Source organism: Rhodanobacter lycopersici (genome assembly GCF_040812335.1).
Lineage (GTDB): Bacteria > Pseudomonadota > Gammaproteobacteria > Xanthomonadales > Rhodanobacteraceae > Rhodanobacter_A > Rhodanobacter_A lycopersici.
In genome coordinates this window covers 111,194-225,684 of the sequence record NZ_JBFOHK010000004.1, presented here as the reverse complement: position 1 = coordinate 225,684, position 114,491 = coordinate 111,194, and the positions used below count along the sequence as shown (strand labels likewise).

97 protein-coding genes (1 of these 97 cut by a window edge) are annotated in these 114,491 nt (G+C 66.0%); 59 read left to right on the top strand and 38 right to left on the bottom strand.

Annotation, left to right across the window (positions count from 1 at the left end):
• The 3 genes in view from ABQJ54_RS14925 to ABQJ54_RS14915 are tightly spaced (at most 14 nt apart) and all read left to right on the top strand, a layout consistent with a single transcriptional unit that may run on beyond the window.
• A protein-coding gene (locus tag ABQJ54_RS14925) for a pilus assembly protein (protein ID WP_367855109.1) crosses the window boundary here: on the top strand, positions 1-458 show its end. It extends 3,253 nt beyond the left edge of the window; the window shows 458 of its 3,711 coding nt (coding positions 3,254-3,711); its start codon lies off the left edge, out of view; its stop codon occupies positions 456-458.
• Positions 459-470: 12 nt separating this feature from the next.
• Entirely contained in the window at positions 471-887 is a 417-nt protein-coding gene (locus ABQJ54_RS14920; protein ID WP_367855108.1) for a type IV pilin protein, read from the top strand.
• A 14-nt stretch (positions 888-901) separates the two neighbouring features.
• Positions 902-1,471: a GspH/FimT family pseudopilin gene (locus ABQJ54_RS14915; RefSeq protein WP_367855107.1), complete on the top strand. Its 570-nt coding sequence runs from the start codon at positions 902-904 to the stop codon at positions 1,469-1,471.
• Between the two features lie 6 nt (positions 1,472-1,477).
• Here the strand turns inward: ABQJ54_RS14915 and recD are convergent, their stop codons facing one another.
• From recD to ABQJ54_RS14895, 4 genes are all read right to left on the bottom strand, one after another.
• On the bottom strand, positions 1,478-3,541 hold the full coding sequence (recD, locus tag ABQJ54_RS14910; RefSeq protein ID WP_367855106.1) for an exodeoxyribonuclease V subunit alpha: 2,064 nt from the start codon (positions 3,539-3,541) through the stop codon (positions 1,478-1,480).
• A complete protein-coding gene (recB, locus tag ABQJ54_RS14905; RefSeq protein WP_367855105.1) occupies positions 3,531-7,181 on the bottom strand; it encodes an exodeoxyribonuclease V subunit beta in 3,651 nt (1,216 codons plus the stop codon). Before recB ends, recD begins: the two co-directional genes overlap by 11 nt.
• Complete coding sequence (recC, locus tag ABQJ54_RS14900) at positions 7,178-10,675, bottom strand: exodeoxyribonuclease V subunit gamma (RefSeq protein WP_367855104.1); 3,498 nt, start codon at positions 10,673-10,675, stop codon at positions 7,178-7,180. Before recC ends, recB begins: the two co-directional genes overlap by 4 nt.
• 280 nt (positions 10,676-10,955) lie before the next feature.
• Positions 10,956-11,300, bottom strand: a complete 345-nt coding sequence (locus ABQJ54_RS14895; RefSeq protein WP_367855103.1) for a hypothetical protein — start codon at positions 11,298-11,300, stop codon at positions 10,956-10,958.
• 203 nt (positions 11,301-11,503) lie between these two features.
• Between ABQJ54_RS14895 and ABQJ54_RS14890 the strand changes: the two genes are divergently transcribed.
• Positions 11,504-12,106, top strand: a complete 603-nt coding sequence (locus tag ABQJ54_RS14890) for a TetR/AcrR family transcriptional regulator (protein WP_367855102.1) — start codon at positions 11,504-11,506, stop codon at positions 12,104-12,106.
• Positions 12,107-12,117: 11 nt separating this feature from the next.
• The gene (locus ABQJ54_RS14885) at positions 12,118-13,035 is read left to right on the top strand and encodes an alpha/beta fold hydrolase (RefSeq protein ID WP_367855101.1); all 918 of its coding nucleotides are present in this window, start codon (positions 12,118-12,120) and stop codon (positions 13,033-13,035) included.
• Positions 13,036-13,165: 130 nt separating this feature from the next.
• On the opposite strand, the gene pdxR is transcribed toward ABQJ54_RS14885, so the two are convergent.
• Positions 13,166-14,659, bottom strand: a complete 1,494-nt coding sequence (gene pdxR, locus ABQJ54_RS14880; protein ID WP_367855100.1) for a MocR-like pyridoxine biosynthesis transcription factor PdxR — start codon at positions 14,657-14,659, stop codon at positions 13,166-13,168.
• Positions 14,660-14,747: 88 nt separating this feature from the next.
• Here pdxR and ABQJ54_RS14875 point away from each other — a divergent pair, with 88 nt between their 5' ends.
• The 4 genes from ABQJ54_RS14875 to chaB all read left to right on the top strand — a co-directional run bounded on the left by ABQJ54_RS14875 (position 14,748) and on the right by chaB (position 17,747).
• Positions 14,748-15,719 (top strand): transporter, encoded by a 972-nt coding sequence (locus ABQJ54_RS14875; RefSeq protein ID WP_367855099.1) that lies wholly within the window; start codon positions 14,748-14,750, stop codon positions 15,717-15,719.
• A 148-nt stretch (positions 15,720-15,867) separates the two neighbouring features.
• Complete coding sequence (locus ABQJ54_RS14870) at positions 15,868-16,932, top strand: hypothetical protein (protein WP_367855098.1); 1,065 nt, start codon at positions 15,868-15,870, stop codon at positions 16,930-16,932.
• 33 nt (positions 16,933-16,965) lie between these two features.
• Complete coding sequence (locus ABQJ54_RS14865) at positions 16,966-17,373, top strand: SRPBCC family protein (RefSeq protein WP_367855097.1); 408 nt, start codon at positions 16,966-16,968, stop codon at positions 17,371-17,373.
• A 146-nt stretch (positions 17,374-17,519) separates the two neighbouring features.
• A complete protein-coding gene (gene chaB / locus ABQJ54_RS14860; protein ID WP_367855096.1) occupies positions 17,520-17,747 on the top strand; it encodes a putative cation transport regulator ChaB in 228 nt (75 codons plus the stop codon).
• A 62-nt stretch (positions 17,748-17,809) separates the two neighbouring features.
• Here the strand turns inward: chaB and ABQJ54_RS14855 are convergent, their stop codons facing one another.
• A complete protein-coding gene (locus tag ABQJ54_RS14855) occupies positions 17,810-18,658 on the bottom strand; it encodes an energy transducer TonB (RefSeq protein ID WP_367855095.1) in 849 nt (282 codons plus the stop codon).
• Positions 18,659-18,994: 336 nt separating this feature from the next.
• On the opposite strand from ABQJ54_RS14855, the gene ABQJ54_RS14850 reads away from it, so the two are divergent.
• The gene (locus ABQJ54_RS14850) at positions 18,995-22,621 is read left to right on the top strand and encodes a methylmalonyl-CoA mutase family protein (protein WP_367855094.1); all 3,627 of its coding nucleotides are present in this window, start codon (positions 18,995-18,997) and stop codon (positions 22,619-22,621) included.
• Positions 22,622-23,042: 421 nt separating this feature from the next.
• Entirely contained in the window at positions 23,043-24,218 is a 1,176-nt protein-coding gene (locus ABQJ54_RS14845) for a DUF5677 domain-containing protein (RefSeq protein WP_367855093.1), read from the top strand.
• A 262-nt stretch (positions 24,219-24,480) separates the two neighbouring features.
• On the opposite strand, the gene ABQJ54_RS14840 is transcribed toward ABQJ54_RS14845, so the two are convergent.
• The 4 genes from ABQJ54_RS14840 to ABQJ54_RS14825 form a co-directional block, all read right to left on the bottom strand.
• Positions 24,481-25,377, bottom strand: a complete 897-nt coding sequence (locus ABQJ54_RS14840) for a hypothetical protein (RefSeq protein WP_367855092.1) — start codon at positions 25,375-25,377, stop codon at positions 24,481-24,483.
• 768 nt (positions 25,378-26,145) lie between these two features.
• Positions 26,146-26,502 (bottom strand): hypothetical protein, encoded by a 357-nt coding sequence (locus ABQJ54_RS14835; RefSeq protein WP_367855091.1) that lies wholly within the window; start codon positions 26,500-26,502, stop codon positions 26,146-26,148.
• Positions 26,503-26,817: 315 nt separating this feature from the next.
• Positions 26,818-27,642 carry a restriction endonuclease gene (locus tag ABQJ54_RS14830; protein ID WP_367855090.1) on the bottom strand — a complete coding sequence of 275 codons (825 nt, stop codon included), beginning with the start codon at positions 27,640-27,642 and terminating at the stop codon, positions 26,818-26,820.
• Between the two features lie 86 nt (positions 27,643-27,728).
• A complete protein-coding gene (locus ABQJ54_RS14825) occupies positions 27,729-28,613 on the bottom strand; it encodes an HNH endonuclease (RefSeq protein WP_367855089.1) in 885 nt (294 codons plus the stop codon).
• A 195-nt stretch (positions 28,614-28,808) separates the two neighbouring features.
• Here ABQJ54_RS14825 and ABQJ54_RS14820 point away from each other — a divergent pair, with 195 nt between their 5' ends.
• Both ABQJ54_RS14820 and ABQJ54_RS14815 read left to right on the top strand, forming a co-directional pair.
• Entirely contained in the window at positions 28,809-29,090 is a 282-nt protein-coding gene (locus ABQJ54_RS14820) for a type II toxin-antitoxin system RelE/ParE family toxin (RefSeq protein ID WP_367855088.1), read from the top strand.
• A 16-nt stretch (positions 29,091-29,106) separates the two neighbouring features.
• Entirely contained in the window at positions 29,107-29,397 is a 291-nt protein-coding gene (locus tag ABQJ54_RS14815) for a HigA family addiction module antitoxin (RefSeq protein WP_367855087.1), read from the top strand.
• A 92-nt stretch (positions 29,398-29,489) separates the two neighbouring features.
• Here the strand turns inward: ABQJ54_RS14815 and ABQJ54_RS14810 are convergent, their stop codons facing one another.
• On the bottom strand, positions 29,490-30,131 hold the full coding sequence (locus ABQJ54_RS14810; protein WP_367855086.1) for a hypothetical protein: 642 nt from the start codon (positions 30,129-30,131) through the stop codon (positions 29,490-29,492).
• Positions 30,132-30,370: 239 nt separating this feature from the next.
• On the opposite strand from ABQJ54_RS14810, the gene ABQJ54_RS14805 reads away from it, so the two are divergent.
• Together ABQJ54_RS14805 and ABQJ54_RS14800 are read left to right on the top strand one after the other, a co-directional pair.
• The gene (locus tag ABQJ54_RS14805) at positions 30,371-30,736 is read left to right on the top strand and encodes a YciI family protein (RefSeq protein ID WP_367855085.1); all 366 of its coding nucleotides are present in this window, start codon (positions 30,371-30,373) and stop codon (positions 30,734-30,736) included.
• Positions 30,737-30,810: 74 nt separating this feature from the next.
• Complete coding sequence (locus tag ABQJ54_RS14800; protein WP_367855084.1) at positions 30,811-31,362, top strand: DUF1801 domain-containing protein; 552 nt, start codon at positions 30,811-30,813, stop codon at positions 31,360-31,362.
• A gap of 33 nt (positions 31,363-31,395) precedes the next feature.
• Here the strand turns inward: ABQJ54_RS14800 and ABQJ54_RS14795 are convergent, their stop codons facing one another.
• Positions 31,396-33,579 (bottom strand): alpha-N-acetylglucosaminidase, encoded by a 2,184-nt coding sequence (locus tag ABQJ54_RS14795; protein ID WP_367855083.1) that lies wholly within the window; start codon positions 33,577-33,579, stop codon positions 31,396-31,398.
• Between the two features lie 192 nt (positions 33,580-33,771).
• Between ABQJ54_RS14795 and ABQJ54_RS14790 the strand changes: the two genes are divergently transcribed.
• A complete protein-coding gene (locus tag ABQJ54_RS14790) occupies positions 33,772-34,044 on the top strand; it encodes a type II toxin-antitoxin system RelE/ParE family toxin (RefSeq protein WP_437343364.1) in 273 nt (90 codons plus the stop codon).
• A gap of 16 nt (positions 34,045-34,060) precedes the next feature.
• Positions 34,061-34,351 carry a HigA family addiction module antitoxin gene (locus tag ABQJ54_RS14785; RefSeq protein ID WP_367855082.1) on the top strand — a complete coding sequence of 97 codons (291 nt, stop codon included), beginning with the start codon at positions 34,061-34,063 and terminating at the stop codon, positions 34,349-34,351.
• Positions 34,352-34,378: 27 nt separating this feature from the next.
• Here the strand turns inward: ABQJ54_RS14785 and ABQJ54_RS14780 are convergent, their stop codons facing one another.
• The 5 genes from ABQJ54_RS14780 to ABQJ54_RS14760 form a co-directional block, all read right to left on the bottom strand.
• Positions 34,379-35,023 (bottom strand): glutathione S-transferase family protein, encoded by a 645-nt coding sequence (locus tag ABQJ54_RS14780; RefSeq protein ID WP_367855081.1) that lies wholly within the window; start codon positions 35,021-35,023, stop codon positions 34,379-34,381.
• A gap of 138 nt (positions 35,024-35,161) precedes the next feature.
• Positions 35,162-36,973, bottom strand: coding sequence for an amidase (locus ABQJ54_RS14775; RefSeq protein ID WP_367855080.1), 1,812 nt, complete (start codon positions 36,971-36,973; stop codon positions 35,162-35,164).
• 142 nt (positions 36,974-37,115) lie between these two features.
• On the bottom strand, positions 37,116-37,985 hold the full coding sequence (locus tag ABQJ54_RS14770; RefSeq protein ID WP_367855079.1) for a hypothetical protein: 870 nt from the start codon (positions 37,983-37,985) through the stop codon (positions 37,116-37,118).
• A gap of 652 nt (positions 37,986-38,637) precedes the next feature.
• A complete protein-coding gene (locus ABQJ54_RS14765; protein ID WP_367855078.1) occupies positions 38,638-39,459 on the bottom strand; it encodes a hypothetical protein in 822 nt (273 codons plus the stop codon).
• Between the two features lie 141 nt (positions 39,460-39,600).
• Positions 39,601-40,122 (bottom strand): lipocalin-like domain-containing protein, encoded by a 522-nt coding sequence (locus ABQJ54_RS14760; protein WP_367855077.1) that lies wholly within the window; start codon positions 40,120-40,122, stop codon positions 39,601-39,603.
• A gap of 120 nt (positions 40,123-40,242) precedes the next feature.
• Here ABQJ54_RS14760 and ABQJ54_RS14755 point away from each other — a divergent pair, with 120 nt between their 5' ends.
• Entirely contained in the window at positions 40,243-41,124 is an 882-nt protein-coding gene (locus tag ABQJ54_RS14755; RefSeq protein ID WP_367855076.1) for a LysR substrate-binding domain-containing protein, read from the top strand.
• 491 nt (positions 41,125-41,615) lie between these two features.
• On the top strand, positions 41,616-41,909 hold the full coding sequence (locus ABQJ54_RS14750) for a DUF6916 family protein (RefSeq protein ID WP_367855075.1): 294 nt from the start codon (positions 41,616-41,618) through the stop codon (positions 41,907-41,909).
• A gap of 522 nt (positions 41,910-42,431) precedes the next feature.
• Here ABQJ54_RS14750 and ABQJ54_RS14745 read toward each other — a convergent pair.
• Genes ABQJ54_RS14745 through ABQJ54_RS14730 form a run of 4 tightly spaced genes read right to left on the bottom strand, consistent with a single transcriptional unit; the run spans position 42,432 to position 44,655 of the window.
• A complete protein-coding gene (locus ABQJ54_RS14745) occupies positions 42,432-43,022 on the bottom strand; it encodes a GNAT family N-acetyltransferase (RefSeq protein ID WP_367855074.1) in 591 nt (196 codons plus the stop codon).
• A complete protein-coding gene (locus ABQJ54_RS14740) occupies positions 42,983-43,525 on the bottom strand; it encodes a phage tail protein (protein WP_367855073.1) in 543 nt (180 codons plus the stop codon). The genes ABQJ54_RS14745 and ABQJ54_RS14740 overlap by 40 nt, the downstream gene beginning before the upstream one ends.
• Before the next feature lie 43 nt (positions 43,526-43,568).
• Positions 43,569-44,108: a phage tail protein gene (locus tag ABQJ54_RS14735; protein WP_367855072.1), complete on the bottom strand. Its 540-nt coding sequence runs from the start codon at positions 44,106-44,108 to the stop codon at positions 43,569-43,571.
• A gap of 40 nt (positions 44,109-44,148) precedes the next feature.
• Entirely contained in the window at positions 44,149-44,655 is a 507-nt protein-coding gene (locus tag ABQJ54_RS14730; RefSeq protein WP_367855071.1) for a phage tail protein, read from the bottom strand.
• A 185-nt stretch (positions 44,656-44,840) separates the two neighbouring features.
• Between ABQJ54_RS14730 and ABQJ54_RS14725 the strand changes: the two genes are divergently transcribed.
• Positions 44,841-50,171, top strand: a complete 5,331-nt coding sequence (locus tag ABQJ54_RS14725) for a putative Ig domain-containing protein (protein WP_367855070.1) — start codon at positions 44,841-44,843, stop codon at positions 50,169-50,171.
• 131 nt (positions 50,172-50,302) lie between these two features.
• Here the strand turns inward: ABQJ54_RS14725 and ABQJ54_RS14720 are convergent, their stop codons facing one another.
• The 3 genes from ABQJ54_RS14720 to ABQJ54_RS14710 all read right to left on the bottom strand — a co-directional run bounded on the left by ABQJ54_RS14720 (position 50,303) and on the right by ABQJ54_RS14710 (position 54,119).
• Positions 50,303-52,267: a M61 family metallopeptidase gene (locus tag ABQJ54_RS14720; RefSeq protein ID WP_367855069.1), complete on the bottom strand. Its 1,965-nt coding sequence runs from the start codon at positions 52,265-52,267 to the stop codon at positions 50,303-50,305.
• A 478-nt stretch (positions 52,268-52,745) separates the two neighbouring features.
• Positions 52,746-53,501, bottom strand: coding sequence for a M90 family metallopeptidase (locus ABQJ54_RS14715; protein ID WP_367855068.1), 756 nt, complete (start codon positions 53,499-53,501; stop codon positions 52,746-52,748).
• A gap of 147 nt (positions 53,502-53,648) precedes the next feature.
• Complete coding sequence (locus ABQJ54_RS14710; protein WP_367855067.1) at positions 53,649-54,119, bottom strand: Lrp/AsnC family transcriptional regulator; 471 nt, start codon at positions 54,117-54,119, stop codon at positions 53,649-53,651.
• Between the two features lie 55 nt (positions 54,120-54,174).
• On the opposite strand from ABQJ54_RS14710, the gene ABQJ54_RS14705 reads away from it, so the two are divergent.
• Together ABQJ54_RS14705 and ABQJ54_RS14700 are read left to right on the top strand one after the other, a co-directional pair.
• Entirely contained in the window at positions 54,175-54,675 is a 501-nt protein-coding gene (locus ABQJ54_RS14705; RefSeq protein WP_367855066.1) for a DUF4440 domain-containing protein, read from the top strand.
• A 50-nt stretch (positions 54,676-54,725) separates the two neighbouring features.
• Positions 54,726-55,571, top strand: coding sequence for an arginase family protein (locus tag ABQJ54_RS14700; protein ID WP_367855065.1), 846 nt, complete (start codon positions 54,726-54,728; stop codon positions 55,569-55,571).
• Positions 55,572-55,898: 327 nt separating this feature from the next.
• Here ABQJ54_RS14700 and ABQJ54_RS14695 read toward each other — a convergent pair whose 3' ends face one another.
• A complete protein-coding gene (locus ABQJ54_RS14695; protein WP_367855064.1) occupies positions 55,899-56,870 on the bottom strand; it encodes a hypothetical protein in 972 nt (323 codons plus the stop codon).
• 323 nt (positions 56,871-57,193) lie between these two features.
• On the opposite strand from ABQJ54_RS14695, the gene ABQJ54_RS14690 reads away from it, so the two are divergent.
• The 8 genes from ABQJ54_RS14690 to ABQJ54_RS14655 all read left to right on the top strand — a co-directional run bounded on the left by ABQJ54_RS14690 (position 57,194) and on the right by ABQJ54_RS14655 (position 64,567).
• Positions 57,194-57,862 (top strand): glutathione S-transferase family protein, encoded by a 669-nt coding sequence (locus ABQJ54_RS14690; RefSeq protein ID WP_367855063.1) that lies wholly within the window; start codon positions 57,194-57,196, stop codon positions 57,860-57,862.
• 126 nt (positions 57,863-57,988) lie between these two features.
• A complete protein-coding gene (locus ABQJ54_RS14685) occupies positions 57,989-58,738 on the top strand; it encodes a hypothetical protein (RefSeq protein ID WP_367855062.1) in 750 nt (249 codons plus the stop codon).
• 119 nt (positions 58,739-58,857) lie between these two features.
• Positions 58,858-59,856 (top strand): VOC family protein, encoded by a 999-nt coding sequence (locus ABQJ54_RS14680; RefSeq protein ID WP_367855061.1) that lies wholly within the window; start codon positions 58,858-58,860, stop codon positions 59,854-59,856.
• A 127-nt stretch (positions 59,857-59,983) separates the two neighbouring features.
• Positions 59,984-61,084, top strand: coding sequence for a GGDEF domain-containing protein (locus tag ABQJ54_RS14675; RefSeq protein ID WP_367855060.1), 1,101 nt, complete (start codon positions 59,984-59,986; stop codon positions 61,082-61,084).
• 256 nt (positions 61,085-61,340) lie between these two features.
• Positions 61,341-62,060, top strand: a complete 720-nt coding sequence (locus tag ABQJ54_RS14670; RefSeq protein ID WP_367855059.1) for a hypothetical protein — start codon at positions 61,341-61,343, stop codon at positions 62,058-62,060.
• Between the two features lie 72 nt (positions 62,061-62,132).
• Positions 62,133-62,741, top strand: coding sequence for a DUF3455 domain-containing protein (locus tag ABQJ54_RS14665; RefSeq protein ID WP_367855058.1), 609 nt, complete (start codon positions 62,133-62,135; stop codon positions 62,739-62,741).
• A 3-nt stretch (positions 62,742-62,744) separates the two neighbouring features.
• On the top strand, positions 62,745-63,272 hold the full coding sequence (locus tag ABQJ54_RS14660) for a gluconokinase (RefSeq protein WP_367855057.1): 528 nt from the start codon (positions 62,745-62,747) through the stop codon (positions 63,270-63,272).
• 137 nt (positions 63,273-63,409) lie between these two features.
• Positions 63,410-64,567 (top strand): DmpA family aminopeptidase, encoded by a 1,158-nt coding sequence (locus tag ABQJ54_RS14655; RefSeq protein ID WP_367855056.1) that lies wholly within the window; start codon positions 63,410-63,412, stop codon positions 64,565-64,567.
• On the opposite strand, the gene ABQJ54_RS14650 is transcribed toward ABQJ54_RS14655, so the two are convergent.
• Positions 64,564-65,247: a DsbA family oxidoreductase gene (locus ABQJ54_RS14650; protein WP_367855055.1), complete on the bottom strand. Its 684-nt coding sequence runs from the start codon at positions 65,245-65,247 to the stop codon at positions 64,564-64,566. The genes ABQJ54_RS14655 and ABQJ54_RS14650 overlap by 4 nt on opposite strands.
• An 81-nt stretch (positions 65,248-65,328) precedes the next feature.
• Positions 65,329-65,949, bottom strand: a complete 621-nt coding sequence (locus tag ABQJ54_RS14645; protein ID WP_367855054.1) for a dihydrofolate reductase family protein — start codon at positions 65,947-65,949, stop codon at positions 65,329-65,331.
• A 356-nt stretch (positions 65,950-66,305) separates the two neighbouring features.
• On the opposite strand from ABQJ54_RS14645, the gene ABQJ54_RS14640 reads away from it, so the two are divergent.
• The 9 genes from ABQJ54_RS14640 to ABQJ54_RS14600 all read left to right on the top strand — a co-directional run bounded on the left by ABQJ54_RS14640 (position 66,306) and on the right by ABQJ54_RS14600 (position 75,688).
• On the top strand, positions 66,306-67,334 hold the full coding sequence (locus ABQJ54_RS14640) for a DODA-type extradiol aromatic ring-opening family dioxygenase (RefSeq protein WP_367855053.1): 1,029 nt from the start codon (positions 66,306-66,308) through the stop codon (positions 67,332-67,334).
• 29 nt (positions 67,335-67,363) lie between these two features.
• The gene (locus ABQJ54_RS14635) at positions 67,364-68,629 is read left to right on the top strand and encodes a Rieske 2Fe-2S domain-containing protein (RefSeq protein ID WP_367855052.1); all 1,266 of its coding nucleotides are present in this window, start codon (positions 67,364-67,366) and stop codon (positions 68,627-68,629) included.
• A 43-nt stretch (positions 68,630-68,672) separates the two neighbouring features.
• The gene (locus ABQJ54_RS14630; RefSeq protein ID WP_367855051.1) at positions 68,673-69,695 is read left to right on the top strand and encodes an amidohydrolase family protein; all 1,023 of its coding nucleotides are present in this window, start codon (positions 68,673-68,675) and stop codon (positions 69,693-69,695) included.
• Positions 69,696-69,727: 32 nt separating this feature from the next.
• Entirely contained in the window at positions 69,728-70,684 is a 957-nt protein-coding gene (locus tag ABQJ54_RS14625; protein WP_367855050.1) for a PDR/VanB family oxidoreductase, read from the top strand.
• 106 nt (positions 70,685-70,790) lie between these two features.
• Positions 70,791-72,281 (top strand): aldehyde dehydrogenase family protein, encoded by a 1,491-nt coding sequence (locus ABQJ54_RS14620; RefSeq protein ID WP_367855356.1) that lies wholly within the window; start codon positions 70,791-70,793, stop codon positions 72,279-72,281.
• A complete protein-coding gene (locus ABQJ54_RS14615; protein ID WP_367855049.1) occupies positions 72,278-73,066 on the top strand; it encodes an HD domain-containing protein in 789 nt (262 codons plus the stop codon). Before ABQJ54_RS14620 ends, ABQJ54_RS14615 begins: the two co-directional genes overlap by 4 nt.
• A 50-nt stretch (positions 73,067-73,116) precedes the next feature.
• Entirely contained in the window at positions 73,117-74,718 is a 1,602-nt protein-coding gene (locus ABQJ54_RS14610) for a flavin monoamine oxidase family protein (RefSeq protein ID WP_367855048.1), read from the top strand.
• Between the two features lie 43 nt (positions 74,719-74,761).
• Entirely contained in the window at positions 74,762-75,139 is a 378-nt protein-coding gene (locus ABQJ54_RS14605; protein WP_367855047.1) for a c-type cytochrome, read from the top strand.
• Positions 75,140-75,184: 45 nt separating this feature from the next.
• Positions 75,185-75,688: a RidA family protein gene (locus tag ABQJ54_RS14600; protein ID WP_367855355.1), complete on the top strand. Its 504-nt coding sequence runs from the start codon at positions 75,185-75,187 to the stop codon at positions 75,686-75,688.
• 430 nt (positions 75,689-76,118) lie between these two features.
• Here ABQJ54_RS14600 and ABQJ54_RS14595 read toward each other — a convergent pair whose 3' ends face one another.
• Positions 76,119-77,543, bottom strand: a complete 1,425-nt coding sequence (locus ABQJ54_RS14595) for a Rieske 2Fe-2S domain-containing protein (protein WP_367855046.1) — start codon at positions 77,541-77,543, stop codon at positions 76,119-76,121.
• Between the two features lie 158 nt (positions 77,544-77,701).
• Between ABQJ54_RS14595 and ABQJ54_RS14590 the strand changes: the two genes are divergently transcribed.
• Both ABQJ54_RS14590 and ABQJ54_RS14585 read left to right on the top strand, forming a co-directional pair.
• Positions 77,702-78,796, top strand: coding sequence for a CobW family GTP-binding protein (locus tag ABQJ54_RS14590; protein WP_367855045.1), 1,095 nt, complete (start codon positions 77,702-77,704; stop codon positions 78,794-78,796).
• 369 nt (positions 78,797-79,165) lie between these two features.
• Complete coding sequence (locus ABQJ54_RS14585) at positions 79,166-79,960, top strand: FadR/GntR family transcriptional regulator (protein WP_367855044.1); 795 nt, start codon at positions 79,166-79,168, stop codon at positions 79,958-79,960.
• A gap of 109 nt (positions 79,961-80,069) precedes the next feature.
• Here the strand turns inward: ABQJ54_RS14585 and ABQJ54_RS14580 are convergent, their stop codons facing one another.
• From ABQJ54_RS14580 to ABQJ54_RS14565, 4 genes are all read right to left on the bottom strand, one after another.
• On the bottom strand, positions 80,070-80,747 hold the full coding sequence (locus ABQJ54_RS14580; protein WP_367855043.1) for a 4-carboxy-4-hydroxy-2-oxoadipate aldolase/oxaloacetate decarboxylase: 678 nt from the start codon (positions 80,745-80,747) through the stop codon (positions 80,070-80,072).
• A 14-nt stretch (positions 80,748-80,761) separates the two neighbouring features.
• Complete coding sequence (locus ABQJ54_RS14575; RefSeq protein ID WP_367855042.1) at positions 80,762-81,427, bottom strand: RraA family protein; 666 nt, start codon at positions 81,425-81,427, stop codon at positions 80,762-80,764.
• Positions 81,428-81,497: 70 nt separating this feature from the next.
• Positions 81,498-82,193, bottom strand: a complete 696-nt coding sequence (locus ABQJ54_RS14570; RefSeq protein WP_367855041.1) for an RraA family protein — start codon at positions 82,191-82,193, stop codon at positions 81,498-81,500.
• Positions 82,190-83,200 carry a DODA-type extradiol aromatic ring-opening family dioxygenase gene (locus tag ABQJ54_RS14565; RefSeq protein WP_367855040.1) on the bottom strand — a complete coding sequence of 337 codons (1,011 nt, stop codon included), beginning with the start codon at positions 83,198-83,200 and terminating at the stop codon, positions 82,190-82,192. The genes ABQJ54_RS14570 and ABQJ54_RS14565 overlap by 4 nt, the downstream gene beginning before the upstream one ends.
• 287 nt (positions 83,201-83,487) lie before the next feature.
• Here ABQJ54_RS14565 and ABQJ54_RS14560 point away from each other — a divergent pair, with 287 nt between their 5' ends.
• The 7 genes from ABQJ54_RS14560 (at position 83,488) to ABQJ54_RS14530 (ending at position 93,761) form a co-directional block, all read left to right on the top strand.
• Positions 83,488-84,897: an MFS transporter gene (locus tag ABQJ54_RS14560; protein ID WP_367855039.1), complete on the top strand. Its 1,410-nt coding sequence runs from the start codon at positions 83,488-83,490 to the stop codon at positions 84,895-84,897.
• 78 nt (positions 84,898-84,975) lie between these two features.
• The gene (locus ABQJ54_RS14555; protein WP_367855038.1) at positions 84,976-87,474 is read left to right on the top strand and encodes a TonB-dependent receptor plug domain-containing protein; all 2,499 of its coding nucleotides are present in this window, start codon (positions 84,976-84,978) and stop codon (positions 87,472-87,474) included.
• A gap of 265 nt (positions 87,475-87,739) precedes the next feature.
• Positions 87,740-89,656 (top strand): M61 family metallopeptidase, encoded by a 1,917-nt coding sequence (locus ABQJ54_RS14550; RefSeq protein ID WP_367855037.1) that lies wholly within the window; start codon positions 87,740-87,742, stop codon positions 89,654-89,656.
• 326 nt (positions 89,657-89,982) lie between these two features.
• Positions 89,983-91,041 (top strand): gentisate 1,2-dioxygenase, encoded by a 1,059-nt coding sequence (gene gtdA / locus ABQJ54_RS14545; RefSeq protein WP_367855036.1) that lies wholly within the window; start codon positions 89,983-89,985, stop codon positions 91,039-91,041.
• Positions 91,042-91,110: 69 nt separating this feature from the next.
• Positions 91,111-91,809 carry a fumarylacetoacetate hydrolase family protein gene (locus tag ABQJ54_RS14540; protein ID WP_367855035.1) on the top strand — a complete coding sequence of 233 codons (699 nt, stop codon included), beginning with the start codon at positions 91,111-91,113 and terminating at the stop codon, positions 91,807-91,809.
• Between the two features lie 16 nt (positions 91,810-91,825).
• Positions 91,826-92,470 (top strand): maleylacetoacetate isomerase, encoded by a 645-nt coding sequence (maiA, locus tag ABQJ54_RS14535; protein WP_367855034.1) that lies wholly within the window; start codon positions 91,826-91,828, stop codon positions 92,468-92,470.
• A 43-nt stretch (positions 92,471-92,513) separates the two neighbouring features.
• Positions 92,514-93,761, top strand: a complete 1,248-nt coding sequence (locus ABQJ54_RS14530; protein ID WP_367855033.1) for a flavin-dependent oxidoreductase — start codon at positions 92,514-92,516, stop codon at positions 93,759-93,761.
• A gap of 150 nt (positions 93,762-93,911) precedes the next feature.
• Here ABQJ54_RS14530 and ABQJ54_RS14525 read toward each other — a convergent pair whose 3' ends face one another.
• Positions 93,912-95,855 (bottom strand): CocE/NonD family hydrolase, encoded by a 1,944-nt coding sequence (locus tag ABQJ54_RS14525; RefSeq protein WP_367855032.1) that lies wholly within the window; start codon positions 95,853-95,855, stop codon positions 93,912-93,914.
• A gap of 192 nt (positions 95,856-96,047) precedes the next feature.
• On the opposite strand from ABQJ54_RS14525, the gene ABQJ54_RS14520 reads away from it, so the two are divergent.
• Positions 96,048-97,865 (top strand): peptide-N4-asparagine amidase, encoded by a 1,818-nt coding sequence (locus ABQJ54_RS14520; protein ID WP_367855031.1) that lies wholly within the window; start codon positions 96,048-96,050, stop codon positions 97,863-97,865.
• A 16-nt stretch (positions 97,866-97,881) separates the two neighbouring features.
• On the opposite strand, the gene ABQJ54_RS14515 is transcribed toward ABQJ54_RS14520, so the two are convergent.
• On the bottom strand, positions 97,882-98,262 hold the full coding sequence (locus ABQJ54_RS14515) for a YidH family protein (RefSeq protein WP_367855030.1): 381 nt from the start codon (positions 98,260-98,262) through the stop codon (positions 97,882-97,884).
• A 157-nt stretch (positions 98,263-98,419) separates the two neighbouring features.
• On the opposite strand from ABQJ54_RS14515, the gene ABQJ54_RS14510 reads away from it, so the two are divergent.
• Entirely contained in the window at positions 98,420-99,724 is a 1,305-nt protein-coding gene (locus ABQJ54_RS14510; RefSeq protein WP_367855029.1) for a M24 family metallopeptidase, read from the top strand.
• A gap of 60 nt (positions 99,725-99,784) precedes the next feature.
• Here the strand turns inward: ABQJ54_RS14510 and ABQJ54_RS14505 are convergent, their stop codons facing one another.
• Positions 99,785-100,591 (bottom strand): hypothetical protein, encoded by an 807-nt coding sequence (locus tag ABQJ54_RS14505; RefSeq protein ID WP_367855028.1) that lies wholly within the window; start codon positions 100,589-100,591, stop codon positions 99,785-99,787.
• Between the two features lie 303 nt (positions 100,592-100,894).
• Here ABQJ54_RS14505 and ABQJ54_RS14500 point away from each other — a divergent pair, with 303 nt between their 5' ends.
• Together ABQJ54_RS14500 and ABQJ54_RS14495 are read left to right on the top strand one after the other, a co-directional pair.
• The gene (locus ABQJ54_RS14500; protein WP_367855027.1) at positions 100,895-102,754 is read left to right on the top strand and encodes a peptide-N4-asparagine amidase; all 1,860 of its coding nucleotides are present in this window, start codon (positions 100,895-100,897) and stop codon (positions 102,752-102,754) included.
• A gap of 95 nt (positions 102,755-102,849) precedes the next feature.
• Positions 102,850-103,512 (top strand): MarC family protein, encoded by a 663-nt coding sequence (locus ABQJ54_RS14495; protein ID WP_367855026.1) that lies wholly within the window; start codon positions 102,850-102,852, stop codon positions 103,510-103,512.
• A gap of 170 nt (positions 103,513-103,682) precedes the next feature.
• On the opposite strand, the gene ABQJ54_RS14490 is transcribed toward ABQJ54_RS14495, so the two are convergent.
• From ABQJ54_RS14490 to pyrC, 3 genes are all read right to left on the bottom strand, one after another.
• Positions 103,683-105,944 (bottom strand): beta-glucosidase, encoded by a 2,262-nt coding sequence (locus tag ABQJ54_RS14490; protein WP_367855024.1) that lies wholly within the window; start codon positions 105,942-105,944, stop codon positions 103,683-103,685.
• A gap of 76 nt (positions 105,945-106,020) precedes the next feature.
• The gene (locus ABQJ54_RS14485) at positions 106,021-107,223 is read right to left on the bottom strand and encodes an amino acid deaminase (RefSeq protein ID WP_367855023.1); all 1,203 of its coding nucleotides are present in this window, start codon (positions 107,221-107,223) and stop codon (positions 106,021-106,023) included.
• 10 nt (positions 107,224-107,233) lie between these two features.
• Positions 107,234-108,277, bottom strand: a complete 1,044-nt coding sequence (pyrC, locus tag ABQJ54_RS14480) for a dihydroorotase (protein ID WP_367855022.1) — start codon at positions 108,275-108,277, stop codon at positions 107,234-107,236.
• Between the two features lie 171 nt (positions 108,278-108,448).
• Between pyrC and ABQJ54_RS14475 the strand changes: the two genes are divergently transcribed.
• The 7 genes from ABQJ54_RS14475 (at position 108,449) to ABQJ54_RS14445 (ending at position 114,461) form a co-directional block, all read left to right on the top strand.
• A complete protein-coding gene (locus tag ABQJ54_RS14475) occupies positions 108,449-109,045 on the top strand; it encodes a 2'-5' RNA ligase family protein (RefSeq protein WP_367855021.1) in 597 nt (198 codons plus the stop codon).
• A 121-nt stretch (positions 109,046-109,166) separates the two neighbouring features.
• Positions 109,167-110,741 carry a M20/M25/M40 family metallo-hydrolase gene (locus ABQJ54_RS14470; RefSeq protein WP_367855354.1) on the top strand — a complete coding sequence of 525 codons (1,575 nt, stop codon included), beginning with the start codon at positions 109,167-109,169 and terminating at the stop codon, positions 110,739-110,741.
• A gap of 178 nt (positions 110,742-110,919) precedes the next feature.
• Positions 110,920-111,384, top strand: coding sequence for a helix-turn-helix transcriptional regulator (locus tag ABQJ54_RS14465; RefSeq protein ID WP_367855020.1), 465 nt, complete (start codon positions 110,920-110,922; stop codon positions 111,382-111,384).
• 29 nt (positions 111,385-111,413) lie between these two features.
• Positions 111,414-111,824, top strand: a complete 411-nt coding sequence (locus ABQJ54_RS14460; protein ID WP_367855019.1) for a VOC family protein — start codon at positions 111,414-111,416, stop codon at positions 111,822-111,824.
• 17 nt (positions 111,825-111,841) lie between these two features.
• A complete protein-coding gene (tsaA, locus tag ABQJ54_RS14455) occupies positions 111,842-112,255 on the top strand; it encodes a tRNA (N6-threonylcarbamoyladenosine(37)-N6)-methyltransferase TrmO (RefSeq protein ID WP_367855018.1) in 414 nt (137 codons plus the stop codon).
• Between the two features lie 33 nt (positions 112,256-112,288).
• Positions 112,289-112,768: an iron chaperone gene (locus ABQJ54_RS14450; RefSeq protein ID WP_367855017.1), complete on the top strand. Its 480-nt coding sequence runs from the start codon at positions 112,289-112,291 to the stop codon at positions 112,766-112,768.
• 193 nt (positions 112,769-112,961) lie between these two features.
• Positions 112,962-114,461 (top strand): carboxylesterase/lipase family protein, encoded by a 1,500-nt coding sequence (locus ABQJ54_RS14445; protein ID WP_367855016.1) that lies wholly within the window; start codon positions 112,962-112,964, stop codon positions 114,459-114,461.
• Positions 114,462-114,491 lie beyond the last annotated feature (30 nt).

The window sequence follows — 114,491 nt, the reverse complement described above, 5'->3', positions numbered from 1 at the left end:
TGAACGACGCGGGCACGCCGATCCGCGGCTGGTACATCGAGCTGTTCATTCCCGGCGCAAGCAATGGTTCGCAGCTCAACAAGGGCGAGCGTGTGGTGGTGGACGCCACCGCCCTGTTCGACACCAACCGCGCGATCATCACCACCCTGATCCCGCAGGACAACGATCCCTGCGATCCCGCGCCGCAGGGCGCGGTATTGCTGGTGGACGCCGCCACCGGAGGTGCCGCCCAGGGCGTGGACTTCGGCACGGTCGCCGGCTGGCCGACGGGCTACGCGCAGGCCGGCGCGCTGGTGCGCAACCCACCCACCGGCGGCTTCCTGCCAGCCGCGACCACGATGGGCGGCGGCCAGATCTACCTTCCTGGCGTGAGCATGAAGAAGGACGGCAGTCCGATCGGTTTCGGCGATACCTACTGGCGTCGTCGTTCCTGGCGCGCGCTGGGCAGCGGACAGTAACGGAGGCAGCTTATGCGGCATGCACGCGGATTCACCCTGATCGAGCTGATGGTGGTGGTGGCGATTGTCGCCATCCTCGCGGCGATCGCGATCCCGGCCTACGGGCGCTACGCGTTCCGCGCGCGCCGCGCGGATGGCAAGGAACTGCTGCTGCGCATCGCCAGCGCGCAGGAGCGCTACTACGCCACCTACAACAAGTACGGAGCGCTGGCCGACATCGGTTTCGCCGATCCGGCGAAGTCGGAGAAGGGCTACTACAGCGTGAAGGTGGACATGCCGGCTGCCGACAAGGGCCAGGCCTTCACTGCCACCGCCACGGGCGAGGGCGTGCAGGCGCAGGACGCCTGCGGCGCGCTGACCATCAACGACGCCGGCGTGAAGACGCCGGGGCCGAACGATGCCGGCAACAGCAACGGCAGCTGCTGGTGATGGCGATGATGCGCATGGAGAGAACGACGCGAGGCTTCACCCTGGTGGAACTGGTGGTGACGCTGGCGGTGCTGGCGATCCTGATCATGGTCGCAGTGCCCGGCTTCCGCGACACGATCCGCCGCAGCCGGGTCAGCTCGGCCAGCAATGCGTTGCTCGCCGACCTGCGCTATGCGCGCGCCGAGGCGATCAACCGCGGTCAGCTGGTCTCGCTGTGCCCCAGCAGCGACGGCGGCAACTGCACTGCGGATGGCTCGGCCTGGGACGCGGGTTGGCTGGTCTACACCTATCCGGCCGGCGCGGCTTCGGCCAACACGGCATATGCCGCGGGCAACATCCTGCTGCGCACCGGCGCGACGCGTCCCGGAGTGACGATCAGCGCCAGTACGGCGGACGTGGTCAGCTTCGGCCAGCAGGGCCAGCTGCGGCCCGGCGCGGCACTGAGCTTCCGCACCTGCATCCGCGCCAGTGGCAGCGGTGCCGGCGAGAACGCTACCGCCGTGCCCGGCGCGCAGCTGGATCTGAGCGGATCGGGCAGCCTCGCAAACAAGACACTCGCTGCCGGCGATGCCTGCACGCCCTGAGGCGGCTCAGCCCTGCAGCTGCACGGCCAGGCCGGAATGGCGCTGCGTGCGCCGGGCGATGGTCTGCTCGACGATCGCCGCACCGCCGACCAGGCTGAAGCGGCGGCGCGCGCGGGTGATGCCGGTGTAGAGCAGCTCGCGGGTCAGCCCGGCGTTCGGCTCGGGCGGCAGCAGCAGGGCAGTGTGCTCGAATTCCGAGCCCTGCGACTTGTGCACGGTGAGTGCCCAGGCGGTTTCCACGTCGGCGAGCCTGGAAGGCGAGACGAAGCGAAGCCGCGTGCCGCCGTCGCGATCCGTGGCGGTGGCGAGGAAGGCGACCGCCAGCCGCGTGCCTGTCATGCCGTCGCTGGCGGGCAGGCGCAGGCACAGGCCGATGTCGCCGTTCATCAGGCCCAGGCTGTAGTCGTTGCGGGTGAGCAGCACGGGACGGCCTTCGTACCAGTCACGCTCGTTCTCGATCAGCCTGCGTGCGTGCAGCGCCGCGGCGAGCTGCCGGTTCAGGCCTTCCACGCCATGCGGGCCGTGGCGCAGCGCGCACAGCAACTGGAAGCGGTTGAATGCCTCCAGCGCGCCGCGTGCCCAGTCCGCATGCGCCGCCTCGCCGGCAGCGGCAGCGGGACGGTGCGCACGCAGCCAGTCGAGATAGTGGCGATAGCCGCAAGCGTCGTCGCCATGCGGCGTGGCCGAGCCGTCGATGGCCAGGGCCGCCAGCATGTCGGCATCGACCCCGGGTTGCCATGCAAGGTCCGGCGTGGGTGCTTCCAGCAGCGACAGCGCGGCAGGCGCATCGCCCGCATTCACCGCGCGCGCCAGTTGGCCAATGCCGCTGGCGGCACTGAAGCGGTGACTCGTGCGCAGCATCGCGATGTGCTGGTCCAGCGCCCGCGCATCGCCCCGCACGAAGGCGCCGACATCGTCGCCGGTGGTGGCCTTGAGCCATTGCGCGGTGGCGTCGTCGTAGTGGCCGGCTTCGGCGCGGCGGCACAGATCGCCCAGCACCGCACCCGCTTCCACCGAGGAAAGCTGGTCCTTGTCGCCGAGCAGGATCAGCCGGGCCGATGGAGGCAGCGCGTCGAGCACGGCGGCCATCATCTCCAGGTCGATCATCGAGGCTTCGTCGACCACCAGCACGTCCAGGTGCAACGGGTTGCGCGCATCGTGGCGGAAGCGGCGTGTGTCTGGCCGCGCACCCAGCAGGCGGTGCAGGGTGACGACTTCGGCGGGGATCGTCGCGCGCACGGCGTCGTCCACGTCCAGCCGCGCGAGCTGGGCGGAGATCGAGGCGTTGAGCCGCGCTGCCGCCTTGCCGGTGGGCGCGGCGAGGCGGATGCGCAACGGCTGCGCGTGTTCGCGCAGTTGCAGGGTCTGCAACAGGCCGAGCAGGCGCACCACCGTGGTGGTCTTGCCGGTGCCGGGCCCGCCGGTGATCACGCCGAACGCGCCGCGTGCGGCCAGCGCGCAGGCGATGCGCGGCCAATCCACCGGATTGGCCGCAGGGGCGGCGACAGGAACGGCGGTAGGAGCGGCTTCAGCCGCGATTCTCCCCGCTCCTCCCGCTCCTTCCGCTCCGGCCGCGGCCGAAGCCGCTCCTGCATGTTGCGGAAAGAGTCGCGCGAGTTCATCGGCGAAATGCGCAGCGGGCGCTCCGTCGCGCGCCACGCGGGCGAGGATGCCTTGCGCCACGCTGCGTTCGTGGTTCCAGTAGCGGCGCAGGTACAGCCGCGTGCCGTCGAGCACCAGCGGTGCGTTGCCCGGTTCGCCTTCGCGGTTCGCGGCGAGCAGTGGCGAGGCGGGCAGGCGCAGGACGCCGGTCTCGTGCAGCGAATCGGCCAGCGCATGCCAGTCGGCGGGCCAGTCCTGTTCTGTGGCCAGCGCGGGCAGCAGTTCCAGGTCGAGACAGAGATGGCCGTCGGCGAGCTGCCGGCTGAGCACGGCAGCCAGCCACAGCAGTGCGGGCGCGATCTGCGCATCGCGCTCGCTGAGGAAGCGCGCGAAGGCCACGTCCAGCGGACGCAGGCGTTGCTGTTCCAACGCACGGTGGAACAGGGTGGACAAGGCCTCATGCCGCATGCGCGATGCCTCCCGTGGCAAACAGCCGATCCAGCGCATCGACCAGGGAGAATGGCAGCCGCTCGCGGTGCACGCCGTGGCCGTCGCCGTCTACGCCGCGCAGGTAGAGATAGAGCACGCCGCCCATGTGGCGCTCGTAGTCGTAGCCGGGCAGGCGGGCCTTGAGCTGGCGGTGCAGGGCCAGCGTGTAGATCGCGTACTGCAGGTCGTAGCGGCTCTGCAGCACCGAGTCGCGCATCGTCTCCGCGGTGTAGGCGCTGGCGTCGCGGCCCAGCCAGTTGGACTTGTAGTCGGCCACGTACCAGCGGCCCTCGTGTTCGAACACCAGGTCGATGAAGCCCTTGAGCATGCCGTTCACGCGATTGGGTGGCAGCGTCGGGCGCGCCGCGCCATCCAGCGTGTGTGTGCTCACGAGGCGGTCCAGCGCAGCGGCATCGACGTGGTTCGTCTCGAACCAGAACTCCAGTTCGGCGCGATAGCGGCCTGGGTCGGCCAGCGCGGCCAGCGGCATTGCGCCACTGTCGGGCAGCGGCAATGGCGTGCGCAGCAGCTCGGGCAGCCATTGTGTCAACGGTTTGATCCAGAGTTGCCAGCCACGGGCCTGGCAGCGTCGCGCGATGGTGTCGCGCAGGTTGGCGGAAGGCTCGGCGGCACGGGCGAAGCCTTCGTTGGCGCAGCTTTCCAGCAGGTCGTGCAGGAAGGTGCCGGGCGCGGCGCCGCGCGGGAAGGCGTGGATGCCGTGCGTTGGTGCATTGGCGGATTCGGTGTCGGCAGCGGCGACGGTCTCGGCGAGCGTGGCCTGTCCGGCGGTCTCGGGGGCGGGACGCGGCGTTGCGGTATCGGCGCCATGCGCCAGCGCGCTGTAGCTGGCGATCCACCAGGGCTCGTGCGGCGGCAGCGCGCAGCTGCGCGCGGGGCGCACGAGGGGCGCAGCATCAGTGGCCCGGCAACGCCGCTCGTCGGCGACTTCGGGCAGCGTGGCAACGAAGATGGATGCACAGTCGCCGCGCAGTGCTTCCACGCGAGGCACGAGATCGCCGGGTGCCACGGGTTGGCCGCCTGCCAACACGTAGCCGAACGCGGACTTGTGCAGGACGGATTCCTTCCCGCGCCCGACCCTGATGCACGCCACGCCCAGCCAGCATGCATGGCGCGCCCGCGTGAGCGCCACGTACAGCAGGCGCAGGTCCTCCTGCAGGCGTTCGCGATCGGCCGCCGCCACGGCGCCGGCGTCGGGGGCGAGATCGACCTGCACCTGATCCCCGCTGTCGCGGGTGCGGATCGGGCCCTTGTCCTCCACCTCGCGGAAGCCGCAGGCGAAGGGCAGCAGCACGACGGGGTATTCCAGCCCCTTGGACTTGTGGACGGTCACCACCTTGACCAGCGCCGCCTCGCTCTCCAGGCGCACGATCTGCGCCTCGGCGGCTTCGCCGCTGCCGGGATTGTCGATCTGCGCGGCCAGGAAGCGGATCAACGCGTGCTCGCCATCCAGTCCGGTGGCGGCCTGCTGCAGCAGCTCGGCCAGGTGCAGCAGGTTGGTCAGCGCGCGTTCGCCGTCGTCGCGGGCGAGCAGGCGCGCGGGCAGGCCGAAGCGGTGCAGCAGTTCGTGCAGCATCGCCAGCACGCCGTGGCGTTGCCACAGCAGGTGCAGCTGGCGGAAGTGTTCGTCGCAGGTTCCGCGGTACGCCTCGTCGCGGCCGAGCAGGTCGAGTTCCACGAGGTTGCGTCCCATGCTGGGCGTGGCCAGCGCGGCACGCAGCGTGCGGTCGGCGCCTGGTTGCGCGCAGGCGTGCAGCCAGCGCAGCAGGTCGGCGGCCTCAGCCGACGCATAGACGGAATCACGGTCCGACAGATACACGCTGGCCAGCCCGCGCCTGCGCAGCGCGGTGCGCACAAGGTCGGCCTCGTGGCCGGTGCGCACCAGCACCGCGATGTCGCCGGGCTGCAGCGGCACGAGTCCGCCGTTTTCACCGGCGAAGCCGCAGCGACCGGCCTGCGCGGCATCCAGCCAGTCCACCAGCTGCGCCGCGGCGTGGTTCGCCATGCGCTCGCGCCATGCGCCGATGCCGATGGGCTCGGCGGACGTCTGGACGGCCATCTGCATGGCCGGCACGGGGGCGCCGTCGAGCTGCAGGACTTCCCTGCGGCCCTTGGCGTCCACCGCGACGAAGGGCAGCACCTCGCCGAAACCGAAGGCGCCTTGCGGCTGCGCGCCCGCGAACCCGAATACCCGGTTGACGGCCGCGACCAGCGCCTTGGTGGAGCGGTGGTTGGTGCCCAGCGTCCAGTGCGGGCTGGATGCGGCGGCGCGGGCGTGCAGGTAGGTGTGGATGTCCGCGCCGCGGAAGCCGTAGATCGCCTGCTTGGGGTCGCCGATCAAGAGCAGCGCGCTGCCGTCGCGCCCGCCGTAGATGCGCTGCAGGCTGTGCCATTGCAGCGGGTCGGTGTCCTGGAACTCGTCGACCAGCGCCACCGGGTATTGCATGGCGACGGTGCGCGTCAGCGCGTCGCCGTTGGCGCCGTGCAGGGCGTCGTCGAGGCGCTTCAGCATATCGTCGTAGCCGAGCACGGCGCGCGCGCGGCGGGTCTCGTCGAGGTGCTGCGCGATCCATGTGGCGGCGTGGGCGAGCAACAGCGGTTGCAGGCCATCCATCCCCGCCTGTGCCGCCAGCACGGCGTCGATGGCAGTGAAGAACGCGTGCGCAGGCGTGACCCGGTTCTTGCGGGTGGCGCTTTCCAGCTTGGCGGTGGAGTGGCGTTCCAGCGTCCTGGCTTTCGCGAGCTCGGCGACGCTGTTCCATGCATCGAAAGCGGCGTGGTCGGCATCCAGCGTGGCGGGCTTGTAGCTGGTGCCGCTGAGCACGCCGCTTGCCAGCGCGTCGCGCATCAGCTGCGCGATTTCCTTGCCGCGGCTGCGCCACAGGGTGCGTGCCTGCGCTTCGGCATCGCGCAGCGTCGCGGTCGCCGCATCCAGCACATCGGCAGGGTCGGCGATGGCTGGCACCGGCTTGCCGTCCAGCCGCAGGGCGTCCGGCGCGCTGGCGAGCAGCGGCCTGACGGCGCGCAGCAGCGCGTCGGGACTCTGCCATTGCCGTGCGGTCCACTCGGCGCCGGCGCGATCCAGCGGGAAGAGGAAGCGTCGCCAGTAGTCGCGCACGGCTTCGGCAAGCAGCGCGTTTTCGTCGGCGATGCCTTCCTCGCTGGCGGCTTCGCCGCTGTCGAAGGCGTGCTGGACGAGCATGCGCTGGCACCAGCCGTGGATGGTGAACACCGCCGCCTCGTCCATCCATTGCGCGGCCAGTTCCAGGCGTCGCGCTGCGGTGGCGCGGGCGTCGCCGTCGGGATATTCGGCGATCAGCGCGCGCAGGAAGTCGTCGGCCTCGCGCTGGCCGCGGAACGCGTCGGCGGCCTCGGCGAGACGCGCACGGATGCGTTCGCGCAGCTCGGCGGTGGCGGCCTTGGTGAAGGTCATCACCAGGATCTGCGCGGGCAGCAGCGGCGTGCCGCCGCCGTGGCCCAGCACCAGGCGCAGGTACAGCGCGGCGATCGTCCAGGTCTTGCCGGTGCCGGCGCTGGCCTCGATCAGCTGGATGCCGGTGAGCGGCAGGCGCAGTGGCGCCAGTGGGGCGGGGGCGCTCATGCGGCGTCTCTTGCGCCGCGCACGGCGTCGGTCAGCGGCGCATACAGGTGCAGCCAGTGCTCGAAGCCGGCGGCGTGCAATTGCGTGAAGTCGGGCCACTCGCGGGCGAGGCAGGCGTCCTCGTCCACCTCGCCGTGGCCGAAGCCGCCTTCGCTGTGGTCGTAGCGGCGGCGCGCGGCGGTCTCGGCGTCCTTGCCGTCGGCCGCGGCTTGCAGCCAGGCAAACGCGGTCTTGCGCGCGATGGGCAGCGGAGCCCGCATGCCGGCCTGGATGGCCGCGCACAGCGCGTCGAGATGGCAGGCTGCCGTGGCCGGGGCTAACGGCGGCAGCGTCAGCACGGCGTCGGGGCCGGCGATCCAGCTGGTGAGCCCGAGTGCGTTGGCATTGGCGAGCAGGTGCGTGGCCCAGGCGTCGAGCAGTTTGTCGTAACGCACGGTCTCGTCTTTTTTCAATGCGCTCGCGGTGGCGACCAGGCGCACATGGCCGCCCGCGCCGTCGTCGCGCAGGTCGCCCAGCCAGTCCTCGATGCGCAGGCCGTGCGCCTCGTATTGCAGCTCGCGGATGCCGGCAGCCTGCGGCCAGCGGGCCGCCAGCCCGTGCCAGGCGTTGCCGGCGTCGTGCGCAGCCTGCTCGACGGACTCCAGTGCCAGCGCGCCGAAGCTGCCGGGCGGCAGCCCGCCCTGTTCGCGCAGGCGTTGCGCGGCGGGTACGAGCGCGTCGACGCCGGCGGCGATGGCGGTGCGCAGCAGGGCGTCGGTGGCGCCGTGGCGTTCGAGGCCGGCCAGCGCGAAGGGCTCGTGCTCCTCGTCGGCGTCGTCGGGCTCGTCGAAGCGCACGCCGAGGCGTGCGGCGTAGAAGGTCCTGGCGGGCGCTTTCAGGAAGCGTTGCAGCAGGCCGAGGCCGAGCGCGCCTTCCGGTTGCCAGGGCGGCAATGGCAAGTGGTCGCCGGCGGGCGTGGCCTGTCGCGCGCGCTGCCATTCAGTGGCGTAGGTGAACAGGCGCGCGTCGCCGGCGGCGTCGAAGTAGCGCTGGCTGAAGGCCTGCAGCGGGTAGTCGGTGGTGAGCGCGGCAAGCAGGTGCTTCGCGGCATCGGGGTCGTGCATGTCGTCGCCTGCACGACGCCAGCCGGCGGCGAGGTAGTCGCGCAGCTGGCCCACCAGCACCGAGGGCGGCAGCTCGCCGTTGTCGCGCGCGCTGCGGCCCACCCAGCTCACGTACAGCGTGTCGCGGGCGGAGAGCAGGGCTTCGAGGAACAGGTAGCGGTCGTCCTCGCGGCGCGAGCGGTCGCCGGGGCGCTGCTGTTTCGGGTTCGCCATCAGGTCGAAGTCGGGCGCATCGTGGCGGCGCGGATAGTCACCGTCGTTCATGCCGAGCAGGCAGACCACGCGGAACGGGATCGCGCGCATCGGCAGCAGGGTGCCGAAGCTCACCGCGCCGCCGAGGAAGCGCTGCGAGAGGCGGCTTTCGTCGATCGCGGCGAGCCAGTGCTCGCGTACCACGGCGACCGGCAGCGCGCCGTCGAAGCCGGCTTCCGCGCAGGCCTGCTCCCAGCCGGCCAGTGCGTCGTCCAGGCGCTGCAGGGCGAGTGCATCGTCGTCGTCGCGGCCGGCATCGAAGCACTCGGCGAGCAGGGTGCGCAGGCGCACGGTCCATTGCGCGGGCGTGGCCGGTGCGTCGAACAGGCGCCAGTAATGCTCCAGCCGTTCGAGCAGGGTGGCCAGCGGGCCGACCAGGGCGGCGTCGAGCCCGCCCACTTCGGCATAGGGCGCGATGCCGTCCAGCGATGCGCCGTCGCCCACCGCGTAGCCCAGCAGCATGCGGCGCAGGCCGAAGCGCCAGGTGTTCTGTTCCTCCGGCGGCAGGTCGAGGTTTTGTTTCTGCGCGCCGTCCAGGCCCCAGCGGATGCCGGCGCCTTCGATCCAGCGGCGCAGCACGGGCAGGGCGGTTTCGTCCAGATGGAAACGGCGGCGCAGCGCGGGTGCGTCGAGCAGGTCGAGGATGTCGCCTGCGGTGAAGCGCGATTCGGGCAGGCGCAGCAGCTGTTCCAGCGCCACCAGCAGGGGCGCGGCGCCGCGTGCGGGACGGTCGGCGATGCTGCAGGGCAGGTGACGCGGATCGCCGGGCGGCACGCGGCCGAACACGGCCTGGATGTGCGGCGCATAGGTCTGGATGTCCGGCACCATCACCATCACGTCGCGCGGCGCCAGCGGCTTCCCGTCACGCGCGGCCCGCTCGAACAGCGCCAGGAGCTCGTCGTGCAGGATCTCCACCTCGCGCTGCGGGTTGTGCGCGACGTGGAAGCGCAGCGAATCGTCGCCGGGCTGCAGCGCCCGGCGCTGCGCGGGATCGGCGGGCAGCGGTTCGAGATCGAGGATGGCCTGCTGCACCTGGTGCAGCAGCGTGTCGCGGCCGGGGTCGGTGAACAGGTCGATGTCGCGACCCAGCGCGGCGAAGCGCGCGCGGTAGGTGTCGGGCCGGTCGAAGCTGTCGAGCAGGCGGATGTAGTCGCGGCCCTGCTTGCCCCATGCGGCGAGCAGCGGGTTCGCATGCAGGTGCAGTGCTTCGTAGCGTGGTTCGGCCGGCAGGTCGGGCTTGCCGGCGTGGCGGTGCTGCGCAGCCTTGAGCAGCTCGCGGTCCTCGATGATGTCGGCCCAGTAGTGCCGGCAGGGGTTGGTTACCAGCAACAACACCTGGCAGACGCGGCCCAGCGCGGTGAGCGCCTCCAGCGTCTGCCGTGGCAGCGAGGAGATGCCGAACACCACGATGCGCCGGGGCAGCGCGGCGGGGCGTTCTTCCAGCGTCGCGACGCGTTCGAGGAAGGCGCGATGCATGGCGGCGCGGTGGCTGCCGCGCTGGGCACGGCCCACGTCGCCCAGCAGCGCACGCCAGAGGCGGGCCTGCCACCGTTGCGTCGCGGGCAGCTGCGTGCGTTGCCCGCGCAGGTCGTCGCGCAGCACGTCGCGGCCGTGCTCCCAGTCGTCCAGCCAGTCGGCGCGGTAGACCTGGTACTGGTCGAACAGGTCGGCGACCTGCCGGGCCAGCTGGAAAAGTCTGATTGAATCCGGCCTCGTCGCATCGGCCTGCCCCTCGCCGAGGAAGTGGCGCAGCGGCGCGAAATCCTCATGGCCGAGCTGGGCGGGCAGCAGGCGCATCAGGCGCCAGGCGAGCCGCGACTTGTCGAACGGCGAGTCCGCCGGCACCGCGTCGCGGCCCAGCACGGCGCGGTACGCGCGCCACAGGAAGCTGCCGGGCAGCTGCATCTCCACCGCCGCGCTGATGCCCATGCCGCCCGCCTCGCGCGGGCGCGCCAGCGCCAACTTCAACCACTGCGCGATGCCGTTGCTCTGCACCAGCATCAGCTCGTCTTCCAGCGGCGCCAGCGGCGTGCGCGCCAGCCAGGCGACCAGCAGGTCGCGCAGGTCTTCCAACTGGTTGCCGTGCACGACCATCAGGCCGGGCTGGATGTCTTCCGTGATGGGCGAGGTGGCTGGCATCCGCAGATTCTGCCCACCTTTGGTCTCGCCGTCTGCGATTCGGAAGAATCGCCGGGAACGATTTCCGGCACCACGCCAATGGTGGCCCGAAAAGCGAGCACCACGGAATGGCGCGCAAAACGAAACGGCCCGGAATGCCGGGCCGTTTCCTTGAGTAGTGCGGCCATGGATGGCCGCCCGTTTGATTTCCGCGATCAGGGACGATCGCAAAGATCACGCCCGGCTCAGCCGTTCACCCACACGCCCACGTGGAAGTGCCAGCCGTCATTCTGCTGCGCGTTCAGTGGGCCCAGTAGCCGTTGTTGAAATGCCAGCGGCCATGCGGCCCCCGTTGCCAGCGCGCGGGCATGTAGCGATAGCCCGGACGCACGCGCATCCAGCGTCCGCCCATCCACACGTGGCGATGCATGCGCGGACTCCACACCCAGTAGCCGGGCGCCCATACGTAGCCCGCGCGCGGCGGCGGCACCCGCTCGAAACGCGGCGGCGGCGGTGCCATCCCGATGCCCACGCCCACGCCGATCGACACCTGGGGCGCAGCTTGCGCCGCGGGCGTGGCGGCGAAGCCGGCACAGGCCAGCGCCAGTCCGGCGGACAGGATCAGGGCGGAAGACTTGCGACTCATCGTGCTCTCCATGATCGCCGCGGAAGGCGGCGTGCAGAACGGGAAACGCAGGCTTGCCTGTGCGTGTTGACGCGCGGCCCGCGATGCGTTCAGGCGCGGGTGGGGCGCGTGCCGTTGCGCCGGTGCATGTCGCGGAAAGCTCGATCGCGGTGGTGTGCGAGGCGGATTTGCAAAAGAACGAACGATCGTGCTATTTATGCTACATGGAAACCGCATCCTCCACCGGCAAGCGCGCCGCCACGCGCGACACCATCCTCGACCACGCCTATGTGCTGGCGCGCCGTGACGGGCTGGAAGGCCTGTCCATCGGCACGCTGGCGAGCGGCGTGGGCATGTCCAAGAGCGGCGTGTTCGCACACTTCGGCTCGCGCGAGGAGTTGCAGCTGGCCGTGCTCGACCTGGGCGCGCGGCGTTTCATGGCCAACGTGCTGCTGCCTGCGCTGAAGCAGCCGCGTGGCCTGCCGCGCTTGCGCGCCATCGTGGCGAACTGGTTCATCTGGGCACGCAAGAACCAGAGTGGCTGCGTGCTGCTCTCCGCCGCCAGCGAGTACGACGGCCGCGACGGCGCGCTGCACGACGCCGTGGTGGCGCAGCAGGCCGGCTGGCGCGGCGAGCTGCAGAAGGCGATCGCGCAGACGGTGGGCGAAGGCCATCTGCGCGCCGACACCGACACCGCCCAGCTCGCCTTCGAGATCTACGCGCTGTTGCTCGGCCTGCACTTCGACGGCGGCCTGTTTGGCTACGACGCGGCCCAGCGCCACACCGCGGCGGCCTTCGAGCGTCTCTGGCGCAGCTGGCAACCCTGAGGAACGCCTCCATGTCCCCGCATGCCGCTTCCGTTTCGACCCGTCTCCGTCTCGGCGTGTTGCGTGCCGGCTTCGTGCTGGGTGGCCGGCTGGCGCCGAAGCGCACCGCCGACCGCGCCGCGCAGCTGTTTGCCACGCCGTTCGCCAGCAGCCGCAGCCGCGCGCTGGCGGCGCCGGAGGGCGCCGCAATGCTGCGCGGTGAACTGCTGATCGGAGGCGAGCGCATCGCCACTTACGTCTGGGGCGACCCGGACACCCAACCGTATGTGCTGCTGGCGCACGGCTGGTCCAGCTTCGGCCTGCGCTTCCTGCCATGGGTGGAAGCGCTGCGCGCGCTGGGTTATGCGGTGGTGAGCTTCGACCAGCCCGGCCACGGTCGCAGCAGCGGCAAGTTGTGCACGTTGCCTGAATTCATCGCCACGATCCGTGCCGTGGGCCGCCATTACGGCGAGGCCGCGCTGGCGGTGGGGCATTCGCTGGGCGGCGCCGCGCTGGTGCTGGCACAGGACGAGGACTGGCATGCGCGCCGCCTGGTGCTGGTGGCGCCCGCCGCCGACATGGCCGACGCAGCCAGTCGCTACTTCCGTTTCGTGCACCTCGGCGAGCATTTGCGCCAGGCTTTCTACGACTGGCTGTTGCGCCGCACCGGCATCGCCGTGGAGCAGCTGGAAGTGCATCGCCACTTGTTCGCGCTCGGTCAGCCCGCGCTGATCGTGCACGACCTCGAGGACGCCGACGTGCCGTGGAGCGAGGGCGAGCGCTATGCCCGCTGCTGGCCCGGCGCGCGCCTGCTCAGCACGCAGGGGCTGGGCCATCGACGCGTGCTGGACGCACCCGCGGTGATCGCCGCGTCAATCGCCTTCGTGCGCGGCGAGGCGGTGGGCGAGCGCGTGGTCGGTTCGCCGAACCTGCCGTTCGGCATGGCCTGAGCGCTGTTCGCTACGGCAGCGCCGAAAAAACCGTTGCCTCAGCGCATGCTGGGGCCCAGTGACTCGCAACGCTCTCGATGGCAACGGCACTGGACTCCTGCCTGCGCAGGGGTGACGAGCAAAGGCATTCCTACAGACAACGCCGCAAGCGGCGCACGCCTTCCTCGATGGCGTGCTCGTCCACGCTGCCGTAACCCAGGATCAGGCCGCTGCGCCTCTGCCCGCCGCGATAGCAGGGCGACAGCGGCCGCACCGACACGCCGGCCTGTGCCGCCCGCTGCGACAGCATGACGTCGTCCGTTCCTTCGGGCAGCAGGGCGGTCAGCTGCATACCCGCCTCGGCGCCGACGATCTGCAGCACGTCCGGCATATGCCGATGGATCGCCGCCTGCAGCGCCGCACGTCGCGCTGCGTACAGCATGCGCATGCGGCGGATGTGCCGCGCGAAATGGCCTTCGCGGATGAAGTCGTGCAGCACACGTTGTGACAGCATCGGCGAGCAGGTGTCCAGCGCGTCGCGCGCGGCGCGGAAGGCCGGCAACAGATCTTTCGGCACCACCAGGTAGCCCAGCCGCAGCGCGGGAAACAGCACCTTGCTGAAGGTGCCCACGTAGATCACCCGCGCATCGGCATCCAGCCCCTGCAGCGCGGCGATCGGCTTGCTGCCGTAGCGGTATTCGCTGTCGTAGTCGTCCTCGACGATCCAACTGCCCGCGCGTGCGGCCCATTGCAGCAGCTCGATGCGCCGCGCGGCGCTCATCGTGGCGCCAAGCGGAAACTGGTGCGAGGGGGTGACGTAGGCCACCCGCGCATTCGGTGCGCGGCGGATGCCGGTGGCCACGTCCAGTCCGTCCGCGTCCACCGGCACCAGCACGGGCAAGGCGCCTACCGCCCCCAGCGCCTGGTGCGCGCCGGGGTAGCCGGGCTCCTCCACCCAGGCGCGGTCGCCGGGATCGAGCAGGGCATGCGCGCAGATCTGCACGCCATGCTGCGCGCCGCTGGTGACCAGGATCTGCGCGGCGTCGGCGTGCACCGCGCGCACCGTGGCCAGGTATTCGGCGATCGCCTCGCGCAGCGGCAGGTGGCCCATGGTGTCGCCGTAGACCAGCGCGTCGGTGCCGACATGGCGTGCATGCCGGCTCAGCAGGCGCGACCACACGCCGTGCGGGAAGTGGGCCAGCGCCGGCACGCCCACGCGGAACGCGCCCTGGCTTTCCAGCCAGCTCTGCGGCGGCGCGGCCATCGCCGCCACCCGCGCGGCGACCCGGCGCGGTGCCGATGGCGCGGACGTGGGTGGGGTGCGTGGAGGCCGGCGTGCCGGTGCGGCCGGCGCCTCATGCGGAATCGCCGCGGCCACGCAGGTGCCGGCGCCGGTGAAGCTCTCCAGATAACCCTCGGCATGCAGTTGCTCGTAGGCACCCAGCACCGGCAGACGCGACACCCCCAGCTCGCCGGCCAGCGCGCGGGTGGAGGGTACGCGCTGGCCCGGCCGCAGCCGGCCGTCGGCGATGGCGCGGCGGAACCACTCCGCCAACTGCTGGTAGATCGGGCCGCCGCCGTCCAGCGCGATCGCCGGCACCAGACCGGTGGGTACGCGCTTCATCACGCTTTGCCGAGTGGTCATGTCATGTTCTCGCTCAGTGGCTATTTGTTCGTACCACTTGGTTGCCTAGTCTGCTCGCGACGCGCGAACGGTGGAGGTGTCGGTGGTCATGCGACGACAGGCAACGGCGGTACGACGGACAGGGCCGTGGCTCGCGGCACTGCTCGCCCTGCTGCTGGGCGCCGGCGCGGCCGTGGCGCAGGACGCCGGCCCGCCGCGCCAGTCGCTGGACGACGCCTGGTGGACGGGCCCGATGCTGGCCAATTCCGCCGAGACGCTGCCGCAAGGGCACATGCTGATCGAACCCTACTTCTACGATGTCACCTCGAAAGGTGCGGACGCGTTCGGTTCACGCGCCTATGTGCTGTACGGACTCACCGACCGGCTCACCGTGGGCCTGATCCCGATCGTCGGCTACAACCGGGTAAGCAACGCACCGAGCAGCTCGGGCATCGGCCTCGGCGACCAGATCGTGCAGGCGCAGTACCGGCTCACCCGCTTCCACGAAGGCAGTTGGGTGCCCACGCTGGCCGTGCAGCTGCAGGAAACCGTGCCCACCGGCCGCTACGACAACCTGGCGCGCGCCAGCGACGGCATGGGCGGCGGCGCCTGGGCCACCACGCTGGGCCTCAACGCGCAGAGCTATTTCTGGATGCCGAACGGCCGCCTGCTGCGCGTGCGGCTCAACCTCACCCGCACCTTCAACGGCGATGCCGACGTCAGCGGCGCCAGCGTCTACGGCACCGCGCCCGGCTTCCGCGGCACGGCGCGGCCGGGCGATGCGTTCTACATCGGCACCTCGTTCGAATACAGCGTCACCCGCCGCTGGGTGCTGGCGCTGGACCTGTTCCGCAGCTACGGCGCGGCCACCCGCGTCGACGGCAACACGGATCCGGTTGACGCGTTGCCCGTGCCGACGCACCTGCAGGCCGGCTCTAGCGACGTCTACGGCTACGCCCCTGCGGTCGAATACAGCTTTACCTCGAACCTCGGCGTGCTGCTGGGTGCGCGTGTGATCGTGGGCGGGCACAACGCGACGCGTTCGCTGACGCCGGCCATCGCGATCAACTACGTGCATTGAACAGGTGTTGAGCAGGTCTGGAAATCATCCGGCTGATAGCTGGCCGCAAGTGCGGGGCAGGGTGCGATCGAGGCGGTCCGTTGGAGTTTCAGTCGTGGCGCGGGGACTGCACCTCGCAGTGGCGTGTATTCCAATCGAGAGAGCAACCATGATGCATACAAAGACCATCCTGCGGGCATGCCTGCTCGCCCTGGTGGCGGCGATCGGCTGGCAGCCGCCATCGGTCGCCGGCACGGTGCAAGGCGACGATCAGCAGCACGCCTTCGATTTCCACTTCGGCACATGGCAGACCCGGATCATGAGCCGGGACGTCACGCCGTCGGGCGTGGGTGCATGGATCAAATTCACCGGCACGGTGATCGACCAGCCCTTGTGGAACGGGCGGGCCAACATCGAGAAGATTGAAGCCTCCGGGCCCGGTGGCCACTTCCAGGGCCTTACCCTGTTTCTGTACAACCCGAAGTCCGGGCAGTGGAGCGAACAGTTCGCAGGCAGCAGCGACGGCACCATGCAGGAACCTTCGTACGGAGAGTTCGCGAACGGGCGCGGCGTGTTCCATGGCCTGACCGAATCCGCCGGCAAGAAGGTCCTCGAGCGCGACATCTGGTCGAACATCACGCCGGACTCCTACCACTACGAGATTGCCTCGTCGGCCGACGGCGGCAAGACCTGGGTCACCAACTTCGTCGCGCAGCTCACCCGGCTGAAGAAAACCCCTGATTACGATGTGCGCCATGTGCAAGGCACCGGGCCGGAACACGACTTCGACTTCAACATGGGGCGTTGGTCGACCCGGATACGGGCGGTGCTGAATCCGCTGTCCTCACCCGACGTGTGGAGCAACTTGAACGGCACGCATGCGGTGTATCGCGTATGGGACGACTGGGCCAATATCGGGCAGCTCAAGGTCGATGGGCCTGGCGGTCATGTCGAGGACCTGGCGCTACGCCTGTACGACCGCAAGACGCAGCAGTGGCGGGTCTACTTCGCGAACAGCAAGACCGGTACGCTCGACCCGCCGATGGTGGGCGAATTCAAGGGCGGCGTGGGTACCTTCATCGGCATGGACGAGATCGACGGCAAGACCGTGCTGACCCGGAACATCTGGTCGGGCATCGCCCCGAAGTCCTGTCGGCAGGATTGGGCCGTTTCAACGGACGGCGGCAAGATCTGGGTGCATACCTGGACTTCTGTCGACACGCTGGGCGGCTGACCGACGAAAAACGATCTGTGACGAGGAAACGCCATGACCTCGATATGCAAGGAAATCCTGCTGGATGCCGATCCCGGCGACGTATGGGCGGCCATCAGCGACGTCGGTGCGGCCCACGAACGCCTCGTGCCAGGTGTGCTGGTGGACACGAAGCTGGACGGAAACGCCAGGATCGTCACCTTCGCCAATGGCCTGGTGGCGCGCGAGCTGATCGTCACGCTCGACCATGACGCCCGCCGCTTCGTCTATGCATCCGTCGGCGGCCGGGCAACGCATCACAATGCGTCCTTCCAGGTCTTCGCCGATGGCGAACGCCGCACGCGCCTGGTCTGGATCACCGATGTCCTGCCGGACGAACTGGCCGGACCCATCGGCCAGAACGTGGAGCTGGGCGTCGCAGCCATGAAACGGACGCTGGAAAGGAAAGCTGGCGCCCGGTGACTTCGGCCATGGTCTGCAATGGTCTGTACCGGTGCGGCGCGCATGGCCTGAACATCATCCACGTGCACTGAACCATCGCCGTCGCTTGACGGCCGCTTTATCCCGCATCCCCCAAGCTGACAGACCCGTCCCCACGGAGCCTCGTCATGCCTTACCGGACCCTCAGCCAGCTGCCCGACGCGGTACGCGACCACCTGCCGAAACACGCCCAGGAGATCTACAAGGAAGCCTTCAACCATGCTTGGGACGAATACGCCGACGAGGACAAGCGTCGTGGCGACGAATCGCGCGAGGAAGTGGCGCGCAAGGTGGCCTGGTCAGCGGTGAAGCAGGGCTACGCCAAGGGTGATGACGAGCGCTGGCATCCGAAATAGGCCTGCCGGCGCCACCGCGTATATGGAAGTGCCTCAGTTATTCGAGGTTGCTTTGCCGCATGTCAGCCGTGGTTGTTGGATGCAGGGAGCGGGGTCGGACCCGCGCCATCTGTCTGCAGGTCGCCGCTGGCGAGAGCGTCCGCTGCGCCTGCATCAGGTTTGTTGACCCAGGGGGCCGGTGTGTACGGCCCTGGTACGTAGGCATGCCATACACCACTATCGAATTCGGCTACCCCGTTTTCCTTCATGCTGAAGGTGGCCGGGACATGCACGGTCCAGCTGTCTTGCCTGGCCAGCCTGCCCGTCGTGGGGACCGTGTAGGTCCAATGACGTGCCGCCCTGAGGGCCGCGTCGGCGAGGATGTCGCGGTATTCCTTGAGCAGATTGTCCCGACCAATGTTGCCCAGGTTGACCTGTTCGGCGACGGCATCGGTCACGTGGCCGCTGTGGTCCACGCGCAACGCCAGATACACCGTTCCCTGCACGTGGGCAAGGATCGCTGCCTCGGGATAGTGCGGCGGAATCCTCTTGTTGCTTTCGGCATTGTGCAGCGTATCGGTATCGTTCGAGTCGTAGTCACCGAACGTGACGCCCTTGATATGCGCGTTGTAGTTGCCGTCGGGCATCTGCTTGAGCACCACCCGGGCATGCATGCTGGCCTTGGCAACCACCGGCTGGCCGTCGCGCAGCACGGGCTGGAAGCGCCACTGCATCGCGGCCTTGCGCACCATGTCCGCGATGGGCTGGCCGTATTTGGCCGGGTTGTCGATGGCCGCGGTCTGCACCGTGCCGTCCTTGGCCAGCACAATGGTTCCATTGACGACGGCGGAAGACTCGACGTTCTGTTGGGTAGCGGCCTGGGCGGTGATCGCCGCGATGGCGAGGGCCGTGCCGAGCATTGCCTTCTTCATGCGATTTCCCCTGAGCTGCGTTGATGTCAATCAACCCCACACATGCAGGCATGTAGTCAGCCGTGCGTTCGCACTCGCCACGCTCGACGGACTTGCGCCGGGCATGGCAGCCACTTCCTGCCTTCTGGTGGTTTGTCCCCTTGGCCGGGTGCCCGAATGGCGCCCCGCCGTGGCGCCCAGTATGTAGGCAAACCGCGACCCGCGTAAGCCGGCCAGGATGGCCTCGGGTATGGTCCGGCCAGTGCCCCATACGCCCCGGTACACGCGCTGCAGCAAGCCCTTCACGCCGATCCCCACTAGAATTGTCCGGTTCAAGCACACGATGTTGGAGTCGCCATGAGTTCCCCCGCCAAGCACGTCCCCGCCGGCGCCCCCCAGGCCGAGACCACCCCGCTGCGCTTCGTCACCGCGGCCAGCCTGTTCGACGGCCACGACGCGGCGATCAACATCATGCGCCGCATCATCCAGAGCCAGGGCGCCGAGGTGATCCACCTGGGCCACAACCGCTCGGTGGAGGACGTGGTGCGCGCCGCGCTGCAGGAGGATGCCGACGCCATTGCGCTGTCGTCCTACCAGGGCGGCCACGTCGAGTACTTCAAGTACATGGTGGACATGCTGAAGGAGCGCGGCGCCAGCCATGTGCGCGTGTTCGGCGGCGGCGGCGGCACCATCACGCCGGAGGAGATCAGGGAGCTGCAGGCCTACGGCGTGGAGCGCATCTACCACCCCAACGACGGCATGAAGCTCGGCCTCACCGAGATGATCGAGGACGTGATGCAGCGCGCCGGCCGCGCCGCCGCGCAGCGCGCCCCCGACACCGCCGCGTCCAAGGTGAGCGTGGATGACGAGATCTCCATCGGCCACATGCTCAGCGCCATCGAGGAAGGCAAGCTCGGCGCCGCCGATCTCGACCACCTGCGCAAGCAGTGGAAGCTGGCCGGCAAGGCCACGCCCGTGCTCGGCCTCACCGGCACCGGCGGCGCGGGCAAGTCGTCCGTGGTGGACGAGCTGCTGCTGCGCTTCCTGCACGCCTTCCCGCAGATGCGCATCGCCGTGCTCGCCATCGACCCCACCCGCCGCCGTTCGGGCGGCGCGCTGCTGGGCGACCGCATCCGCATGAACGCGCTGCGCAGCCACCGCGTCTACATGCGCTCCATGGCCACGCGCCGCCAGCACGCCGCCACCAACGAGGTGCTGCACGACTGCATCGACTTCCTCAAGGCGCAGCCCTACGACCTGGTGATCGTGGAAACTGCCGGCATCGGCCAGAGCGATTCCGAGATCGTCGACCTGGTGGATTTCCCGGCCTACGTGATGACCAGCGACTACGGCGCGGCCAGCCAGCTGGAGAAGATCGACATGATCGACTTCGCCGAGCTGGTGGTGCTCAACAAGTTCGACAAGCGCGGCGCGGAAGACGCGCTGCGCGACGTGCGCAAGCAGTGGAAGCGCAACCGCACCGCCTTTGCCGTCAAGGACGAGGACGTGCCGGTGTATCCCACCATCGCCAGCCAGTTCAACGATCCCGGCGTGACCTGGATGTTCACCAACCTGTGCCGGCTGATGCGCGACAAGCTGCACCTGCCGGCCGAGTCGTGGTCGCCACAGCTCGACACCACGCTGAAGGAGCCGCGCGCCACCGTGCTGATCCCCGGCAGCCGCGTGCGCTACCTCGCCGAGATCGCCGAGCAGGGTCGTGGTATCAATGCCTCCGTCGCGCACCAGGCCGAGGCTGCCAGCAAGGCGCAGCATTACTACGAGTCGCTGAAGGAGCTGGGTGACGCGAAGCTGCCCAAGCCGCTGGAGCTGTACCACAGCGAAGACTTGCATCCCTCTCCCTCCGGGAGAGGGACCGAGGGTGAGGGTACGGCCCTTGCCTCAAGCGCCACGCACGCCCCGAACCCTCACCCCCAGCCCCTCTCCCGGGGGGAGAGGGGAGAAGTCGACCGCACCCTCCTGCTCCTCCGCCAGCGCTACAACGCCGCCCTCAAGGAACTCACCCACGAGTCCATCCACCTGCTGCGCGACTGGCCGGCGCTGCGCGAATCGGTGACCAAGGACGTCAACGAATACAAGGTGCGCGACAAGACCATCCGCGTCGAGAACTACCGCGTATCGCTGAGCCACCAGAAGATCCCGAAAGTCGCGCCCCCCAAGACCGAAAGCTGGGGCGACCAGCTGCTGTTCCTGGGCAAGGAAAACCTGCCCGGCCACTACCCCTACACCGGCGGCGTCTACCCGTACCGCCGCAGCGGCGAAGACCCCACCCGCATGTTCGCGGGCGAGGGCACGCCCGAGCGCACCAACCGCCGCTTCCACTACCTCAGCCAGGGCGGCGCGGCCACGCGCCTCTCCACCGCGTTCGACTCCGTCACCCTGTACGGCGAAGACCCGGCGCCGCGTCCCGACATCTACGGCAAGATCGGCAACTCCGGCGTCAACATCGCCACGCTGGACGACATGAAGAAGCTGTACTCCGGCTTCGACCTCAGCGCGCCCACCAGCTCGGTGTCGATGACCATCAACGGCCCCGCGCCCATCATCCTCGCGATGTTCATGAACACCGCGATCGACCAGAACGTCGAGAAGTACCTCAAGGAAGATCCTGCGCGCTGGGCCGCGGCGGAAAAGCAGATCGCCACCATGTTCCCCCACGGTCGCCCGCAGTACTCGGGTGACTTGCCCAAGGGCAACGAGGGCCTGGGCCTCGGCCTGCTCGGCGTCACCGGCAACCAGCTGGTGGACGCGGAAACCTACGCCCGCATCAAGGCCGAAACCCTCAGCACCGTGCGCGGCACCGTGCAGGCCGACATCCTCAAGGAGGACCAGGCGCAGAACACCTGCATCTTCTCCACCGAATTCGCCCTGCGCATGATGGGCGACATCCAGCAGTACTTCGTGGAGCACAAGGTTCGCAACTTCTATTCCGTCTCCATCTCCGGCTACCACATCGCCGAGGCCGGCGCGAACCCGATCAGCCAGCTCGCCTTCACCCTGAGCAACGGCTTCACCATCGTGGAGTACTACCTCGCGCGCGGCATGAAGATCGACGATTTCGCGCCCAACCTGTCGTTCTTCTTCTCCAACGGCATGGACCCGGAATACACCGTGATCGGCCGCGTGGCCCGCCGCATCTGGGCCCGCGCCATGCGCGAGCGCTACGGCGCCAGCAGTCGCAGCCAGATGATGAAGTACCACATCCAGACCAGCGGCCGCTCCCTGCACGCGCAGGAAATCCAGTTCAACGACATCCGCACCACCCTGCAGGCGCTGTACGCCCTGTTCGACAACTGCAACAGCCTGCACACCAACGCCTACGACGAAGCCATCACCACGCCCACCGAAGAAAGCGTGCGCCGCGCCGTGGCCATCCAGATGATCATCAACAAGGAACTGGGCCTCAACTTCAACGAAAACCCCTGGCAGGGCAGCTACATCGTCGAAGAACTCACCGACCTGGTGGAAGAGGCCGTGTACAAGGAGTTCGAAGCCATCAGCGAGCGCGGCGGCGTGCTCGGCGCCATGGACACCATGTACCAGCGCGGCAAAATCCAGGAAGAGAGCCTGTACTACGAGCACAAGAAGCACGATGGCAGTCTGCCGCTGATCGGCGTCAATACCTTCCTGCCCAAGGACCACGGCGGCGAGATCGCCACCGAGATCGAGCTGATCCGCTCGACGGAGGAGGAGAAGGGGCAGCAGATCGCCAATGTGCAGGCGTTCCAGAAGGCGCGGAATGCGCTGGCGCCGGCGGGTGAGACCTCACATGCGCACGGCACCGATTCCACCGACGCGCCCGTACCGCAGGTGCACGACAAGCATGGGCTTGCCTACCTGCAGAACACCGCCCGCGACCGCAAGAACGTCTTCGCCGCGCTGATGGAGGCGGTGAAGACGCACTCGCTGGGACAGATCAGCCATGCGCTCTATGACGTGGGCGGAGAGTATCGACGGAATATGTGACGAAAAAAGGCCCGCGAAATTGCGGGCCTTTTCTTTAGTTGATGGGGCGGAATATATGGGCAAGAGGCGTGGCAAGAAGCGTAATAGGTCAAGGCAGCACGGGAGCACGCTGTCGCAGCATAAGAGAGTCGGGAAATCGCTGCTTCCACCGATGCTCCATATGCTTCCTCAAGACAAAGTTAGGTTTTCGTCTTGGGTGAACAACCGGCTACCCGAAGTGCTCTGGGCCGTGTTAGCCGCGAGCTTGATTCCGCGTAGGGAATTGCTTCGGCTCTTCCTGCAGGTCGCAACGGAGTTAAGCGAGGAGCGCGGACCCAACGCCGAAGGCCTTGATTTGACTCAGTCCGGTTTGAGTGCATCTAGTAACGGAATCGAGAAAATATGCACCATCCTATGTCGGCACCCGGCAGGATCTAAAGCGTTGCGTCCTCTCCTTTTGTTTAAGTCGTTGCCATCGATTAAACGATGGGAGGCGGCGTTGCAAAATGTGCCCTCGGATGAGGACGGTGCGGCACTAGCAGAAGCAATCGCTAAGTGCCTAGATCATCAGTCCCAACAGTCAACTGACATTAGATGGCTAACTCTTGTTTTTAAGATTGGCATGGGCAGGGCGCAGTTTCCTGGAGAGATGATCAATGACTTGCGAAAGTACATGGAGCTTGAGTCAGAGGCTGAGGAGATGCGTGTTATTCGGCCATCAATTCGAGCGGCTGAGATGGCGTTTAGGATGATTTCCCCAAGCGCAGACGATGTGGAGTCGCCATGGTGCAAATCTTTTTGGCAAGAATCTCTCCAAAAAAGCGATTGTATTCCGGATGAGCGTGGCGCTGATGTCTTGCCGGTTGACATGGAGCGGCTCCAGTCTGCTTGGTTCGAGAAGCAGTATGAGTTGGTTGAGCGCTTCCTTCGCTTGCAGTCGACTACAGGGCTTGATGCAAGAATTGATGCGGTTTTTGGTATTGCACTGTTCGCAGGCAATGTTTTGCTTGAAGTTATGGTCGGAAGCAATCGGACTGGAATATCTGGTCGTTTACTTCTGCGGTCTCTAACTGAGTGCAGAATTACGCTTGCGTTTCTTGCAGCAAAAGATGATGCGGCACTTTGGATGCGATATCGTAGCTATGGTGTGGGTCAGGCCAAGCTCGCGCTTTTGAAATTCGATGAGCTGGATAAATGTCCGAAGTTCCTTAGCGAAGAATCATTGGCTGTTGTGGCGAATGAGGATGCTTCGGAAGAGTTCGTGGCCGTAGACCTTGGGCATTGGTGCAATGCCGATCTTAGGAAGATGGCGGAGTTTGCTGATGTCAAAGATGAATATGACGCCTTCTATGGATGGTCATCAACTTTTGTGCATGGTGGTTGGGCGGCTGTTCGGGACGCATCGCTTGCTGTGTGCATGAATCCTCTTCATAGACTTCATCGAGTCCCGCGAGGGGTGCAACGACGACTGGAAGATGTGTTGGAGGATGCGATTTTCTTGTTCAATAGAATTTGTGCCCAGGTCGATGGAATTTACGCGGGCTCTTCGGTTGATTTGATGATCTTTGAGCCAACACCGTCGAGTGGTGTCGACGTAGACATGGGGCAATCTGCTTAGCAGCCATAAGGGGACGGAGGGAATTAAACGTTTCCCGGTCTCGGGTGGCGGATCGCCGTGGTCGGTCGCGCTGGCGCAGCTGGGTGGAGCGACCTAGCGCTTTTTCGATCATGGCCTGGAACTTGGTGTTGCCCAGCACTCACTCTTGTTCGAGGTGCGTGCCGTCACCTGAAAACTTCGGTCTCTTAATTCCCTCCGTCCCCTTTGGCCCTCTCCATCCCCCTTATTGCGGTGAGTATTGGTGAAATATGTGACGTCGCTGCTAAATCCTGCTGATGACGTGTGGCCATTTTTCAACTGCTTTACGCATATTGGCTATCAAATTCAAATTTTGAAACGAGTCCCTTGTGCGTTGGGTGCTGACAATCAGATCAGATTCTCCAATATGCCATCCTTTGATATAATCGGGCATCGCTCCGTGTTTTGGTCGAAAGATGTGCGCTATGAGCCCATTAAAGTAAAAGCGGAATGTAGGAATGGTTCCTGGCTCAATACCATCTAGCGGTGGTTTAGCCATTTCGGTGGCCATGGGGGCAAAATTGTGGGGTTCGCCAATTTCAGTGAGTTGAGTCAGCGCTATCGGGAAGAAATCTTTCGGGCCAACTTCATCATTTAAAAGTAGTAGCCGAAGTTGTTCTAGATCACTTGACGCCAGCGTGACCTCAGCGACCTCGCGCCGGTTGCTGGCGGCTGATCGCCATAGTAGGCTCAAGAAGAACATGCGAAGTACTTTTGCATTGGTGTCTTGGATTTGTCGGATTCCAAAGCCATGCTCTTCACTCAGTAATTGAACATTGGGCAGAGTACTTCCAGTGTCTCTGCTGCTCCAGAGGAGCATGTGTTTACGTAATTCTTCAATTCCCGCTGCATCAAAGCGGGCCAATATATCCTCGCCTGAGCGGATCACTAGTTCTTTGTCAAACCAACTATCCCATCGTCGAACAGGTCGGCTGCCATGCCCTGCTTCTACAAAGGGGCGTCCTGGTTGTGAAGGTTTGGTGAGTGACTTCGGTAGCAAATGAGAGGCGACGAAAGTCCCTTGTTTTCCTGTTAGTTTGCAGCGTCCAAATGTCATTCGCTTGCCTTTATGTGCAGTTAGGGCGTCTCGGTCCGCCCAAATCGAAGATGGCGCAATGGCGGTGCTGGCCTGGGCCGGCATCGCCATCCATGTTGCGATGAATTATGGGGTCTCTAGATTACTACCCCACCACATCATATTGCCTGCGTCGCTTTTGCCTGCGACGAATACCCATGGTGCAGGTATTGCTTTGATTCTTGCTGCTACATCCCGTGCAAGGTCGCATATTGCTCTGCCGCTGTTTTGCGGCCCGTCATACCAGTAGGTGCCTGTCGGTAGTTGCCGTGGTCCTTGGTTGCTTTGGACGGTGTGCATGATGCTGTGATGGCTTAGTGCTGCATGCAGTTTGTCGTAATCTTCCCAAGTGGCCTTGTGTAACTCGATTCGAAGTGAAAACTCAGACATATGAGGCCTCGCAATCCCCGCCTGCATGACGGAGTTCACGTATAGGGTACTTGGGGCGGTCTCACCGGACGAGACAGAAACCTGTGGATATCTCAGAGCAAGGCTAGCGCGCTTCGGCGCGCCGTGCTGGCGTCGATTCGGTACGCTGCTGACACGGCCAAAACGGGGGACGTCGCAAGGGCGGGAGCTTTTCTTGGCCGACAGCCAGGCCGGACAGTCGCTGTTCACAGGGCGAGTGTCTCGATGAGCTGGCGGAAGCACGCCATAAGGGTCGAAAGGTATTGAGCGTTTCCTGGCGGGTATCGGGTTGTTATGGCCGCCCGTGCTGGTGTCATTGGGCTGGGTAACTGGATCTCTTAAATCCTCCATCACCTGCAGCTCTAATCCGTTTGGATTGGCCAGGCGACCTTGATGCGGCCGCCTGGCAAGGTGGGTGTCTGAAGCTCAGTACGGCACGTCGTTCGAATGGATCGGGGTGGTCACGGGCAACTGGCTGAGCGCCTCGGCTTGCTCGCTGAGGAAGTACAGGGCGGCGAACAGGCCTTCGGTGGTGGGCGCATCCAGCGGGCAGTAGCCGGGTTCGATGGTGTCGCTTTGGCTGTTGGTGTGAAGGTCGCGGAAGGCTTCGCTGTTGGTAAGGACGCGGGCGAGGGCGCGGATGGCGGTGGTGAGGCCAGCCAGGGTGGCGGCGTCCTGCTGGTCGGGGTCGGCGTCGGCGAGGGTCCAGTAGGGGCGTGAGAGCGGGTTGGTGGGGATGCGCGCATCGTCGTGCGCGACTGCCGTATGATCGGGCTTAGCCATGGTCAACTCCGTATAAGTTGGTTGTGGTCAGCGGGTCGTATGGGTTCCAGCCCATGCGGCCCGCGCTGCTTTTGGTCTTGCGGTTTTCCTTGAGTGGCGGTTTTCTTCGGCCGGCGGCGATTGCGCTGCGGCGGTTTTGATATTAAAGCGGATAGAAAATAAAATCTGTCAGGTGGATGGGTTTAGTTTGTAGGAATTTGACTTTATTTTGTAGTCCATGGTTTTGATTAATTCGTTGGGCGTTATTAGCGATTTTTGGAGTTCAGGTAGATATGTCGGCGGCGGTTTATGTAGAGCGTCGTTAAAAAACCAAAATCAGGACGCATTTTCTGTGAGCTGGCGTGTGCCACGGCAGCCCGGATAGTCCGTGCAGCCCCAGAAGTGTTCCTTGGTTCGCCTGTTTGCACGTTGCTGCATGGCCTTGCCGCACTTTGGGCAAAGAGGCGCCGCGGCTTCGGTTGGGGTTGATGCCTGTGTCTGCGAAGTTTGTCTGGAGGCGGGTGCTTGTACGCTTCGCACGAGCTCCAGCAGGGCTTTCCCGCTGATCAGTTCGATGGGTTTTCCCTCGGCGAAACGGCGTGCGTCAGGCGTATAGCTGCCGACGGCGACGATTTTCACGGCGGATGCCTGGTGGTGTGCGAGAAGGCCGAACATTTCCCGGACTACCTTGACGTCGACGCGTTGCGTTCTCCAGCGCTTGCATTGCACCAGCGTGAGCTTGCCGTCCTTGCGAAGCGTCAGGTCGATGCCGCCGTCCGCGCCACCGAGCCCGGTTTCCTGTATGGCGTAACCCTGGCGCCGGAATGCTTCTCCCACTAGCAGTTCGAATTGGCGCCAGCTCAGCGCGCGGATGCTTTCCAGATCCGTTTGGGTTTCCAACAGCCGCCGCCGACGTTTCGCTCCGATGTACGAGGCAAGAGCTGCTGCCCAGCAAAGGCCGAGCACAGCCCACGCCAAAGGTGCGTACGCCTTGCCGGATAGCTCCCGGCCCAGGCCGGCGAGGTAGACATTCTGGCTGGTGCCCATGATCCAGCCGATGCCGTAGCGGACGCCCACAAAGCCGATCACGCCAAGCACCAGGGGAACGGGCCAGGGCATCGATGCGAGTAGATCGAAGTTGCTTTCCTTGCGTTTGGCCATGTTTCCTCATTCCTCGGGTGCAGTTGGCTCGTATGGGATTTTCTCGTAGGTGCTAACGCAGGCCATGCGACGGCCGCGCGGCTCGTTCAAGCTTTGAAGCAATGCTCACGGTGCCAACGCAAGTAGGTCGGGTGCGGCCTCAGTTCCGGAGCGTCCGGGATGCCAAGCGTTCGATCCGGGCGTATCAGCTTGTCCAGGTCGTCAGGTACCCCGTGCGGCGAGAGAAGGATGCGGAAGTCATCGCCGAAGGTCATCAGGCCGCGATCGAACAGCCAGTGTGCGGTGCCGGTGAGGGCGATGCCGTTGCGGACGGCATCCGGTCCGTCCGCCTCGACGGAGCGGATGTGAGCGGCCTGTACTTCCGGGCGTCCGCCCCCGTTGATGAGGCGCAGCCCGGTGACGGCGCAGGTGTTTCGATAAGCGGCGCGCACTTGGCGTCGGAAGCAGACGTCGCGCACCTTCCGTGCCGTGAGTGTCTCCACGATGGGGCGCACGACGTACTCGGGCGGTTCCTCCGCCATGGCGTGCGCCCGCTCCCAGGGCTCCGGCTGCGTGCTGATGCCCCGCCGCACGATGTCGTCGAATTCGCTGCGGGGAAGCGCTCGCACGGCACGCCCAAACGCGCCCTTGTTCGTCTGGCTGTCCTCGCGCTGGAGTATCGACTCCCGGTAACCCGATGCATCCCGGAAAGGCACGGGCTGGTCGAATTCCATATAGCCGGTCATCTGCGCGTAGAAGTGGTCCGCGCGGACAGGATCTTGGACGACCTTCTTGACGTGTGCGATGGCGAAGTACGCTTGCCGGCCGGTGGCGCTGTGCGGCCCCGTGGTGCGCCTTGGCTCGTAGTAGACGATCCAGTCGCCGACCGCTTCCTCGACCTGCCGCAGATAGGTTTTCGGAAAGTGGTACCGCTCTTCGATCAAATCGTCGTAGATCGAGCTGGCGGAAGCGGTGAATACGGCGTTCGTCATCGGCGTCCCTTCGGCGCCGGACCAGGTTACCAGGCAAGACAAAAGCCAGCATGCCGAGCGCGCATGGTTGCCGTGGACGGCGCCGCATTCTGCGTGGCCGTTGCCCGGAAAGGGCGCCAGGGACAATGACTGGCATTCCCTGTATCCAGGCCATGACGATTTGCGTTATATGACGGATGGCGTTATGGTTTGCCCGTGATCAGGAACTTTGCCGACAAGGAAGCGGAGAAGATCTGGGGCGGCACGCCTTCCCGACGCCTGCCTGCCGATATCCAGTCCGTGGCGCGCCGCAAGCTGCGCATGCTGGCGAACGCTTCGGTGCTGGACGATCTGCGCATTCCTCCCGCCAACCGGCTGGAAGCCCTGAAGGGCCAGCGCAAAGGCCAGCACAGCATCCGCATCAACGATCAATGGCGCGTCTGTTTCCGCTGGATCGACGGTGACGCCCATGACGTGGAAATCGTCGACTACCACTGACATCAACGAGTCGATCATGAAGAGCCTGCCCAACATCCATCCCGGCGAAGTGTTGCTCGAGGAGTTCCTGACGCCCATGGGCATCAGCCAGAACGCCCTGGCGCGCGCTGCCGGCGTGCCGCCGCGCCGCATCAACGAGATCGTGCTTGGCAAGCGCGGTGTCACGGCGGATACCGCCGTGCGTCTGGCCGCTGCCCTGGGGACCAGCGAGCGCTTCTGGTTGGGACTTCAGGCGGACTACGATCTGGAAGAGGCTCACCGGACACTCGGCAAGACCGTCGACCAGATTGAGCGGATTGCCGCGTAAGTCCTCAGGCCCCGAATGTTCCAAACCGAAATGCGTGGCACGGCGCACTTTATCCGTCCCATTTGTTGTTCGTTCTACACGGATCTGGGCGGCTATGTCGCGAGCGCTTTTTTCAGGAGCATGTCGTACAGCTCCAGGCGAAATCGCACCCCAACCTGCAGCAGGCTCAGCCAGTAGACGCCCATCAGCAGGACGAACAGGAAGACCTCGGGCCAGCTGACTTGCGGCGGCCAGTGCATGTCCTTGAACTGGATGAAGAGGGCGACGAGGATCGGCAGGATACCCAGCTTGTCCAGCCCGCCGGTCAACAGGGGGAATTTGCTGCGCAACCGCTCCACGCGGAAACCGGTGAAGTCGCTCATGACCTGCAGGCGCTCGCGCGGAAAATTCCGCAGCCAGCCAATCAACTCTTCGTGATGCGGCATGTCGAAGTCCAGGGTCTCGGCAAGCTCGCGCCGCTCGCTGGACGGCTTCATGTTGAGGCCCGGCTGTTGCGCAGTGAAGGCCACAAAGAATCCCAACAGCTCGATCACCAGCAGCACAGCTACAGCGGCAAGTGCCCAGCGGCTGTTGGGCAGCGTCTTGGCGATGATCTGGCCCAGCAACGCCGATGCAAAGCCAACGCCGCTACCCCATCCCACGCGACGGCTGGGGGTGAACTGGCAGGACGGATGTAGCGGCAAGCCCTCGATCCGCTTGTCCAGCGCGGCAAACGTCAGTGTCGATGACTCCATTCGCGTTGATCCCCTGTGATCGACGTTCGTGAGGCTTCTAGCCTGCCACGGAAACCTGAGCCCCGTCCTCTTTCCGGAGGAAACCGGGGCGGAGGAAGCTGCAAGGTCTTCGCTTGACTTCCTCCGTCCCGTTTTTGCTGCACGTCGACGAAGCGACCAGTCTTGTGTCGATCCGGGCTGCGCCCGTTCGTCGGAAGGAGGAAGGCGGCCACCAGCGTTGCGTGGCCTTGGGGCAGGACATGAGCGAGTACTTGATCTACTTCAACCAGCCGTGGGTCGGCGAGCACACCGAGACGTGGTTCAAGGAGCGCGGTCCGCTGGCAAAGGCGGTGGTGCATGCGATGAAGGCGGCGGGTGTCTACGTGTTCGCCGGGGGACTGGAAGAGGATCCGGATGCGGCCTTCACGGCGGATGCCACCCGCGGAACGCTGAGGTTCACCGATGGGCCCTACGTCCGGAACCCGCAGTTCCTGGGCGGTTTCACCGTGATCGACGTGGCCGACGAGCAGGCGGCAAGGCAGTGGGCCGGCAAGCTGGCCGAAGCCTGCGGCTGGCCACAGGAGGTTCGCAGGTTCAAGCCGCGGCCCGGAGGAAGGACAGAATAAGGGCCACCTTCAGGCGTTTGATTGGAAGCGGTGGCAGGGATATCTCTACGCGGTTCCACGATGGGAGGCTTGCGATGGCACGCACCGTTGATACCGGGAAAGCAGGCGGCAAGGCGGCGGGAAAACCCGCTGCCGGCCAGATCGCTGCCAAGGCCAGGTCGAAGGTACGCACGTCCGGTGTGCGCGCGGAGGCGCTAGCGGTCGCCGCGACGCTGCCGGTCGCCATGACGGGCCGGGCCAGCCCGGCGAAAGCCAAGGACGGGGACGCGCCGGTTTTTGCCTATATCCGCAGCCTGCCGCAGCCGCAACGCGGCATCGCCGAACGCGTGGATGCCCTGGCCGCCAGGACGCTGCCGGGTTTGCAGCGCTCCGTGAAATGGGGCATGGCGTGGTACGGCGTCGGCGACGGCTGGTGCTTCTCCTGCGGCGGTTTCGCCGGCCACGTCAAGCTGACGTTCGGCCGCGGCACCTCGCTCACGCCGGTGCCGCCGGTTACGCCGATCGGGATGGGCAAGGATTCGCGGGGCGTGAACCTTGCATCGGTGGCAGACCTCGATGAACGCCAGGCCGCGTCATGGATGAAACAAGCCACCGCCATCCCCGGTTTCGGGAAAAAGAAGCGCTGAGCGCGGGCAGGGCGTGGCAACCGGACGGAACCCCTAGTTCTGTGCGTTGCGCGTCAGGTCGTCCAGCACGTCCTTCGCGATGGCATGGATGTCGCCGGTGGGGCGGGTCGGATAGGTATTCCGTGCGTGCGCCCACTGTTCGCCCATGGCATACCAGTCGATGGCCTTGGGTTTGTCGCCGGTGCTGAGCGCCGTATCCAGCGAGTCGAAGAAAAGCTTCCAGCGCGCGTAGTAGTAGTCGCCGACCAGCCCCTGCCATTCGCGGCGCGCGTAGTCCGCTTCCTGCGGGTTGCCCCAGATCGTGATCAGCGCCCGCGCGTCGTATTCGATCCCTGTCCACTCTTCGGCGGAATGCGCATAGGATTTCGCGTTGGCCAACCACGGGCCCAGCATGAACTGCTCGTTGGTGCCCAGCACGGTGTCGAGCTCCTTCATCTGGTGCAGCCACTGCGCCGTCAGGCGGTTCAGTCGGGCCTTGTCCTTCGCCTCGAACGCGGCCTTGATCCTGGGCAACAGGACCCGGCTGTGCACCGACAGTGCCTGCCGGGTGAGGTCGGTCAGGTCGTAGCGATAGGCGCTGCTATTCCGCAGCGCGGGAGCGACCTGGAGCAGCTCGGCCAGCGCCCGGTCGATTTGCGCCGGGTCGTAATGCAACGGCCGGCCGCCGGGCTCGGACAGGTTCGGCGCCAGTTCGTAAAAGCCGGTCTGGTACTTGCTGTCCCAGTTGGCGGGCAGGTTGTAGGCGGTCTGTTGCAGGATGTGCCACGCGGCTACCGCGTGCGGATCGGGCGCGGAGCCGCCGTAGCGACGCCATGCCCAGTTGCGGAACCACTGGTCGGGATCGGCCGGTGTCTCGCGCCATGCAAGCTCGGTGAAAAACGCCGATGCCACTGGGTTGTTGTCGCTGGCCTCCGGCATCAGCGCGATGCCTGCCATCGCGCTGTCCGGTTTGTCTTTCCACGCCCAGTACCGGCTGTTCCATATCGAGAGGTTGGCGCCCATGTTGGTATGGCCGCCGAAATTCCAGATCGTGCCGAAGGCGTACGGCGTGCCGTGCCATTCGGCTTCGCGGTCGGCCGTGGGCGTGCTGGATTCGGAGCTGCCATCCACGATCAGGGCGTGGGATTTGTCCAGCCCCTGGATCACGGCCGGCAGCGGGTTGCCTTCCCAGCCCAGCAGTACCCAGATGGCGCCGGGATGGGCCAGTTCGAGCGCCTTCTGCGTGTCCTTCACGGCGGCGGTCAGGTCGATGTCGCCGCTCTCGGCGCCCTCGCTGCCTTCGTGCAGCGGATCCATCTTGTACAGGGTGCTGTCGCCATAGAGGGCCGATTGCCTGCGATAGAAATCGGCGGCGACCTTGGGGAACCAGGCGTTGGTGGGGTCGAGCCAGTCCGGCCGGGGGAAGTTGTCCCACGTGCCGGTGTTCACCGCGTGCGCGCCAGGGTTGCGGTCGTTGAAGTGCGGCGGCACGGTGCCGTAATAGCCGGGGAACACCGGCATCATGCCCAGTTCGCGCAGCCGTCCGACCAGTTTGCGGGTGAGTGCGGCGTCCTGGTCGACGACGCTTTGCGGAATCGGATCGTGCGAACAGCACATGTTCTGCAGCAGCCACCACGACTGGTGGGTGATCTGCGGTATCCAGTGCAGCATCTCCGCCTGGCTGTAGCCGAAATCCTCGAGTGTCTGCTCGTACACCTTGGCCTGTCCCTGGTACACCAGCACCTCGTTGATGCCTTGCAGGGCCAGCACGTCGATCTTGTGCTGCCAGTAGTCCCAATGCGCGTACGGTTGCGTGTAGGCCTTGTCCACGTCGTTGAACGCAAACCGGTGGATGCCCGTGGCCTTGCGGGAGATCGGCTGCCTGGGCAGCGGCAGGGTGTCCGGCAGGTTCAATTGCTCGCCGTTCAACGAGATGTCGGCATGCGCCACTTCATCCAGATACCAGCCGAAGCCGGCCAGCAGCGTGGCCGGCGAGGTGGCCTCGATGACGAGCCGGTGGTTCTTCCCTGCGACCCGGAAATAATCGCCTTGCGAACGTCTGGGCATGGCCTGCAGGCTCACCTGATCGGCGTACTTGCTTCCCACCAGCCGCTCCAGCGCGGCGTGCGCCGGAGCAACGTCGAATGCAGGTTGAGCGGTGCTGGCCGTTGCCGTGGGGACTCCCGCAAACGCGCTTGGCAATGACGCTGTCCATAGAACGATTCCCGCAAGACACATGGCAGGAAGCATCTTGAATCGGCGGTTAGAAAGCATCGGTCGGCCTTTTTCTATGTTCTATGGTTGTCATTGAAGCACAGACGTACACGGGGAAAAGGAGTCAGGGCCAATGACTGGTGTTCTCGACGCCCAGGCTATGACGATTTGCGTTATATGACGGATGACGTTATGGGTTGCCTGTGATCAGGAACTTTGCCGACAAGGAAGCAAGCGGAAAAGATCTGGGGCGGAACGCCTTCCCGGCGCCTGCCTGCCGATATCCAGTCCGTGGCGCGCCGCAAGCTGCGCATGCTGGCAAACGCTTCGGTGCTGGATGACCTGCGCATTCCTCCGGCCAATCGGCTGGAAGTCCTGAAGGGCCAACGCAAAGGCCAGCACAGCATCCGCATCAACGATCCATGGCGCGTCTGTTTCCGATGGATCGACGGTGACGCCCACGACGTGGAAATCGTCGACTACCACTGACGCCAACGAGTCGATCATGAAGAGCCTGCCCAACATCCATCCCGGCGAAGGGTTGCTCGAGGAGTTCCTGACGCCCATGGGCATCAGCCAGAACGCCCTGGCACGCGCTGCCGGCGTGCCACCGCGCCGCATCAACGAGATCGTGCTCGGCAAGCGCGGTGTCACGGCGGATACCGCCGTGCGCCTGGCCGCGGCCCTCGGGACCAGCGAGCGCTTCTGGCTGGGGCTTCAGGCGGACTACGATCTGGAAGAGGCTCACCGGACGCTCGGCAAGGCTGTCGACCGGATTGAGCGGATTGCGGCGTGACGGGTCTGGCTGGCTGGTCAAAAACGGTTACTGAGCAGGCGTCCTGGCGAACCATGCCTTCCTGGATTCACAGGTCGCCATGGCGCGCTGGTAGCTTGCGCGCGCGCTGGTGCGGGCGATATAGGCTTTCTCCGTTTCGCCGAGGGCGATGCCTGCACCGTGTTGCGCCAGTTCCAGCGCGTACGTCACCGAAATGTCGGCGGCTGTGAACATCTCGCCGGCGAGATAGGGCGTGCGTGCCAGCTGCCGCGTCACCAGGCCGAGCCGGGTTTGGAAAACGTCCAGCGCCTGATCGGCGCTCCAGTTCTGCCGTTCGGACTCCGGCGCGAAATTGCGCGCGCCGACGACGAAGTAGACGGAGGCCGCGAGGCCGGCTTCGCCAAGGTGCAGGAACTGCTGGTAAGCGGGGAATGCCGGATCGTGCGGGGCGGGCGCCAGCGGCGTGGGCCCGTAGCGGGCCATCAGGTATTCCATGATCGCGATGGACTCGACCATGGTGACGTCGCCGTCCCGGATCGCCGGGATGAAACCGGCGGGGTTGATGGCCAGGAATTCCGGGTCTTTCTCGACGCCGGCGAGAAGGTCCACCGGCCGCAAGCGGTACGGAAGGCCCATCTCTTCCAGCAGCCAGACGACCCGGAAGCCTCTACCTTCGCCAAAGACCGTGATCATCGTCCCTCGTCCTCCTGTCGTTCGGCCTTGTCGGTCCTGCGACAGGAAGACGAACGGGACCTTCGGAAATCGACGTCGGCAACTCGCCTGTCGCCCCGGCACGCTTTCGATCCGATCGGCCGAATCAGGCGCCGCCGATCAGAAACCCGGCGGCCGCTCTCCAGCTACCGCCACCTTCGCCTCCAACGCCCGGCCGACGCGGCCCAGCGTGCCTTCCTCGAACAGCCGGCCGATCAGGGTGACGCCGTAGGGCACGCGGTGCGGCGTGGCCAGCTTCGGCAGCGGGTGTTTCGGGTCGGGCGCCCAGTCGCTGCGTACCTGGCTCACTTCCACGAAGCCGGTGCGCAGGGTGAGCGAGGGCTGGCCGGTCATGTTGGAGATCACCATCATCTCGTCGCGCAGCGAGGGCACCAGCAGCAGGTCCACCTCGCCCATCACGCGTTCCATCTCCTTCGCCACCTTGAGGCGCAGGCGGTCGGCCTGCACGAAGTCCACGGCGGAGAGGAAACGCGACTCGCGGAACAGGTTGGGCCAGGCATCCGGGGTCTGCACGCGCATCTGGTCGGCGGCGCCGGAGAGCGTGAGTTCCTCGAAGGCGGCGGCGGCTTCGGCGAACAGCAGCACGTTGAGGTCGTCGTACGGCCAGTCGGGCAGGGATACTTCAGTCGGCACCAGGCCGAGCGCGCGCAGCTGGTCGAGCGCGGCGCGGTCGAGATCGGTGGCTGGCGCTTCCTTCATCCAGCCGGGGAAGTAGCCGACCTTGAGGCCCTTGATGGATTCGGCCGCGTCGTAGTCCAGGTGCGCCGCCACGCTGGCAGTGTCGCCGGGGTCGATGCCGCGGATGGTATTTAGCACCAACAGGGTGTCTTCCACCGAGCGGGCGATGGGGCCGAGCTTGTCCATCGTCCAGCACAGGGTCATGGCGCCGGTGCGCGGCACGCGGCCGTAGGTGGGGCGCAGGCCGGTGGTGCCGCAACGCATGCACGGGCTGATGATGCTGCCCTGGGTTTCGCTGCCGATGGCGAACGCCACCAGGCCGGCCGCCGTGGCCGAGGCGGGGCCGGCGCTGGAGCCGGAGGCGCCTTCCTTGAGCAGCCACGGGTTCATGGTCTGGCCGCCGAACCAGATGTCGTTGAGCGCCAGCGCACCCAGGCTGAGCTTGGCCACCAGCACCGCGCCGGCCTCGTTGAGCTTGCGGGTGACTGCGGCGTCGTCCTGCGGCACGCGGTGGCGGAACGGCTCGGCGCCGTAGGTGGTGGCGATGCCGGCGGTGTCGAGCAGGTCTTTCGCGCCCCACGGGATGCCGTGCAGCGGGCCGCGATAGTGGCCGGCGGCGATCTCCTTGTCGGCTTGCGCGGCCTGCGCCAGCGCGTGGTCCTCGCACAGGGTGATGACGCAGTGCAGTTGCGGATCGAAGCGCTTCAGACGTGCGAGATAGATCTTCGTCAGCCGGGTGGAAGTGAGCTTGCGCGTGCGGAGCCACGCGCCGAGCTGGGCGACGGAGGCGAAGGCGATGTCCTCGTCCTTCGCTGGCAGCGGCTTAGCCGCCACCGTGGACGGTACGAAGCGATCGTGCGCAGGCCCGACCTGCGCACGGCCCATCGCCGGGAACCAGGCGGTGGCCGGCGCCAGCCCTTCTTCCAGCGCCACCTTGCGCGGACCGGTGCGGCGCTCCAGCAGCGCGGCCATGGAGGTGGGCCAGTTGGCCACTGCCATTTCGCGCTGCGCCTCGGTCATGCTTACCTGCGCCAGCTTCTCCGCCTCGGCGAAGGTGGCCGTGGTGAGCTTCGGCCCCGCCGGCGGCGCGGTGTTGAAGGCGCTTGGCGAGCCGGGCGGCGGCGTGCCCGGAGCGGCGGGGTTCTGCCCGGTCTGCGCCAGCGCGCTGCCGGCCACCATGGCACCCAGCAGGCCCAGCGGCGCCTGGGTGAGGAAGTCGCGACGAGTCTTCATGGTTCTCCCCGATGCGCCCCCGCAGCGGGAACGCGTTGCTGTCGAATCCGGCGAGGGTGCGGTCCGGAGAGGTGTCAGAGCTTCTTGGTTGCAGCCGGAAGCACTGGCCACCTTGATCCTGACTTCCGGCGGGTGCCGTTGTTTATGGCGAGGCCGGAGGCGTCGATGCCGATGTTGCTGCAGCGGGCGACGCGGCCGTGGTCGCGCCGGCGGGTTGCGTGGGTTGTGCGCCACCAGAGCCGTATTGAGCGACCTGCAGGGTGAACCGTGCTTGTTGTCCAGTAGGTATCGCCGCCGGATCGGCGTACACCTGAATCATGTAGGCCGTCGCCGTCGCAGCCGACTCGGACCAGGTGTTCGCCCCGGTCGTGCTCGTGTCGACCAGCTTCTTGTCGTGGGTCTGGTCATCCACCTTGAAGTGCAACTGGGGATTGCTCGCGACGAGATTGACCTTGACTGCCATGCCCGCTGCGATGGAAACGGTGTAGTCGTGTGCGGCAGCGCCGGAAGCCAGGCTCCCATTTTCCACCGACCATGGCTGGTTGGCCTGGAATGTCATTGCGGTCGTCGGCGGCTGCAAATCTGCGGCCCCGTATTGCCCGACCTGCAACGCGTATTTCGCGGTTTCCCCGCGCTTTACCGCATCAGGGTCCATGTAGACCTGGATCGCGTACGTGGTGGCCGTCGCGTTCGGAGATGACCAGGTGGAGGCACCCGTTTTATGGGAATCCAGCAGTTGTTTGTCGTGGGTCTGGTCGTTCACCTTGAAATACACGTTCGCATTGTTGCTGAGGAGGTTGAGCTGCAATGTCTTGCCCGCCGCGATCGCCACCGTGTAATCGTGCGAGCTGTCGGAATGGTCGAGGTTGCCGATTTCCTGCGCCCACACACTGTTTGCCGCAAAGGTCACCGTGTCCGGCGTGGTGGCGAAAGCGGGCAGCGACATGCAGGCAGCGGCCATGCCGAGACTCAGCCCCACGGCGGTGCTACGGAGAAAATGGAAACGTGGCATGTGTGGAATCCTCGCGTTGTCTGGAATGCGGTTGTCAAACAGGGGGAAAGATATCAGGGGCCATTTTTTCACCGGGCCTTCGGCGTCAGCGCCTTGCCGAGCAACTACTCATGGTGCTGAAGCCGTAGTCCGGGATTGATCGCCAACGGCAGCTGCGAATCCCCACCTGGCTTTCATCGGCAGGACCGTCGGTGCCTTTGGGAATTTGGGCAGCGCGTCGATCCGGGCGCTCCATGCAGCCGATGTCAGTTCCGGTGACTCCAACACGTCTGGATGCATCCTCGCACTCGCGTCGATGCTTCCTCCCATGTGCATGGCCATGTCTTCCCCCGGAGTCGATGCAGCCTGCGGACCATACGCCGGCCTGATGCGGTTCGCCATATCCCGGGTGGGCATGGGAATGTCGCAACTGGACGAGGCCGGCTGCCGCCGTCGGGGGCCAGGTGATCTCCGCCTTTTGGGCGAATGATTCGCGGTGGCGCGCAAGGCGGGGCGCTTGCTCCGAGCGAAAACGGTCGACCCCGCTTGTCTGGACCGATCGCCCGGCGATCCAGGACATCGCGCGCGAGGGCGGGGTGCACGCGTATCTGCACGTCGCCCTGGAAAGTGACCCACGGAAAAGACTGGTCAGCCCGCGCTGCCCCGCTCTTGCCTACATCTGGGGCATCGCGGCCGGCGTGCCGTCGGACCAGGTGGCGACTCCGACCAGGAGGACCGACAGCGGCGGCAGGGCGGCGATCTCGGCTTGATGGCCCGTCGTGTAGAACCAGTAGTTGCCGCCGAAGATCGGGGAGCCGGACGCGTTGGCACCCCAATTGGCGCCATCCTTGAACGGGACGTAGAACATGACGTGGGCCATGTCGTGACCGCCGTCATCGGACAGGTAGGCGGATTTCGACATCATGTAGCACATGGAGCCTGGCTTCAGCGGCGGGATCTCCCTGGTGCGCAGGGCGGCCTTGATGCGGTCGGCGATTTCCGCGTCGGTGCGGCCGGCAAGGGTCATCGCCGTGCGAAGTTTGGCGATCTCGGTGACGGTGCGCGCGGCCTGCGGGTTGTCGCATCCGGCGGCGCGGATCTTCGGATTCCATCGTTCGGGCCAGTCGGGGGCGCCGCTGAAGCCCCGTGCCACCCAGCAGACAAACCCGTTGGTGCCCTTGACCGCGGTTTCATAGCCGGTACGGGTCAGGACCAGGACGGTCGCATCCTTGGAAATGGAGCTTGGCGCGGCACTTCGGGCCAGGGCGATTTCCTGGGCGCGGGCCATGAGGTAGGCATCGACGGGGGCCATGCGGGCATAGGGCTCGGCTGGAGCTGCGACAGTGCCGGTGGCAACGAGCAAGGCCAGCGGGGTGCACGCCACCAGCTTGGCGGCAAGCCGGCCCATGGACTTCATCCCCATGGTTCCCCGCACGGCCCGGGGCGGGCCGCCGCCGTCCAGCGAAGCAGATATTTTCAGCGCTGGCTTTCTCATGGCGATCTCCCCAGTCGAAGTCGGCCCTTGCGACCTCGCTGGAGCGACGACGGAGACTTTCGGAAATCGACACCAGCCCGAAACTTTTTTACGTGGCCAGGAATTGGACTCGCAGGGGCGGAGCCCCTTCTCGGAGGTGCCTCAGCCGCCGATGCGCCGCCAGACCGACACGGGCACGTTGCCATCCGGACGCGGCGGCACCCGGTAGCTGAGCGTGTCGCCGTGCAACTCGTAGGCGCGGGCTTGTTGCTGCCCCTCCCAGTTGGGGAAGGAGGCGCCTTCGATATGGAACACCAGCTGGTGCCGGTCCGGTTCGACCGCGATCGTGCCGAAATGGGTGCTCGCGCCCATCACGGCTGCCCGGTATTCCTGCGCGCTGGCCCTGGCCTTGTCCGGATTGGCGAAGCGCGGGCGGTCGGCGCGGTAGATCTGCAGCGAGTAGTGGCCCATGCGGTCGATCAGCAGCAGGCCTTTCGGCGCCTCGCCGTAGTCGTGCGAGCGTGAGCCATCCGCATGCAGCACGTCGGCCGCCACCAGCGTCCAGGTGCCGGCCAGCGAAACGTGGCCGCGGGTGTCGGCCATCCTGGCGCCGGAGGACCAGGCCAGGCCGGGCAGCAGGCAGGCGACGACGGCAAGGCGGGCGAATAGGCGGTGCAGGCGCATGGGGTTTTCCTCCTTCGGATCGGGTGCCGCACGCGTAGGTGGGGCCTCGCCGATCATGGGACTTGCCAGTGTGCGGAAAAATCGAATAATTCGGCGGGAATACTTTCGAATTGCTTACCAATGCCGCTCCCCAATCTCGACATGGACGCGTTGCGCAGCCTGGAGGCGATCCTGCGCCTGGGCGGCCTGGCCCGCGCCGCGGAACGGATCGGGCGCTCGCCTTCGGCGGTCAGCCAGCAGATACGCAAGCTGGAATCGCAGTTGGGCGAGCCGCTGTTCCGCAAGCAGGGTCGCCGCGTGGTGTTGACCGAGGCGGGCGACCGGGTGCACGCCTACGCGCGTCGCATCCTGGAGCTCAACGACGAGGCGGTGCACGCGGTGCGCGGTGCGGCGATCGACGGCGTGGTGCGTTTCGGCCTGCCGGGCGATTTCGCCGAGTCCTGGTTGCCGGTGGCGCTGGGGCAGTTCCGCAAGGCCTACCCGGCGGTGCGGGTGGATGTGCTGGTCGAACGCAACGGGCTACTGCTCGAACGGCTCGATCGCGGCGAGCTCGACCTGGTGCTTGCCATGAACCAGGGCGGGCGCGCGGACGCCGAGCGCCTGGCCACGCTGCCGATGACCTGGATCGGGCCGGCAGGCACGGGCGAGGTGGTGCGGCCTGCTGCGGTGCTGGATCTGGCGCTGTACCAGCCGCCATGTTTTTTCCGCCAGGCGGGTACGGCCGCGCTGGACCGGGCCGGCATCGCCTGGCGGCCGGCTTTCGTCACCGCCAGCCTGCACAGCCTGTGGGCCGGCGTGGCCGCGGGCCTGGGTATCACCGTGCGCACAGGCGCCGACCTCCCGCCCTCGTTGATGCGCCTGGATGAACGTCACGGCCTGCCGGTTCTGCCGGGCGTGGACCTGTGCCTGCATGCCGCCACTGGTTCGCCGTCGGCGGCGCTGACCCGCCTGCGGCAAGCGGTGATGGAACAGGCACGGGCGCATCTGGGCCAGGCGGGTTGAATCATTAAAGCCGCCGGCTTGTTGCCACGCTGCACGACATGTTGCGGGATGCCGGGCAGTTGCCTGTCCGGCGATGGCCTGGGCAGTGACGCGGACAGATCGCAGGGCAGCCCCCGCTTGCGCCAGCCCGTGTGTTCACCTCTGCGATTGGTAGCAGCAGGTGTCGGAGGTGGATCCTGGGCGGAGGCGTGGGCGGGACGGTTCGCGGCGATCCGTCCGCCTGGCAGTTGCAGTTCGGGTGAGGCCACGATCGGCCATGGCTCGCGTTTGCGTGTGCGTGTCGCAGTTGCTGACCTTGCTCAGCGCACCGGCCGATCCATCTCTGGCTGCATGACCAGCGCGAGGCAAGGCCTTGCGGAAGGTACGCAAGGCGGAGAAGCGTCGCCTGCGCAGGCCAGGCGAACAGGTGCCTGTCGTATGACGACAAGCCATCGCAAGCGCAACGCGGATATGTGAGACTCGTTTCCTGTCGGGCGGCCGGGGGCGCGGACGTGCAGTTTCTGAGGCTGGAAGATTTCGCTCCACATCTCAACGAGACCTTTTCCGTGGATGTGGATCAGGGCCGTACACCTTTCGTGCTGGTGGAAGCCGCCCCGTTACCGGCGCGCGGGGTGCCCGGCATGCCCCGGGCAGCTTTTTCACTGGTGTTTCATAACGCCTCGCCGGTGCTGTTTCCGCAGCGTGTTTATCAGATGGCGAATGCTGGGATGGGCGAGTTCGGCATTTTCCTGGTGCCGATCGCACGCAACCAGGACGGGTTTCTTTATCAGGCGGTCTTCAACTAGGTGCGGATTCCGGTCGAACTGAACACCCATTCCGGTTAGGCGTGAACACGCCGCTGGTGCTGAACGGTGTTTCCTTGCCGCCCTGGGTACCTCCTTTGGGCTATATCCGCATGCTGAAAAGATCTGTAAACGCAGAAGGCCACGCACAACATGACCAAGGGAACCCTCAATGACTGGTGAGCACATTGCAGGGCTGTGTTCGGCTGGGCTTGGCGCGATCGGGACAGCAATCCTTTTTTTCAGCAGCTATGCGCTCCAGCCTTTCGCGGGGGGAGTGCTTGGAAGTGATGAGGTAACCCGGCACAATGAACGCGTTAGGGCCATGAACGCACGTCGCCTTCGCTGGCAGCCGTGGGGTCTTGCGATCCTAGGCAGTAGTTTCGTTGTTCAAGCCATAGGGTGCCTCTTATAGTTGTCGGAATAGTTCAGGGCATGAAGTGGACATAGCCAGCGCTGCGTACATCACCAGCGCGGTGTTCAGATCGAACCGGAATGGTGGTCATCCATCACCGTGGTCCGCAACTAGGCCGCCGTCTTCCATTGCATGGCGATGTACGGCGATTCGCGGGATGTCTCCACGAAGCCGTATCGTGCATAGAGCCGCTGCGCATCCTTGTTGCGTTCATCCACTTGCAGGCTGATGCCCGCCGCGCCGTGCCTGCGCGCCAGTGACTGGGCCCAGTCCAGCAACAGGCTGCCGATGCCGCGACCACGCCATGCCGGTTCCAGCGTGATGTCGACGATGTGGTAGCGGGATGGTTCGCGCAGCAGGTAATAGCGCCCGATGGGCTGGTTGCGGTGTTCGACGATCCAGAAGTCCGCGCCGGGATAGCGGTCGACGTACTGCATGTGCTGCAACGCGAACTGCTGGTCCAGAAACGCCTGCTTGAACGGCTCGGGCCAGTGCTCGAGCGGCAGCTCCTCGCTTTTCAGCGCATGGAACAGCGCGCGCAGAAAACGCATGTCATTGGTGCCGGCCGTCCGCAACCCTATGTTCCGGGCCGACATGGGTTTGCTGACCGCGGGCAATGGAGCTCCCGGCGGAAACGCCGGGAGCGGATCGGGCCCATGCATCAGCCGGAAGTCGGGAATATCCCGTTCAAGCAGATGCAAAAGTTGATCGCCAGGGCCGGTTGGCGGTTCTCGTGCGGCAACGGCCCCGCCTGGCCATATCCCGTGGCCATGCTCGGTGAAAACGTCGTATTCGGTGCTGCGCCAGGCCGCGGGAAGGGTTGCAGCTGCGAGGGTTCGACCAGGGCGCTGCCGTTGGTGGGCCTGTTGCTGCGCTTGGTCGCATCCGGCTGGTTCCACGAATTGAAAACATGGTTGTGCGCCGGCATCTGGCCGCTCAGCAGGGTGACCTGGTTTTCGCCGAACACTTCACCCAGGTTCCGCGGGCTCAGCCCCGGCCCCTGGCCTTGGCTGCATGCCGCGGAACCGACCAGATTCGGAAGTTGAAAATTGCTTGTGCCGTTGCCGCCGTAGACAACGCCGATCAGCGAGAACAATGCGGTGTATTGCGAGATGGGCAGTAAGGCACCGCTGCATTGCGCCCAGTTGATGGGCGCAAAGTTGAACCCGTATACCTGGATCTCACCGGTAAAAGAGTCAGACATGGTTTGCTCCGGACGATGGCTTGATGGCCTTTGCTGGCAAGACTCAGCCTTGCGACGGGAAGACGCCGTACAGCGCGATGCAGAAGGACACCGTCAAGGTCGGCATGGTGTTGTCGTGAGGCTGGTTGCCGGTCGGCACCGCGTTGGCGACGGTGCTGGCCTGTAACGTGAGCGGAAATGCGCCGCCCAGGTCCGTGGCATACATCGTATCCGTGTTGGTGAACGCGCCGGGTACGACCTGGTTGCCTGGCGTATTGCTGGTGACGCCATTGGCACTGGCATACACGGGATGCGTATGCACGGGCGTCTGCGCGGCAGTCAGCGTGACGGTTTCGGTGCCAGACCGTTTGCCCATGATATAGGGCGAGAGTCCGAGTCCCTGTCCCTGATGTATTGGCAACCGCCCGCGCATGTCGGGCAGCGCAAAGGTGTTGATGCCGTCGCCACCGTAGGTCGTGCCAAGCAGGGTGTAGAGCACGTCGTATTCCGCTATGGGCAGCGACCTGCCATCGCAGGGAGCCCAGCCCGTCGGCACCCGGTTAAACCCGAACATCCGAATCTCGCCCACGTAAGGGGTCGTCATGTCGCCATCTCCCGATGGAAGCGATCTGAGTGGGATGCGCTCAACCGCGCGTAGGGAAAATGCCGTACAGGCACATGCTGAAATTCAGCACGTTGAACGGCTGCAGATTCGAATGCGGTTGACTGCCGCCCGCGTTCTGCATCTGCTGCGCATGGAGCTGGGTCATGCCGTCACCGGCATTGGCGTAGGCCTGCCCGTTGGCTGGCGTCCCGTAGATGGAGTTGGCAGGGTCGCGTATGGCGCCCGCGGCGGTGGTCGCATTGATGGCGTGGGTGTGCACCGGCACCTGTGAACCATCGAGCGTCGCGTTCTCGATGCCGAAGCTGTTCCCGATGGGATAGGTATTGCCATAGCCCACCGGCGTACGTCCGCGCAGGTCGGGAAGCTGGAAGTTGGTGGTGCCGTTGCCGCCGTAGACCGTGCCCAACAATGCAAACACCGCCTGGTACTGGTTGATCGGCAGCAACTGGCCATTGCACATCGCAAAATTGCGAGGCGCAAAGTTGAAGCCGCTCAGCATGATCTGCCCGATGAAGTAGTCAGACATCGTTGCCCCCTGTGGCCGAACTCATGACTGCTGCGTATCGCCGCACTTTCTTGCGCGCCGCGTGTGGCGACGGGCCAAGACTGTCTCTTGAGGATGATGCTAAAGTGCGCCGCGAACTGGGGGCCGGTTCACCGTTTTTCGCGCGACGGGTGCCTTTTGTAAAGAGGCGCTTCAGGGGGCAAGCCATGTTTGGACGTCGAAAGGGGGCGGCGTGCCCGCGCGTTGTCGCGCGTAATGCACGGCATTGTCTTGGCTTGCGGGCGCTTGCGTTCCTGCTGTGCCTGGCCGCGCTCGCTTTGCTGCCCACGGTAGCGAGCGCGCAGACGTGCCAGAACAGTTTCACCGTCGCATCCGGCCAGGCCTACAGCTACGACACGTTCCCTTGCTCGGATAACCAGGGGACCAACGGCACCGTCGTCAGCCAGGTGATCCTGAGCGGGCCGAGCCATGGCACGATCACCAGCATCTCCGGCAACGACGAATACATCAATTATCAAAACAACGGCGACAGCGCGACCAGCGATGCGTTTACCTACGAAGACGGCGCCGGCAACAATCACACCGTCAGCATCACCATCGGCGCATCGAGCACTTCACCGGTCACCATCAGCCCCACCTCGTTCGCTCCCGGTACGGTAGGGCAGGCTTATTCCGTCGCCTTCACCGCATCCGGCGGCAGCGGAGGGCCCTACACGATCATTATCGACTCCGGTGTCTTGCCGAGCGGAATCACCGACAGTTTCAACAGCACCACCAGCACCCTGACCGTCTCCGGCACACCCACGGAAAGCGGCAGCTTTCCCATCACCATGGTCGCCAACGACGCCGCGGACAATTCAAGCCAGCCCCTGAATCTCACGTTGGTCGTCAACGGCGGCGTCATCAGCGTTTCCCCAGCGTCAGGCAGCCTTCCCGATGCCATCGCCTATGCCAATTACTCCCAGCCTCTGAGCGCAAGTGGGGGTACGGGACCGTACACGTATTCGCAGGTGCCCGGCACGGCGCCGCCCAGTGGCATAACGATCGGTTCGGGCGGGATCACAGGCAAGGCCACGGTACTGGGAACCACCAGTTTCTCCGTCGATGCGGCCGATAGCGCGGGCAACTCGACCCAGGTGGCATACACGTTGAAGGTGGATGCGCCGACGATCACCGTATCGGCGGGCAGCGTCCCCAACGGTACCCAGGGTTCGGCCTATACATCGACGACATTCGCCGCGAGCAGCAACGGCGACACCTCGTCGTTCATCTTTGCCGCCACGGGATTGCCATCGGGTCTCGCACTGTCTCCCGGCGGCGTGTTGAGCGGCACACCGACCAGCAGCGGCACTTACTCGAACGTGGTCGTTACCGCTACGGATGCGCACGGCTTTACCGGCAGCTCCGCCAAGTACACGATCGTCGTCGCTCCGCCGCTGGCGTGGAGCACCACCAGCCTGCCGACCGGCACGGTGGGTGCGAGCTATAGCAGCGCGGTTGCCGCGAGCGGTGGCGCAACGCCTTTGGCGTATGCCATCAACAGCGGGGCGCTACCTGCCGGATTGACGCTCAATGCAAACACTGGCGCGATTACCGGCACGCCTACCGCAGGCGGCACGTTCAACCCCAGCTTCAAAGTGACGGATGCGGACGGGGCAACGCTCACGTCCGGCACCATGACGCTGACCATCAATGTGCCGACGCTGACCGTCTCGCCGGCTTCCGGCGCATTGCCCGCCGCCACGCAGAACGCCGCGTACACGCAGACGCTTTCCACCACCGGCGGCACCCCGGGTTACACCTATCAGGTGACGAGCGGTGTCCTGCCAGCCGGTATCACCGTTTCCGGCAACACGATCAGCGGCACCCCGACGGGGTTTGGCAACTTCTCGTTCCAGATAACAGCGATGGACAGCAGCACGGGTACCGGCCCGTACAGCAGCAATCCCGTCAGCTACACGTTGAACGTGGTTTCGGCCGCACCGGTCATCACGACCGCGACATTGCCTGGCGGGACGGTCGGCAGCGCCTATACGGCAACCATCACTGCTACGGGTGGAGCGCCGGCTTACACCTACCAGATCACCAGCGGCACGCTGCCGGCTGGATTGCAGTTCAACAATGGCGCGATCTCGGGCACGCCCACGGCGGGCGGCACGTTTCCGCTCACGGTGCAGGTGACCGATGGCAACGGAAAAACCGGCACGCAAAGCTATTCGCTGCTGATCAATGCCGCGACCGTAACCATCACGCCGGGCTCCTTGACCCTGACGGATGGCGTGGCGGTCAACGAAACGCTCGGCGGCAGCGGCGGTACCCCCTCCTACACATTCAGCGTAACGAGCGGCAGTCTGCCGGCCGGGTTGAGCCTTTCCAGCGGCGGCATGCTGACGGGTACACCCACCTACGCCGGCGCCTACAGCTTCACGGTGCAAGCCAGGGACAGCAGCACCGGCAGCGGACCGTATGTCGGGACGCAGACTTATTCCGGCACCATCGGTACGCCAACGCTCAACCTGCAGCCCGGCCCTAATGTCAGTGCGGCCTACGGCCAGGCGTACAACCTCACGTTTACTACCGCCGGCGGCACCGCGCCTTATACCTATACGCTGAGTGGAACGCTCCCGACCGGACTCAGCTTCAATACAAGCACGGCCACGCTGTCGGGCGTGCCGGCGCAATCGGGTACGTTCAATTTCTCGGTGACGGCAATCGATCACAGCACGGGTAGCGGTGCACCGTTCTCGGTTACCCAGAACTACACCCTCACCGTCGGTGCGGCGGCTATCACGTTGACGCCCGGTTCCCTGCCGAACGGAAGCGTGGGCACGGCATATACCAGCACGACGTTCAGCGCTGCTGGCGGTATCGCGCCCTACCACTACGCGGTTGCGTCGGGTAGCAGTTTGCCGCCCGGGCTGACGCTGAGTTCATCCGGCACACTGAGCGGCACGCCGACCTCGGCCAACTCTTACAGTTTCTCGATCCAGGCCACCGATGCGGACGGCGCGACCGGCACGCAGGCCTATACCATGTTGATCGGTGCGGCGACGCTCTCGATGAGCCCGGGCAGCCTGAATGCCGCGACCGCCGAATCCGGCTATAGCGCGAGTTTCAGCACCACCGGCGGTACGCCGCCGTACATCTACGCGGTGACCAGCGGCAGCACGCCGCCCGGCATGACCTTGAGTACCAATGGCACGTTCAGCGGCACGCCTACGGCGGCTGGCGCGTACACGTTCACCGTTCGCAGCAGCGACAGCAGCACGGGCATCGGCGCACCGTTCACGGTAAGCAAGTCGTACACCGTGAATGTGGGTGCGCCAAGCATCGCCGTTGCACCGACGACGCTGCCCGGTGCACAAGTGGCTGCCGCCTATAGCCAGCAGCTCACGGCGAGCGGCGGTAATGGCAGCTACAGCTACAGCGTCAGCGCAGGTGCGTTGCCTACGGGCCTTACCCTGAGCACGTCGGGCCTGTTGTCTGGCACGCCCACGGTGGCGGGCGGCTACAGTTTCACCGTCACCGCCAAGGACAGCCTGAATTTTTCCGGCTCGCAGGCCTACACGGTCAGTACGCAGCAGCCCAAGCCGGTCGCCGTCAACGACACCGCCAGCACACCGGCCAATCAGGCGGTAACGATCAAGGTGACCACGGGCGATACCGGTCCGATCACAAGCATCGCCATCGGCACGGCACCGGCACACGGCACGGCCGTCGTCAGTGGATTGACGGTCATCTATACGCCGACGCAGAACTTCTACGGTACCGATACGCTGACATACACCGCGACCGGCCCCGGCGGCACGTCTGCGCCGGCGACGGTCACTGTTACGGTCACGCCGCTGGCGGTACCCACTGCCAAGGCGCAGAGCGTTACGCTGCTGGCCGGCAATACGATCGGCATCGATTCCACGACGGGCGCCACCGGCGGACCGTTCACGGCGACCACCATCGTCAGGGCGCCCACCTCAGGCAAAGCGGTCGTCGCGGGCAATACGATCAATTACAGCGCCGATGCCACCGCATCCGGGCAAGTCACATTCGCTTACACCTTGACCAATGCATTCGGCGTTTCGCAGCCGGCCACGGTGACGGTGACGATCGATCCACGACCGGTCATCGCCTCGCAAAGCATCTCCTCCGTCGCAGGGCGGCCGGTCAAGGTCAATCTGACGCAAGGTGCCACTGGCGGACCGTTCACGGCCGCTGCGCTGGTATCCCTGACGCCGAGCACGGCGGGCAAAGCGAGCATCGTGCCGATCGCGGGCGGCTATCAGCTCGATTTCACCTCGTCGCCGACCTTCAGCGGCGCGGCCGTGGTTACCTACACCTTGGGCAACGCCTATGCGACCTCGGCGCCGGGCACGGTGACGATCACGGTGGTCGCGCGGCCCGATCCATCGAAGGATCCGGAAGTGCTTGGCGTGCTCGGTGCGCAGGCCGATGCCGCGCGCGAATTCGCGCAGGGCCAGATCGAGAACTTCCAGCAACGCCTGGAAAGCCTGCATGGCGGCGGTGGCGGCAACGGCGATATCCAGAACAATATGACGTTCATGTCGGGCGACAGCACAGATGCCGGCGTTTCGTCACAATGGCCCTACAACCACGCACAGGCCGTGGGGGGCGATCTCGACCGGCGTTACATCGTGGCTCCGCAGACGTCGGCCAACCCGCCCGCGGCTTCTGCCTCGCCGCTGCCGGACGGTTACGTGCTGTGGACGGGCGGTGCGGTGAATTTTGGTTCGCGGGACACCACCGCGTCAGCCAACGGATTCGATTTCACGACGACAGGCATCAGCGTCGGTCTCGATCGGCGTTTCTCGCAGTCGTTCGCAACCGGCATCGGTGTCGGCTACGGACACGACGATACCGACATCGGCCACAACGGCAGCGCGGACACCGCCGACAGCTACAACATCGCCTGGTACGCCAGCTTCAGCCCCAGCCAGTCGACCTTTGTCGACGGCTTGCTCGGCTATCAGTGGCTATCCTTCGATGCGCTCCGGTACGTGACAGCCGACGGCAATACCGTGAGCGGAAGCCGCGGCGGCCACCAGGCCTTCGCCTCGATTTCCGGGGGCTATGAATACCGCACCGATACCTTGCTGATTTCGCCGTACGGGCGCCTCGACGTCGCTTCGGCGCGACTGGACAGATACACCGAGCAAGGCGATGCGATCTACGCGCTGACCTACGGCAGCCAGATGGTGAAGACCACTACGGCCAGCATCGGCCTGCGCATGAATTATCTGATCAAGGAGGATTACAGCATGGTGATGCCGCAACTTCGACTGGAATACGGGCACGACTTCCAAGGCTCCAGCCAGGCGACGATGTCTTATGCGGATCTGCTCGCTGGCCCCATCTACCGGGCCCAGGTCGATCCGCTCACGCAGAATCACTTCCTGGCGGGTCTCGGCGTGAACTGGGAACTGGTTCGTCACCTGTCGTTGCGCCTGGAATACGAGAGAGAGATCAACGCAGGCGACCAGGACGATCAATCGATCCTGATCAACGTGCAGAAGAAGTTCTAGGGCGTTTTCCAAAGGTGTCGGGGACGGATCGTTTCCGTGCCAGGGCGGAGGCGCGGACCGGGCGGTTCGCGGCGGCCCGTCCGTTTGGCGGGCCGCCGCGCCGCTTGCATGTTTCCCGATGCTTTTTGCGGTTATTTCCTCGCCGCGATGATCTGGTCGAGGTAGTCCGGCGTCCCCTGGATGCGTTCGAGGTGCGGGTATTGCAGGCCGCCGTGGTAGTCGACGGGGACGGTGCGGTAGCTGCCTTGCTGCTTGAGCAGCAGTTCGATGGGCGCGTTGCCGCCCTTGGCGGCTACCACCGCATCCTTCAATGCGTCCGCCGAGTACTCGTGGCCGTCGACCGCCACCACGGTGGTGCCGGTGCCGATGCCGGCCTTGAACGCCGGACTGTTCCAGCGCACGTCGCTGACCTGGCCGTCCTTGCCGATCATGAGCCCGATGCCCAGGGCCGCGCCGATGTCGGCGTGAAAGCGCGCGGAGATCAGCTTGGCGTAGTCGTTGGGCTTGTCGTTGTAGACGAGCTTCCAGCCCGACGCCTGCAGGCCGCTTTGCAGCGGCGGGTTCAGGGCGTCGATATAGCCCTTCAGGAACGAGGCCCAGTCGTACGGCGTGACCTTGTTCAGCGTGGCCACGACATCGTCGAAGCTGTAGGTCTTGGTGACGAAGCTGCCGTCGTCGACGCCGAAGAAGTCCTTGGCGAAGGTGTCGAGCGAGGCCTTGCCGTGGGTGAGCGCGCGGATCTTCGCGTCCACCGCCAGCCAGGTCATCTGGCCGGCGCTGTAGTACTCCTCGCTCATCTGCCAGTTGCGGTAGGGCAGCGAGGCGCGTTCGGCGATGGTCGGGTCGTTGGTGGTGTCCTCGATCGAGCGCCAGGCGAAGCCCGGGCGGTTGCGGTCGTAGTTGGCGGCGACCATCGCCATGGCCTGGCGGAACTGGTCCGGCGTCCACAGCCCGGCGCGCGCGGCCAGTACGTAGCCCCAGTACTGGGTCTGGCCCTCGTACACCCACAGCAGCGAGTCGCCCATCGGCACGTTGAGGTTGGGCGTCCACAGGTCCGCCGGGCGCCGGAACTTGCCGTTCCAGGAGTGCGTGTACTCGTGCGCCAGCAGGTTGCCCGCCGTCGGCCAGTTTTCCTTGTAGTGGGTGAAGTAGTTGGCGCGCGCGCCGTCCTCGCTCGACTGGTGGTGTTCCAGGCCCTTGCCGCTCAGCTGGTCGGATATCGAGAACAGGAAGTCGTAGTGGTCATAGTGGTGCGACTGGAACAGCAGGTGTGCCTGGGTGATGACGCTCTGCAGGCCTTTCAGTTGCTCCGGCGTTACCGCGAGGTCGCTGGCGGCATCCGCCACCACGTCCATGTGCACGGGAGCGCCGCCGGCCTTGTTGCCCGGGTTGAGGTCGAGGCGCTTGAAGTTCGCGCCCGCGTACATCGGGGAGTCGACCAGGGTGTTGTAGGTCGTCGGCTTGAAGGTGGCGGTGTTGCCCGATTGCGAAGCCACTTCCAGCGCGGTGCCGAACTTCCATCCGGCCGGCAGGGTCACGCTGGGCACGACCTTGATGTCGCGCGTGTAGTAGCCCGCCGGGTACAGCGAATCCTCGTTCCAGCTGAGGTCCAGCATGTCGGGCGTCATCTCGATCGGGCCCTGGCCGCGGCTCCCGGCCGACAGGTACTGGAACTGCACGTCGATGCTGGAGACGCCCTCGGGCACGTCGAGCTTGAAGGCGTACACGTCGTACTTGTAGCGCGTCCACGCGAGCGGCTTGCCGTTGGCCGTGATCGTGAGTCCGGCCAGCTTGTCGATCGGCCCGCTGGGCTCGTGGTCGCCGGGAATCCACTGCGGATAGAACAGCGTGAGTTCACCTGCCTGCACCGGAATCGTCTCGTGGACGCGGAAGATGCCCTGGGTCGTATCGCTGGCGTCGACGTTCAAATGGATGGTGCCGGGATATGGCGTGTCCTGCGGCGGCGGGATGTGCGCATCCGCCGTGCTGCCGGCTGCTGCCAGCGCGACGCCGGCGAAGGTGGTGGCGGACAGCGCCAGCGTCAGGGCCACGAACAGCCGCGACGGGCGGACGGTCAACGCATGCGGTTTCGACATTTCACAGACTCCCACGGGACAAGGATGGATGGTTCGCGCGCTGGTCGCGCGGCGGCCACTTCCTTGCGGCAAGGGTCGGGCCGAGGTCACCGTCATCAGCCGTGGCCCGCTCGAAATCGGGCCACTCTAGACCTCTGCGGCAATCGGCGAGCAGTGTCATAAGTTGGTCAAACGGGCGGAAAAAATTGCGCCTTCCCGGTCGCCGGGCCGGCGTGGCGACCCGTTGGCAAGTGTCCCCGGCTGGATCCCGGATCGTCCCGGAGCCGGGCCGGAAGAAGTCGGATACAGTGCCCGGCGCGAACCCGCGCTCGGGGAGGCTGCTGGCATGGACGACTCTTCGGTTGCGTGCTCGGGTGTGTCGGCCGGGCATCAGACCGGGCGGGTTGAAATAGTCATTGAAGGGGACGTGGTGAGCCCGTCCCGCTTTCCTGTCTGGCCTCGTGTTTGACGGACACCTTTGAGCCCATGGCAGCGTCCATCAATACGGATGCTGGCGGTAAAACTGCTCGAGTTGCCGGTAGACCTCCGGCAGATGCTGGTGCAGTGCCGCTGGCGCCTCGAAGAACTGCTCGCTGACCACCGCGAAGAACTCGGCCTCGTTTTCCAGGCCATACGGGTCGATCGGCAGGGGAAGGCCGTGGCGATGATCGTCGCGCAGGCGGTCCCATGCGTCGGAGAAGACCTGCGTCCATGTGCGGCGGTTCATGCGCCGGTGCAGGGGCGGGCAGCCGTTGGCTTCCCCGTTGAGCATGTCGAGCTTGTGGGCCATTTCGTGGATGACCACGTTGTGGCCCGGCTTCCTTCCGGCATCCAGCACGTCCGCCCACGACAGGATCGCCGGCCCGCGCTCCCAGGCCTCGCCCGCCCGCGCGGTGCGGGTCTGGTGGACCACGCCCGCCGCATCGGTCTGCGTGCGATGCGGTATGAACGCATCCGGATAGACGATGACGCTGTGCCAGCCGTCGTACCAGTCGAGGCCCAGTTTCAGGATGGGCAGGCACGCGTGGGCCGCGAGCAGCACGCGGTCGGCGTCGTCGAGCTCCAGCCCCTGGACCGGTTCCAGCGACTTGTGGTCCAGGAACAACGTGGCCAGCACGCGCAGCGCGGCCTGGTCGGAAGCGCCCAGCCGGCGCGCCGGGGCGCACCGGCGAAGCGCGGCTTGCCACAGCGGTTCGGCGATGGGGTGCCGGGCGACGAGGCGGCGCACGCGCCAGTTTCTGATCTTGTCGAACATGGCCCCCTGCGGGAGGAACTCCTGGAGTCCCAAGCATTTTGGGCGATGCAGGCTTTCTCAAGGGCAGCAGGCCTGGCCGCAACGGTATGCAAGCGCCGGGCGTCTTCATCTGCTGGGAGGCGAACCCGGCTCCTGCTCAACACCCTGCTACGGCGGTGGCATGACGTGTTGGTGCCGGCTGTCGAACACGACGGATGTTTCCACGCGCAGCACGACGTCGTGGCGATTGAAGTGCTCCGAGATGATCGCCTTCAAATGCTGCATGTCGCGCACGACGACGTCGACGATCAAATCGGAGCGGCCCGACACCAGGAACACGTGGCGCACTTCCGGAAGGGTGGCGGTTGAGCCGACGAAGTCGTCGACCACCTCGACCTCCAGCTTGCCGAGCTGCACGAACAGCACGGCCTCCAGCGCGAACCCGATCGCCTCGAGATTGACTTCGGCGTGTGCGCCCAGCAGAACCCCGCGCGCCCTGAGGGATTTGACCCGCTCATGGCAGCTCGATGGCGCAAGGCCTACCGCCGCCGCGATCTGCTTGTTGGAGAGCCATGCGTCCTTCGTCAAAAGACGCAGGATGGCGGAGTCTGTTCGGTCGAGGTCGGTTCCGGTGGCCATGATTCCGAAATCAATTCGATTGACGGTCTTTCAATCCTAATGACATTCTAAACACATGACAAATAAACGAATTTCATGCGTCGCCTTGGTCGCCATGTCATTGCCATGGGTTGCCAACGCCACACCGCCCATCGTTTGCGACACCGCATCCAGCCCCCTCCCGGCCGCCGCTGCGACAAGCGGCGTCGTTGCGCAGCGACTGGTCGCGGAAGAGCGGGCGAGCTGGAACCTGGCCATCCAGCGAAACGCCGGTGCCTACCGGGCCTTTCATGCCCCGGACTTCATCACGGTCACCGGTGGCGGCGTGGTGGGCAAGGCAGCCAGCGAAGCGTCGACCATGGATGCACGGGTGCGTTTCGATCGATGCGCGCTTTCAGGATTCGACGTCCGCCTGGTTGCGCCGAATGCCGCGCTCGTCACCTACCGCGTGCAGGCCGCGGGACTCGACCACGGAAAGGCGTTCCGGCTGGACGGTTACGCATCGTCCTTGTGGATGAAGCGGAACGGGTCCTGGTTGAATGTGTTCTACCAGGCGACGCCCGCATCGAGGCAGTGATCGGGAACAAGGTGTCAGGGTGGGCTGGTCAGGGTTTGAAGGAGCACATCGTGCAAACAAGCGCCGTTCCGTTCGATCTGGTGCTGTCCTATCCGCAGTGGCAGGGCTCGGGGCGGCCGCAGCACTTGCGTCGTGGCGCGAAGGCCGCGGCCGAGGTCTGCCGCGACTACGGGCCGCTCGTGCGTGTCCCGGATTCTGGTGAGGGCGAAGCCAGCGGCGGCGTCCAGCGCTGGACGGCGATCGCCGAGCAGTTCCGTTCGGCCCAGGCGATCCTCGATGCGAGACAGCCCAGGCGCATCCTGACCGCGGGCGGGGACTGCGCCTGCGATATTGCCGTCATCGATTACCTGCATCGACGTTACCCGGACCTGACCGTGATCTGGGTGGACGCGCATCTCGATGCGAACACGGTCGACACGACGCCCAGCGGCAATTTCCACGGCATGCCGGTGGCCGCGATCCTGGGTTCCGCTCCGGTGGATCTGCAGGCGTTGCTTTCGACGCCACTGCCGCCGGCACAATTCCGCTATGTCTCGGCGCACATCGGCGACGCGGGCGACTGGGCCTTCCAGCGGGCCCATGACCTGGCGTGGCTGGAGCCCGCACGGCTCATTGCAGGGCAGGCCGTTTCCGGGCCCATCCACATTCATTTCGACCTGGACGCGCTCGATCCTGCCGAATTTCCACATGTCGCCTACCCTGATGGCAGGTTGCCCATCGACGCTGGACTTGCCTTGGTGCGCAGCGCAGCAACTGCGGGCCTGGTTGGCCTGACGATCACCGAGTTCGCGCCTGCGGACGAGCGCGCTGCGCAGGAGGGTAGCCGCTTCCTCGAACGGCTATGCAGCGCCGCCGCGACAAGGCAGGAACAAGCGCATTCGCAGCCGTTCGCATGAGAGAAGGTGTCAGGGCAATTTCTGGCAACAGCTGGGAGTTGGGGACGAGGCGGTCGCCGGGTTTGAGGAAAAGGGTGTCAGGCGCGCTCACGCTCCGAAAAAGAGGGCGGTGCGTGCCTGGCGGTGAAATGGCGACACCGTTTATCCCGGACGCCCTTTGCTTCGTGGAAATCAGGAAGGTTTGCAACCGGCGCCGCAGGTACGTGGTTGCTGCCCGCACACCCGACCTGCGGCTGCCCGGCTGCAAGCCTTCCTGATCTCACGCGACTGTCTATGACTGCCGCTACGCACCGTGGTTCCCGAATGGAAAACACCGGGAAGCTCACCTCAGTGCGAATCCACGCTCGAGGAAGCCGCCGGCGTGGACGACTCGGCGGCCGCGCGCTCGGGCGTATCAGCCGGGCACCACGTCTTGAGGCGCTTGCCTGCGCGGAACAGGTCGATGCATTCGCGCATCTCGGCCTTGAAGGCCAGGTCGGGTGTGTTTATCGGGCAGCCATACGACAGTGGCTTGGTGTTGTTGTATTCGGCGATGCAGGTCGACAGTGGCGGCGACTTGATCGGATGCGGGTCGCTGGCCAGCGGTGGCGGCGGCAGGTTGAGGCGCTCGTCGCCATCCTTGGGCGAAGGCGGTATGGGGGGCACGCCGCAGAGCAGGTTGGAAGCGGTGCTTCTCTTTTTGGGGTCGCAAATGCTTTTGGCGATCGCCTGGATCGCATCGCCTATATGGCGACCCACCGCACCACCGGCTGTCTCGTTCGGTGGCGGGAAATACTTGTCGAAACGCGTGGGCTTGTAGTGCATGTGGTTGCTGTCGTGCTGCATGATCCGGCGATCATCCGCGGGCTCGGCCGGTTTGGCCTTGGCGTTTGGGGTTGCCGAGTAGTTCGTCGCAGCGGGTGGTAGCCGTATCGAGCCATCCTTGGCGAACAAACTGCTGGCCGCCGGCGCAGGTGCTGCTTCGTGATCCTGCACGACCATCGCGTCACGACGTGGCTTTTCGTGCGGCACGGGGCGGCTGCGTGGGGTCGCCGCCTGCCGTGGTGGCGCCAGCCTGGGCAGCATGGGCAGCATGGGCGGCGCGGGCGGCGGCGTGGCGCGTGGCGCGCCGGAATCCAGCAGACGCACGACCAGCACCTGATCGCTATCGACAGGCAATTCCGCCGGATGGTGCGGCCTGGGCAGCATTGCGTAGCACAGCATCAGCACGAACAGTGCGTGCAGTGCCAATACCAGGACCAGCACGAGCACCCGCGCCTGGCGCGTCAGCGCCGGCTGTCGCCAGTGCCCGTGATCCAAGGTCGCGCGCGTCTCGTCGTCGAGCCATGCCAGGCCGCGCGCACGATCCCCCTCCCGCTGATGTCGGCGTTGCCCGGAACGTTCGATGACGCGGCCTCATTCAAGCCAGTTACCCGCGCAAACTTACGCATACCGTCAGCGCGTGTTGCGGCCAGCCCCGGTAGACAGGTTCTTTCACCAAGGGTTCCCGTACCGACACGGTCCGGCGTGGTGGACCGGCGGCACAAGGCCGGGTCCAGCCGCCGGTGTCTTTCTCTGCCGCCGCCCCTCCGCTTGCCAACCGCCATGCTAGCCTCCGGCATCCACTTCGCCGGCGACGCGCCATGCTGATCGTCCACCACCTCAACAACTCCCGCTCCCAGCGCGTGCTCTGGCTGCTGGAGGAACTGGACGTCTCCTACGAGATCCGCAAGTACCAGCGCGATCCGGAGACGATGCTGGCGCCGCCTGAATTGCGGGCGATCCATCCGCTGGGCAAGTCGCCGGTGATCGAGGATGACGGGCAGGTGATCGCGGAGTCGGGGGCGATCATCGAATACCTGATCGACCGCTACGACACGGGGCGGCTGGCGCCGCTGCCCGGCATGCCGGAAAGGTTGCGTTTCAACTACTGGCTGCATTACGCCGAAGGCTCGGCGATGCCGCCGCTGTTGCTCAGGCTGGTGGCTGCGCGCATCGCCACGGCGCCGATGCCGTTCTTCGCCAGGCCGGTTGCGCGAAAGATCGCCGACCGGTTGCAGTCGAGCTTCGTCGATCCGCAACTGGCCTTGCACCTGGAGTACGTCGACAACGAACTGGCGCAGACGGGCTGGTTCGTGGGCGGCAGCTTCAGCGCGGCCGACATCCAGATGAGCTTTCCGATGGAAGCGGCCATGGCGCGCAGCGGGTTGGGCGACAGGCTCCCGCATGTCGCCGCGTTCGTGGAGCGCATACGGCAGCGGCCTGCGTATCGTCGCGCGCTGGAGCGTGGCGGCCCCTACGCGCTGGGCTGATCCAGCCCATTCAACCCTGCTGCGGGTGACCGGTCACTGGCCAGGTTTGCGCATTGGTAAGCAGGGCGGTGCGCTTGGCAGAACCTTTCCGCGCCCATTCCGCCTGTTAGAAGAGGAGTGCCGGCGATGCAGTTCTCCAAGAATGATCATGTTCGCGTGAAGGACATACCGGGGCCCGCCCAATGGTACGGCTGGGTGGTCGAGGAACTGGACGACAGCTACCGCATCAGGGTGGGCGGTACGGATCATGTCGTGGAAGTGAAGAGCGAGCGGGTCTTCCCGCCGTATCCCCTGATCGACGAAGCGATCGAAGAGGATTTCAAGAGCCATCGGCTGGTGATACTTGGCGATCCACACCACGGCGCCTATAGCGCGCGGGCATTGGTCAGGGCACTTTCGAGCACTGGCAAGCATGCCAATGTCATCTTCATGGAGGGCGCGTTCTATGACGAACTGAAAGGCGTGGCTGAAGGCAAGAAGGTCTTCTTCGATATGGATCTGCTCAAGGAGCTCAGGTGTTGCAGCGATCTGGTGGTTGGGCTCGAGACGGACGATACCAGCCCCAATCTGGAAACGCATGAGCTTGAAGCCTTCAGCAACAAGCGGCGGTGCCTGGTGGCAAATCGCGCATGGGCGGCCATTGTCGCGAAGAAGATGGCCGGCGCGATCAACGTGGTGTGCTGTGGAACGGCGCATCTGGCGACGTTCCACGAACTGGATGGCATTGCGAAACCGCTGCAGCAGGAACTTCACGGTCTGGGCTTGCGCATACCCAACTACGCCGTGGCGGACAAGCCCCACGGTGCCTACAAGCTGGATACGGGGAAGGGCACCAGTGCATACCTCAGGGCGGTGCATCCCGGCGAGGCGGATTAGCCTGACACATGCTGCGCGGGCGGGGAGCGCTTCGCAGCACGAAGGCCATGACCTCCGAGGTCATGGCCTTCGTGCGATGCCACCGGGAAAATCGCGGCACCTCCACCCAGGGATTCCCCATGCGCCCGATGCTGCTCGTTTCGGCGATGCTCTTGTGTCTCGGTGCCGCGCAGGTCACGGCACGCGCGGCCGCGGCGCCCCCTGCGCGACTCGACCATATCCTGCTCTGGGGCCGCAGCATCGATCAGGTCACCGCGGTCATGGCGGTCAAGCTGGGCTTCCAGGTGCGGCCCGGGCGCGATCCTGGTGGCGTCGCCAACCGCTACATCCGGTTCGCCGACAGCAGCTTCGTCGAGCTGCTGGGCATCACCCGGCCCGATCCCGCATTCGATCCGGGCATGAAGGAAGACCAGCAGGCGCTCAAGGGCGACCCGGGCTCGCGTACCTTCGGTTTCCGCACGTCGTCGCTGGATGCGATCCATCGCTCGCTGCAGGCGCTGCACTATGCGGTCACCCCGTTCTTCTCCGGTCCCGACAGCGCGAAGCCGGGCTGGCGCCTGTTCGCGTTCGACCGGGCACCGCTGTCGAGCAACACCTTCTTCATCGACTACGCGGCCGACTACGCGCCGGACCAGTTCGATCCGGCCAATGCCGGCGATCATCGCGTGACGCGGGAGCATCCCAACGGCGCGCGGGAACTGTCGGCGATATGGCTGGTATCCGGCGATGCCGAAGCCGACCGCAAGCAGCTCGCGAAGATGGGTTTCGGCAATGCGGTGCCGGTCAGGCTGCCTGAAGTCGGTGCGGTCGGTTTCTGCGTGCCGGTGGGGCCGACGGCACTGCTGGCACTGCAGCCGGAAGGCAGCGGCATCGCCGCCGAGACCCTGGCCAGCGGCGGCCCGCGCGTGCTGGGCGTGAGTTTCGGCGTGGCCGATCTTGGGCGTGCGCAACGCTGGGTCGAGCGCGGCTACGAACGCACGCTGGCGACGTATCGCGGCTTGTCGGGCGAATCCTTCCTCGCCCCGACGCGCGACGACCTGGGCCTGTCGATCGAATTCCACGCGATCGTGCCGGGCAGGGCGCCGTGTGCCGGTGCGGACGTCCAGGACGGGGTCTGAAGCGAGGTAGTCCAAAACGGGATCGGGTTCACTCCTGGCCGGGGCGGGCTTGCGGGGAAGTGAACCCGACCCCGTTGGACGGGGCGTTACACTGGGTACCCAGCTTCACGGGTGCCTGGCGATACCCATGCAAGAGTCCGAAGACAGTTACGTCCGCGTCGCCGTCCTGATCATGTTGTGGCTGGCGCTGTTCGCCAGCATCTGCGCCACGCTGATCCACTGGCTCGGTCCGGTCCATCGGACGATGGACCTGATCATTCCCCCCACCGCCAGCATGATGTTCGGCGGCCTGATCGTCGCCCTGATGCGGCGCCCATGGTGGTTGCAGGCCATCGTGCAGGTGGCGCTGGTCGTCGCGGCATTGGCGTTGATCGCACCGGCGTGGTTCTACACCCTGCATGCGGTGTCGACGCCCGGCATGCGGCTGATCGACGTGCTGCCGCCGGTGCCGTCGCTGTTCGTGATGCTGCTGGTGATGGTGATGATCTTCATCCCCGGTCGCCGGGCCTTCGTGCTGGCGCTGCTTTGCTGGCTGCTGATCGCGCTGCCGGTGCTGGTCTACCTGGCGCTTCATCCGCGCGAGATGTGGATGCCGCGCGGCATCGACCTGCTGATGGCGTACGGACCGGTCAGCATCATGGTGGTGGTGCTGTTGCCGGTGCAGCGCGGGCTGGCCGGCACGATCCGGCGGATGGCGTCCGAGCGCGCAAGGATGGAGGTCATGCTGCATCGCGACCCGCTCACCGGCATCCACAACCGCCGCCTGGGCGAACGCGTGCTCAGGGACTTGTTCAACGGCGCGCATGCCGCCGGCTTGATCATGCTGGACATGGACGGCTTCAAGGCGATCAACGACACCCACGGCCATCCGGTCGGCGACCGGGTGCTGCAGGCGGTCGCCGGACGCTGCAAGGCGCTGCTGCGCGAGGACGAATGCATCTCGCGCTGGGGCGGCGAGGAATTCCTGGTGATCGTGCCGGGCATCGATGCAGCCGGCCTGCACATGGTGGCGGAACGCCTGCAGATGGCGATCGCGCGGCTGCCGGTGGCACCGGTGCTCCGGGTCACCGCCTCGTTCGGTGCCACGATGATCGACGGCGCGGACAACTTCGACACCGTGCTGCAGCGGGTCGACCGCGCGCTGTACGCGGCCAAGGAGCAGGGCGGCAACTGTGTGGTGCTGGTGACGGCCGGCCTGGCTGCAGCAGGTGTGCTTGCGCCAGGCTGACCAGGCGTGGCCGCAAGACAGGGGCGGGCTCCCGTCTCCGGCAAGCGGTCGTTGCAGACCAGGCGGCGATCGCCGTGGCCGTGTCGGCCACGATATCGCCGCCGCACGCATCCGGCATGTCGATTTTCCGCCTCCCCGTTCGTCGGGGACGAGGATCGCCCGCTGGCACCTGATGACCAGTGCGCCAGCGGGGTTCGATCCGGGGCGAGTCAGATCCCATCAACCATGCCTGCGCGATCAGACGGGGAGAACTGCGATGAAGCAAGGTACCGGCCGCTGGAAGATCGGCGTGACACTGAGCATGCTTTTGGCCATGGCGATGGCCGCTGCCCAAGGTTCGCCAGCCCAAAAACCGCCACGCGCCTACCCGGCCATGGCGCCCCTGGCGCAATACCTGATGGCGGACCGCAATGCGGAAATCGCCCTGGCGCGCAGCGCGGCGCCCAAGGCCATTTCCGGGGAGGCCACGATCCTGGTGCTCGGGCCGCATGGCTACGTCACTGCGGTCAAGGGCAGCAACGGCTTCGTGTGCCTGGTGGATCGATCCTGGACGGCGCAGTTCGATTTCCCGGAATTCTGGAATCCCAGGTTGCGCGGGCCCATGTGCCTCAATCCGCAGGCGGCAAAATCGATCCTGCCGATCAGCTTCAAGAGGACCGAGCTGGCGCTTGCCGGAAAATCCAGGAGTCAGATCCTGCAAGGCATGAAGGCCGCACTCGCCGCGAAGCAGTTGCCGCCGCTGGAGCCTGGCGCAATGTGCTACATGATGTCGAAACAGGGTTACCTGAATGATGACGCGGGACACTGGATGCCGCACCTGATGTTCTACGTCCCGCGTGATGCGGACTGGGGCGCCGACCTGCCCGGTTCTCCGGTCATGCTGAACCCGCAGTTCCATGACGGGGCCGTGGCGGTGAAGGTACTCATGATTCCGACCGCCAAGTGGTCGGACGGGACGCCCGCTCCGGCGATGTAGAAACGGGGGCAGGCTCACCCGCAGAACGCCACTGCGGCGCGTGGTGGTGCCGGCAGGCAGGACACTGGCAACGTGTCCTGCCTGGGCTTCGCCTTGCCGCGGATGCCGGAAGGGAAACCAGGGTTGCCGTTTCGATGGATGTCCGAGCATGCTTCGGGCGTTGCACTTGGTGCCCTGCGGGCGTGGCGGAGACGTGTCATGCGGAAATCATTGAAATGCTGCGTTCTGGCGGCTGCGACGCTGGCGTGCGCCGCGCAGGCCCAGGGGGTGTCGAAGGCTGCCGCCATCGAGGCGTTCGGCAAGGGCGTGCAGATCTATGCCTGCAAGGCTTCCGGAGGAACCTATGCATGGGCGTTGAAGGCGCCGGATGCCATCCTGGCCGATGCCAAGGGGCGGACGATCGGCAAGCACTTCGCCGGGCCGAGCTGGCGGGCGAACGATGGCAGCACGGTGGTGGGCGAGTCCGTGAATGTCTCGCCTTCGCCCGATGCCCGCGCCATCCCCTGGCTGGTGCTGCGTGCCAAATCGCATGCCGGCAACGGCGAAATGGCGACGGTGCAATACATCGTGCGCGAACGCACCGAGGGCGGCATGGCGCCGGCCACGGGTTGCGAGGCTGCACAAGCGGGCAGGGAGGTACGCGTGCCGTACAGCGCGGTGTACCTGTTTTTCCGGGGCTGAGCCTTGCAGGCGCAACCGACTCCGGCGCTGCCGACGATCGTCGTGATGGGCGTCTCCGGCAGCGGCAAGAGCCATGTCGGTGCCACCCTGGCGCGTGCCTGTGGCATGGATTTCGTGGAAGGCGATGAGCTGCATCCCGTCGCGAACATCGCCAGGATGAGTGCCGGCATCCCGCTGGACGACGCGGATCGCCAGCCATGGCTCGAAGCGATCGCCGCGGCCATCGCGGCGCACCGGGGGAAGGGCGTGGTGGTGGCCTGCTCCGCGTTGCGTCGTGTCTACCGCGATGTCCTGCGCCAGGCGGATCCTGCATTGCGCCTGCTCTACCTGCGTGTGCCGCGCGATGAACTCGTGCGACGTCTGCGCGAGCGCAGGCATTTCATGCCGGCTAGCCTGCTCGACAGCCAGCTGGCGACACTGGAAGAGCCCACTGCCGACGAGCATGCCATCGTGCTGGAAGCCGGTGCCGACCTGGCTTCCACGGTTGCCATGGCCAGCCAGGCGTTGTCGATATCGGCGAGGTCGGCTTGAGGCTGGCCCTGGCGTGTGTTTCCGCCGGATCGGCTTGCCTGTTCCATGGGGTCACTCCAGGGTCTGCCGGGTGATCATGGTTGTCGTACGGCGATCGCCTAAGATGGCCCGGTCGCCGCTCACGTGAGGCCGTCGCCATGTCCATTGCCACCTTCCGCGCATTCCGCCTGCTCGTCGCGTTCTGCGCGTTGTCGGGATGGACGTCCGCGAACGCCCAGCAGAAAAACCTGCGCGACTACGGCATAGCCATCGGAGTGCTGCAACCCGGCAGCTTGAATGCGATCACCGACGTGCCGGGCGTGGCGGTGGGGCAGAAGACGCTGGTGCAGGGCGACGACGTGCGCACCGGCGTCACGGCGATCCTGCCTTACGCCGGCAACGTCTTCCAGGACAAGGTGCCGGCGGCGGTGTACGTGGGCAACGGCTTCGGCAAGCTGACCGGGACCACGCAGATCGACGAGCTCGGCAACATCGAGACGCCGATCGTGCTGACCAATACCCTGAGCGTGCCGACCGCGGCGGATGCGCTGATCGACTACACGTTTTCCTTCCCCGCGAACGCCAGCGTGCGCTCGGTCAATCCGGTGGTCGGGGAAACCAACGATGGCTACCTGAACGACATTCGCGGCCGCCACGTCAGCAAGCAGGATGTGCTGGACGCCATCGAGTCGGCCACCGGTGGCCCGGTCGTACAAGGCAACGTCGGTGCCGGTACCGGCACGGTGGCGTTCGGCTTCAAGGGCGGCATCGGCACCTCGTCGCGCAAGCTGCCGCCCTCCCTGGGCGGCTACACCGTGGGCGTGCTGGTGCAGACGAATTTCGGCGGCGTGCTGAGCGTGGACGGCGTGCCGGTCGGCAAGGCGCTGCACAAGTATTACCTGAGCGACAAGCTCGGCGACTCGCCCGACGGCTCGTGCATGATCGTGGTGGCCACCGACGCGCCGCTGGAGGCGCGCAACCTGAAGCGGCTCGCCAAGCGCGCGATGCTGGGGCTGGGCCGCACCGGCGGCATCGCGTCGGACGGCAGCGGCGATTACGCGATCGCCTTTTCGACCAATGCCGCCGTGCGCGTGCCGTACGAGTCGGACGACCCGGTGCAGAAGACCGAGGTGCTGCGCAACGACGCGATGTCGCCCCTGTTCATGGCGGCCATCGAGGCGACCGAAGAGGCCATCATCAATTCACTGTTCCATGCGCAGGGCACGACCGGCGTCGACCACCATCACGTGGATGCGCTGCCGGTCGGCAAGGTGCTGCGGATCATGCAGCAACACGGCTACCGGGTTGCGCGCTAGCCGCGCGCGCCACCGTCGCCGGCGGCTTTCTCTGCAATCTCCCGCAGCGCACGTTCGAACACCTCCGGCGGCTGCCCGCCAGAAATCAGGTGCATGCCGTTGACGATGGTGGCGGGCACGGAATGGATGCCGGCCTGCTGGAAGCGCCGTTCCTGCGCGCGCACCTCGTCGGCGTGCTCGCCGCTGTCCAGTACGCGGCGCGCTTCGCCGGCATCGAGGCCGACAACCGCGGCGAGGCGGACGAGCACCTCGCGGTCGGAAACGTTCTCGCCGTCGCTGAAGTAGGCACGCAGCAGCGCCTGCTTCAGTTCCAGCGCGCGTGCGTTGTCCCGCAATCCGGCCCAGTGCAGCAGCCGGTGCGCATCGAAGGTGTTCCAGATGCGGCTGCCTTGCCCCACGTTGTAGGCGAAGCCGAGCACGGCGGCGCGCTCGCGGATCGCGGAGCGGTTGGCGTCCATCCGGGCCTCGTCGATACCGTACTTGCGCATGATGTGTTCGCCGGCGTCCTCGCCTTCAGGTGCCATCTGCGGATTCAGCTCGAACGGCTGCAGGTGGATTTCCGCGCGCACTTCGCCATCGAGCTGCGCCAACGCCTGTTGCAGGCTGGCGAGCCCGACCGCGCACCATGGGCAGGCGACGTCGGAAACGAAATCGATACGGAGCGGGGCGGCGGTGGTCATGGGTAATCCAGTGCGGGTTCGGATGTCCCCCGATGTGGAGGCGGAAGCACGCATCTCAATCGCGCCGCGCGCGGGTCCCGGTCAGTCGGTTTCGAATGATCCGGTCCGCACCTCACCCGCGCGGACGTAACGGCTGACCAGTACGCCGGTGGACGTGGCCTTCGATGCTTCGAGCCGGAATGCCGATGCCTGCGTGTGGTCGTCGAATAGGCGCTTGCCGCGGCCGAGCAGGACCGGGTGGACCAGCAGGTGCAGTTCGTCGACCAGGTCCGTGGCCAGCAGCTGGTGCACCAGTCCGCTGCTGCCCTGGGTGACCAGGTTGGGGCCGGCGCCACGCTTGAGCGCACGCACCGCAGCAGCGATGTCCGGTTCCAGGGCGTGGCTGTGCTGCCACGCCAGCGTGTCGGGATGATGTGTGGCGACGTGCTTGGCGGTGCCGTTGAACATGTCGGCGATGCCCCGGTGTGGCGTGCCCTCCGGCACGTGCGGCCAGTACGAGGCGAAGATGTCATAGGTGCGGCGCCCGAGCAGCAACTCGAACGGGTCCGAGAACACGCCGCCCATCACTTCGCCGGACTCGTCGGCGTAGGGCCAGATCCAGCCGCCGTGGGCAAAGCCGCCGCTGGTGTCCTCCTCCGGGGCGCCGGGTGCCTGCACGACGCCGTCGAGGCTGATGAACGCGGGAACGATGAGCTTTCTCATGTTGGGCGCCTGTGCGGATCGATGTGACCGCTTGCCTGCCCGACGAATGGGTGGCTGCGGAATCGACAACGGGGAGCCCCTATCGGGGACCTGTCGAACTCCACGCTTCATTCCTTGAGGCTGGCTGGCCTGGCGATCACACCCGGCGCCGTGCCCTGCCGCGTGATCCCTTTGCCTTTTCCGGTAGGGACGAAGTGCCAAGGGTCATGCGTTGACTTCCTGCACAAACACGCATACAGTATATTAGAAATGCGGGTGCCGAAGGGCGCCGGGCAGACGAGGGGGATCCATGCGTCCTGTAGTGGCAGCACGACAAGCAACGTGGGTCAGGCCGGAAGAGGGCGAGGCGCGGCGACATGGCTGAGATTGTGCTCGCGATCGGTACCTCGCACGGGCCGATGCTGTCGACGCCACCCGGCGACTGGGACCTGCGCGTGCAGGCGGATCGTGCGAACCCCGCGCATCCGTTCCGGGGGCGCGTCCATACCTTCGATGAGCTTGTCGCGTTGCGCGCGGCGGAAAACCTCGCCGCCAAGAATTCCCTGAATGAGCGCAGCGCGCGTGCCGAAAGATGCGCAGCCGCGCTGGACGAACTTGCGCGCAGCCTGGAAGCAGCGAAGCCCGATGTCGTCGTGATCGTCGGCAACGATCAGCGTGAAGTGTTCGGGCCGGCGATCACGCCGGCGCTCTGGGTGTTCGGCGGAGAAGCCGTGTTCGACGAGCCGGTCAGTCCAGAGCGGCTTGCGAAGATGCCGCCGGGCATCTCCATTTCCTCGGCAGCGATCAAGCCGGCCAGGCATGCGGTTTATCCGGTGCATGCGCCGCTGGCGCGGCACCTGATCGCGGCGTTTACCGGGTGCGGCCATGACGTGACTTGCTCCACCGAGGTCCCCCAGCGTGGCGACGATGGCCCGACCGGCATGCCGCACGCCTTCGGTTTCGTCTATCAGCGCCTGATGGGCGGCAAGGTGCCACCGCATGTGCCGATCATGCTCAACACGTTCTATCCGCCGAACCAGCCGCGCGCCACGCGCTGCGTCGATCTCGGCCTTGCCCTGCGCGATGCGGTCAAGGCATGGCCCGAGGACCTGCGCGTTGCCGTGGTCGCGTCGGGTGGCCTGAGCCATTTCGTCATTGACGAAGAGTTCGACCAGGCATTGATCGAGGCCGCACAGAAGGGCGACCTGGCCTGGCTGCGCGCCATCGACGAAGCGCAGCTCCAGTCGGGTACGTCCGAGGTGAAGAACTGGCTGCCGGTGATCGCCGCGGCGAGCGCCGGGGAGATGGCGATGCGCGTCGTCGACTACGTTCCGTGCTACCGCTCCGAAGCGGGCACCGGCAACGCCATGGGTTTCGTCGTCTGGCAGGCGAAGCAGACGCATTAGCACCGGGCATCGGGAGGAAAAGTAGACGCATGCTGTCCAAGGCCGATAACGATAGATTGACCCGCGTGGGCCCCGGCACGCCGATGGGCGAGCTGTTCCGGCGCTTCTGGATGCCCGCGCTGCTCTCGGAGGAAATCGCCGAGTGCGATGGAGCCCCCAGGCGCTTGCGCCTGCTTGGCGAAGATCTGGTCGCGTTCCGCGATACAAAGGGCCGCGTCGGCATCGTCGACGCGTATTGCGCGCACCGGCGTGCCGGCCTGTTCTTCGGCCGCAATGAGGATTGCGGCTTGCGTTGCGTCTATCACGGCTGGAAATTCGACGTCGACGGCGTGTGCGTCGACATGCCGGCCGAGCCCCAGGGCATGCCGGCGGCGGGCAAGGTCAGGATCAAGGCCTACAGGACGGTCGAGCGCAACGGCGTCATCTGGGTCTACATGGGGGCACCCGAGCATGAGCCGGCCTTGCCGGATTTCGAATGGTCGCGCCTGCCCGAGCGCCATTACACGGCGACCAAGCGGCTGCAGCAGTGCAACTGGGCGCAGGCGGTCGAGGGCGGCATCGACTCGAGCCATATCTCGTTCCTGCACAGCCGCACCGAAGAAGCGGCGGCGCCCAGCAACAAATACCACGCCTCAGACCGGCATCCGGTATTCGAAGTGCAGGAGACTGACTACGGCCTGCAGATCGCCGCGCGCCGCCATGCCGATCCGGGGTCGTACTACTGGCGCGTCACGCAGTTCCTGCTGCCGTTCTATTCGATGATTCCTCCGGTGGGCGACTTCCCGGAGTCGAGCAGGGAACCGTACGACGGCCACGCGTGGGTGCCGATCGACGACGAGAACACATGGACCTGGTCGTTCAGCGCGAGCCCGGCGCGCCCGTACAGCGACGAGGAACTCGCATTCCGCGGCGGCCGGGATGGCTTCTGGGGGCCGGTCGATCACGAGTACAAGCCGCTGCTCAATCGCGAGAACGACTACAGGATCGACCGGGATCGCCAGCGCGCCGCGAATTTCACCGGCATCCAGGGCATCCCGAACCAGGACGCCGCGGTGCAGGAAAGCATGGGGACTATCGTCGACCGCACGCGCGAGCGCCTCGGTGCGTCCGATCGCGGTGTCGTGCAGTTCCGCAAGCTGATGCTGCGGCTCGCGCGCGAACTCGAGGAAGGCCGCGTGCCGACATGCGTCAGTGACGGCAGCCTTTACAACGTGCGTTCCGCTTCGCTGCTGTTGCCCGTCGACGTGCCGGTGGGCACAGGGGCAGAGGCGTTGCTCACGGGGACCGCTTCCTAGCGCACCTCGCATTCCATTCCGAATCTTCTTTCTGGAGCCTTGCATGATCATCGATTGTCACGCCCATGTCAGCGCACCGACCGAGCTGTGGGCCTACAAAGCCTCCTTGATTGCCAGCCGCGGCTCGCATGGACGTGGCGGCGTCAAGGTGACGGACGACGAAATCCGCGCCGCGGCCAACAAGGCCGAGACCTGGCCGAAGGGGCATCTCGACTATATCCGCGGCCATCACACCGACATGCAACTGGTCTCGCCGCGTCCGTTCCAGCTCATGCAGTCGGAGAAGCCGGCCAGGATCGTGCACTGGTTCACCGAGGAATGTAACAACATCATTTACCGGCAGACGCAGTTGTTCCCCGGCACGTTCGCCGGCGTGGCCGGGTTGCCGCAGACCGCGGGCGATCCCATCGAGAAGGTGCTGCCCGAGCTCGAGCGTTGCATCAACGAGCTAGGCTTCGCGGGCTGCCTGCTCAATCCCGATCCGTTCGAGAACAGTGGCGCCGAAGCGCCGCCGCTGGGCGATCGCTACTGGTATCCGCTCTACGAGAAATTGTGCGAACTGGGTGTCCCGGCGCACATCCACGGCACCGGCTCGCGTTCCGAACGCGTACCGTACTCGCTGCACTTCATCAATGAAGAGACAGTCGCCGTTTACGGGCTGCTCAACTCGGACGTGTTCAAGGACTTCCCCGATCTCAAGGTCGTCATCAGCCATGGCGGCGGCGCGGTGCCGTACCAGCTTGGCCGCTTCGAGGCGCCATCGCTGCGGCGGCCGGCCGGGCAGCGCTTTTCGGAAAGAATGTCGAAGCTTTACTTCGACACGGTGCTCTACACCGAGGAAGCACTCCGCCTGTTGATCAAGACCGTCGGCGTCGACCACTGCCTGTTCGGTACCGAGTGCCCCGGCGTCGGTTCCGCCGTCGATCCGAAGAGCGGCCGCTCCATGGACGACGTGAAGTCGCTGATCGACAGGTTCGACTGGCTGTCGGCGGAAGACCGGCAGAAGATCTACGAAGACAATGCCCGCAAGGTCTTTCGCCTGGCGCCGGCCGGGAAAATGGGCTGAGCCACCGGCTGGAGATCAGCGGGTATGCCGTCATGACTCAGAACCTGCAAGCAGTGGTCACTTCCCGGCACGGCGAGACGGAGAGCATCGCCGTGTTCGAGCTTCGCGCCTGCGACGGCGGCGAACTGCCGGCGTTCACCGCGGGGGCGCATGTCGACCTGCATCTGCCGAACGGGCTGGTCCGCAGCTATTCGCTGACCAACGACCAGGGCGAGCGCAACCGCTATGTGATCGGCGTGAGCCGCGATATGGCGAGCCGCGGCGGCTCGCAGTACGTGCACGAGCACGTGCGGGTCGGAACGGTGCTGACGATCGGCGGTCCGCGCAACAATTTCCAGCTGGACGAGGGCGCGGCGTGTTCGATCTTCATCGCGGGCGGCATCGGCATCACGCCGATCCTGTCGATGACGCGGCGCATGGAGAAGCTGGGCCTGCCGTGGACCTTGCACTACTGCGCGCGGTCGCGTTCCCATGCGGCTTATCTCGACTATTTGAGCGCCCCGGACGCGTTCAAGCATGGCAGGGTCGTCCTGCACTTCGACCAGGAATCGGGCCGCATGCTCGACATCGACGCGATCGTCGCCGGCGCCGGGCCGGGCACACATCTTTATTGCTGCGGCCCCACGCCCATGCTCGGGGGATTCGAGCAGGCGATGGCGCGACGCCCCGACTGCATCAGCCACGTCGAATACTTCGCGAATACGAAAGAGGCTGCCGTCGAGGGCGGTTTTGAGGTGGTGCTGGCCCGGGCCGGATGCAGCGTCGCGGTTGCGCCGGGCAAGTCGATTCTCGACGCGCTGCTCGAGGCCGGCATCGAGGCACCGTATTCCTGCCACGAGGGCGTGTGCGGTACCTGCGAGACGCGCGTGCTCGAAGGCGAGCCCGACCATCGCGATCTCGTGCTCAGCCGTGCCGAGCACGAGTCGGGCAAGGTCATGATGATTTGCGTATCGGGATGCAAGGGTAAAAAGCTGGTACTGGACATGTGATCGTTTGCCGCATGTCGCGGTCCAACGGGTTCATCGCCAGGCGAGCGGGAGTCGTCCCGGGGCACGGAGGTTTCATGTTCAGGATGAACCTGCGTACTTTCCTGAAATGTCTGCGGCAGGGCCACAACGGGTTCGGAGATTGAACATGCAGCAAGGTTTCACTCACACGATCGACGGCAAGGGCGAGGGCAGCGCCGCTTCGTTCGAGGTCATCAATCCGGCCACGGGGGTGGCGTTCGCGCTGTGCCCCGACGCGACGCACGAGCAGCTCGACCGGGCCGTGGCCGCGGCCCGGCGCGCTTTCGTCGCATGGCGCAAGCTACCCCTGCAGCAGCGTTGCGATGCGCTGCGTGCGTTCGGCGCCGCGGTGCGGACGCGAGTCGACGAGATCGCCGTCCTGCTCACGCGCGAGCAGGGCAAGCCGTTGCAGCGGGCGAAGGAGGAAGTCCTGCGGGCGCTGGTCAATCTCGACGGCATCCTGGCGACCCGGCTGGAGACCGAGGTCGTGCGCGACGATGCGCGCGGCCGCGCCGAGCTGCAGCACCATCCGCTCGGCGTGATCGGCGCCATCACGCCGTGGAACGTGCCGGTCCTGCTGGCGATGCCGAAGATCGCGCAGGCGCTTGTCACGGGCAACGCCATTGTGCTGAAGCCCTCTCCGTACACGCCGCTGACGACCTTGCTGCTCGGTGAAATCGCGCGTGAGCACTTCCCGCCGGGCGTGGTCAACATCCTTGCCGGCGGCAATGCCTTCGGCGGCTGGATGACCGAGCACCCCGGCATCGACAAGATCTCCTTCACCGGATCGGTGGCCACCGGCAAGCGCGTGATGGCCAGCGCGGCGGCGACCCTCAAGCGGGTCACGCTGGAGCTTGGCGGCAATGACGCGGCGATCGTGCTCGACGATGTCGACGTCAAGGCGATCGCGCCGAAGCTGTTCTGGGCGAGCTTCGGCAACAGCGGGCAGATATGCCAGGCGATCAAGCGCCTTTACGTGCACGACGCCGTCTATGACGAACTGTGCGCGGCGCTGGTCGCGATCGCGGGCACGGTCAAGGTGGGCGAAGGCTTCGAGGATGGCGTGCTGATCGGCCCGGTGCAGAACCGCATGCAGTACGAGCGCGTGCTGGAACTGCTCGCCGATACGAAGCGGCAACCCGGCGTGCGCATTCTCTGCGGCGGCGATGCGTTGCCGCGCCCAGGCTATTTCATTGCGCCGACCATCGTCGCGGATATCGCCGAAGGGACACGCCTGGTCGACGAGGAACCGTTCGGGCCGGTGTTGCCGGTGATCCGCTTCCACGACGTCGATGATGCGATACGCCGCGCCAATGACTCGCGCTTCGGGCTTGCCGGTTCGGTCTGGAGCGCCGACGAGGCACGCGCGAAGGCGGCGGCCGAACAGCTGGAGGTCGGCACGGCCTGGGTCAATCATCACCTGGGAGTGGAGCCCGATCTGCCGTTCGGCGGTTTCAAGGAATCGGGTATCGGCCGCGAATACGGCGCCGACGGTCTCAGGCACTACAGTGAAATCCGGGTGGTCAGCCGGCCGATCATTCCAGCGCGCCCCGCCGTGGGGCAGGGAGCCAAGGCATGAACGAAAACCATCGGCAACACCCCGGGCAAGGCGCCAGGAGCCTGTCGGAGCGCGCGGACGAACTCGAGCATCGCATGATCGACGAACTCGAGCAGCGCATCGTGAAGTCGGTTCTGTTCGTGTCCGGCGACAAGGATCCGCGCACGATGAACCAGCCGCCGCCGCCGGGCAGCAAGCCGGACAGGCGGAAATTCCTGATGGGCGACGATCCGCGCCTGCCGAAGATGCCGGAAACGCCGACCCTGCTCGATTTCTTCCGCAACCGTTTCGGCTCGCCCAACCACGTGCTGCAGAGCGCGACGCATGCGCTCAAGGGTGGCCACGACGAGAAGACCGTGCTCGCCTGCCTGTTGCACGACATCGCGGTCGCCGGCTTCATCCGCGCCGATCATGGCTATTGGGGCGCGCAACTCATCGCGCCTTATGTGGACGAGGAGGTGAGCTGGGCGATCCGCTACCACCAGGCCCTGCGGTTCTTTCCGGACGAGGCCGCCGGCTATACCTATCCGGAGGCCTACATCCGCTACTTCGGACCCGACTACCAGGTCGAGGACTATGTCCGCGCCGACTACGAGTACGCGCGCAACCACAAGTGGTACATGACCAGCCGCCTGATTACGCTCAACGACATCTACTCGTTCGATCCGAACGCCAAAGTAAGCTGGGACCCGTTCATGGACATCATCGGACGCCATTTCAAGCAGCCGAAGGAAGGTCTCGGCTTCGACGGCTCGCCTGTCGCGCACATGTGGCGCACGATCATCTGGCCGACCAAGTTTCTCTGAGCCCGCTCCCGCGCCGAAGCGCAACCATATCTCCAAGGGGAAGCCATTCCATGTCGATCACTCGACGCGAGTTTCTGGGCCGCATCGGAGCCGTAGCCGGTGCGGCGGTGATGTACCAGGCGATGTCCAGCCTCGGCTTTGCCAGCGAATCCAGCTATACGGGACCGATCGAGCTGAAAGGTGCTCCGCGCGGCACGTCGGTCCTGATCCTCGGAGCGGGCCTTGCCGGCCTGGTTGCCGCCTACGAGCTGAGCCGTGCCGGCTACAAGGTCAAGGTGCTCGAATACAACCAGCGTGCCGGCGGCCGCGCCTGGACGATCCGCGGCGGCGACGAATACACCGAGCTCGGCGGTTTTCGCCAGAAGTGCGAATTCGACAAGGGCCTCTATTTCAACCCCGGGCCGTGGCGCATTCCCTACCATCACCACGGCCTGCTCGACTATGCCAGGCGCCTGCGGGTGCCGCTGCAGTCGTTCACGGAAGTCAACCAGAACGCCTACCTGCATTCCTCGAAAGCCTTCGGCGGCAAGCCGCAGCGGTTCCGCCACGTGCGCAGCGACTTCAAGGGCCACGTCGCGGAGCTGTTGGCCAAGTCGCTCAACCAGGGCGGACTCGATGCGACGCTGAACGGCGAAGACAAGGAGAAAATGCTCGAGGCGATGCGCCACTGGGGCATCCTGGACAAGCAGTACAAGTACGTCGCCTCGCATGCGGTGGATTCGAGTCGCGGCTACCGCGTCGATCCGGGTGGCGGCCTGATGGCAAAGCCGGAGTCGTCCACGCCCATCGATCCCGGCCAGCTGGTGGACTCGGGGCTGTGGAAATACCTGGTCACGGATCACGACTACGAGATGGGCCAGGCGCTGTTCCAGCCGGTGGGCGGCATGGACCGCATCGCCATGGCCCTGTACCGCGAGGTGGCGCCGCTGGTGCAGTTCGGCGCGAAAGTCGTGAAGATCGACCAGGACGAACACGGCGTCGCGGTGTCCTACACGGATGCCGCACATGCGGGCGCGACGCATGTCGCCAAGGCGGACTGGTGCCTGTGCACGATCCCGCTGTCGATCCTGTCGCAGATCCCGCTGCGCGTGGGCGATCCGATGCGCGCGGCCATCAGCGCAGCCTCCGCCTACGTTGCATCGGCCAAGGTGGGCCTGCAGTTCAAGCGCCGCTTCTGGGAGGAAGACGATCGCATCTACGGCGGCGTCAGCTATACCGACCTGCCGATCACGATGATCAGCTACCCCATGGACGGGCAGAACCTGCCGGGCAAGGGCGTGCTGCTTGGCGCGTACAACTTCGGCCCGAATGCCAATGTGTCCACCGCGATGGATCCGGCACAACGCGTGCGCGAGGCGGTGCGGCTCGGGACACAGATCCATCCGCAGTATCCGGCCGAGTTCGAGAATGGCTTCGCCGTCGCCTGGCACCGCTCGCCGTTCACGCTGGGCTGCTTCGCGCCCTGGCCGGGTGATACCCGCGAAAAGCATTACGACAATCTTTGCGCCATCGATGGTCGCATCGCCTTGGCCGGCGAACACGCCTCGCGCCTGCCGGCCTGGCAGGAAGGCGCGGTGCTGTCCTCGCTCGATGCCATCTCGCGCATGCATGCCCGCATCGTTTCGAAGGCGCCGGAGAAGAAAAATGCATAAGCACAGATTGCTGCCCTTCGCGAAGCAGGGCGTTCGAGTGTGTGTGGCGCTGGCCCTGTGCGTGAGCGGCATCGCATTCGCGGGGCAGGCGGAGCCGGCGCCCGAGAACCTGGTGAAGGGAAAGCAGTTCATCCCCGATGATGGCGCGACGCTGTACCACGCGATATGCCAGGGCTGCCACATGCCCGATGCCAAAGGCGCGCAGGGCGCCGGATCCTACCCGGCGCTCGCGGACAACCCGAAACTCGCCAGCGCGGCCTATCCGGCCGTCATGGTGCTGCATGGCCGGAACGCGATGCCGTCATTCGGCGCCGCGCTTTCGGACACACAGGTCGCCGCGGTCGTGAATTACGTGCGCACGCATTTCGGCAACAACTACAGCGACAAGCTGACTGCGGCCGACGTCGCCAAATTCCGCTGAGCCCGCATCCCTGTTCCAGGCTTTCCTTCCTCCGGAGATACCGTGATGAGAAAAATCTGCCAGACGCTCGTACTTCCCGTCATCACCTGCGTCGCTGCCACCGGCGTGGCGACGGCCAAGGACGCGATTCGCTACAAGGGGCCGAACCCCGATATGCCGATAGCCCAGGCGGTCGAGGTGCCGGCGACGCAGAACATCGTGTTCCTGAGCGGTACGATCCCCGATGTCGCCGACAAGAACGCGCCCAAGGGAAGCGCGCAGGCTTACGGCGATACGGAAACCCAGACGGTGTCCGTGCTGCACAGGACCGAGGAAACGCTCAAGTCGATGCACCTGGACATGCAGGATGTCGTGAAGATGCAGGTCTTCCTGGTCGGTGATGCGGCGCATGGGGGCAAGATGGATTTCGCCGGGTTCATGCGCGGATACCGCCAGTTCTTCGGGACGAAGGAGCAGCCGAACCTGCCTGCGCGCTCGGTCGTCCAGGTCGCCGGGCTGGTCAATCCGGGCTGGCTCGTCGAGATCGAGGTGACCGCGATACGCAATTAGTCGGCTGGGGGCGTCGCGGGAGCACGGCCCGAAGCATCAGGGACAGCAGCCGTCGCGTTGCTGCTGTCCCTCTCGTGCGTGGCCCGTGAGGCAAGCGGGCGGACTCACTACGCGGGTATCCGTCTGGGCGGACCTGAGGCAAGTTCCCGGCTTGGAGGATGTCCCGATTGACCTGGCGCCAACCTGCCGGTCATCGCTCCGTCACTTGTCGTCAAGATGCAGGGGACGGTCTGCCTGCCCGTATCTCTTTCCCACCCCTCAAGGCCGGGTCCATCCGTGACTCCTCCTGTGTGCGATGACGGCCCGTGGCTTTGCGCATCGGCAGGCCGGTGACGCCTGTATCGGGGTCAACCGAGGCATTTCTGGCCATCGTTTTTCGCTGAGCGACCAGCCTTTCCGGGTCGCTCAGCGATGAGTCCCTGACTCTGACTCACAAGCTGACGACGTTGCCTTGCTCGTCGACACGAATGCCTATCGCATCCCGGAATGCCTGCTTGACGCTATCGGGCTGGCCGTACTGGAACGCGTAGTCCTTCATGTGCGAACCGAGGATCGGATGTGCCAGGAGCTGGGCCCGGGAGAGGCCCTTGATGAACAGATGACGGCTGGCGATGGGCAGGGGAATGCAGGTGTTCTTTTGCGGGTCGCGGACGAGTCCCTTGGGGTCCTTGCCTTGCGCGATGGCGTCGAGTTCGTCGAAAAAGTGCCGGCGCAGCATGGCTATGCCGCGATCGCTGCTGCCGAGGTTTTCCTGGCTGCGGTCGGCGACGCGCCCCTGGCCGACCCACGCGACGAAATCCTGGTTCATCACGTGGCTGGTGATCCAGCGGCCGCTCGCTTCGTCCTTGACGGGACCGTGCCAGGTCGGGATGCGCTGCTGCACGTAAGGCTCGCGTTCGTGCGGTACGCGGGTGAAGGCCCAGGTCACGCTGAGGGTGTTTTCGTCATCGATCGGTATGCGCCATTCGAAATGGTCGCCAAGGCAAAACACATTCGGCCACAGCGCCAGCCGCCCGGTCGTCCAGAGCGGATGGTTCTCGTCGGTGTCGCTGCGGATGCGCTTGTAGATCAGACCGTAATCGAACTCCTCGAAGTTGAGCCGCGTGTGCGTCGGGCCATAGGGGCCCGTGTTGCCGCGCAGGCGCATGCTCCAGTTCGAGTGCATCCATTCGAAATGGACCGGATCGATCGAGTTCTCCTGGCATTGGAACCAGTTGCAGGGCACCTCGGAGATGACCACCTGCCGGAAGCCGTTCTGCCAGGTGAACGGTTCCCAGTTCGGAAGGAGCGGCGCGGGCGCAGGGCCCAGATAGGCCCAGACCATGCCTGCGTGGACCTGCACCGGGTACGACTTGATCTTGATCCGCTCCTTCAGCCTGGCCTGCGGATTGGCGATGTCCTCGTAGGGCTGTTCGATGCAGCGCCCATCCTGGTCGTACAGCCAGCCGTGGTAGTTGCAGCGCAGGCCGCATTGCTCGACGAAGCCGTACGCCAGGTCGGCACGGCGATGCGGGCATTGACGGTCGACCAGGCCGAATTGGCCGGACAGGTCCTTGTACAGGACCAGGTCTTCGCCGAGCAGGCGCACGGCCCGCACCGGCATTTCGTCGAATTCGCTCTCGCCGGCGATCGGATGCCAGTAGCGGCGCAGCAGGTCGCCCATGGGCGTCCCTGGTGATACTTGAGTCAACAGGCTGTTCTTGGCGTCGGCGAGCATAAGCCTCCCCTTGGTGCGTCGAGTCGCTCGGATCATCTGGATATCACGCATACTGTATGCGATATAGAAATTTGTCAAGATCATGCGCGAAAAGCGGCGGGGCTCCGCCGCACGTGAAATCGGCGCGGCTTGACGCATATCTATGCGGAATAACATAATGTATGCGTGTTTCTTGCCGCCGGCTGCATCGCGGGCCGGCCCCTCCGCGGCATGACCTTCTCTTCCTCAAGCCGTTCCAAAGTATGTCAATCGCACAGAATGCTGGCGCTCGCGGTACGCGCAGTGGAGAGCGTGCGTTGCCCCGGCTTCCCGTCACTTTGCTGAGCGGTTTCCTCGGCAGCGGCAAGACCACGCTTCTTTCGCGCCTGCTGCGGCAGACGCGGATGAGCGGTACCGCCGTGGTCATGAACGAATTCGGTGAAATCGCACTCGATCACCTGCTGGTTGCCACGGCCGGCGTGCAGACCGTGCTGCTGGATGGCGGTTGCGTGTGCTGTGCAGTACGCGATGATCTTGCCGAAACGCTGCTGTCGTTGCATGCCGGTCGGGAGGCACAGGACGCGCCTGCGTTCGAGCGCGTCGTCATCGAGACGAGCGGTCTGGCCGATCCTACTGCGATCGCGGCCTTGCTGCTGCGGGATCCCGCGCTCGCCGCGCGCTTCGAGCTGGACGCGGTGATCGTTACGGTCGATGCACTCCATGCGAGCGGGCAGCTCGATACACAGGCCGAGGCCGTCAATCAGGTCATGCTTGCCGACCGCTTGTTGTTGACCAAGGTCGATCTTGTCGACACCGCCACTCGCGAGGCGCTATGCGAGCGGTTGCGCATGCTCAATCCGGCGGCGATGCAGTTGTCGTGTGCGCATGGCGAAATCGAACCTTCCCAGGTGATCGGCCTGCATGCCCGCGGGGACACCGCGCTGGACGTGACCCGCTGGCATGTCGCGGATCCGGCGCAGGAGTCGGGTGGGCACCAGGGGTGCAAGCACGATGCATCACGGGACCATGACCCGACGTGCGGGCACGCCGCGCACGATCACGGCATCAGGGCACATTGCATATGCATCGACGAGCCGTTCGACTGGACCGTGTTGAGCAGCTGGCTCGGCAGCGTGGCGTATCATCACGGAGAGAACATCCTGCGCATGAAGGCCATCGTCCAGGTGCAGGACGAAGCGCAACCGATCGTCATGCACGGCGTCCAGCGCTGGCTGCATGAGCCGGGGACGCTGCCGGCCTGGCCCGGCGAGGATCGCCGGTCGCGTTTTGTTTTCATCGTGCGCAACCTGCCGCGTGCCGCATTGACCGATGCGCTGGATGCGGCCTGGTGCGAAGCGGGGCCGGGCGGCGCCGACGGGGATGCACATTGCCGTGCTGCGCGACTTGTCTAGAATACGGGCGGCTCGGAGCCCGCGATGGGCTTCTCTTGGTGCGCCAGGCACTCCGGGTCGACGATTTGGGCATGGGAAGGAGTGCATGAGCACCCAACGTCTTGCCCTGAGTTCAAGCGGAAGTCGGTTCGGCAAACCGGGCGCGGCTGTTTCGTCATCCGTGACCGGGTTCGCACCGATGCCTTCGGTTGCATCGAGGTCTTCTACAATCGAACCCATCGCCACGCTCGTCTGGATGGCGCCGGTTCCGGGGTCTTCGAGCACAGGCATCGGTTTGAGGTTGCGGACTGTCTGCAGGGCCGGGGGAAATCCTTGAACCCGGCCGCCTGAGGCAGAGGCGGAACACTGAAGAACTTGTCAGGAGACGATATGCAACGCGAGAAAAGCACGACGCCTGTATGGAAGCTTGGCCGCTCCGAATCCACCGCGATCCGGGTCGAGCGGCAGATCAAGGAGGCCTTGCTGGACGGACATTTTGTCGCCGGCGATTTCCTGGGATCGGAAAGCGACTTGACCGCTCAGTTCGGCGTCAGTCGTCTGCCGATACGCGAGGCACTCGGCAGGCTCGAGGCGCTTGGCGTCGTCGACATCCGTACCGGTGCCGGTGGTGGCGCACGCATCGCTCAAGGCAACCCCGAGCGGTTTTCCGAGGCGCTGGCCATCCAGCTCAAGCTTATAGGCGTGCGCGAGGAAGAGATCTTCGACGCGCTGCTGACCGTCGAGGTCGCCGTGGCCGCTTTCGCTGCAAGGGCGGCGACGGACGAGGATCTGCTGGCACTCGAGGAAGCGCTCGACAAGGCCGAGAGCCTGACCGATACGCAGGAAGAATTCACGCAAGCCTCCATGGCTTTCCGCAACACGATCGCACATGCCTCGCACAATCACTTTCTCGAGGCCATGATGCAGGCCGTTGTGCATGTGCTTTACCGCACGCTTTCCCCGTATACGACGATCGTTGCGGCAAAAAGCGTGACGACCCGTCACCGCGCGCTCTACGAGGCGCTGCGCGAGCGCAATGCCGATGCCGCACAGGAAGTGGTTCGCCAGAGCAATGCCTTATTGCGCAAGAAGTATCTTGCTGCACGCGACAATGCGGCCAAGGCGAGCAAGCCCGCGAAATCGCCCAAGGCTGCGAAAAAGGCGCCAGCCTCGCGTAATCGCTAGGCGACAGCCTCTTCCGCATTGGCGGCAAAGGCATGCCCATGCTGTCCGCGCGCATCGCGGGCGGAGCGCGATGGCGGCGCGTGCTTCGCCAGGCGCAGCGCGCGGTGGATCAGCAGTTCCAGCCGTAGATATCGAGCGTTGTTTCCCCGGCCTCGAGGCGGCGGATGATGCCTTGTTCTTTTTCTTCGCGCTCGTCGGCCGCGTCGAGCACGCCGCTGACGCGTTCGCGCGCGAGTGCGACGACGCCGTCCGTATCCCCGACGATCAGGTCGCCCGCTTGCACGACGATATCGTCCAGCATCAGGGAGTGGCCGATCCAGCCGCGCGCGGCGAAGTCCTTTCCGGTGCCGCGGATGCACAAGCCGCGCGCGAAAACCGGAAACCCGAATTGCTCCAGGATCGCGCCGTCGCGGACGCAGCCGTCGATGACCAGGCCGCCGAGGCCGCGCACGCGCCCCATCGTCGACATCACTTCGCCCCAGTAGCCGGCGTCATGGTGGCCAGAGACGCCGACTACCAGGACATCTCCGGGTTTCGCAACGACAAGTGCCCGGTGCAGCCAGAGATTGTCGCCGGGTGGCGATTGCACGGTCAGGGCCGGACCGCAGATCTTGAAGGAGGGCGCGACCGGCTTGATCGCTGCCGGCAAGGCGCCGGCCTTGCCGGCGGCTTCGTGCAGCGTCGCGACGGGAATGCGGGCGGCGCGCGCGACGAGCGCGGCGGCTGTCCGCTCGAAGTCGGCCTGTACGGTCGGGAGGTCGAGGAAGGAATAACGTGTGGCAGTCATGTCATGGGCTCCGTTCAGCGCCGGCGCGTCTGCAGTTGGTGATAGCCGAGTTCGCGCCGGGCCTCGTCGAGGCGCATGCCGCGGCGTACTGCCTCCCGGATGTGCATCTCCGCCGCATGGATTTCTTCGGCGGCTTCGAGCACGGCTTGTTCATGCTCTGCCGGAATCACAATCACGCCGTCGGCATCGCCGCGCAGGATGTCCCCGGGCTGTACGCGGGCGTGGCCGATGTTGACGGTGACGTTGACGGCCTCGACCTGCACGCGATCCTTGCCGGTGCGCATCCAGTGGTCGCGGCTGAAAATGGGGTATTCGAGCTGGAGCGCGAGTGCGACGTCGCGGCAGATGCCATCGATCACCGTGCCGGCGACACCGCGGCGGTGCGCGATTTCAGTGAGGATATCGCCCCAGACCGTGCAGTCCTCGCGTCCGTCGTTGTCGAGCACGAGCACGGTTCCCGGCGCAACGTCGTCAATGTAGTCGCCCACCGTGCCGGGCGGCGTCGACGCCGGTCCGTACTTGATCGTGCAGGCGCGGCCGGCAAGATGCATGTGCGGATCGCGCCCCTTGATGCGATGGCATTGTCCGGCGATGCCGAGGCGATCGAGCGCGTCGCTGAGCGTGGCGGTATCGAGCAAGGCGGCGCGGGCGACGTTCTTGTCCGTGGCGGTTTCATTCATGGCGGGTCTCCAGAAAGGCTGCGAGCGCAGGGAAGTCCATGGCGCGCTGGATGAAATGTGGCGTGGCACATCAGCGCGCGGGGCCGGGTGCGCCCGGGCTGTGCAACATGTTTTCGTAGTTCGCGCCCATCACCGCGGTGACGGGCTTGCCCGCCTGCAATGCTTTCGCCATCGCGGCTTCCAGCGCGACGATCTGTTCGGCGGCGGGGAGTACGCGTTCGATCTCTGCGGCCGCAATGAAAACCACGGCGCTGTTGTCCGCGATCACGTAGTCGCCCGGTTGGACGGCGTGATCGCGGATGGTGACCGGCACGTTGGTGCCCGCCTCGGCGACGCGACCGCGTGCGGTGCGCGCGGTGAGGCCCCGGCAGAATACGGGTAGGTCATACTGGCGCGCCTCATCGATGTCGCGCACGAGGCCGTCGGAGACGACCCCGGCAACGCCGCGGAGCCTGGCCGCGAGCGACAGGATGCCGCCCCAGCTCCCGGCCTCGATGCCGGTGCGCTGCTCGACGACGATCACGTCATCGGATCCCGCCAGCTCGACCGCGGTAGTGCCGAGATGGCGGGGTGGGGTCGATGCCGGGACGACCTGGCTCACCGGCACAAGCTTGAGGGTGACGATGCGCCCGGCGATGCGTCGCGTGGACGAATGTTGCGGCAGGCCGTTGACCGCACCGCTGAGGCCAAGCTTGTCGAGCGCATCGGATACGGCGCATGCATCGAGCTTGCGCAGGCGTTCGACATAGTCATGCACTTCGTTCATCGTTGTCTTTCCTTTGGTTCCCTGAGCGCTGGCCGCGACCAGGTGGCGAAGGCCATCGCGTTGCCGGTGCCGGCTTCCGTGCGGTAGCACGGTACGTAGTCGACCAGGTCCATCTTCCAGTCGAGGTCGCGCATCAGGGCGGCGAGTGGATACCAGCTTTTGATCTCGGCGGTGTTCCCGTTGAAATAGTCTTCCGGCACGTCGGCCAGGGCGGCCTCGTCGTGGTCCGCCATGGCCGTGAGCACTCGGCGGTCGAGCGCCTCGTCGATCACAAAGTGGGTCATGCCGCCGGAGGCGAGCACGGCGACGCGCAGGTGATCCGGCAGGCGCTCGATGGCCCGGTGCAGCGCATGGCCCAGCTCGAGGCAGCGCCCGGCGCGAATCGTGTTTGGCGCGACGCCGACATTCAGGAACAGGGGGACGCTCGGCGGCGGGGCGTCACGCATGATGCGCCGATAGAGAAAGCCGAACGCATGCGGGATGCCGTGCTGGCGATCCTCGCCGCCAGGCAGCCTTGCCGAACGCGCCACGTCAAAATGCAGGTCGGCCAGGGTGCGCACGATCGCGTCGGCGGACTCCGGCGCGCCTGGATACGTGGTGCCGCCGGGCGGGCAATGGCCTTGTTCGGCGATCGCGACGCCTGGTGGCAGCCGGGCGAGCTGCGCCGCATTCAACGGAATATTCTCGATCCGGTCGCCGGCATAGATGGTCAGCGCCGGCGTGAGGTCATCCTGAAACACTTCGCGCTGATCGTTGCCGAGCAGGATGACGAGGTCGGGGCAGCTGCGGGCGAAGCGTTCGGCGAGTTGGTCGAGTGCGTGCTGGCACGCTTCGTATCGCCTGCGCTTTTCTGTCTCGGTGATCGCCGCGGCGAATGTCGCGGAGTCTCGACCTCGCTCCGCCAGCAGCATGTCGTAGGGCAAAGCCTGGCCGCGAAACCAGTGCCTTGCATTCTTGCGGTCCGCGTCTGCGCGCAGGTGCCACATGTCTGGTGGTGTCGCCAGCATGGGGCCGTGCGAACACGCAAGCGCGCAAACGAGATTTGCCATCTTTCCCCCATCGGATGCCTGGAATGTTGCGGTGCAACTTGCGTCCGTTTGAACTGAATAACAGTATGTCAGTTATAGGGGCGAGAGCGCTTCTCTGTCAATTGTTGAAACTTTTTTAAAAAAACGCATATAGTATGATTGTTAGCTGGGCGGGTCGGTGAAAAGCCCGGCGACGCCTTCCGGCATGTGCGGTGAAGTTGGGTGCAACGAAGGGGACCCACGCGGGTGGGCATGGGGAGAGCAGCTTGACTCAGTCTTACATCGCAGGCTCGCCGCAGGTTGTCGGGGCGCCATCGGCGGATTCGGCACCGGATGCCGCTGTACCGTCCATGCCCGATGCCGGCCACGAGGCGGCGCGCGGCACAGTCGAGCCGCGCGCGTGGTACATGCTCGCGATCCTGACCCTGGTCTTCATCCTGTCGTTCATCGATCGTTCGTCGCTGTCGCTCGTGGCCAAGCTGGTCGAGCGCGAGTTCGGCATCGGCGACTACGAGATGAGTTTCCTGCTCGGTGCATCGTTCGTGCTGTTCTACAGCACGGTCAGCATTCCGGCGGGATATCTGGTCGACCGCTTCAGCCGGCGCGGCGTGATCGGCTGGGCGGTGCTCGTCTGGTCAACGATGACCGTCCTGTGCGGGTTCGCAAAGAGCTACCTGCAATTGTTCCTTGGCCGTACCGGCATCGGTATCGGCGAGGCGGCGCTGCAGCCGGCCGCGTATTCGATGATCCGCGACGCGTTTCCACCCGATCGCCGCGGCCGGGCTTTCGGGATCTACCAGATGGGCCCGATGGTCGGCGTCGGCTTCTCGCTGTTCATAGGCGGTTGGCTGCTGAAGCTGTCGCAGGGCGGCGCCATAGCCCACTGGCCCTGGCTGGGGTCGCTGCGGCCATGGCAGTTCGTCATCGTCGTTCCGGGCCTGGTCGGGATCCTGGTCGCGGGATTGATGCTCACCCTGCGCGAACCGGCACGTGCAACCCCGCAACAGGCCACGTCAATGGGCGGCTGGGCGGCATATCGCGAAGCGCTTTGCTTCGCCGGCCGCGAGTGGCGCCTGTACGCACCGTTGTGGGGCGCCGCCACGCTGTATGCCATGGCGATCTCGGGATTCAACGCCTGGATGCCGACCGTGATCTCGAGAACCTGGGACCTGCCGCTGTCGATGGTCGGGCGCACGCTCGGCCCATTGATGATGGTGTCGGTACCGGCGGGACTGCTGGTGTTCGGCACCGTCATGGATTATCGATCCAGGCGTCGCCGTTCCGCGGCCCCGCTCGAAGTCGCCCTGGTGGCGGGCGTGGTGTCGTGCTTCGCGACCATGGCGCTCGCGTTCGTCGGAAACCCGATCATGGCGATGGCGCTCTACATGTGCCATGCATTTTTTTCCAGCCCGATGCCATCGTCCGCCGGCGCGACCATGGCGCAGATCACACCGGGCCGCCTGATGGGGCGTCTCACTTCGGTGTTCTTTCTCGTGCAGAACCTGCTCGGGCTGGCGCTCGGGCCGACCATGGCGACGCTGCTCGCGCATTGCTATGGCAACGATCCGCAGGCGCTTCGCTACGGCATCGTCACCTTGTACTGCCTGTGCCTGGGCACGGCCATCGTCCTGTACGCGTTCGCGGCACGCCTTGTGCGCAAGCGGAAATTCGAGTGACGCGCGCGGAAACGCCGTCATCGCATTCCCGTTGCATCCATCTGTAGCGTTTCCACCCCCTGCTGGAGGTCGCTGTATATGTCAAGTCGTTTGCGTAATCTTCATAGCCTGCTGGTCGCGCTCGTCGTGCTGCAAATTCCGTTGACGGCTTCGGCTTTCGCGGATGCCCCCCAGACAAATACGGATGGCACGGCGAACCCCAATACGGACGGCACGCAGAAAGAGACTCCCAAAAAGGCGAAGCAGTTCAACACGGTGATCGTGACCGGTACCCACGTGACGGGCCGGACCGAGGCAGACTCGCTGTCGCCGATCGATGTGCTTAGCCCCAAGGACCTCATGGCCACGGGCTCCAGCGACCTTGGCACCGCGCTGAGCTCGCTGCTGCCTTCGCTCGATTTTCCGCATCCGGCCATCAATGACGGCAATACCGCGATACGGCCGGCGACCCTGCGCGGCCTCTCGCCCGACCAGGTATTGGTACTGGTCGATGGAAAGCGTTATCACATCACGCCGCTGATCAACTACAACTCGGGGCCGGGCAATGGTTCGTCTCCCGTGGATCTGGCCACGATCCCGATATCGGCGATCGATCACATCGAGGTGCTGCGCGACGGGGCTTCCGCGCAGTATGGCTCTGACGCGATTGCCGGCGTCATCAACATCGTGCTCAAACATGGCGCCGGCCCCGGCACCAACGAGATCACGGTGAACGGCGGAAGGACGAGCAAGGGCGACGGGGCGCAGAACGGGGCGGAGGGCTCCTACGGCTACGCGTTCGGCGCTCCCGGCGCAGACGGCAGGCAGCCCGGCTGGGTGAGGCTGTCGCTCAACTACCAGAATTCGATGACCACCAACCGGGCCTACAACACCGACATCGCTACGACGGTGCCTGGCGCCTCGCCGGCATGGCCTTACCAGCACTATGGCGAGCCGGCCGTCGTGGCTTATCAGGGCCTGCTCAACTTCGGCTACAAGTTTTCTCCTTCGGTAGAGGCGTACGGCTATCTCGATGCGAGTCGCCGCAATGTGACCTCCAATGGCATCTACCGTTCATGGGACGGCTCGAGCAACGTGCAGTCGGTGTATCCGAACGGCTACCTTCCGCAGATCATCAACCATGCCAATGACATCAACTCGGTCATCGGGCTTCGCGGCGAAACGGAAGGGCAGTGGAGCTGGGATGCATCGCTGAACTACGGGCGGAGCAACCTGGTATTCGATATCAACAACTCGTTGAACGTAAATGAGTACTACTCGCTGGGTTACTCGCCGACCTATTTCTATGCCGGCTCCTACGGGTATACGCAGGAAGTCGCCGACTACTCGATGTCGAAGGGCTTCAAGCTCGACTTCCTGCCGTACATCCTGACGTTCGCATGGGGTGCGGAGTTCCGCCGGGAGCAATATACGATCAATCCGGGTGAGCTTTCTTCCTATTACTACGATCCGAATGCAGTCGGGCCGGATGGCTCGACGCCATCTGGCGGGTCGCAGGTATGGCCGGGCATCGAGCCGGTTTCCGCGGGGTCCTGGAGCCGCCACAACTCGGCGCTGTACGGCGACCTCGAGACCGACCTCACCGACCGGCTCTCCGTGGGACTTGCCGCACGCTACGAAGACTACAGCGATGCAGGCTCGGCCCTGGCCGGGAAAATATCGGCGCTCTACCACCTGACCGACACGCTGGCGCTGCGCGGGACGATATCCAACGGATTCCGTGCGCCGTCCCTCCCGCAGGAGTACTACACGTCCATTTCGTCCATTGTCTACAACCGCCAGATTGAACTGGGTGGCACGTATCCCGCCACGTCCGCCATTGCGCGGTCGATGGGCGCCAAGCCGCTGGTGCCTGAAAAGTCGGTGAGCTACAGCCTGGGTCTCACCTGGAATCCCGACGACAATTTCACGTCGACGCTCGATGTCTACCAGATCCGGATCGGCGACAGGATCCTCTACTCCGGCACGATTCCCCTGAACGATCCGAACAGCAACATCTCTTCGCTCAGCTACTTTTTCAACGGCGGGACGACCCGCACGCGTGGCGTCGACTGGACCAACGCCTACGGTTTCGACATGGGCAACTACGGGCGGGTCAAGCTTACGGCCAGCGCGAACTGGAACACGACCACCTTCCTGTCGATAAACGCGCCGTACTACGTCTCCGACGGCCAGGTAGTGACCACCTTCGGTCGTGATGCCCAGGGGCAATTTACCGATGGCACGCCGCGCAACAAGTTCATTTTCTCCGGGGACTGGCAGTATGGCGGGTTCGGTTTCCACGCCAACGTGACGCGCTATGGCTCCGTCAGCGACCTTCTGGACGTGGACCAGATCGGCCCCGGCAATGCGGACCAGACCTTTGCGCCCCGCTGGCTGCTGGACGTCTCTGCCTCTTATCGATGGAATGCGTGGACGTTCACCGTCGGTGCGGACAATTTGACCAACGTCTATCCGACGAAGAATGCCGCGTCGAATCCAAACGAGCTGGGATTCCTGGGTATTCCCTATTCGCCCATTTCCCCGTTTGGTTTCAGCGGGCGCTACGTGTACGGAAAGATCAATTATCAGTTCTGATCGATAGCGTCCGGTCCCGCATGGCCATGGACGCCTACCGAAGCAGAGATATCGCCGTCGTGCCCGTGCAGACCCGCGCCTGCCCCAGGTGTGCGCGGGTCTGCTGCCGGCGGGCCGGTTGGCGCGATCGCGCAAGCATTCCGGATGCCGGTGCGGACGTATCCGGAAGCAGCCAGGCATGGGTCCACGACCGGTTTGGCAAGACCATTTTCCTGTTGCCGGTGATGTGGCTTCCCGCATGCCGGCGCCTGTCCGGGGTCCCTGCATGAAAAGCCATGCTTTCCGTTCCTGCCTGATCGCCGTCGCCGTGATCGGGACGTTGCCCCTGCCGGCATCATCCTTCGCGCAGGATGCTTCGAGGTCGGCGCCGGTCGACCAGCCGTATCCCGGTCAGCTCACCGTGAACGTCGACCTCGGCAATCCGGCCCGGCGCGTGTTCCGCGTGCACGAAACGATACCGGTGGAGCCGGGTCCGTTCACCCTGCTGTACCCGGAATGGATTCCTGGTGGGCACGCGCCGTCCGGACCGATCCGGAATGTGGCCGGCCTGATCATCACCGCCGATGGCAGGCAGCTGCCGTGGCGGCGTGATCTGCGCGACATGTTCGCCATCAACCTCGATGTGCCGAAGGGGGTGAGCCAGCTCGACCTCGATTTCGAGTTCCTGTCACCCGCCCCCGGCCAAGGCAGCCTTGGTGCCAGCGTTTCGTCCTTGCCGAACCTGGTGGACGTGGAGTTCAACCAGGTGGCGTTTTATCCGGCTGGCTACTACTCGCGCCGGATCCGCATCCAGCCCACCGTGAAGCTGCCCGCGGGCTGGCAGTTCGGTACCGCGATGGAGGTGGATAGCCGCTCCGGCGACGCCATTCGCTTCAAGCCGCTGAGCTTCAACGACTTCGTCGATTCGCCGCTGATCGCCGGCGAACACTTCAACCGCCTGGACCTGGCGCCGGGCGCCAAGGTGCCGGTGCATCTCAACGTGGTGGGTGACGCGGCGGGCGACATCCGGCTTACGCCGAGGCAGCTTGAACAGCAGCGCTCGGTGGTGAAGCAGGCTGCGTTGCTGTTCGATTCGCATCACTACGACCACTACGACTTCCTGCTCACCTTGTCCGATCGCACCGGGCATTTCGGCCTGGAGCACCACCAGTCCAGCGACGACCGCCTGCCGGCCGACTTCTTCATCAACGACGATGAACACCTCATCGCGGCCAGCCTGATGCCACACGAATACGTGCATTCCTGGAATGGCAAGTTTCGCCGCCCGGCCGATTTGTGGACGCCCAACTTCAACGTGACGATGCAGGGCGATCTGCTGTGGGTGTACGAAGGCCTCACCGATTACTGGTGCAGCGTGCTCACAGCGCGTGCCGGTTTGTGGACTCCCGGGCAGTTTCGCGAGGCGATGGCTTCGATGGGCGCGTCCATGAGCGCGCGCACCGGTCGTGCCTGGCGCTCGCTGCAGGACACTGCCGATGCCGCGCAGCTCATGTACTCCGGTGGCAGCTGGGCCAACTGGCGACGCGGCATCGACTTCTATCCGGAGGGCCAGTTGCTGTGGCTGGACGTAGACACCAAGATCCGTGAACTCTCCGGTGGCAGGCATTCGCTGGACGACTTCGCGCGTGGCTTCTACGGCATGGACAACGGCAGCCACGTCACCGAGACCTACACCTTCGACGACGTGGTGAGCGCGCTGAACCAGGTGCAGCCATACGATTGGGCGAAGTTCCTGCACGAACGGCTGGACTACACCGGCCCGGATCTTCCCGAGCGCGGCATCGATCGGGGTGGTTGGAAACTGGTCTACACCGACACTCCCAACGTGATGGACAAGGCGCGCGAGGCGGTGAGCCAGGGCGTCGACATGGCCTATTCGATCGGGCTGTCGGCATCCGGACGCGGCGAGATCTACGACGTGCAGCGGGACGGCCCCGCGTTCAGGGCCGGCCTGGTGCCGGGCATGACCATCGTGGCGGTGAGCGACAAGGACTTCTCACCCCGAAGGCTGAAAGATGCGGTACAGGCGGCCAAGGATGGCGGTGCGCCGATCGAGCTGCTGGTGAAGAACGTTGATGCGTACGGCACGATGCGGATCGACTACCACGGCGGCCTGCGCTACCCGCACCTGGTGCGTACCGGCGGCAAGGACTGGCTGGATGCGATCGCCGCGCCCCGCTAGAGCCGGCTACGTGGTCCTACCGACAGGCAGCAATAGAAAGGGCCGTCCGGGAGCGGCTGTCTGCGCCTTTGTGCCCATGTATCCGCGACAGGCTGACTTGCGCCACGGTGACGGGTGCTGTGGCGATGACGTACGGGCGTGTTGACTTCGATGTAAAACACGCATACCGTATATTTAAATAGCGGGCACGCAGAGTGGACTCGCTGCGGCGCAGGGGCGACGCGTCCAACGGTATTGGGCGTAGAGACGATGCGTCGGGTTTGATGGCAACGGGCGGCATCACGAGCGCAGACGCTTGCAGGGGCATGGTTTCCAGGTGATTCGAAATGGCAACGACGAGCACTGAGGCAACGGGTCTGCGCAGCGCCTTCTATCAGGAGCTGAAGCAGCTGCACATGTCCCCGCTGTGGGAGTCGTTGAGCGTACTGGTGCCGCACGCACCCAACGGGCCCTGCGTCCCGGCGCTGTGGAAATGGAGTGATGTCCTTCCCTTCATCAAGCGCGCGGGCGAACTGATCACGGCGGAAGAGGCCGTGCGTCGCGTGTTGATCCTGGAGAATCCGGCGTTGCCGGGGCAGTCGAGCGTGACGCAATCGCTGTACGCGGGACTGCAGCTGATCCTGCCGGGCGAGGTCGCGCCGGCGCACCGGCACGTGCAGTCGGCCCTGCGCTTCATCGTCCACGGCAGCGGTGCGTACACGGCGGTCGACGGCGAGCGCACCACGATGTCGCCCGGTGATTTCATCATCACGCCGAGCTGGACCTGGCACGACCACGGCAACCCGGGCATCGAAGGAGAGGCCGAGCCGGTGGTCTGGCTGGACGGGCTGGATATCCCGATCGTGCGTTTCTTCGACGCCGGTTTCGAAGAGAAGGCCACGGCGAAATCGCAGGCGGTCAGCCGGCCGGAAGGCAACGCACTGGCGCGCTACGGCCACAATCTGCTTCCCGTCGACTACGAGCCGACGTCCAGGACGTCGCCGATCTTCAGCTATCCCTATGAGCGCTCGCGCGAGGTGCTGGACAGGCTTTATCGCGATGGCGAGCTGGATGACTGGCACGGGGTCAAGCTGCGTTACGTCAATCCGGCGACCGGCGGCTGGCCGATGCCGACCATGGCGACCTTCATCCAGTACCTGCCGCGAGGATTCGCGAGCAAGCCGTTCCGTACCACGGATGGCGCGGTGTACTCGGTGGTCGAGGGCAGCGGGCGCGCGATCGTCGATGGCATCGCGTTCGAGTTCGGCCCCAGGGACCACTTCGTCGTGCCGTCATGGCAGACCTTTACGCTGCAGGCGGACGAGGACACGGTTCTTTTCAGTTTCTCCGACCGTCCGGTGCAGGCCGCGCTGGGCATTCTGCGCGAGGAAAAAATCGCTGTTTAGGGCAGGGCGGATGGCGTCACCTCCCCTTGGAACCGGCATGTCACGCACCAGGCAAACGGAACATCTCACATGAAGCTTGCTCTTCCAGCGGCGCCGACCGTGGCAGTACCTGTCGCGGGAACCGATCTTTCATTCCCCGTGCGGCGTATCTACTGCGTGGGCCGGAACTATGCCGCCCACGCACGCGAGATGGGTTTCGACCCTGATCGCGAGCCGCCTTTTTTCTTCTGCAAGCCGACCGATGCGGTCGTCTACGTCGCGCCGGGCGCAATCGGTGAATTTCCGTACCCGAGCGAGACGGGCAACTGCCACTACGAGATGGAACTGGTCGCCGCGATCGGCAAGGGCGGCCGCGATTTTTCCGCGGACGACGCGCTGGAACATGTCTACGGCTATGCGCTCGGCCTGGACATGACGCGCCGCGACCTGCAGATGAAGATGCGCGAGATGGGGCGGCCCTGGGACATCGGCAAGGCCTTCGATCATTCGGCGCCCATCGGCCCGATCCATCGTGCCGCCGATGTGGGTCACCCGGCCAAGGGCGCGATCTGGCTCGAGGTCAATGGCGCGACCAGGCAGAAGGCCGATCTGGCGGACCTGATCTGGTCGGTGGGCGAAACCGTGGCATACCTGTCGAAGTTCTTCGAACTCGCCCCGGGCGACCTGATCTACACCGGCACGCCCGAAGGCGTCGGCGCCGTGGTCAAGGGCGACCGGATCCGCGGCGGCATCGAGTCCCTGGGCGAATTCGAAGTCGTTGTCGTCTGAGCGGGGCGGCGTGCGCATGAAGCTCTACAACTACTTCCGAAGCTCCGCCTCGTATCGCGTGCGGATCGCGCTTAACCTCAAGGGCCTGGCCTACGACTATGTCTCCGTGCACCTGACGCGGGAGGGCGGGGAGCAGTTCGCCGCAGGTTATCGGGGCATGGCGCCCGAGGCGCTCGTTCCGGTGCTGGAGGATGGCACGGTCACCGTGCACCAGTCGCTGGCGATCATCGAGTATCTCGACGAGATTTATCCTTCGCCGCCCTTGCTGCCGTCCGATGCGGCGGCCCGGGCCGCCGTGCGCGCGATGGCGATGGATATCGCCTGCGACCTGCACCCGCTGGGCAACCTGCGCGTACTGAAGCATCTGGCCGGCACCTATGGCTTGAAGAAGGAGGACACCGACGCCTGGTACCGGCATTGGGTGGGCCTTGGATTCGGTGCCCTCGAAAACCGCCTGGCGTCCAGCCCGGCGCGCGGCCGGTTCTGTCATGGCGATGCACCATCCATGGCCGACATCGCGCTGGTGCCGCAGGTCTTCAATGCCAGGCGCTTCGGTACCGACATGAAGCTTTACCCGGTCATCAGCGCGATCGCCGATCGTTGCGATGAGCTGGATGCCTTTGCCGAGGCTGCGCCCGCGCGGCAGGTCGACGCCGAATAAGCGGGCGTCGTCTCCTCCATCTTCACGAGTGAGTACCCCTTCCATGAGCAAGGCATGTGATGTCCTGATCGTCGGCGCCGGCATCGCCGGCCTGACATTGGCACTCGAACTGCACGCGGCGGGCATCACCTGCCAGGTTTACGAGGCCGCGCCCGAACTCAAGCCGCTCGGTGTCGGCATCAACGTGCTTCCGCATGCGGTGTGCGTGCTCGATCGCCTGGGTTTGCGCGACCGCCTCGCCGCGGTCGCGGTGACCACCAAGGAATCGGCCTACTTCAACCATCACGGGCAGCTCATCTATCGCGAGCCGGCGGGCGTGGCCGCCGGCTATGCCTGGCCGCAGTTTTCCATCCACCGTGGCGATCTGCACGAGGTGTTGCTGCAGGCGGTGCGCGAGCGCCTGGGTACGGATGCCGTCGTGACCGACCGGCGCTGCACGGACGCGCGCAACGAGGGCGACCTGGCATCGACGCGTTTTGTCGACAGCGCTGGGGCGCCGCATGACGTGACGGCATCGGTGGTGGTGGCCTGCGACGGCATCCACTCGGCGCTGCGCAAGCAGTTCTATCCCGACGAAGGCGCGCCGCGCTATTCCGGCAACAACATGTGGCGCGGCGCGGTGAAGTGGGCCCCTTTCCTGAGCGGCGCAACCATGGTGCGCGCGGGCTGGTTCACGGTAGGCAAGATGGTGATCTACCCCATCCGCGACGCCGTCGATGCCGACGGCAACCAGCTCGTCAACTGGGTCGCCGAGATTGCCCGGCCGCAGCCTGCACGCCGCGACTGGACCGGGCGGGGGCGCGTCGAGGACGTGCTGCCGACGTTCGCCGACTGGCGCTTCGACTGGCTGGATGTCGCCGGCCTGATCGAGTCGACGACCGAGATACTCGAGTACCCCATGGTTGACCAGGATCCTCTGCCGCGCTGGACCTTCGACCGGCTCACCCTGCTTGGCGACGCGGCGCATCCGATGGTGCCGCGCGGCTCGAACGGCGCGGGACAGGCGATTCTCGATGCGAGTTTCATCGCCGAACAGTTCAAGCAGCGGGGCGTGGGCCCCGAGGCGCTCGTGGCCTACGAGCAGGTGCGCCTGAAGGCAACCAGCGATGTCGTGCTGATGAATCGCAAGGCGCCGCCCGACAAGATCCTGCAAGTGGTCCACGAGCGGACGAACGGGGCACGTTTCGAGCGGATCGAAGATGTGGTCGGCAAGGATGAGCTGGCGGACATCGTGAATCAGTACAAGGCGGTGGCTGGCTATGCGCTGGATCAGCTCAACGTGGCGCGTTGAGGGGGCTTATCCCGCTATTCGATCCAAGAAATCGAAGGCGGCCGGGGTGGCTTTGCTTCAAAGCGGAAAAGCCCGGCCGGCGTCTTCCGCGGGTCGGGCTTTTCCTTGGTTCTGCAGGCTTTCGCGCTTGTGCTGGAATCCGGATCAGGATCAGTGGTTGCTTGTTGTCCCCGCCGCCACCGGCAGCAGCACGGCGCTGCGCCCATCGGCGCCGTGCTCGATCGTCACCGTGGCCTTCTGGTAATCGGAAGGCCTGGCGAACAGGATGTTGGGCACCCAGGTCTGCGGGTTGCGGTCGTAGAGCGGGAACAGGCTGGACTGGACCTGCACCATGATGCGGTGGCCTGGCTTGAACTCGTAGTTCACCGTCGGCAGGCGGAACTTGTATTCCTGCACCACGTTCGCCGGGATGGCCGACGGGTCGGCGAAGCTCTTGCGGTAGCGGCCGCGGAAGATGTCGAGCGACACCGGCAGCTCGTAGCCGCCCATCTGCGGGTTGGCGGGATCGGTGCCGGGGTAGACGTCGATCAGCTTGACCACGAAGTCGCCGTCGGTACCGGTGGTCCTGGCGAAGAGGTCGGCGATCGGTGCACCCTGGACGGTCACGGTACTGGTCAGCACCGGCGTGGTGTAGGACAGCACGTCGGGGCGATCCGCCACGAAGCGCTGGTCCGCGACCAGCCAGGTGCGCCAGCGGTCGTTCTTTTGCGGGATCGGGCGCGGCAGGTAGGGCACCGGCTTGGCCGGGTCGGAGACGTAGCTGTCGCCGCCGCCGGTCGGCTGCCCGAAGCCGAGGCCCATGTCCGCCTGCAGGTAGAGCGGGGTGAGCGATTGCTCGCTGGCCGGCTTCCAGTGGGCGAAGCTGTCCCAGCGCTGCTCGACCGGGTTGTAGATCATCGCCTCGGGCAGCGGCCTGGCCAGCGACGTGCCGCGCAGGTAGTGGTCGAACCAGGGGATGATCACCTGCTGGCGGAACTCGGCGGTGGTGTTGCCCGGCCACTTGAGTGGGCCCATGTTCCAGCCGTCGCGGTTGATCTGGCTATGCCACCACGGGCCGATCACCAGGTGGTTATTGGCGCCATGGCCGGCCTTGTCCAGCGCCTCCCAGGCATGCACGGCGCCGTAGATGTCTTCCTGGTCCCACAAGCCCTGCAGCCACATCGTGGGCACGTCGGAGGGATGCTGGGGGAGCAGCCTGTCCAATGCCTGCAGCTGCCAGAACGCGTCATAGGCGGGATGCGCCGCGAAGCGGTTCCACCACGGCAGCTGCTTGAAGCCATTGGCTTCGGCGTAGGCACCGGCCGAGCCGGCCTCGAGAAAATTGGTGTAGTCGTCGTAGTTCTCGCGCGGCACGCTTTCGCCCGTGCCCTTTTTCGTCGTCTGCTCGGTGAAGTAGTCGAGGTTCACCTGGCGCAGGGCGCCGTAGTGGTACCAGTCGTCGCCCATCCAGCCATCGATCATCGGGCTTTCCGGCGCCGCCACCTTCAGCGCGGGGTGCGGATGGAGCAGGGCCATGGCGACCGTCCAGCCGTCGTAGGACGAACCGATCATGCCGACCTTGCCGTTCGACTGCGGCACGTTCTTCACCAGCCAGGCTATGGTGTCCCAGGCGTCGGTGGTGTCGTCGGTGGTGGTCGGGTTGAGCGGCCCCACCGGCGGGCGCGTCATGATGTACTTACCTTCCGAGCCGTATTTGCCGCGCACGTCCTGCCACACCAGGATGTAGCCGTCGTTGGCCCAGTCCTTGTCGCCCGACCACACCGCATCGGCCATGTGCGGGCTGTTGTCGTTCATGAAGCCGCTGGCGTTGTACGGCGTGCGTTCGAGCAGCATCGGCCGGTCGTGCGCATGCTTCGGGATCACGATCACGGTGTGCAGCTTCACGCCGTCGCGCATCGGGATCATCACGTCCCGCTTGACGTAGTCGAAGCTGCCCTGCGGCGTCTGCCAGTTGGCCGGGATGTCCGAAGCGGTCTGGATCATGTCGGGCGTGACCTTCGCCGAATCCTGGCCTGCCGGCGCCGCCGCGAATGCGGCGGCTGACAGGAGGCAGGCTAGCGAAACGAGTGCCGGGCCCAGAGCGGCAGTCTTCATGCGGGGCTCCTCATGGTGTTGGTCGCTTTCGCAACCTACCACGGTTGCGCGCCGGGGCCGCGGAACCGTTTGGCCATCCATGCCATTGGTTGGGGCGTTCGCGCGGCGTCGTCTGGGCGAATTGCCCCCGCGTTTTTCGACTGCGTGTACCCTGAGCCGCCTTTCGGACCGGATACTGCAAAGAGGTGCTTCATGCGTGACATCGTGCGAATCGGCTGCGCCACGCTGCTGGCCGCGTTGGCGGCGCCGACCCTGGCGGCAGGGCAGGCGGGACCGGCCACGGCGGTGCACCAGGGCGATCGCGGTGCGGTGGTGGTCGAGCCCGCGCTGGCGCGTCCGCCGGTGACGCCCTGTGTCGTCAACCTGTTCGCAGGCATGCGTTTCGATGCGCACGGCGATCCCACCGCAATGAACGCGCAGCCGCATCCCTGGCACTACGCGCCTCCCGCGGCATGCCCCGGGCCATGGGCGAAAGTGGTGCTGGAGGCGGATTTCTCGGTCACCGCGGGGCGCCAGTACGACCGCACGGCGAGCTTGTGGCTGGATGGTGTCAACCTGTTCTTCGGTACCACCCAGGAGCCGGGCGCCGACGTGGCGCCGCACTGGCACATCGAGCGCGACCTGAGCGACTACGCCAGCCTGTTCCGCCACGCCGGCGAGGGGCAGGCCATCCTCAACAACTGGGTCGATCCCACGTATACCGGCGTGATCAGCGGCACCGCGCGGCTGGTGTTCTATCCGGCGGTGAAGGGCGCGGAGACACCGGCACCGGCCGACCGCGTCTACGGCCTGGTGGGCGATGCGCAGGGCGCCCCGGTGCCGGTGCAGGACGGCAAGGAAACACTTTCGCGTACGCTGTCGCTGCCGCGCAACGTGGAGCGTGCCTGGCTCGACGTGATCGCGCAGAGCCAGTCGACCGACGAGCAGTGGTACATGTGCATCGATGATGCCGACCTCGGCCGCAGCAGGAACTACGCGCTGGGACCGCCGGCCAGCGGCGATCCGCTGGGGCAGTGCGGCAACGGCAACTTCCGCGAAGTGGAAGTGAGCGTGGACGGCCAGCCGGCCGGGCGTGCGCCGGTCTACCCGTGGACTTACACCGGCGGCGTCGATCCGCACCTGTGGCGCCCCGTGCCGGACGTGCAGACGCTGGACTTCGTGCCTTACCGCATCGACCTCACGCCGTTCGCCGCGCTGCTGGACGATGGCCGTCCGCACACCGTGGCGGTGCGCGTGCTCGGTGCGCACCACTTCTTCAGCCTGGCGGCGAACCTGCTGGTGCAGCTCGACCACGGCCGCGAGGTGCTGGCGGGACGCCTGCTGCAGAACACCCTGGCCGACGGCCGCGCCCGGCTGGAGCCGCGCGTCGAGCGCACCTGGAACACCTCAGCGAAGGATGGCGTGGACGGCCGCGTCGATACCCTCCAGCAGGGCGACTATGTCATCGCCGGCGAGCTGGCCACGTCGCACGGCACCGTGCTGACCCGCGTGGCGCAGCAGTCCGGCTTCGCCAACCGGCAGCACTTCCTGCATCCGGATGCGACGACCTACCGGCAGGTCATCGACCTCGACACGCGCGTGGTCGATACCGTCACCCGCTCGGTGGGCGGGAAGGTCGACGTGCATCGGCGCAGCCTGCATTACCCCCTGCAGGTGGACGTGACCAAGCACATGAAGCCCGACGGCAGTTTCACCAGCGTCATCGGCATGCAGCAGGGCTACGCGAAGCGGCTGGACGACAAGCGCGACGGCAAGGCGGTGTCCTGGTCGACGCTGGACGATGCGCTGGACAGCCACGACACGGCCGACTTCAACGCCACCGGCACGTCCATCGCGAATCCGCGCGACCAGCATGGCCGGCATACCTACCGGTTCAGCGACTCGCTGGGCAGCTGCTACATGCTCGACGTGGCGACCCGCAGCGAAGCGGTGAGCTCGGTCGCTTCGGGCAAAGGCTGCCCGGGCGGTGCCAATCGCCTCGACTGGCGCTCGCGCCCGTATGGCATGTAGGTAGCCGGCGCGGAACCTAGTGCAGGTTGGTGAGCTGGTATCCCACGTACGCCACCAGGAACAGCGCCAGCGCGACCAGCAGCGCCGTCAGCACGCGCTCGACCGCGGCGCCGTGATAGGCGCTCTCGGTCTCCGCCCGGATCAGCCTGGCATTGCGGTAGAAGCTGCGCGTGGCGAGCAGGATCAGCACGGCACCGAGCAGGATCATGCCCAGGCCAAGCCATTCGGAGGCGCGCAGGTGCAGTCCGCTGTCCAGCACGGCGCCCCGTGTTGTGTAGACGAGGAACACGTCGAAGCGCTCGATCAGGAAGCCGAAGCCCATCAGCGACACCGCCGTGCGGATCCAGGCGAGGTAGGTGCGTTCGTTGGCGGACAGGTCGCTGAAGTGGGGGATCATGGAGAGGGGCCGCGCAAGAGGTGGAACCAGTCTAGCCCGCGCCTGCGCAAGCATGTTTCGGAGCCTGGCCGGAGTGCCGTTTGTCAGGCGGCCTGGAGCGTTGCGCAGCCGCTCGTTCGTGGGATGATCGGCTGGTTCCCCACCGAGAGAGAATCCCATGAATGATCGTGGCGATGTAATGCAGCCGGGCCGGCGCCGCTTCCTGCGAACCTCGGCGCTCGGTGCGGCGGCATTGCCAGTGGCGATGCTGGGCAACAGCGCGGCCGCGGCGGAAGCGGGTGCGGGCAGCATCAAGCTGCCGGCTTCCATTCTTGCGTTGCAACCGGTGAAGTCGCAGATCGTGCCGATCACGGACGACGAGCGTCGCCGCCGGCTGGCCAGGGCGCAGGAGCTGATGGGCAAGTCCGGGATGGACGCCATCTACCTGGACGGCGGCACCACGCTCGACTACTACACCGGCATGCGCTGGTGGACCAGCGAGCGCCTGATGGGCATGCTGCTGCCGCGCTCGGGCGATCCGGTGTACATCACGCCCGCGTTCGAGCGCAGCCGCGCGCTGGAGCAGATCCGCTTCGGCCACGACGTGCGCACCTGGCAGGAGAACGAGAGCCCCTACGCGCTGATCGCGCAGGTGATGCGCGAGAAGCGTGCCGGCACCGGCACGCTGGGCATCGAGGAAAAGGTGCCGTTCTTCCGCTCCACCGGCATTGCCGAGGCGATGCCGCAGGCGAAGCTGGTACTGGCGACGCCGGTCACCGCCGGCTGCCGTTCGATCAAGAGCCCGGCGGAACTCGCGCTGATGCAGGTGGCGAACAATGCCACGCTGGCCTTGTACAAGGCGGTCTGGCAGGGGCTGGAACCCGGCATGACCCAGCAGCACATCGCGGCGTGGGTGGAGGCCGGCTACACGCGCATGGGCTTGCGCGGCGACGCCAGCATCAACGTCGGCACCTACACCGCACTGCCGCACGGTTCGCGCGAACCGCAGGTGATCCGCGAAGGCACGCCGGTGATGCTGGACGACGGTTGCTACGTGGAAGGCTACATGAGCGACATTACCCGCACCTTCACGCTGGGCAAGGCCAGCGACAAGATGAAGCGGGTGTTCGACATCGTGCGCAAGGCGCAGCAGGCCGCGCTCGCGGCCGCGCATCCGGGCGCGGCGATGGAGTCGGTGGACGCCGCCGCGCGCAAGGTGATCGCGGATGCCGACTACGGCCCGGGCTACAAGTATTTCTCGCATCGTCTCGGCCACGGCATCGGCATGGACATGCACGAGTGGTACTACCTCGTCGAGGGCAACACGCGGAAGATCGAAGCCGGCATGACCTTCAGCGACGAACCCGGCATCTATATCCCGGGCGAGTTCGGCGTGCGGCTGGAGGACGACATGCATGTCGGCGCCGACGGCGCGCGCTGGTTCACGCCGCAGAGCCCGTCGATCGAGCGGCCGTTCGGGTAGGCGCGAGAGCCTGCATCTTGCCGGTTGGCTGATGCCTCGTTTTCCCGCCTGGTGACGAAGTCAGGTGTTCCAGACGGGCCGCCCACGGGCGAACCACGGCACGTTCCGGTAGGTGTCAGCCACCAGCCAGACACTGGCGGTGATCAGGAAGGAAATGATGAGGGCGGTGGTTGCCGTGCGGCCGGTGTAAAGATCGGGCGCCCAGTAAGCGACGGTGATGGCACCCAGCATGGCGGCTTCCACGGCCGCGGCAAGCCGCGGCCAGACACCGAACAGCAAGGCCAGGCATGTCGCGATGCTGCCCACACCGGTGAGGCAGGCCCAACCCATCGGCGAAGGCCACCATTGCAGCCACGGTTGCATGACGCGGTTGCCGGCGTTCACCGCGTCCACGATGACTTCCACGCCGATCATGGGAAGTGCGACGACAAGCAGCCAGCGTGCGGCGCGGATGCCGCCGGGTCCGGCAGCGAACCCGAGACGTCGCGTCCCGCCGATGCCGGAATGCCCGGCAAACAGGCACCATGCCCCTGCGGTGATGATGGCGATTTCGCCAAAACTGCCCCAGTTGCCGACGTCCTGCGGGGCAAGCGCCACGCCGGGAACTTCCAGCAATACCAGCCAGAGCGCCATGTATGGAAACAGCACGCGGCAGGTCGACGGCAGCGTGCGCTTCAGCAAGAGACCGATGCCAAGCGCCAGTTCGATGAGGGCGCAGGCATAGGCGATGGTGGTACGCGCCGGCAGGTAGTGGACGGGGATCTGCTGCCAGGCGAGGGCAAGGTCGCCATTGACGAGGCCCGTCACGCCCAGGGCGATCATGGCGGCGGCAAACAACAGACGGCTGAGCTGCAGCGTCGTATTCATGTTGTCACCCTCCAGTCGGTGACGTGTGGGTGGGCGATCCACTGCCGTGACGCGGTACTGTATTGGAGCTGCCCGGCGGCTTCCGCGCGGTTCGGGCGCCAAGAGCATACGCTTTGGCAGGCGTCTTGATTCGCGATGCAAAGGACGCGCGAAGCAGGGCGGGACAACCAGGCAGGTGTGGCGTCGCGACGGCGTACCAGTCGGCGGTGGACGGGCTGGTGCCTCCAGCCCGCTGTCCGGTCGGCGCGATGAGCCGCGCGAAAGCGGACAATCCAGGATCAGAGGACATCGACGGTGGTGAGCATGAAGAAGGCTGGGGCGCGGCAATGGCTGCCGGGGTGTGCCGCGTTGCTGGCGACGTGCGCGGCTTCGGCGGCAGGCCGGCACGCGGTTGCCGCGGCGCGGTTCGACATCGGTTCGCGTGTGGTGTCCACGGTCGAGCCGCCGGTGTCGCGGCCGGCAGGCACGCCATGCATGGTGACGCTGTTCAGGCACGAGGCGTTCGACGATCAGGGTGACGGCTCGTCGATGGCCGCGCGCCCGCACCGCTTCGACTTCGCTCCGCCCAAGGGCTGTGCGGGCGGCTGGAGCAAGGTGGTGCTGGAGGCGGATTTCTCCGTGCCGGCCGGCCGCCAGTTCGATCGCACCGTGGCGCTCTGGCTCGGCGGGGTGAATCTCTATTTCGGCACCACCATCGAGCCCGAACCGGAGGTGGCCCAGCATTGGCATGTGGAGCGCGACCTCAGCGACTACGCCGCGCTGTTCCGGCAGGCGCAGGCGGGGCAGATGATCCTCAACAACTGGGTGAGCCCCACCACCAACCAGCCGATCTATGTGGACGTGCGCCTGGCGTTCTACCCGGCGGGCGCCGGGCAGCAGGCCATGGCGGCGGCCGATCGCGTCTATCCGCTCAGCAGCGATCCGCGCGGCGAGCAGGCGGCGCTGGAGCATCCGGATGACAGCCTGTCGCGCCGGATCACCTTCCCGCGCAACGTCGAGCGTGCCTATCTGGACGTCGTCGCACAGAGCCAGGCGCACGACGAGCGCTGGTACACCTGCGTCGACAAGGCCTACCTGGAGAAGACGCGCGATTACTCGCTGGAGTCGTTCGAGGCCTGCGACGGCGGCAGCTTCCGTGGCGTGGAAGTGCTGGTGGACGGCAAGCCGGCCGGGCTGGCGCCGGTCTACCCGTGGATCTTCACCGGCGGCGTGGCGCCGCACCTGTGGCTGCCGACGCCGGCCATCCAGACGACGGATTTCATCCCGTCGCGGGTGGACCTGACGCCGTTCGCCGGCCTGTTCGACGACGGCAAGCCGCACACGGTGGCCGTGCGCGTGCCGGGCGCCGACCACTTCTTCAACGTCGCGGCGAACCTGCTGGTCTACCAGGATCCGCGCGCCAGCCAATTGAGCGGCGAGCTCACGCAGGACACGCTGGCCGTGCGGCAGCCGGCCGGGCTCGTCGTGCGCGACACGCTGCATGCCGATGCCGCTGGCCGCATCGTGGGCACGATAACCACCGACCAGACGCAATCCGGGGTGATCGCCGGTCGCCTGCATACTCCGCACGGCACCCTCGACACCACCGTGCGCTACGACAGCAGCTTCCACAACCACCAGACCTTCGAGCGGCCGGGTGAGAAGCGTTACGACGAGACCATCGACCAGCTGGGCTCGATGTCGCTGACGGTGGAGCGCACGCTGGACGGCCGTCGTCTGGACGGCTACACGGTGGAGCAGCGCGACCCGCTCTTTCTCTCCTCGCGCAAGACCATGGTGACCAAGGGGCAGGACTTCACCGCCGAGGTGGCGATGAAGCAGGGCCACCGCATCGAGACCCGGCGCACCGATGCACGGGGTGCGGCCTACCACGCCGTGCTGGACGAGAACCTCGCCACCCGCGACCACGCCGACGGCAAGACCATTCCCGACCCGCTCGACCGCAGCAGCTTCGCCTACGACGAAGCGGGCAGCGAACAGGCGAGCTTCACCGACTCGCTGGGCAGCTGCTACCGCAGCGCCATCCAGTCGCGCGACGAACGCCTGACGGCGGCGAGCGAGGGAACCGGATGCCCTGGCAACGCCAACCGTCTGGACAGCCGTTCGCGTCCCGATCATCCGTGGCTGATGCCGCTGGATCAGGCGTTGGCGAAGCGGAAGTAGGGAGCGCGACGGCCGCCGGAAGGCCGGGTGCGGCACGTATGATGGACGGGTGCGTGCGATGCGCGCAGCCCGTCTTCCGGAAAGGGTCGTGGGACATGGCAGCCGAACTGCAAAGCTTCATCCATCTGCTCTTCGTCGGCGTGGTCGCGCTGTTCCCGGTGGTCAACCCGATCGGCACGGCCTTCGTGGTGATGCCGTATTTCGCGCACCTGGACGAGGCCGGCAAGAAGCAGGCGGTGCGCAAGATCACGTTGTACGCATTCTGCGTCTGCACGGTGACGCTGATCGCCGGCGAATGGATACTGAAACTGTTCGGGCTGTCGATCCCGGTGGTGCAGCTGGCCGGCGGCATCATGATCTGCAAGATGGGCTGGGATTTCCTCTCGTCCGACAAGGATGCGAGCGCCGACAGCAGCGGCGACGTGGCCGCAGCCAGGCCACGCGGCATCGACGACCAGCTGTTCTACCCGCTGACCTTCCCGCTGACGACGGGGGCGGGGACGATCTCGGTGCTGCTGACCCTGAGCGCGCACGGCGCGGATGCCAGCCTGCGCCAGACGCTGTTCAACATGGGGGCGATCCTGCTGGCGATCGTGCTGATGTGCGTGCTGGTGTACGTGTTCTTCCTCAACACCCAGCGCATCGAGCGCTACCTGGGCTCGCAGGGCGAGCGCATCTTCAATCGCCTGATCGCCTTCTTCATTTTCTGCGTGGGCCTGCAGATCGCCGTCACGGGCGCCAAGGCGCTGTTCGCCTGAGCCGGCGCGCTGGCGCAGCCCCGGGACCCCGGCGGCGATCCAGCCTGATGGTGATGCAGGATGCGCGTGTCAGTGTTCCATCCGCACCGCGGCATGGTCGCCGCCGCACGAAGCATGCAGGCTGCATCGGTTGTGGCGATCTCTTGCCCCTGCGAGCAAGGGATTGCGGGTCAGCCGCCTGTCATGCAGGGCTGCGCTACGCCGGCAGGCGACGCATCCGCGCCCCAGCTGGCCGCGGCCAGCGTCACCTTGCCTTCGCCCTGGAAGGACGTCGCCGAGTGGCCCAGTTGCAGCTGGTAGTCGCCGGCGGGCTGCTGCCAGTGCCGGCCCTGGCCGTCGAAGTTCGCCAGCAGGCGCGGGTCGGCGGTCGCCACCAGGTGGGCGGACTGGCCGGGCTTCAGGTTGACGCGGCACCAGCCGGCCAGCCGCCGCACTTCGCCCGAGCCGGGCAGGGTCACGTAGAGCTGCGGCACATCCACGCCTGCGCGCGAGCCGCGGTTGCTGACGGTGAACGAGGCCGTGACGCGGCCATGCTCGACGCGCGGCTTGAAGTCGCTGTACTCGAAGTGCGTGTAGGTCAGGCCGTAGCCGAACGGGAACAGCGGTTCGAGATGCTTGCGCTGGTACCAGCGGTAACCCACGTTGGCGCCTTCGACGTTGTAGTCCACGTCCTGTGCCGGCTGGCCTTGCGGCGGCATGCCGATGGAAGCCAGGCCGGCGCCGGGGATGGTCGGGCGCGGCAGCTGCGATTCGTCGCGCGGCCAGGTCACCGGCAGGCGGCCGGAGGGATCGACCTCGCCATACAGCAGCCGTGCGATCGCTTCGCCGCCGGCTGCGCCGGGGTACCACGCTTCCAGTACCGCGCCCACCTGATCGAGCCACGGCATCGCCACTGGGCCGTTGTTCTCCAGCACGACGATGGTGTGCGGGTTCGCCTTGGCCACGGCCTCCACCAGCGCGTCCTGGTTGCCCGGCAGGGCGAGGTGCGGCACATCGAAACTTTCCGCCGCCCACTGCTCGACGAACACCACCGCGACCTTGGCCCGCGCGGCCAGCTTCGCGGCGGCGGCGATATCGTCGCCGCTGGCGTAATCCACCTTGCCATGTGCGCGCCGTTCGATCGCCGCCAGCGGTGCCGAGGGCTGGTACAGGCGCGGGCCCGGCCAATCCGTGGGCGCAAGGCCGGGCACCGCATTGCCCTGCGGCGACTGCACCGCCGAGGAGCCGCCGCCGGTCAGCACGCCCTTGTCGGCATGGCCGCCGATCACCGCCACGGACTGCGCGGCGGACAGCGGCAGCAGCGCATCCCGGTTGCGCAGCAGCACCGCGCCGGCCTCTTCCGTACGCTGCGCCACCTTGCGGTCGGCATCGAAGTCGATGGGCGCCGGTTTGGCGGGATGATCGATCACGCCGGCCGCGAACAGGCTGCGCAGGATGCGCCGCGCCATGTCGTCGATGCGCGACTGCGGCACCTCGCCGGAAGCCACCGCGGCACGCAGCGGCTGGTCGAAGTACACCTCCTTGTCGAAGGTCTCGCCGGCGGACTCCTGGTCCAGCCCGGCCAGCGCGGCCTTCGCGGCGCTGTGCACGGCGCCCCAGTCCGACATCACGAAGCCGGGGTAATGCCAGTCGTGCTTCAGCACCTGGTTGAGCAGCCAGTCGTCCTCGCAGGCATACACCGCATTGATGCGGTTGTAGGAGCACATCACCGAACCGGGCTTGCCCGTGGCGATGGCGATCTCGAAGGCAAGCAGGTCCGATTCGCGCGCCGCGGCGCGGTCGATATTTGCGCTGAGCGTGTTGCGGTCGGTCTCCAGGTCGTTGAGCGCGTAGTGCTTGATGGTGGAAACGAGGTGCTGGCTCTGGATGCCCGCGATGGCGTTGCCGGCGATCAGGCCGGCCAGCAGCGGGTCCTCGCCCGCGTATTCGAAATTGCGACCGTTGCGCGGATCGCGCACCAGGTCCACGCCACCGGCCAGCATCACGTTGAAGCCGCGGCGATGCGCTTCACCGCCGATCATCGCGCCGCCGGCGAAAGCCACCGCCGGATCGAAACTGGCCGCGGTCGCCAGGCCCGAAGGCAGTGCGGTGGCGCCGAGCTTGAGCGGCTTCGCCACGCCCAGGCCGGCATCGCTTTCCTGGATGGCCGGCAGGCCCAGCCGCGCCAGCGCCGGCTGGTAGCCGGCCGAACCCAGCGCGCCCGGCGACATGGTATGGCCGTTCTGGTTGTCGCCGAACTCGGTGCGGATCAGATGGAATTTTTCGTCCTGCGTCATCGCCTTCAGCACCAGCTCGGCACGCTGGTCGGGCGACAGCCTGGGATTCATCCACGGGCGCGCATCGCTGCCTTGGGTGGCCGCCGCGCATGTTCCGCCGAATGCCAGCAGCGCCATGCCGATGCAGGAAGCAACGCGAGTCTTGCGGTGTGCCATGACATCCCCATCCGTTTTGCCTGCCAGGGCGCAAGCATGCGCACAGGGGACGCGGGATGACAAGCGAGGCGTGTCTTCAGAAAAACGTCGGCATTGTTTCCAGCACCCGGAGCCCGTCATCGACGCGCAGCACTTGCCGCCACTTGTCGAACGTCAGGCAGGGGTGGGACGCGCCGAACGAAACGATGTCGCCGATGCGGAGATCGGCGTCTTCGGGGATCACCAGCATGGTGTGCTGATCCATCACCTTGCGGACCGTGCAATGCCGGAGCGGATGCGCAGGCTCGCCGGGGCGGTGCCGCTGCAGCGGGATCGGCAGGTCGGGGTCGCAGGAAATGTCGCGCTTGCCCATCGCGACGACCGCCAGGCCGGGCTCGGGCAGCGATTGCACGTGGGCGAACACGGCCAGCGCCGGTTGCAGGTTGCCTTCGAGTTCCGGATGGCGTGCCTTTACCTCGGCCAGCGCGTCGCGGTACGAGCGATGGTCGTGTACGACGTAGCAGCCGGGCCGCAGGACCGGCGTGCAGTGCTCGCGCAGTTCCGCCTGGTCGAATGCTTCGGCGATCAGGTCGAACCATTGCGAACCCGCCGCGGTGACGATCGGTTTGCGATCGGCAAACGCGCCTGCATCCATCAGCCGGCGCAGGGTGGCGACGAGTTGCCTGGCGTAGGCGCGGACGCGGTCGACGGCATGCTCGCCGCCGATCAATCCCTCGTAGCCCTCGATGCCGCAGAGCGCGACGGCCGGTGCGGCCGCGATGGCGTCGACCAGCGCCGCGAGCGCGGATTCGTCACGCACGCCGCAACGGCCGCCAGGCACGCCGAGTTCGATCAGCACGTTCAAGGTCAGGTCGCGTGCCCCGAAGAACCGGTCCAGCGCCTCGACGTTGGCCACGCTGTCGACCACGCAGCAGTAGTCCGCGCCGCGTTCGATCAGGCCCGCGACGATCGCCATGTTGGGTGCGCCGACGAGCTGGTTCGCCATCAGCAGGCGCGTGGCGCCGTGTTCGAAGGCGACGGCGCATTGCGTGGCGGTGGCCAGCGTGACGCCCCAGGCGCCGGCGTCGAGCTGGCGACGGAACAGCGCGGGCGTCATCGTGGTCTTGCCGTGCGGCGCGAGTTGCGCGCCGTGGCCGTCGGCGAAGCGCTGCATCCAGGCGATGTTGTTGGCCAGTTCCGCGTCGAAGATCACCGCGGCCGGCAGGCTCACGTCTTCGAGCAGCGATGGGCCGGTGATGGGGTTGCCTTTTTCGAGGTGTCGCGCAGAGAGGGTCATCATGGGATCCGGATCAGCATCGGGCGATCGACCACGCCACGGACTGCCCCGCGCGGAACGGCACGCACTGGCTTGCACCGAAGGGCAAGGCATCGGGCACCGTCCACGGCTTGCGCTCCAGCACGATGCTGTCGGTGTTGCGCGGCAGCCCGTAGAAGTCGGGGCCGTGGAAGCCGGCGAAGGCTTCGAGCCGGTCGAGCCTGCCGGCCTGTTCGAACGCTTCGGCATACAGCTCGATGGCGGCGTGTGCGGTGTAGATGCCGGCGCAGCCGCAGGCGGCTTCCTTGGCTTCCTGTGCGTGCGGCGCGCTGTCGGTGCCGAGAAAGAAATGCGTGTCGCCGCTGGTGGCGGCTTCCACCAGGGCGGTGCGATGCGTCTCGCGCTTCAGCACCGGCAGGCAGTAATGGTGCGGGCGGATGCCGCCTTCGAAGATCGCGTTGCGGTTGAGCAACAGATGATGCGCGGTGATGGTGGCGCCCACGTGCGTCGGCGCCGCACGCACGAACTCCACCGCGGCGCGCGTGGTGATGTGTTCCAGCACCATGCGCAATTTCGGGAAACGCTCGCGCAGCGGCAGCAGCTGGCGGTCGATGAACACCTGCTCGCGGTCGAAGATGTCCACGGCGGGATCGGTGACTTCGCCGTGCATCAGCAGCGGCAGGCCGTGCTGCTCCATCGCTTCGAGCACGCCCTGCACGTTCGCCAGGTCGCGCACGCCGGCCTGCGAGTTGGTGGTGGCGCCGGCGGGGTAGTACTTCACCGCATGCACGATGCCGCTGGCCTTGGCGCGCGCGATCTCGTCCGGCGTGGTGGCCTCGGTGAGGTACAGCGTCATCAGCGGCTGGAAGCGCGTGCCCACCGGCAGCGCGGCGAGGATGCGTGCGCGGTATTCCCGTGCCTGCGCCAGCGTGGCCACCGGTGGCTTGAGGTTGGGCATCACGATGGCGCGGCCGAACTGGCGTGCGGTGTCCGCCACCACCGACCCCAGCGCCGCGCCGTCGCGCAGGTGCAGGTGCCAGTCGTCGGGGCGGGTGATTTCGAGGCGCGTGGACGACATGGTGGTGCTGCTCCGGTACACGAATCGGGGAAGGGCGGCGCGCGTGGATGCGCCGGTCGCGGCGTGGCTGCGTACCGCCGCGGCGGGGACGCCAATGGTATCGGATCGGGGCTTGTACCGGCGTTGCCGCGGGCCACGCCATGATCGGCGCGACGTGTGCGAAAGTGGCGCATGGACGATCTCTTTCCTGCATCGTTGCGGCCGGACGCCATCGGCTTCGACGCGCTTCCGCATCTGGCGCCCGTGTTCTTCGCGATCTACCCGTCGGCGGCAGACCTGCCGCGCGTGGTCACGTGGCAGCGACGCATCTGCGGACAGATCGCGCCGTCCACGATCAGCCTGCGCCCGCCCGGGTTGCTGCATGTCAGCGTCGCGCTTTGCGGCACGCCGCGACGCCAGCGGCAGTCCTTGCCGGACGCCTTGCGCGCCGCGGCCGCGCAGTTCGCCTGTCCGGCCTTCGAGCTGAGGTTGGAGGCGACGGCAGGCTTCGGCGCGGACGGACGCGCCTTCGTCGCAGTGGCGGATGCGGCCGGCACGCGTGCCGTGCACGGCTTGCGCCTGGCGCTGGCCGAGGCGCAGCAGCACGTCGGCCTCGTGGCGGCGCGCGGCATGAGCGAGGCGCACCTCACGCTCGGCTATGGCGATGCCCTGCCGGCCGGGCGCCAGCCGGTCGAACCGCTCGGCTTCCGCGTCGAGGCGGTCGAACTGGTGGCCAGCCAGGTGGGCCACTCGGAGCATGTGCACATCGATCGCTGGCCTTTGAAGTAGCGGGCAGGGCGACGATCACGGGCACACCATGACCAAAGGCCCATGAGCGCGGCGGAGCGGGACGCTAGATTCGAAATTTCTTGCGTATAATCGCTCGGGGGTAACCGTGATCAAGCGTTGCATGTGGGTGTTGTGCCTGGGTTTCAGCAGCATGGCCCTGGCCCAGGAGCCGGTGGACCTGGACATGGCCGGCCGCATCCGCCAGGAGGCCTTCCACCACTCGCAGGTGATGGACATCCTCGGCCATCTCACCGAGGACATCGGTCCGCGCCTCACCAATTCCCCGCAGATGGCCCAGGCGAACGCCTGGACGCAGGAGAAGTTCAAGGGCTGGGGACTGGCCAACGTGCATGACGAGGCCTTCGACGATTTCGGCCGCGGCTGGGAGTTCAGCGAGGCCAACGTGGAAATGCTCGCGCCCCGCACGGCGCCACTGTACGCGCTGCCCAAGGCGTGGACGCCCGGCACCAACGGCCCGGTCGAGGGCGAGGTGATGCGCGTCAGCATCAAGACCCGCAAGGACCTGGACCAGTACAAGGGCAAGCTCAAGGGCAGGATCCTGCTGCTGGACGATGCGCGTGCGTACAAGCCCGGCACCGAGGCCGACTGGCAGCGCTATGACGACGCCGGCCTCGCCGAGCTGCAGGGCTTCACCCTGCCCAAGGGGCCGAGCCGCGACCGCGCCGCCCTGCTCAAGCGCTATGCGGAACGGCAGGAACTGGCGCGCGCGACCAACGAGTTCTTCGTCGCCGAGGGCGTGCTGGCCACGATAGCCATCAGCGGCTGGGACAACGGCATCATCCGCGTGGGCGGCGGCGGTTCGCGCCGGGCCGGCGAGTCCGTGGGCGTGCCGGAGCTGGCCATGATGGCCGAGCATTACAACCCGCTGGTGCGCGCGCTGGAGCGCAAGGAGACGGTGAAGCTGCGCGTGGACGTCAAGGCGCGCTTCACCGACGACAGCAACCGGCCCGGCTACAACACCATCGCCGAGATTCCCGGCAGCGGCGGCAAGGCGAACGAGATCGTGATGCTGGGCGCGCACATGGATTCCTGGCACACCGGCACCGGCGCTTCCGACAACGGCGCCGGCGTGGCGGTGATGATGGAGGCCATGCGCATCCTGAAGGCGGTGGGCGCGAAGCCGAAGCGCACCATCCGCGTGGGGCTGTGGAGCGGCGAGGAGCAGGGCCTGATCGGCTCGCGTGCCTACGTGGCCAAGCATTTCGCGTCCTACCCGGAGCCCACCGACCCCGCGCAGAAGGCACTGCCGGCCTTCCTGCGCGAGCCCACCGGTACGCTGCAGAAGCAGCCCGGTTACGAGCGCTTCGCGGCCTACTTCAACATGGACAACGGCTCGGGCCGCTTCCGCGGCATCTACGCGCAGGAGAACACCGCGGCGATGCCGATCTTCAAGGCCTGGCTGGAGCCGTTCCACGACGTGGGCGCCACCACCGTGACCAGCCGCGACACCGGCAGCACCGACCATGTGTCCTTCGACGCCGTGGGTCTGCCCGGCTTCCAGTTCATCCAGGACAAGCTGGACTACTCCACGAACGTCCACCACAGCAACCTGGACACGTTGGACCACGCTTCCGCGGACGACCTGAAGCAGGCCGCCGCGATCGTCGCCTTCTTCGCCTGGCAGGCCGCGCAGCGCGAGGAAAAGCTGCCGCGCAAGCCGCTGGCGCAGGACTGACGTGATTCCTCCCCTCTCCCTGCGGGAGAGGGGTTGGGGAGAGGGTTCGGGCGGAGCGTGCCGGTTCCGGCAAGTCCCGTACCCTCATCCGGCGCTGCGCGCCACCTTACTCCCGATGGGAGAAGGTGATGAATCCCGCCGCTTGAGACCCGTCACCTGGCGTGGGACGATCCTGTCGATGAGCAGCAAGCCCGCCCCGGCAACGCATCTGCGCGACCTTGCCCGGCTGCGCCGCGTGCGCGACCGCATCGACCGCGAATACGCGCAGCCGCTGGACGTCGAGTCCCTGGCGCACGCCATCGGCATGTCGGCCGGGCATCTCAGCCGCCAGTTCAAGTTCGCTTTCGGTGAGTCGCCCTACAGCTATCTGATGACGCGTCGCATCGAGCGCGCGATGGCCTTGCTGCGTCGCGGCGACCTCAGCGTCACCGAGGTCTGCATGACGGTGGGTTGCGCCTCGCTGGGCACTTTCAGTACCCGCTTCACCGAACTGGTCGGCATGTCGCCCGGCGTCTACCGGCGCGAGGCGGCGCGCACGACGGCGGGGTTGCCGTCCTGCATCGCGCGGCAGGTGACGCGACCGATCAGGATGCGACCGATCAGGAATGGAGAAGCGCCGGCCACCGAACCCGACCTAGCATGACGGCTCCCTCCCCACCGGATACCGCAGCCATGGACATCAACATCCACGCCAGCTTCCTCCCGCACAGCGATCCGGACGCCTCGCTGGCGTTCTACCGCGACACCCTCGGCTTCGAGGTGCGCAACGACGTCGGCTACAACGGCATGCGCTGGATCACGGTCGGCCCCGCCGACCAGCCCGGCACCGCCATCGTGCTGTATCCGCCGGTCGCCAGCCCCGGCGTCACCGACGACGAGAAGCGCACCATCGCCGAGATGATGGCCAAGGGCACCTTCGCGACCATGCTGCTGGCCACCAGGGATCTCGATGCCGCGTTCGAGAAGATCCAGGCCAGTGGCGCCGAGATCGTCGAGGAGCCGACCATGCAGCCGTACGGCGTGCGCGACTGCGCCATCCGCGACCCCGCCGGCAACCTGCTGCGCGTGCAGGAACGGCGCTGAGCCGTGGACAGACAGTGATGAGCGAGCCCATCGTCCTGCAGGTGATTGGCCGGATCCGTTCCGACCTCGACGCAGTGGCCGTAGCCCCGCACCAGGGTGACGAGGGCGCGCCGGATGCGTGGCTGGTGCTGGAGGCCGAGTATGCGAACGCATTGTCCGGCGTGGTTGCCGGAGACAGCCTGGTCGTGCTGACCTGGTTGCACCAGGCTCGGCGTGACATGCTCCAGGTCCAGCCTCGCGGCGACCCGCACGCGGCATGGGCCGGCGTGTTCAGAACGCGTTCGCCCCATCGGCCCAACCCGATCGGCATCCATTCGGTACGCGTCCATGCCGTGGAAGGCATGCGGTTGCGGATAGGTCCGATCGAGGCGATCGACGGCACGCCGGTGCTGGATATCAAGGTGGAGCTCGGCCCCGTGGGCGAGCGATGAGCAGACATAACCAGACGTCGGGTGAGGAATTCCATGGAACAGACTTCGAAGAAGGGCGTGCGCAAGCCCGCCGGGCGCGCCGCCGACAAGGCATCCGCAGGATTCAGCGCCGAGGAAAAGGCGGCGATGAAGGCTTATGCCAAGGAGTTGAAAGCGCAGGCGCGCGCGGACAGGACCAGGGAAGACGGCGAACGCGAGGTGCTGGCGGCGATCGCCGCGATGCCGGAGGCCGATCGCGTCCTGGCCGCGCGGGTGCATGCCCTCGTCAAGGCACATGCGCCGGCGCTGGTGCCGAAGACCTGGTACGGCATGCCGGCGTATGCCCTGGACGACAAGGTCGTCTGTTTCTTCAAGGACGCGCAGAAGTTCAAGGACAGGTATGCCACTCTCGGTTTCAACGACAAGGCCAGGCTCGACGACGGTGCCATGTGGCCGACCGCATTCGCGCTCAAGACCATGAATGCCGAGGTGGAGAAGCGCATCGCCGCGCTGCTGAAGAAGGCGCTGGGCTGAGCGGTCCGTTCCCGACCGGCGTGCGGGCGGCGGGAGGTTTCCCGCTCGCCCGGCGATCTCCTTAAGATGGGGCTTTGTTCCCCGATCAAGGCAGCCCGCCATGCGCAAGGCTCTTCCGTGTTCGTGTCGCACCCTTCTGGTGCTGGCGCTCACCCTGCCTGCTTCATGGGCTGCGGCTGCGGATTCAGCGCCCATGGCGCATGTCGACACCGGCATCCTGTCGGGTACACGTGATGCCGCGACCGGCCTGGACGAGTTCAGGGGCATTCCGTATGCCGCGCCGCCGATCGGCGCCTTGCGCTGGAAGCCGCCGCAGCCGGTGGCCGCGTGGAGCGGCGTGCGCGCGGCCGACCGCTTCGGTCCGCGCTGCATGCAGCGCCCGCTGTACGGCGACATGGTGTTCCGCTCCAACGGCATGAGCGAGGACTGCCTTTACCTCAACGTGTGGACGCCGGCGCACCGCCAGGCCGGCAAGCTGCCGGTGCTGGTGTATTTCTATGGCGGCAGCCTGCTGGCCGGTGATGGTTCGGAATTGCGCTACGACGGTGCGAGCCTTGCGCAGCGCGGCATCGTGACCGTCACGGTGAACTTCCGCCTCGATGTGTTCGGCCTGCTCGCCTTGCCCGCACTGGCGGCCGAGTCGCCGCGGCACGCCACCGGCAACTACAGCCTGATGGACATGACGGCGGCGCTGCATTGGGTGCGCGACAACATCGCCGCGTTCGGCGGCGATCCGTCGCAGATCACCATCGGCGGCGAGTCGGCGGGCTCGATGGCGGTGTCGGCGCTGATGGCCTCGCCGATGTCCAGGGGCTTGATGCAACGCGCGATCGGCGAAAGCGGCGCGGTGCTCGGCAACCTCAAGCCGATGCCGCTGGCCGAAGCCGAGCAGAAGGGCGAGGCCTTCATGCACAAGGTGGGGGCGCACTCGCTGGCGGACCTGCGCGCGATGCCGGCGGAGGTGCTGATGAAGGCGCTCGGGACCACGGACAGTGGCGGCTTCGACATGACCATCGATGGTGCCGTGCTGCCGCGCTCGCCGGAGGCGATCTATGCGGCCGGCGCGCAGGCACACATTCCCTTGCTGGTCGGCTCGAACTCGCAGGAAGGCTACTGGAAGGGCCTGCTCGACAAGCAGGCGCCCACGCCGGCGAACTATCGTGCCGCGGTGCAGCGGCAATTTGGCGCGAGCGCCGACGAAGCGTTGCACCTGTATCCGGGCAGTACGGAAGCCGAGGTCAAGGCATCCGGCACCGCGCTGGAAGGCGACCAGTTCATCGCCTTCTCCACCTGGCGCTGGATGGACTGGCAGCACAAGACCGGCAACGCGCCAGTGTATTACTACTACTTCGACCAGCCGCGCCCGGCGAAGCGCGACGGCAGTGCCGGTCCGGGTACCGGTGCCGTGCACAGCGGCGAGATCGAATACGCGCTGGGCAACCTCGCTGGCAACCGGGTCTATGCATGGACCGCCACCGACCGGCGCGTCTCCGCCGAGATGGAAGGCTACTGGGCCAACTTCATCAAGACCGGCAACCCCAACGGGGCCGGCCTGCCGCATTGGCCTGCCGTCACGGACCAGGACGGCGGCCTGCTGCGCCAGGTGATCGGTGCGGATACGCACACCCGCATCGACCGCAACGCGGCGCGTTACGAGTTCCTGCAGCGCTTCGAGCCCGACGCGCACCTCTGATGGCCTGGTCTCTCCCCGGGTAAAAGGTCG

What these genes read in the sequence shown, in the direction of transcription:
- ABQJ54_RS14920 (WP_367855108.1), top strand. Translation starts at nt 471, where the DNA reads ATGCGGCATGCACGCGGATTCACCCTGATCGAGCTGATGGTGGTGGTG.
- ABQJ54_RS14915 (WP_367855107.1), top strand. Translation starts at nt 902, where the DNA reads ATGGAGAGAACGACGCGAGGCTTCACCCTGGTGGAACTGGTGGTGACG.
- recD (WP_367855106.1), bottom strand. Translation starts at nt 3,541, where the DNA reads ATGCGGCATGAGGCCTTGTCCACCCTGTTCCACCGTGCGTTGGAACAG.
- recB (WP_367855105.1), bottom strand. Translation starts at nt 7,181, where the DNA reads ATGAGCGCCCCCGCCCCACTGGCGCCACTGCGCCTGCCGCTCACCGGC.
- recC (WP_367855104.1), bottom strand. Translation starts at nt 10,675, where the DNA reads ATGCCAGCCACCTCGCCCATCACGGAAGACATCCAGCCCGGCCTGATG.
- ABQJ54_RS14895 (WP_367855103.1), bottom strand. Translation starts at nt 11,300, where the DNA reads ATGAGTCGCAAGTCTTCCGCCCTGATCCTGTCCGCCGGACTGGCGCTG.
- ABQJ54_RS14890 (WP_367855102.1), top strand. Translation starts at nt 11,504, where the DNA reads ATGGAAACCGCATCCTCCACCGGCAAGCGCGCCGCCACGCGCGACACC.
- ABQJ54_RS14885 (WP_367855101.1), top strand. Translation starts at nt 12,118, where the DNA reads ATGTCCCCGCATGCCGCTTCCGTTTCGACCCGTCTCCGTCTCGGCGTG.
- pdxR (WP_367855100.1), bottom strand. Translation starts at nt 14,659, where the DNA reads ATGACCACTCGGCAAAGCGTGATGAAGCGCGTACCCACCGGTCTGGTG.
- ABQJ54_RS14875 (WP_367855099.1), top strand. Translation starts at nt 14,748, where the DNA reads ATGCGACGACAGGCAACGGCGGTACGACGGACAGGGCCGTGGCTCGCG.
- ABQJ54_RS14870 (WP_367855098.1), top strand. Translation starts at nt 15,868, where the DNA reads ATGATGCATACAAAGACCATCCTGCGGGCATGCCTGCTCGCCCTGGTG.
- ABQJ54_RS14865 (WP_367855097.1), top strand. Translation starts at nt 16,966, where the DNA reads ATGACCTCGATATGCAAGGAAATCCTGCTGGATGCCGATCCCGGCGAC.
- chaB (WP_367855096.1), top strand. Translation starts at nt 17,520, where the DNA reads ATGCCTTACCGGACCCTCAGCCAGCTGCCCGACGCGGTACGCGACCAC.
- ABQJ54_RS14855 (WP_367855095.1), bottom strand. Translation starts at nt 18,658, where the DNA reads ATGAAGAAGGCAATGCTCGGCACGGCCCTCGCCATCGCGGCGATCACC.
- ABQJ54_RS14850 (WP_367855094.1), top strand. Translation starts at nt 18,995, where the DNA reads ATGAGTTCCCCCGCCAAGCACGTCCCCGCCGGCGCCCCCCAGGCCGAG.
- ABQJ54_RS14840 (WP_367855092.1), bottom strand. Translation starts at nt 25,377, where the DNA reads ATGCCGGCCCAGGCCAGCACCGCCATTGCGCCATCTTCGATTTGGGCG.
- ABQJ54_RS14835 (WP_367855091.1), bottom strand. Translation starts at nt 26,502, where the DNA reads ATGGCTAAGCCCGATCATACGGCAGTCGCGCACGACGATGCGCGCATC.
- ABQJ54_RS14830 (WP_367855090.1), bottom strand. Translation starts at nt 27,642, where the DNA reads ATGGCCAAACGCAAGGAAAGCAACTTCGATCTACTCGCATCGATGCCC.
- ABQJ54_RS14825 (WP_367855089.1), bottom strand. Translation starts at nt 28,613, where the DNA reads ATGACGAACGCCGTATTCACCGCTTCCGCCAGCTCGATCTACGACGAT.
- ABQJ54_RS14815 (WP_367855087.1), top strand. Translation starts at nt 29,107, where the DNA reads ATGAAGAGCCTGCCCAACATCCATCCCGGCGAAGTGTTGCTCGAGGAG.
- ABQJ54_RS14810 (WP_367855086.1), bottom strand. Translation starts at nt 30,131, where the DNA reads ATGGAGTCATCGACACTGACGTTTGCCGCGCTGGACAAGCGGATCGAG.
- ABQJ54_RS14805 (WP_367855085.1), top strand. Translation starts at nt 30,371, where the DNA reads ATGAGCGAGTACTTGATCTACTTCAACCAGCCGTGGGTCGGCGAGCAC.
- ABQJ54_RS14800 (WP_367855084.1), top strand. Translation starts at nt 30,811, where the DNA reads ATGGCACGCACCGTTGATACCGGGAAAGCAGGCGGCAAGGCGGCGGGA.
- ABQJ54_RS14795 (WP_367855083.1), bottom strand. Translation starts at nt 33,579, where the DNA reads ATGTGTCTTGCGGGAATCGTTCTATGGACAGCGTCATTGCCAAGCGCG.
- ABQJ54_RS14785 (WP_367855082.1), top strand. Translation starts at nt 34,061, where the DNA reads ATGAAGAGCCTGCCCAACATCCATCCCGGCGAAGGGTTGCTCGAGGAG.
- ABQJ54_RS14780 (WP_367855081.1), bottom strand. Translation starts at nt 35,023, where the DNA reads ATGATCACGGTCTTTGGCGAAGGTAGAGGCTTCCGGGTCGTCTGGCTG.
- ABQJ54_RS14775 (WP_367855080.1), bottom strand. Translation starts at nt 36,973, where the DNA reads ATGAAGACTCGTCGCGACTTCCTCACCCAGGCGCCGCTGGGCCTGCTG.
- ABQJ54_RS14770 (WP_367855079.1), bottom strand. Translation starts at nt 37,985, where the DNA reads ATGCCACGTTTCCATTTTCTCCGTAGCACCGCCGTGGGGCTGAGTCTC.
- ABQJ54_RS14765 (WP_367855078.1), bottom strand. Translation starts at nt 39,459, where the DNA reads ATGAGAAAGCCAGCGCTGAAAATATCTGCTTCGCTGGACGGCGGCGGC.
- ABQJ54_RS14760 (WP_367855077.1), bottom strand. Translation starts at nt 40,122, where the DNA reads ATGCGCCTGCACCGCCTATTCGCCCGCCTTGCCGTCGTCGCCTGCCTG.
- ABQJ54_RS14755 (WP_367855076.1), top strand. Translation starts at nt 40,243, where the DNA reads ATGCCGCTCCCCAATCTCGACATGGACGCGTTGCGCAGCCTGGAGGCG.
- ABQJ54_RS14740 (WP_367855073.1), bottom strand. Translation starts at nt 43,525, where the DNA reads ATGTCTGACTCTTTTACCGGTGAGATCCAGGTATACGGGTTCAACTTT.
- ABQJ54_RS14735 (WP_367855072.1), bottom strand. Translation starts at nt 44,108, where the DNA reads ATGACGACCCCTTACGTGGGCGAGATTCGGATGTTCGGGTTTAACCGG.
- ABQJ54_RS14730 (WP_367855071.1), bottom strand. Translation starts at nt 44,655, where the DNA reads ATGTCTGACTACTTCATCGGGCAGATCATGCTGAGCGGCTTCAACTTT.
- ABQJ54_RS14725 (WP_367855070.1), top strand. Translation starts at nt 44,841, where the DNA reads ATGTTTGGACGTCGAAAGGGGGCGGCGTGCCCGCGCGTTGTCGCGCGT.
- ABQJ54_RS14720 (WP_367855069.1), bottom strand. Translation starts at nt 52,267, where the DNA reads ATGTCGAAACCGCATGCGTTGACCGTCCGCCCGTCGCGGCTGTTCGTG.
- ABQJ54_RS14715 (WP_367855068.1), bottom strand. Translation starts at nt 53,501, where the DNA reads ATGTTCGACAAGATCAGAAACTGGCGCGTGCGCCGCCTCGTCGCCCGG.
- ABQJ54_RS14710 (WP_367855067.1), bottom strand. Translation starts at nt 54,119, where the DNA reads ATGGCCACCGGAACCGACCTCGACCGAACAGACTCCGCCATCCTGCGT.
- ABQJ54_RS14705 (WP_367855066.1), top strand. Translation starts at nt 54,175, where the DNA reads ATGACAAATAAACGAATTTCATGCGTCGCCTTGGTCGCCATGTCATTG.
- ABQJ54_RS14690 (WP_367855063.1), top strand. Translation starts at nt 57,194, where the DNA reads ATGCTGATCGTCCACCACCTCAACAACTCCCGCTCCCAGCGCGTGCTC.
- ABQJ54_RS14685 (WP_367855062.1), top strand. Translation starts at nt 57,989, where the DNA reads ATGCAGTTCTCCAAGAATGATCATGTTCGCGTGAAGGACATACCGGGG.
- ABQJ54_RS14680 (WP_367855061.1), top strand. Translation starts at nt 58,858, where the DNA reads ATGCGCCCGATGCTGCTCGTTTCGGCGATGCTCTTGTGTCTCGGTGCC.
- ABQJ54_RS14675 (WP_367855060.1), top strand. Translation starts at nt 59,984, where the DNA reads ATGCAAGAGTCCGAAGACAGTTACGTCCGCGTCGCCGTCCTGATCATG.
- ABQJ54_RS14670 (WP_367855059.1), top strand. Translation starts at nt 61,341, where the DNA reads ATGAAGCAAGGTACCGGCCGCTGGAAGATCGGCGTGACACTGAGCATG.
- ABQJ54_RS14655 (WP_367855056.1), top strand. Translation starts at nt 63,410, where the DNA reads ATGTCCATTGCCACCTTCCGCGCATTCCGCCTGCTCGTCGCGTTCTGC.
- ABQJ54_RS14650 (WP_367855055.1), bottom strand. Translation starts at nt 65,247, where the DNA reads ATGACCACCGCCGCCCCGCTCCGTATCGATTTCGTTTCCGACGTCGCC.
- ABQJ54_RS14645 (WP_367855054.1), bottom strand. Translation starts at nt 65,949, where the DNA reads ATGAGAAAGCTCATCGTTCCCGCGTTCATCAGCCTCGACGGCGTCGTG.
- ABQJ54_RS14640 (WP_367855053.1), top strand. Translation starts at nt 66,306, where the DNA reads ATGGCTGAGATTGTGCTCGCGATCGGTACCTCGCACGGGCCGATGCTG.
- ABQJ54_RS14635 (WP_367855052.1), top strand. Translation starts at nt 67,364, where the DNA reads ATGCTGTCCAAGGCCGATAACGATAGATTGACCCGCGTGGGCCCCGGC.
- ABQJ54_RS14630 (WP_367855051.1), top strand. Translation starts at nt 68,673, where the DNA reads ATGATCATCGATTGTCACGCCCATGTCAGCGCACCGACCGAGCTGTGG.
- ABQJ54_RS14625 (WP_367855050.1), top strand. Translation starts at nt 69,728, where the DNA reads ATGACTCAGAACCTGCAAGCAGTGGTCACTTCCCGGCACGGCGAGACG.
- ABQJ54_RS14620 (WP_367855356.1), top strand. Translation starts at nt 70,791, where the DNA reads ATGTCTGCGGCAGGGCCACAACGGGTTCGGAGATTGAACATGCAGCAA.
- ABQJ54_RS14615 (WP_367855049.1), top strand. Translation starts at nt 72,278, where the DNA reads ATGAACGAAAACCATCGGCAACACCCCGGGCAAGGCGCCAGGAGCCTG.
- ABQJ54_RS14610 (WP_367855048.1), top strand. Translation starts at nt 73,117, where the DNA reads ATGTCGATCACTCGACGCGAGTTTCTGGGCCGCATCGGAGCCGTAGCC.
- ABQJ54_RS14600 (WP_367855355.1), top strand. Translation starts at nt 75,185, where the DNA reads ATGAGAAAAATCTGCCAGACGCTCGTACTTCCCGTCATCACCTGCGTC.
- ABQJ54_RS14595 (WP_367855046.1), bottom strand. Translation starts at nt 77,543, where the DNA reads ATGCGTCAAGCCGCGCCGATTTCACGTGCGGCGGAGCCCCGCCGCTTT.
- ABQJ54_RS14585 (WP_367855044.1), top strand. Translation starts at nt 79,166, where the DNA reads ATGCAACGCGAGAAAAGCACGACGCCTGTATGGAAGCTTGGCCGCTCC.
- ABQJ54_RS14580 (WP_367855043.1), bottom strand. Translation starts at nt 80,747, where the DNA reads ATGACTGCCACACGTTATTCCTTCCTCGACCTCCCGACCGTACAGGCC.
- ABQJ54_RS14575 (WP_367855042.1), bottom strand. Translation starts at nt 81,427, where the DNA reads ATGAATGAAACCGCCACGGACAAGAACGTCGCCCGCGCCGCCTTGCTC.
- ABQJ54_RS14570 (WP_367855041.1), bottom strand. Translation starts at nt 82,193, where the DNA reads ATGAACGAAGTGCATGACTATGTCGAACGCCTGCGCAAGCTCGATGCA.
- ABQJ54_RS14565 (WP_367855040.1), bottom strand. Translation starts at nt 83,200, where the DNA reads ATGCTGGCGACACCACCAGACATGTGGCACCTGCGCGCAGACGCGGAC.
- ABQJ54_RS14555 (WP_367855038.1), top strand. Translation starts at nt 84,976, where the DNA reads ATGTCAAGTCGTTTGCGTAATCTTCATAGCCTGCTGGTCGCGCTCGTC.
- ABQJ54_RS14550 (WP_367855037.1), top strand. Translation starts at nt 87,740, where the DNA reads ATGAAAAGCCATGCTTTCCGTTCCTGCCTGATCGCCGTCGCCGTGATC.
- gtdA (WP_367855036.1), top strand. Translation starts at nt 89,983, where the DNA reads ATGGCAACGACGAGCACTGAGGCAACGGGTCTGCGCAGCGCCTTCTAT.
- ABQJ54_RS14540 (WP_367855035.1), top strand. Translation starts at nt 91,111, where the DNA reads ATGAAGCTTGCTCTTCCAGCGGCGCCGACCGTGGCAGTACCTGTCGCG.
- maiA (WP_367855034.1), top strand. Translation starts at nt 91,826, where the DNA reads ATGAAGCTCTACAACTACTTCCGAAGCTCCGCCTCGTATCGCGTGCGG.
- ABQJ54_RS14530 (WP_367855033.1), top strand. Translation starts at nt 92,514, where the DNA reads ATGAGCAAGGCATGTGATGTCCTGATCGTCGGCGCCGGCATCGCCGGC.
- ABQJ54_RS14525 (WP_367855032.1), bottom strand. Translation starts at nt 95,855, where the DNA reads ATGAAGACTGCCGCTCTGGGCCCGGCACTCGTTTCGCTAGCCTGCCTC.
- ABQJ54_RS14520 (WP_367855031.1), top strand. Translation starts at nt 96,048, where the DNA reads ATGCGTGACATCGTGCGAATCGGCTGCGCCACGCTGCTGGCCGCGTTG.
- ABQJ54_RS14515 (WP_367855030.1), bottom strand. Translation starts at nt 98,262, where the DNA reads ATGATCCCCCACTTCAGCGACCTGTCCGCCAACGAACGCACCTACCTC.
- ABQJ54_RS14510 (WP_367855029.1), top strand. Translation starts at nt 98,420, where the DNA reads ATGAATGATCGTGGCGATGTAATGCAGCCGGGCCGGCGCCGCTTCCTG.
- ABQJ54_RS14505 (WP_367855028.1), bottom strand. Translation starts at nt 100,591, where the DNA reads ATGAATACGACGCTGCAGCTCAGCCGTCTGTTGTTTGCCGCCGCCATG.
- ABQJ54_RS14500 (WP_367855027.1), top strand. Translation starts at nt 100,895, where the DNA reads ATGAAGAAGGCTGGGGCGCGGCAATGGCTGCCGGGGTGTGCCGCGTTG.
- ABQJ54_RS14495 (WP_367855026.1), top strand. Translation starts at nt 102,850, where the DNA reads ATGGCAGCCGAACTGCAAAGCTTCATCCATCTGCTCTTCGTCGGCGTG.
- ABQJ54_RS14490 (WP_367855024.1), bottom strand. Translation starts at nt 105,944, where the DNA reads ATGGCACACCGCAAGACTCGCGTTGCTTCCTGCATCGGCATGGCGCTG.
- ABQJ54_RS14485 (WP_367855023.1), bottom strand. Translation starts at nt 107,223, where the DNA reads ATGATGACCCTCTCTGCGCGACACCTCGAAAAAGGCAACCCCATCACC.
- pyrC (WP_367855022.1), bottom strand. Translation starts at nt 108,277, where the DNA reads ATGTCGTCCACGCGCCTCGAAATCACCCGCCCCGACGACTGGCACCTG.
- ABQJ54_RS14475 (WP_367855021.1), top strand. Translation starts at nt 108,449, where the DNA reads ATGGACGATCTCTTTCCTGCATCGTTGCGGCCGGACGCCATCGGCTTC.
- ABQJ54_RS14470 (WP_367855354.1), top strand. Translation starts at nt 109,167, where the DNA reads ATGTGGGTGTTGTGCCTGGGTTTCAGCAGCATGGCCCTGGCCCAGGAG.
- ABQJ54_RS14465 (WP_367855020.1), top strand. Translation starts at nt 110,920, where the DNA reads ATGAGCAGCAAGCCCGCCCCGGCAACGCATCTGCGCGACCTTGCCCGG.
- ABQJ54_RS14460 (WP_367855019.1), top strand. Translation starts at nt 111,414, where the DNA reads ATGGACATCAACATCCACGCCAGCTTCCTCCCGCACAGCGATCCGGAC.
- tsaA (WP_367855018.1), top strand. Translation starts at nt 111,842, where the DNA reads ATGAGCGAGCCCATCGTCCTGCAGGTGATTGGCCGGATCCGTTCCGAC.
- ABQJ54_RS14450 (WP_367855017.1), top strand. Translation starts at nt 112,289, where the DNA reads ATGGAACAGACTTCGAAGAAGGGCGTGCGCAAGCCCGCCGGGCGCGCC.
- ABQJ54_RS14445 (WP_367855016.1), top strand. Translation starts at nt 112,962, where the DNA reads ATGGCGCATGTCGACACCGGCATCCTGTCGGGTACACGTGATGCCGCG.